Here is a 115,343-nt window from a genome sequence, read left to right as displayed (position 1 = left end):
ATCAGGCCCTTAGCTGTTGATGCCGTGTCAACGTCATCCCCTCAGCCGCCTTCCGCGGCGGCCCTGACCGGGTTGGTCCGTTGCTAGCCCTTTCCTTCGGCGCGGTATGCACGGGGGCTGACCCCATGCATACGGGTGAACTGTCGGGAAAAGTAGAATTGGTCGTTTAGCCCGATTTCGCGTCCCACCTCGGCGATGGTGAGGTCGGTTGTGTCCAGCAGCAGCCGGGCGCGGGCCATCTTCAATGCCGCGTGGTGGGCGAGCACTCCTCCTCCTGTGGCCTCCTTGAACAGCTTGCTCAGCTGTGAGGATGAGACACCCACTACTTTGGCCAGGTCCGGGAGACGAATCGAGCCATCAACGCGATCCTCCAGAAACTTCATGGCTCGTTGCAGAGGGCTACCCTGTTCGGGAAGGCGTCGTTCGACGGCCAGGGTGGCCAGCAGTTTCCACGCCATCCCCGCTGTAGCCACCAGACGTGCTGGCGACTGGTCCCGTTCCAAGGCCGTGATGATCTCGTCCAGCATCGCCGTCAACCGGTCTATGGCGACCAGCGGTATCAGTGGGCGTTCAGGACTTACTCCGGATTCGCCGATGAGTTCCGCCACGTCTGAGCCGAGCACGTGGCACCACCAAATGGTCCACGGGTCCTCGATGGACGCGCCGTAGGAGTGGGCCAACCCCGTTCCACCTGGAAGAACGACGGCCGTGGATTTGGTGACGTCGACTCGAAAACCGCCGCTTTCAATCCATCCGGCCCCGGCCACACACAAGATGACGATGGTTTCATTGGCCCCTTCAGGACGATGGCGACCATGTTCTTTGGCGACAGGAAAGGCACCAGCATCGGTGACGACCAACCGCCGTGTAATAGGGCGTGTCAGTGCTTCCCGGATAAGCGGCCGGGGTACCACCACGAGGCGCTGGTTCACGAACCCCGTAGCGCGCTCCAACCAAGCCCCTTTCATCACGAATGGTCCCTAGTATTCCAGAAGGGAGCAATTAGGAGCGGTCTTCGTTCCAGGTCGTCCAAGCGAATAATTCCAAGCTGTCCAGGCCCGCCAGGTCACCGGCTACGGTGTCACGCCTGCGCTGTGCTTCCTGAGGCAGCCCAACAATGGCAGCTTTCGCCAGGGGCAGGATCTGGAGCCTGACGTCGTTTGCTCCGCGAAGCCCTGCATCGTGGGCCTCCAGCACCCAGGGAGAACCGTCCCAGAACCGGTCGGCAACAACGTGGCCATCGACGATGAGCCGGGCCACGTCCCCGGCCCAGTTGATCTCCACCTCCGTTGGTTCTTCGCCAATCAAGGCTGTCGCAGGAAAATGGATCTTATGGACCTCGGCCAGGCTATTCATGGTTTCGGTGGTGGGAGCCGCAGCCCTGCCGGCCAGGGAACCGAACGAGGACGGAACAGTCGAGGCAGCACGGAGCCGGTCAGCGGCCAGAGATTGCCGGCGGCGGGGAGGGCCAGATAATTCTGTGCTGACGTTTTCGAAGCGGCCCGACGCAGTCGAGTAGCGCTGAACCCATGGTGATTCCTTGGAACGGCCAGCCAGGCGGCCGTCGGCAGCGACCCATACCGGGTCTGCGGAAAGCACCAATTCGAGTCCATCCGGGGCGTCCAGAACCCACGCCATTTCCGCGAGTGAGTCGGGGAGAATTACCACCGAGGCGGAACCCTGCGGAGACTCCAAGGTCAACGTCACAGGCTCCGTTGTATTAACAGCGAAGACATTGCCACCTAGTGCTCGGGCCGGCCCGTTCAGGGTGATTCCCTCGGGCACGCACAGCTGGGGTTCGATGCCTGCTTCGGCTGCCAGCACGAGCACTGGGTGCGTGTCCGTTTCCAGCAGGGTCAGGGCTGATGCTGTGGCCCACTGGAGGCGTACTGTTCCAAGGTCCAGGTTGACCGGCCAGCGGGCGATTGTCCCAGCCGGGATAGTGACAGGTTCGCGGGGGAAGGTGACTGTTTCCTCAGCGAACGCCAGGTGGAATTGGGCGTGCGGGTGGTCCGGCAGCGGGATGTGGGGTTGGTGCCATGTGATGAAGACGAAGCCAGTATCGCCGTCGGAACGCAGGGACCAGCGGAGGGTTTCGGTGTCCTCGATTCCCTTGGGCATTTGGTCCGGGAGCGTGGAGGGCATCGGGGCTAGTCTTTGGCCGAACGCGGCAAGGAACGCGTGTTGTTTGCGGAGCTCGGCGAAGCTTCCGGCCAGTCTCCCGGAGGATCCGATGGGGGCATGGAAGTCGTAGTCGAACACCGGCAGGTCGTTCGGGTAGCCCGTTGCTTGGGATTCCTGGAGGCTTCCCGGCGGATTCGTCCCGCCGGCGAACATGTAGTACCCCTGCCAGGCGGATCCGCTGCCGATTTTGTTGTTGGCCACCGCTGCTACGTCCTTGCCTTTGGGCCAGGGACGGCGCTGATATGCCGTTGCCATGCCGCCTGTCAGTTCGCAGGTCGCCGGTGGGTAGAGGGCAGATGGTAACCGGGGTGGTGCAGCTTCGCTTCCGGAGAGGTGCTCGCGCAGGTCCGCTCCGATGCCGGCGTCGTCCCACTGATGGCTGAAGAAGTAGTGCTGACGGAATGTTGGATCCCACGGGGTTTCCGCGTCAACCCAGAATCCGTCACCGTATCCGCCGAAGACGGGCAGGACGTCGTCCTCGGGAATGTCGGCGCCGCCCCAGGCGGTGGCCGTCCAGATTGGCGCGCTGAGCCCCGCTGCCCGGGCGAGACCTTTGAGTTCCAGGATGTGATCGGGCTGATCGTATAGTTCGTTTTCGATCTGGATGCCGATGACGTTACTGTCCGGTCCGGTCAGGCCTCGTAGTTCCGCCCCGAGGCGGTTGAACCAGCGCTGCACCATAGCGAGGTAGCCGGGGTCGTTGGTGCGGTGTGCGACGTCGGCGCTCTGCACCCAGTCCGGGAAGCCGCCATTGCGGACCTCACCGTGTGCCCATGGCCCGATGCGGAGGACCACCTCCAGGCCAACTGTTCTGCATAGCCGTACGAACGCTGCTACATCCAGGTTGCCGTCGAAGCGAGCTTTGCCTTCGGTGGGTTCATGGTGGATCCAGAACACGTAGCAGGCGATGACAGTGATGCCGCCGGCCTTCATCAGGCGGAGTCGTTCTTCCCAGCGGCTCCGGGGCAGACGACTGTAGTGGATTTCGCCCGAGATCGGGACAGCCGGAAGCCCTTCGCGTTCGATGTACTGGCTGGTTAGCCGCCACTTGCAGTGAAGATCTTCGGTGTTGCTCATGGCTGGGTATTGCAGTCTCTGACCGTGGGGTCGGTGGGTGGCTCTGAGCAGTTCGATGGTGCTTTGTTCAGTTCTTTGTTCAAGAGACATGGGAAGTTCCTTTAAGGTGGCGCGAGGACAGACAGGGCTGGTGCGGTTTGGACGTCACCGTCCGGCAGGGGCGGCCAGGATGGAGCTGTTCATGCGTTGCTGCCAGGCTTCGTCGCTCCACAGCGGGTGGTGAGGGGCGGCATTGGAACACAAGACCATTCCCCACACGCCTTGTTCCAACGCTGTTTTGATGCCGCCTTCGGCGAGGTCCCGCCCGATGGGGCCTTCTTCGAAGGTGCCGTTAAGCGGTGTGTACCCGATCCATCCCTCGCCCACTACCGCTGGTATGTTCTTCCAGCGGGCCCAGGCGGCGATGGCAATGACTCGTGAGTCGATTTCGCGGTGCATCACTTCCCGGTATGGCCCGTACTCCTTGGCAAGCCAGGTGTCCCAGGCCTCCGGATCAATCCAGTCATAGCCGTATAACATCTGGTCAGTGACGACAGTGGCGCGGTACTTCCAGTCCCTCAAACGACCGTATTCGACCACAGTGGGCGCATTCGGCCGCAGAAGTGCAGACAGAGCAGCGTTGGGGAAATCTGAGGTCCCCTCGGATCGAATGTCGATCTTCTTTTGGAGGGCGTCCAGCACGCCATAGCTGTAGACGTGGAACTGTGCCGCTCCGAATCCGTCCGGCAGGGTGTGCATCGCCAAGTGCGGGGGTTTGCCGTAGCTCGCGGTGACGAGCAGATCCGGGTGTAGCTGGCGCAGGCGGCGTAGTTCTTCGCTGCCGCCGTCGGCCAAGGCAGGCAGGATGGAGAAGTCCACCTCGTTGTGCAATTCCACCATGGCAATGCGGTCTCGGTGTCCGGCGGCAGTGAGGGCGTCGATGAGCCGGTCCCAAGCATCGGTAAGGACGCGGTAACGGTTTTTCAACGGAACGGCGTCGATCGCATCGAACCACTGTGCGGAACGGGCGAAGACGGTTGATTGCTGATATTCCCAACTCGCCAGGATGACCACCAAGCCATGCCGGGCAGCGGCATCAAAAAGTTCATGAAGCCGTGCGCGCAGGTTGACACTGTAGCCTCCTGGCACGTCGTACCAGCGTGTTCCCCTGCCGTAGAAGCCGCCGTCCGGGGATGACCCCAACCCTTCAATGTCAAGGTCCGCGGCCAGGTTCTCCAGCCCCAGATCTCCGAAGAGCAGTAGCGGGGCAGCGCAGATCCTTATGGTGTTGTATCCCAGCTTTGCAGCTTGCGCGCAGGCCGCGTCGAGATCTGCGTAGGGGCCGCTCTCTTCGGCGCGGGTGTACCAGGAGAAATCCCAGAGCGTGATGGTCAAACGCTGCGGAAGATGCGCCGGGGGTGCCCCGGTGAGGGAGGACGTGTCGTTTTCTGTCGTTCCGGAGCCTAAGTACCTCGGGGTTTCAGTCACAGGTTTGCCATTTCCTTTTGGTGCGTGCGGCCGTATGCAGCCAGTCTGCGTAGATGGTTCACCCTGCCGGACCGGGCTGCCGCGGTGTCGGTCTCGAAGAGCAACAGTTCAGGCAGCGAGGTCGCGAAGTAGTCCGGAGCATCGGGAGCTGATTCCAGCTCATCTGCACGGGCTTCCAAGTCCTGCCATATGCTTTCGGCCTCCGTGTGCCTGCCGAGTCGGGTGTGTGCGATGCCTTTCCAGTAGTCGGCCGGGACCGGTGGGGCACTGTCTGCGGTCAGTGGTGTGCTTTGCTCACACGCACGGCCCCAGGCCACAGCAGCTGCCTCAGGGTTCCCGGACCTTTCCCAGGCATCACCCAAAGCGACCAAACGTTCGGCCATGCTATGCCCTGGATGTCTGCCTTCGCCGAGGTTCCTTGGAGCGTCGATTCCTTCAGTGAGAAGTGCGAGGGCCCCTGCAGGATCGTCCTTCATGATCGTGCGTGCATGTTGCACGGCAGCTCGATCGTACGCTTCCAAGGCCAGCCCTTCTCCGCCCTCGAACGGCTGGAAGTTGCGTGTGGACATGATGTCCAGAGCTTCCTCGGCCCTGCCGGCGTCGATCAGAAGGTTGACGTAGAGAATCGTGAGATCGTCACGGCGGAAAACTGAGCGGTTGTGGCGTTCGATTGCGGCGAGTTGCTCCTCAGCAGGTACTCCGCGGAGGCTGGCGAGGATGGCGCGTTCAAAGACCAGCCGGGGATCGTGCGGGCTCAGTGCCAAGGCACGCTGGAAATATGCGTCGGCCCGTTCGGCAGCTGCGCCGGTGTTTACCGTAGCGATGGCCGCGTTCCGCCACACGACAGGGTCCGTCGAACCCAGAGCGCTTGACGTCTCCAGATGGGCCAGGGCGTCAACGGTTCGTCCCGCGTCAAGCAGCCAGCAGCCCAGCAGGCCATGGGCAACCGTGTCGTTTTCATCGGCTGCGAGAGCCAAGGCCAGCGCGTCGAGATCATCCAGTCCGTAAGGGAACGCGTACGTGGTGTCACTGGTCCGTGCTGCGGAGCGTTCCGTCGTTGCGGCGTCGGCATTCCCCAGTTCCTCGAACCACGCAGCCCGGAGGTAGTGGCGTATGGGCTCCGGGTTGCCGAACACTTTGTGGGCACCCGGATGTGCGCCCTCGTCGGTAAGGTCCAGTGCCAGTTGCCACTGACCGGCACGGGCGAGCCAGCATGCTACGGTCAGACCGGTTTTGGCGTCTGCGGTGTTCAGGGAACCAGCCAGCGCCAACGCCACAGGGTCCAAAGAATCGGAAGCAAGAATCGAGGCCAGGTGCCGGGCGCTTTCATCGTGGCGTCCCAGCGCTGCGAAGGCCAAGACCAGCAGATGCTTCGCTTCAGGGCTTGCCGGATCCAGCCGAAGCGCTGCGTCAGCGTGCCCCAACGCTGCGGACGGTCTCCCTGTTCTCAGAGCAATGCGTGCCAGCGCAAGCTTTGCTGGATGTGCCCATCCTTTGTCCCAGGCCGCTTTCCCGAACCGTTCCGTGGCTTCTGCCAACTTGCCGGTGCGCTCCAGGACGAGCCCCAGCCGGTAGCTGGCCTCCCCGCTGGGAGGATTCAAATTTCTCCGGGTAACCCTTGCCAGCGCGTTCTTCAGAAAACCTTCCGCCAAGGCATACTGGCCCTTGGTGTAGTGTGACGATCCGAGCGCGACGGAGGCCCTGGAGTCCTGCGGATCCCGGCGGAGCATCTCCTCAAAATACGGGATCGCTGATCGGGTGGGGTGCCGGTTCTGGGTCAGATGGATACCCGTGACGTAGAGTTCGTCCTGGCTTTCAATATCCTCCGGCATCGCAGGCTCCGTCGCCGCCCAAGGTTCCTCCTGGTCGTCGGAGGATGCGCGCGGTGACCACGAGATCAGTTCCGTGGCGCCGTCCACCACTTGCACCGTCACGTCGGTATCGTCCGTTGGTTCATTCAGCCTGACGACGTCGGTAAACGGTTCTGACGGCGAAATCTGCGCAGTCCATTCATGGACAATTGCGCCGCGGACTTTCACGCGCACTGTCACGGCGGCGCGCTGGGACGTACTGGAAACGCCGACCCTGACCCCGCAGTGCTCATCGACCAATTGGAGTGAAACAGCGACATCCAGGTTCGCTTGCTGCGCCGGGCCGATATTGCGGATCGGGTACCAGAACTCGCTGAAGGTTCGGGTCTCACCAGGGGCGAGATAGCTGAAATCGGGCTGATTATCGGTGAAAACACCGGACATCAGTTCGACGTACGGGCCGTCAGTGTCGGTGAGATGCGCGTCCCAAGCTTTGCCCACCGGTCCATTGCCCCAGGTCCATTGCTTCTTGCCTGGCGAAATGGACCGGTCCGCCCAATGGATGAATCCTGCGTCGGCTTCATGGTCGTATCCGCCGAAGAAGCTGTCCTGCGTGTCCGTAATCATGTACGAGGTGGGGACGGGAATGTTGGAGTAGAAGTCGATACGGTCCGCGTCAGGCTGGGCTTCAGCCAAAACCGGGTAGTTCACGCCATAGTAGTTTCGGTCGGATCGCGGAAAGGCCGTGATGGCTCGCCGCGCATGATCGGCTACAAAGCGAACATCAGTGGGGAAGAATGACTGGTACTTCTCGTGGACCCGCGCCGCCACGTTCGCCCACCACAGGAAGGTCTGCGGTAGATCAGTCCGATTGTAGAGCCGTGCTTCCACTTCAAGGAGGGAACTTCCGGGACGGAGCCGTATACCGTGCGTGCCGCGCATCCGCTGTAGAGGATCAAGATCGCTGTGCCAGACCGTGACTTGGCCATCGTCACTACGTTCGATCGATGTTTCCACGGGCAGGAAAGTAGCGGGCCGGTGGTGTTGAGGCCAGTTGAACTCGACCCCACCTGAAATCCACGGGCCGGCCAGTCCCACCAAGCCCGGTTTAATCACGTTGTTCCGGTAGAAGAAGTCATAGCCGGCCGTCTTATCGAAGCCAATATGGATCCTGCCTCCGATCTCCGGCAGCAGCATCAGGCGCACGTACTCGTTCTCCAGATGGATGGCCTGCCACAGCCGAGGCTCCTTCGAACTCGCGATGCTGTCAATAAACGGCATGGGGTACACCTTGCCGCTCGACCCTTGATACACGCGCCGGTCCAAAAACAGTGGATACCTGTCCGGCTCCCCGGGTTCGTATGTGTCTATATAAACCGGCTCGCTCCAGCAGGCCACTCCCCCGGAATCAAGCACTGTCTGCTGGTCAGACGGTGCATCTGGCAGGGAAATCCGGCTCACGGCTTCATTAGTATCGCTCACCCCTCAAGGCTACGAACTGCGGACGAAGCATCCCATGGCATAAATGACCCACTATATGGACGATCTTCTAGAAGGAAGGCCCGCAATAACCCATTCACCCGGGTCGACCTGCATCGCGAGCTGAGGGATCGGCGCTTGGGGCCGCTGCCGCCAATGGAGATTCCCCCGTCCCGGCAGGCACGGAACTCTCGCCGCTCTGGACCTCGGAGTCGCTCCGCATTTCCTTTACTTCCGACTTGATGATTCTCATCGACTGACCCAGGCTTCTTGCCATTGCCGGTAGTTTTGGGGCCGCGAACAGAGCCAATGCCACGACTATGATGATGACGATTGGCCACGGGCCGTCAAACAGTCTCCCCATTGGAAGTTTCCTTTCTTCGGATATTGCCTGCACGGCGAGGGCCCCGGCAGGGTCGGGACATGGCGATTCCCGGAGCATTCACGTCAGTCGAAGTCTTCGGGCGACCATGCGTCCCGCCAATCAATCCTTGGCACATCACCTTCGAAGGTGATGGGGAGCCAAACGTACTCGGCAACGCGAAGGTCTGACTGATGCTGGACTGACTCATCTGCTTTTTCAGTTTGGGCTTCCTCGCCGCTGAACAGCCGACGGTACCGTTCCGTCTGGTTGGACTCTTCCGGGGTGAGGTCAGGAAGCCAACGGTCGGCAAGGGCAATATAGAGGTCTTGCTTGAGAGGGTGGCGGAAGACGGAGCTGATCTGTGATCGATAAGAGGTCCTGCTGGTGTCGTCCGGATGGGGATCACCGAGAACGGTCCACGGTCCGTGATAAGAATCGGCCACTGCTATCTCGGATGCATTGGGGAAGTATCCTGACGTGCCCGAGGTGATGAGGTAGTGCTTCGAACCCCTCCGGAAGTACGCCGGCGCCTCCCGGACGTCCGGCGGTCCTGGCTGCGGAAAGTGTGTTGAGTAGTAGCCGGTGACGCCGGTGTAATCCTCGGTGAGATCGGCACAGATCATTTCGCTGTGGACGCGCTCGAAGTAGTAGTAGGCTTTGCCATCCGTCGGGTCGACTACCAGGTCGAAATCCCCTGCGTTCATTCCCAGGGGCTTGAGGCCCGTTGTGACGATCTCGTACGGTCCCAGAAGCCGGTCTGCCACCAGCACGGTGGTTCGCTGGTTGAACCCGTCACCCATGATTTTTACCCAACACACATACTTACCGGTCTCCTGGTGCTTGATGATGTGGGGGCGATCAAGCAGTTTTGTGGGGTGAAGTGGTGAGTCCACGTCATCCGGCGTTGGGGGGATGATCAGACCCCGGTCTTCCCAGTTGACAAGGTCGGTGGACGAATAGCAGCGGATCCCCCAGTGCCAGATGTCCGACCCGGGGGCCGTCCGCTCCTTGTTTTCGCCGTACCAGTAGAAGACGTCGTCTTCGACGTAGATATAGCCCGAATGGGCTTGGATTCTGTTGCCATTTGTATCCAACCAAGGCTGGCCGGGGAAGATCTTGGACAATGTTCTTCTTTCGTAGTTCTGGTCTGCTTGCTCGAAGTTGCGGTGAGCGGAGGAGTCATGTGCGATGCCGCCGGGCGCTTCTGTCTCGAGAGTCATGGCTTTTCCGGGGCAAGGTCGCTGGTCTTGTTGAGCTCTATGAAGTCGACGTCGAAGGGAGCGAGAACAAACCCGTCAGCGTAGCCGCGGTTGTGCAGGATGCTCCATGAGGGTGCGTCGGTGGTGACCGACTTATTGACTCCCTCTAGATTTACGTACAGCACATGCGTTTCATCGATTCTTCGAGCGAGCACGCCGGGTGGCACCTCAGGACCTTGTGGGATGTCCTTTTTTAGGATCTCAACGTCAAGGATGGCGTCAAAAAGAGCTCGTCGGGCCGGAATTCCAAGGTAGACCGCGCGGCCCTTCCCAAATTCGTTGACGGTCGCAACAGGATAGTCCCTGTCCAGTCCTGAGATCGATGCAACAACTGCGGCGCCCTGTGGACGGACTTCATCAAAGCGGGGCGCTTCAGTACGGATCGAAAGGTGACCGAATACGATATCCAAATCGTGGCCTTGCGTACCCCCTGTGGCCAACTCGTTCAGTACTTCCGTCTCTTGGAAGGAACCCAGTCGCACGCCGAAAACGTCGGCGAGGAGCCCGGGCCGCGGTGTATCGAAGACCTGGCCGCTGGGGTCCACAACTGCGGAATAGGACGTCATGATGGCGGTTCCGCCGTCTGCCACAAAGCGGCGGATCCGGCCTGCGGAGACTTCGTCGATGAGGGCTGCCCCGGGAATGATAAGAATTTCGTAGTCGGACAAAGTGCTGCGGCTCAGGTCCACGACACGCTGGTCCAGATTGCGCTCGAGCACAGTGCTGAAGCAGGTTTGCAATTGCTGGTCGTGCTTTTCCGGAAAAGATGCGCTGGCGAGTTGGCTGTCGAAGGAGAACGCCAGGGCAATGCGGGCTTGCGGTGTATATGGGAATCCGAATCGCTCTATCTCTGCAAATTCAGTTGCGATTTGTCGATACTCGTCATATTTTCGGTTCGGTTCGCCGTCCCAGTCCAGCATTCCTTGGAGATACTGTTCCTCGCCGCCGTGCATCGACTGCCAGGTCCAGCCGCATACCAGCTGGTTGCCGTAGATGAGTGATGCATAAGCTGACTTTCGAACAGATCCAGGGACCGCCGTCATGGTAGTGAACTCGGTGCACCAGAATGGGGTTGGGCTTTCGAACTGAATGCGTGCCAGTCCCAGAAGGGCCTCGTAAAGTCCGTCGTTATCTGCAAGGGAATTGCCGGGGTAGAAACCCATACCGGGACGGCCCATCTTGCCTGTATAGGCAATTTCCGCGTAATCAAAGTAGCGGCCATCTTCTTTGTAGTACCAAGCGTTTGTGGTGAGCAGTACTCCGGGAGCGTTCTGTTCGACCTGTGCCATGACGGCGAACAAGAGGTCGTTGATCTCGTCCGAGACAAATCGCCGGAAATCGATGATTCGTTCGGGCGCACCGCTTAAAGCCCCTGATCTTGGCAAACCGATTTCATCGAAGTCACTGATACGACGTGACCATCGTTGGCTGGCCCAGGCGCGATTGAGATCCTTAAGCGTCCCGTACTTCTTCTGAAGCCATGCAGCAAAACGTAGTCGTACCGACTCGCTGTACGAGTACGGCCCATCCCCGGGTTCGTTGTCGATGCCGAAAGCCATAAGTGCAGGATGGTTGGCGTAGCGGAAAGTCAGCTTGTCGGTAAAGCGAAGGGCGTACTCACGGAAGGACGGGTCTCCGACATCCACCATGTATCGCGTATTCGGATAAAGCCGGCTGCCGTTTGAGTCCGTAATGTCAATTGTCGGGTGTTTTCGATGGAGCCATAGCGGAGCAGGACGGATGGCGACGTCGAGAATGACTCCAATACCAGCGTTGTGCATCAGGTCCATCACGTGGTCGAACCACTCGAAATTGAACTTTCCATTCTCTGGTTCGTAGCTGTCCCAGGCGAGATGTCCGAGCCTGACCACCTTGATGCCGGCCGAGACCATCAACGCGATGTCGCGTTCCCAGTCTTTGGGATTCGAATCGTGCGGGTGGTAGTTGGCTCCGACGTACAGATGACCGAAGAAATCCTGAGGTCGGCGATGCTCGTCCATGGGTGTTCTGATCCTTATAGGGGTGATGATGTGCAGTCAGGAAAATGGAGTTCGGCAGGTTGTTAGGATCCTTGGTTGACCTGGAGGCGAATGGAGTCGTACATGATGCCGCCCATGGGCGCCATCCAGTTGTCAGCGATCGGGACCTGCGGGGGACGCACGTTCGCCAGCGTGATCACGTTCTCACCGTCTTTGATCAAGGCTGCCGGGAACTCAATGGTTTTGAGCTTCCTGTACATTGACCGCGCCGTGAGTCGGTACGAAGAATTGTCGCCTGGGACGCCGGGCAGCGGGTCGAACGTGGCGATTCGTGTGCCGTTGAGCGTGACAGCGAGCGTTGCGTATACCTGCGCGGCCAGTGCGATGTCCAAGTAGCCGGTGCCTCGTTGGTATCGGTGCGCGTCGAAACGGATTTTCCAGGTTTCGAGGGAGTTGTCTGGCGTTGTACCGCGCCATTGAAGCTGGGTGGCGGTTCCCGGCGTTCTCAGGCCGGGATGGAAATAGTTCCATTTCTTTGCGGGATCGTCCACGCCTACTTTGAAATCGACCCCGTTGGGGAAGTCGTAGGGGTATTCCAACCAGGTCAGGTTCTCCCTGTAGCCGTTGGGCCCACCGTGGATGAAGAACTCTTCCGAGGAGCGATCCGGAGTTCCGATCTGCCACAGGGTTGGGCCGTAACTCGTTGGATGCCATACGTGGGTGCCGGTGTCGATTGTTGTACCGGCCGGGACAACAATGTTCTCGCGCCGATACTCCCCCATCGCACCCTTGGTGAATGCAGCCAAGGTGTACTTCCCGGGTCGAACGGCCGGGATACTGAACTTACCTCCTGGCCCGATTTTTGCCGCGTAAGTGTAGTCAAGGCTGAGATATTGCCAATCCGTGCCATCCAAAGTGACTCCCCGGAACTCCCGATCTGGCCCCGGTTGATAAAGGATGGCCCAGCCGTTGTCGACCGCTCCGAGCGAGGCAACGTTGAGCTTGCCGGTGACAGTGGAACGTTCGTTGGCCGCGTAGATAGGATCAGTGACCCAGGTGTAGGGCCAGGCAGCCTGCTCGCGTTCAGCGACACGCTTAGCGTCTTCCCACAGCGCGGAGATGTTCGAACGTTCATCCCCGACAGCTGCCTCGCCGACGTGAAGATAGAAGGGACCGTAGACCTTTTCCCATCCTCGAGCTGGTTGGGTGTCCGGCTCGCCATAGTGACCTGTGAGGGGGTGCCAGAGCAAGATCATGCCGTCGTAGTAGTCGTGGCAGGTCAGCTCAGGGCGGGTTGGGCCGCCAAATGCTTCCTTGCTTGCTTGAACCAGGGAGAGCCCCACTTTCCCGTTTGAGATCATGAAGGCGTGGTTGTCTCCTTCAAGGTTCGTAGCGTTCTGGTATTTGGAGTAAATCGAACCGTCCGGCAGAACTTCAGTGGAGTCTTGGAGCACTACCCAGTTTTTGGTGTCCTCGATGCTGGGTCGCTGCTGAATTCCGCGGGCGTCGTCGACGACGAACCATTTGAACGCGGGGTCGTCTGCAGCAAAGGCGTAGCGAAGCTGTCCGAACGTCAATCCATCAGGCATATTGGGCGTGTACCTGGTGATCCAGTACTGATAAAGACCCGAGGAGCCCCTTTCGAGGGCGATCCGGATATCAATGTAGAACGTATTCTTCGTAGGGTCGTTGGAGAGAATCGATACTTCAATACGATCCGGGCTCTGACTTACCACACTGAAGACACCCGCCTTCATGCCGGTTGACCTCGCAGCACCTGAATAGTCAAAGGTTGTATACCCGTGCCCGTGGGAACCGCCCAAGAGGTTGAGCCGCTCATTACCCTGCGTACTGCCCACGAGGTACAGGTTCTTGATGTCAGCAGATGCTTTGGCGACGTCGAACTGAATGATTCCATTACTTAGGGTCACTGTGGAGCCGTGGTCAACCAGCGTGACGTCGGCCCCGCTTGAGGCCGCTGCCCGGGTGGAAGCGTACACGGGCAGAACGGCCACGGCGGCGGTCGCGCCCATCAAGCCCAGAACGGTGCGTCGGGCTATTGACTGGGACATAGGTTTCTCCTTCAAGCTGCGTTGCTTTTGCGGTTGGTTTTGCCGGGGCGTTAGATTGCAGTGGTTGGCTCTCGACTGGGTCAGCTGGGAGAGGTTCTCTCCATGGGAACAACGGCCTTCCCCATGGGGACGAATCGTTTCAACCACACAGACTGTCCATACGGTTGTTTTCAATAGACGGCTCACTTCGGGCCAGACGTCTGTAGCGCCAACCCGGGTGGTCCAGGCTAAGACCCTTGGCTGGAAGGGCGCGCGAGGTCGGGTTCCTTAGCGGTGGGAGCGGATTTTGATGGCGGCTGCGGCCAGGACCAGGGTGCCGGGGACGATCACGAACAGGGCCTGCAGCATCCACACGAAGACGACGGCCATGAAGACGGCGGCAAGCAACAACAGCGAGCCAGTCCAGTCCCGCAGTGAATCCGCCTTGGCGCTGGCGTACGCTGCGGCCCAGCGCTCGGGGCCGGGGGCCTCGGCGGACTGCTGGTCGGCGTCGCCTTCCCAGGTCACTCCGCCGCTCCAGTTGGCAGCGATCCGCAGGAACAGGACTGCCCCTGCCGCGGCGAGAATCAACGTGGCGGGCAGGATCGCTGCCCGGCCGGGCAGTTGACCCACCAGGGCGAGCAACAGGTTCAGGACAATCACGACGGCGGCTACCGCCGTCGTGGTTCCCAGCTTCCAACTGCCGTAAAGCGCGCGGCGGAAATTTCCCCAGAGGCTGCGGAGGGAATCATCCCTGCCGCTGAGGTGCCTTTCCAGGTGCGCGACGCCGGCCGCATAGGCAGCCGGCGCCGTCACCAACGGGATGGAGAGGAGGAGCACGATGACTCCGGCCAGGATAGTCTCGGCGAAGAGGGCAAAGCGGTTGACCGGAAGGCCGGGATTCTCCGAGGACTTGCCTGTGGCGTTCATAGTGCTCATTCTCTGTTGTTCCTAACCCTTGAGGCCCTGCGTGGAGACGCCTTCGACGATGTAGCGCTGGAAGACGAGGAAGAACACCAGCACGGGCAGGAGTGCAAGGACGGACATGGCGATCATGGCACCGTAGTCCGAGGACTGGGTTTGGTCCACAAAGAGCCGCAACGCCAGCGGTAGCGGGTATTTTTCGGGGGTGTTCAGGTAGAGCAGCGGGCCGAGGAAGTCGTTCCAGCTCCAGATGAAGGAGAAGATCGAGGTGGAGATCAGGGCCGGTTTCATCAGGGGCAGCATGATGGACCCGAAGATGCGGACGTGTCCGGCGCCGTCGATGCGGGCGGCTTCGTCCAGTTCGGCCGGGAGGCCGCGCATGAACTGGACCATGAGGAAGACGAAGAACGCGTCAGCGGCGAGGAACTTACCAATCAGCAGCGGGATGTAGGTGTCCACGAGGCCGAGCTGCTGGAACACGATGTATTGCGGGATGATCACCACGTGGAAGGGCAGCAGCAGTGTGGCGATCATCATGCCGAAGAACAGTCCACGGCCGGGGAAGTTGATCCGGGCGAACGCGTAGGCCGAAATGGACGCCGAGAGGACCGTGCCCACTACCGCGCCGACGGCCAGGATCAGCGAGTTGGTGAAGAACGTCAGGGTGGAGACCCCGCCGATGCCTTCCATGGCCGTGGCGAAGTTGTCGAAGCTGAAGTTGTTCGACCACAGCGAGGTGTTGGCGCCGCCGATTTCGGAGTTCGGTTTGAAGGACGAGGCGATCATCCATAGGGCCGGGTAGAGGACCATCGCCACCAGCGCCAAAGCGACAACGTGGAAGATGGTGCTCTTGATGCGTTTGGCCGTGCCGGATTCGGACTTCGGGTTGTACACCGGTGCCGTTGAGGGCTTCGTGGGAGCGGGCTGGGTGGGGGTTGCCATGGTTGTCATTTCGAATCACCGCTGTAGTGGACCCAGGACTTGGAGGTCTTGAAGAAGATCAGCGTGATGATGCCGACCACGATCACCAGGAGCCAGGCCATGGCCGAGGCGTAACCCATCCGGAAATCGGAGAAACCGCGCAAGTACAGGTAGAGGGTGTAAAAGAGGGTGGAGCCTGCCGGGCCGCCTTCACCGTTGGAGATGATGTAGGCCGAGGCGAAGATCTGGAACGCGTGAATGGTTTCCATCAGCAGGTTGAAGAAGATCACCGGGGAAAGCATGGGCCAGGTGATGTTCATGAACTTCCGCACCGGGCCGGCACCGTCCATCGAGGCAGCCTCATACAGGTCCGCCGGGATCTGCTTCAAGCCGGCCAGGAAGATCACCATCGGGGCGCCAAACTGCCACACGGTCAACAGGATCATCATGCCCATGGTCATGTTCGGGTTGCCCACCCAGCCGCCAAGGTTGATTCCGAAAAAGGACAAGCCCTGGTCCACCGGGCCGGAATCGCCAAACATGGCCTTCCAGACGATCGCGATGGACACCGATGCGCCGATCAACGAGGGGGCGTAGAACGCGGACCGGTAGAAACCCTGGCCCTTGCGCTTGCTGTTGAGCAGCATCGCGATCGCCAACGCCGCCGCGAGCTTCAACGGAGTACCGAAGACCACGTACTGCATGGTCACGCCCACCGACTGCAGGAACCGTTCGTCCTGGAACAAGGTGACGTAGTTATCGAAACCGATCCACTTGGGGGCATCGAAAAGGTTGTAGTTGGTGAAAGAGAGATACAGCGAGGAAATCATGGGCCCCACGGTCAGGGCGATGAATCCCAGCAGCCACGGCAACAAGAACGTGTAGCCGGCGCGGGCGTCCGCCCCACGCCGACGCGATTTACGCGGCGGCGTGGGAGCGGAAGCGGAACGCCTGCTCAGGGTTGGGCTTTGAGTCACAAGATCAGTCCGTCAGTAATGAAGCTCGGATCAGACACAGAGTGTCTGGATCAGGCGTTCTGCTTGATAAGGTCTTCGGCTTCCTTGAACCACGCATCAACTGCGCCGTCCACGGTCAACTTGCCGTAGTTGACGTCCGAGGCCACCCTCTTGAAAGATGCTTCGAGGGTGCCGAAACCGACGATGGGCGGCTCGGGAGCGTCTTTGAGGTACTTTTCGACCGAGGCTCCGTAGTCCACCACAAGCTTGTCGGTGCCTTCGAACGTGGTGCCATCGCGCTGGGTCTTCGACGCCGGAAGGCCGCGGGAGGTCTTGAAGATCTGGCCGACCTCGGGATCGTTGACCATGAAGTCAATGAAGCGGCCGGCTTGATCTTTGTACTTGGTTTTGGCGCTGGCAGACATCAGCATGGTGGGCTTAAGGAACAGGCCCAGGTTTTCAGGGTCATCCGACGGAACCGGCACCAGTTTGAGCTCCTTCGCGCCGCTATCGGAGAGATAGCCGGCCATGAAGTTATCCCAGTTCACCTCCGCCACAGTGGAGTTCGACGCGAAAGGCGATTTGGGGAGCAATTGTGTCACGCGTTCCTCGGAGATGATGGCTCCGGTGCCGCGCAGATCCGCCGTGAGGTTCCACCACTTCTTCAGGTCATCCTTGGAGAATCCAAGCTTGCCGTCCTCGGTGAAGGCCTGGATGTTGTTCTGCCGCAGCCAAATGTTGAACATCCACCAAACGCCGGTGTAATCGGAGCTGCCGAACAACGTCCCGTTGCCCTTGGCGCCAACCTCGGCCAGGAACGCGTTGAACTCCTTGTAGTTCCAGGTGCCGTCCGGCTCTGCGATTCCCAGGGAAGCGAGCTTGGCGGGATCGTAGTACACCGCGAAAGTGTTGGTGCTGGTGGGGATGCCGTAGGTCTTGCCGCGGATCTGGCCCGAGGGAAGGATCGACCTGTCGAATGCGTCCGTGTTGATCTTGACGGTGCCCAGGTCCAAGAGCTGGTTGCGCTGACCGTAATCGCGAAGATAGGAGAGATCGAATTGCATGACGTCCGGCAGGCCACCGCCAGCTGCCTCCGTGGCCCGCTTCGGCCAGTAACCACCGAAATCTGTGAAGTTGCCGGCAACTTTGATGTCCGGGTTCTTGGACTCAAACAGGGCAATGGCCTTACGGGTCCGCTCGGCACGGTCGTCGTTGCCCCACCACGAGTAATTCAGAGTCACCGGTTTCTCCGCCGAGCCGGTCTGGGCCGGCGATGAGGACTGGCCACATGCGGCCAGGAACGCAGCGGATGCGGTGCCCAGAGCCACCGTGCCCAGGAATTTCCTTCTATCGATCATGAGAGCTTCCTTGCTCGAGGTGTGACGTGATCGGCTCCCGGCTGTCACTCGGGTCTTTCGGCGAAGCCGCGACCGAAGTTTTGGGAGCATTACCGCCGCACACTTTGTTTGGAGGATTGTCCGTGACCGGTCACGGACTGTTCACGACAGCGTAGATATGTACAGTCGTTGATGTCAAGAGACTCGTGCAACGAAGCGCGATCGCACTCGCAACTCTCCCGATATAGTTTGGGCATGTGCTATTGCTGCGCGCCCGCATATCCGTGGGCCAATAACATCCGGGCTACTGACACCTCGCCGAGAGGCGCCGCGTGACCACTGGCGCGCCGTCGACTCCTCCTACCCGAGTGACCATCAGAGACGTTGCCCGGGCCGCCGGCGTGTCCCGGCAGACGGTCACGCGCGCCATCAACGAGATGCCTGAGATCAGCGAAGAAACCCGTGCACGCGTGATGCGCACTGTCGAGGAACTCGGATACCGGCCCAACCGCTTCGCCATCGACCTGTCACGGCAAAGGACCCATGCCGTAGGGCTGATTGTGGGGACTTTCCGTAACCCGTACTACGCTCAACTGGCCGATGCTTTCGTTGCGGAACTGAGAAGCCGCGACTGGCAGGTGCTCGTCAGTATGGCTTCCCAGGGCGAGGCCGACGCGGTGCGTTCGATGGCATCCCAAACCGACGCCATCATTGGTTACTTTCTGGAGCCGCAGACTAACTTCGTCCCGGCGGCGCGCGGAGTACCCATCGTCCTGTTGGAAGACCAGGCTACGATGCCAGGGGTTCACTCTGTTGAGCTCGACTTCAGAACCGGGATCTCAGACATGGTGGCGGCGCTTCGGGCCAAAGGTTCCCGTCGTTTCGCCATGATCGACGCCTCCAGTGCAAATCCAAAAGGCACCGCTCCCGGGTCCCCGCGTCGGCAGTTTTTTGAAGAAGCAGTCGGAGAAGAGTGCATCGTGGTTACGGAACCCGAGTCGATTGCAGGCGGCGTTGACGGCTTCAGAAGGCTACTCGACCTCGACCCTGAGATCGATACGGTTCTGGCTTTCAATGACTTGATGGCGATGGGCGCTGTTCAAGGTGCCCACACCCTGGGCGTCGATGTGCCGGGCAGGGTGCGGATCGTCGGCATTGACGGCATCTCTCTTGGCGAAGCGATCAGCCCAACGCTCACCACCTTGTCGCTGGAGACGCAGACCGTCGCGGCCCAGGCTGCGTCCATCCTCGCGGAGCTTTTCGCCGGGGAGCCCATGCCGTCGAGATCACTGACCCGCACCGTCACGCCAGTCCCTCTGTGGCGGGAATCGGCCTAAAACAAATTTACTGCCAAACCATTGACATCCTTGCAGCCTGTTTTTAGGCTTACGTGACCGGTCACGGAGCATATCTGTGGCCGATGGTGGCCTCATTCAATGCCACTTCGGCAATCGCTATCCCCACGAAATCCCACAAGAAGGATTCGACGATGAATCGTGCCCGAAAACTTTTTCCTGCCATTATGACTGCGGGGGTGATGCTCGCCGCCTTGGTCCAACCCGCCGTGGCCGCTCCCCCTCCCGCCCCCGGAGTCGCTTCAGTAACAGGCTCGGGTGCCCGTGGCCCTGCAGCCACTGGCGCGCCCTTCCAGCTTGAACAGCTGGATCGCGGCCTGGTGGCTGTGAGCACCGACGAAGGCGTGTTCCTCAGCTGGCGACTGCTCGGTTCGGAAGCCACGGGAGCTACGGAGACCGGCCTCTCAGGTCCTGACTTCACCGTTTACCGGGACGGTAAGTCAATTGGAACCGTCACCGACAGCACTAACTTCGCTGATCCCACCGGTTCCCCCACTTCCAGCTACTCGGTGGCGCCGGTGGTGTCCGGCGTCGAGCTTGATGCGAGCGCTCCAGTCACTGCCTGGCAGGACGGCCACCACGACGTACCGCTGCAGAAACCCGCCGACGGAATTACTCCGCGAGGAGAAGCTTTCAGCTACGAGGCCTTCGACGCCTCAGCGGCTGACGTAGACGGCGACGGCGCCTACGAGCTCGTGGTCCTCTGGAACCCGACCAACCAAAAGGACGTCTCGCAGAAGGGCTACACCGGCACCGTTTACGTCGACACTTACGAACTGGACGGGACGCTGCTTAACCGCCTCGACCTCGGCCCGAACATCCGGGCCGGACAGCATTACACACAGTTCATGGTTTACGACTTCGACGGCGACGGCCGCTCCGAAACCATGTTGAAAACTGCCCCGGGCACGAAGTCCACCGGCTACAACGCCGACGGCACCGTAGCCAACCAGGGGTACGTCACGATGCCCAAGTCCGACATCGACGCTGGTTACGCACACACCGACGATTACCGACTCAGCGCAGAGGGATACCACGCCCACCTGGTGGCCATGCTCCAAGGCTGGAGCGAGCACCCGGAAGTGAAGGCCGGAAATTGGCCAGGCACCGTTGAGGAGGCACTCGGCATTCCGGTGACCCACGACTACCCGCTCTCCGAGCAGAGCGCCACCGAGCTGACCGACTACTTCATCGACGTCTACGCACCATCCCGCAGCCCGCGGAACCTATTGCGCCAATTCGAAGGCTTCATCCTCGACGGTCCCGAGTACCTGACGGTGTTCGACAGCGCCACAGGCAAGGAACTGCAGACCATCCCTTACAAGCCAGGGCGCGGTGACGATGGCCTGCTGTGGGGCGACTACGCCTACGGTGTCATCGAGCCCGGCAACCGTGTTGACCGCTTCATCGCCGGCGTCGCTTACCTGGACGGCAAACGCCCGTCGGCTGTCTTCGCCCGCGGTTACTACACTCGAATGACCATGGTGACGTACGACTGGGACGGCAAGTCGCTCAAGGAGCGCTGGTTCGTCGACAGTGGCCACGTGCCCTTGACGAATCCGTTCAATGACACACCCCACGGTCGGGAGGGAACCGATCCTCAGTGGGGCAGCATGTCCTCGCAGGGCTTCCATTCGCTGAGCGCGGCAGATGTCGACGGGGACGGCAAGCACGAGATCGTCTACGGCTCCGCCACCCTTGATGACGACGGGAGCGTTCTTTACAGCTCCTACGCCACATTGCCCGAAGGAAGCGCCGCACCGGGAACTACCGCCAAACTTGGCCACGGTGACGGCATGTACGTCACCGACATTGATCCTAGCCGCCCGGGACTGGAAATTTTCAGTGTCCATGAGAGCGCCCGCAACGCGCCCTACGGCACCGCGATGCGAGACGCTGCTACCGGTGAAGTGCTGTTCGGAGCCTACTCCGGCAAAGACACCGGCAACGGGTTGGTCGGAGATGTGCGGACGGACGTACCTGGCCTTGAGGTGTGGGCTTCCATGCCGGCTGGAACAACGGCCAGTGGCCTGCTCAGCGCAAAAGGTGAGATCCTCTCGACCAAAAAGCCAGATCTGGTGGATGCGACCATTCACTTCGCCGCTGAACCCACCACCCAGACAATCTCCGGAAATCGGGACGGTGCAAAACGCATCGTCGACTGGGAACGAGGAACGTTGCTGACCGAAGAGGATACCTCCGGCAACCCGCCCCTCGTCGCGGACATCCTCGGCGACTGGCGGGAAGAACTCCTCATCCACACCAAGGACTCGACGAAGATGCGCATCTACACGAGCACCGAGGTGACAACGCATAAGCTCACTACCCTTATGCATGACAAGCAATATCGCGCAGAGATCGCCCGCCAGAACACCGTTTACAACTACCCCAGCCAAGTGGGCTTCTACCTGGCGAGCGACACTGACTGGTCCAAGGTGCCTATCCTCACCAAACCGGTCACACCAAAGGGGCCGAAGTTCATCGACCCGAGCGGCCTCATCGTGATACCGCCGAGTGCCGACGTCGACTATTACATCAACGGCGAGAAAGTCGGAACGGGTGGGCATAAAGCACCCGGTTCGGACGTAACGGTCGCCGCAGTTCCCAAACCGTTCCTGGCAATCGCAGAAGGTGCGACTGCCATCTGGACGCACAACTTCGGCAAGTAAGAAACCTACCCAAGGACAAGCAAGACGACCGCCCCATCGCCGTGACTCCTCACGGCGATGGGGCGGTCCCGTGCGTGCCACAGGGACCCCGGATACAGCTTGTAGACGAGCCCGTAAGGAGTCGGGGGTGGCGGTCTACTCCCCCACCGACTCAGCCGGAGAGATGGATCTTCCAGCTCAAGTCCTGATCTGCACTGACGCTGAGCACCAGGCCCTCTGCTGCTGCGGCGCTCAAGCTGTCGCCGAAGCCTGTGCTCGGTTCCACCGCCAATGCTGGCTGGGATGCGAACTCCCCGTTGTCCCAAAAGAGGCCGAGGTACGGCAACTCATCGGCTGACCATCCGATGCGCAGCCTCGAGCCCCCGCCTTGCGTGATGGTCGCGGCGCTGATGTGGACATCGGGCGGCACGAATGCCTTAAACGATGTGCCCTTTTTGAGCTCATTCAAGAGCGGGCGGAGCGGGAAGTGATGATGTCGCCCCTTCTCTGGGTACTCCTCAACCAAGCCCAGGGCCGCTAAGGGCTCTTCGGGATGGGCGCGAACAATGGTGCGCTTGTCGGCGAAGAATTGCGGATGAGCGCACCACAAAACAGGATGCAGCCCTGCTGCCCGTGTTGCTGCGGTGTATGAGAAAGTGAACCCCGTTTGGCTTCGTGAAATGGTTCGTTGAAGTTTGACCGGGACGCTGACGAGGTCTGTTTGTAGTGTGAGGTGATCAGAAGACCCGGCTTTAACATCCCACGGGATGTTCCAGACATCACCGTGATCGGGTACCAGCCGCCCGCCTTCCAGGACGTCTGCCGAAACAGAAGGGCACACCTCGTCCCATCCGCCCATGCCGGGCCGGAGGAAGGGGGCACCGTACCCGGGCCGGTCAGCATCGGTGGAGGGCAGGAGCCACTCGAAACCGTCACCGGTGGTCAGGCTGGTGATGCGCCCGCCCAATTCCGGGCGGACTTCCATCCGCATACCGTGCCCGCCGCGCAGGACGACACTCACGCTGTTCCGGACGCAGTGGCCAGACGTTGCCCGCAAGCGAGGACCGTTGTACAAGGAAGTCCAATAACGTTAGGCCCCACGGACCGGTCCCACCGACTCCCGAACAATGAGCTCCATCGGGTCAAGAATCAGCGCTTCGGGCGTTGCCTGCGTCCCGCGAATTCTTGCAACAAGTTCGCGCATGGCACGTGTACCCAACGCTTCAAGATCCATATGCACAGAAGAAAGCGACGGCACCAGGTACGACGATTCGGCCATGTCGTCCCAACCAAACACGCTGACGTCGCGCGGGACGGAGATTCCGTGCTCGTGGAGGGCGCGAATAACACCGATGGCCATCTGGTCGTTTGCGGCCACCACCGCAGTGACCTCGCTGAGTGCAGCGATCTTCTTTCCGGCCGCATAGCCTGAGCCAGGAGACCAATCACCGGGGGCGATCCCCACCGAGTTCAGGCCTAGTTCGGCAATGGCTTCCTGATAGGCGGCTTTGCGGTTTCGGGCGGAGGGCCATGCAGACGGTCCGGCAACGTGGAAGAAGTTCCGGTGGCCCAGAGAGGCCAGATATTCCACGATTTTTCCAGCGGCCGTGCCATCGGCCAAGCTGCCGCGGGCGCGCATCTTGTTGTCGTACTCGCCAGCCACGACCAGCGGAACACCGGAATCCAGGACCGCTGACTTGGGCCGTGGCACAAACGATAAGATGCCGGCAATGTCCTCACCCGCGAGCAAGGTCTTCAGTTGAAGGGCACGGGCTTCGGCCGTGCCTTCCATAGCCACTACATCCACCCGGTAGCCCTCGGCGTGGGCGGCGCCAGCAGCACCGCTGAGCATCCGTGCCGGAAAGTACAACGATGCTTCCGGTACAACCACCACGACGCTGGCCACAGGAAAGCCTGGTCTGCATCACCCTCAACAACAAAGAAGTCGGCGCCACCCTGCATCGATCTCCCCCGCCAAGCGGGCCACGAGCTCCTCTTCGCCCGGACCGTCGCCAATTACCTAATCAACGATTCACAGGCCACGAGCATGGTCTAGGCCCTCTACACCAAGCAGGTTGTGTATCTCTCGGAACCACCCGGACGAGCTGGCGTTCACCCGCGAACGAGGCACTCGGCGAACAGGCAACCGCTCCCCCAGCCATCGTTTGACCCATTCACCTTGCGTCCGCCGCGGCTGGTCTGCACCATGGCCGCTGACTTGAGCATGTCCCCAGATTTACACGCCCACACTGCGTCTGCATCTGGCAGGCGCCTGACGCTACGGAACTGCTCAACAGTTCCTTGTGAGGATAGCGGCGATGCGGTAGGCATTGGCGATAAGTGTGAGCGTGGGGTTGACCGATCCGTTGGTGGGATGAAGGGACCCGTCGCTGACGTACACGTTGGCTGTCCCCCAAACCCGGCCTTCCGGATCCGCGGCTGATGAGGACGGATCAGTTCCCATTCGGACCGTGCCGGCTGAGTGTTCGCCAGCGGGTGAACGCTGCGCCGGTACTTGGCCGGGGAGTTCCTTGAAGATGTCGACGATTTCGGAGCATCCCGCTGAGTCCAACCAATCCCGGCTTCGGGAATTGAGGTAGTCGCGATTTCGGAGTGTTTCCGGGTGGGTGGTGCGATAAATTCGTGCTGCCGGGACACCGCGGCGGTCTCGCAGGACCGGGTCGAGTTCGACGCGGGAACCGGGATGAGGCACTTCCTGACCCATGGACATAGTTCCGAGGATGTGGCCGACGGAGCCCCGAAGCCAATTTTTGTGCCCCGCTCCCCAGGCCGGGGCTTCGAAGTGGTCCGCCCATTCCGCCAGCTGGAGCGGGTAGGGCGCGAAGGCATCGAACAGTACGCCTCCACCGATGGTCTTCCTGTCATGTACGAAGTCGAAGGTCGCAACCGAATGGCCCGGCCCCCGGAATGTGGGTACTGGGGCGGGCGATATCCCGGCCTGCAGGGTCACGACGTGGCCCTGCAGATGCCGTCCCACGTGTTCGTTGCCCAGGTTTGATGCAAGGAGCAGACGGGGCGTCTCGACGGATCCGGCAGCCACCATCACCCGACCGCAGCCGATTTGGAATCGAGAGTCTTCGCCATCCGATTCAGTGACGATCTCAACTGCAGTCGCCTGGCCATTGGAATGGATGATTCTTACAGCCTGAGAACCTGTCAGGAGATCGCAATTTCCGGTTTTTAGCGCTGCCGGGATGAAGGTGTTGTGGCTGCCGTTTTTCGCACCCGTAGGGCAACTGTGTCCCATGCATTGCTGACAGGCTGAACAAGCTGGCCTGCCTGCACGAGGAATGCTGTTGATGGCGAACGGTATTGGGCCGTGCTTCCAACCGAGCCTGTTCGCGGCAGCGCCCAGGACGATCCGAGTCGGGTCGCCCTGGAGTGGCGGCATGGGATAGCCAGGGTGCCCAGGCATGCGTGCGGTGAGGGAGCCCGTGGCACCTGATACGCCCAGTTCGCGTTCCGCCCAGGCATAAGCGCTCGACATCTCGGAGTAGCCGATCGGCCAGTCGGCAAGGCTGCTGCCTGCGGGTACCCCATAGTCACTTGCCATTGAGAAGTCTTCCGGCAGGAACCGCCAAGCCATGCCCTGCCACAACCGCGTCCCTCCACCGAGGACCATCGCATTCAGACCCCAGGAATCACCACTGGAATCGCCATCGACGGTCCATTCACGCCCGTCTGGTTCCACCACAGAGCGGGGATTTCCGATCCCCGGACCGGCCAACGGCGAATAAAGTGCCATTCGTTTCCCATGGAGGTGGTCACCTCTGAGGTCGGCATCAGTATGCTCTCGGGAGCGTTCGATCAGCAACACCGAAGCGCCTGACTCCGCCAGAACACGCGCAGCCACGCCGCCTCCAGGACCGGAGCCGATGATGACGACGTCGTACGACTGTCGAAGGTGATGAAGAGAGGTCGAATTCGGACCCGACTCTTGGCCCGGCGTCGATGCGAAAGGCCACGGGTCGAAATTGAGCAGGTTCCAGCCCGCAGGAGGACGGGCAGTCGTTCCACCGTAGTAGCCCTCACGGCATATTCTGATCAACGTTTTTATGGCTGCAGCAGTCCGTTCGTTCTCGCTGAGCTGAGAAAGGATGTGCTCCGTAGCGGCCTGTTCAGCCGAGCCGCGGCGCAGCTCCTGGAATGCCACTGCCAAGGTATTGAGCGCCGGTTTTGCCCAGCTGAGGTCCGTGTTCCATGCGGCTGCCAGGTAGCGTTCAATTCCGCCTTCCCAGCCCCCAGGCGAGTTTTCGTCGGGAGGAATGACCGCGTTAGCGGCTGCGGCGAGGAACGGTCTGAGTGCCTCGAAATCTTTCAAAGTGCTGCCATTCTGGATGGTGACCGGCTAAAACATCGTCTTGCCAAACAAGAATTGGCCCCGGACAACAGGGAGATTGGGGTCCCGGGCGGGCGCGGCAAGCAGGTAGAACGGTCAGAGGTTGAGTTCGGGCAGGCGCTACACGTGCGTTAGCTGTTTCTCGCTGCACGTCGGAGTATGGCGACCAACCACTGGAGTGCCGGGTCCACGGAGTTGGTGGGGTGCCAGTGAGCGGATTCGACCAGGTTCCCGGGCGTCATCGGCGTCTCCGCGATAACGAGGTCCAGGCGGTCCATGTACCGCTCCGCCATCCTCCGTGGAATGATTCCGATCATGCCGGTCCCGCTGACCATGAAGGGAACCGGGAGTAGTCCGCGGACAACGACGCTCGTGCGAGGGGATATGCCAGCGTCGGACAGCATAATTGTGGCGGGCGTGGCGATGTTCTCACCGAAGGCTCCGATGACGTGGCGCATCGTAGCGATGTCGTCCAAGGTCAATTTGCCATCCTCAAGACGAGGATTGTCCCGGGCAACGACACACACAAATGTGTCACGGAACAGTTCCTGGCGTCGTCCAGGGACTGTACTTCCTGCCCGAGCTATAAAGACATCCCTTTTCAGCAGCTCTGATGGGGCCACAGTCGAACCTGCCGGGAGTGCATCAAACTCCACCGCAACCCCCGGCGCTTCTCTGGACAAGAGCCGAAACAGTGGACTTGTCAGTTCTTCCAAGACGAAGTCCGACGCAGAAATGAGAAATGTGCGAGTGCTTGAGAGCGGGTCGAACGACGGCAGGACTTCGAGAGTGCGGGTTACTTCAACGACTGTTTGCCTGACGATGGGTTGGAGTGCTGCGCCCTTCTCTGTCAGCGTGAAGCCCCTGCCCACCCTGGTGAGTAGTTCGTCGTCGAACTGTCTCCTTAGCCTGGTCAATGCCCTGCTGACCGCAGGCTGGGTCATCTCGATCTTCTCGCCCGCCCGGGTAAGGTTTTGCTCGGTCAAAATAGCATCCAGAACTACCAAGATGTTTGCATCGATGCGCCGCAGTTCTTTAATTTCCGGCTCCCCTCCTGATATCTCCGGCTCAGCCTATCTGAACACGTTGCTGATACGTGTTCACGGTTGAAACACAACCGCCGTCAGTCGACGGACAGTGAAGCCGTCCAGACTGAACGAACATTGGTGAATTCGCGCATACCCTCCACGGAGAGCTCTCGTCCATACCCGCTGAGTTTGGTCCCGCCAAAGGGCAACCGGGGGTCTGACGCCACAACGCCGTTGACAAACAGGGCGCCCGATTCGATGTCCGCCCCGAGGCGCAAACCCTTTGCAACGTCGGCGGTCCAAACACTGGCGCCAAGCCCGTATTGGGTATCGTCTGCATGGATTGCCGCCTGTTCCGGCGATCCTGCCCGGATGATTGCCATAACGGGGCCGAAGGTCTCCTCCCTGAAGACAGGCATGTCCGGCGTAACGTCGGCCAGAACGGTTGGTGCGTAGTAGTTACCGGGTCCGGGGATTCTCTTGCCGCCGGTCAGCAAACGAGCTCCCATGGCTATTGAGTCCTGGACCTGTCGGTCTATGTCATCGACAAAAGATGGCTTCGCCAATGGTCCGATTTGGGTTGCCGGGTCCAATGGTGAGCCCACCTGGAGCGCCTCCACCGCGGGGACAACCAGACGTTCGAATTCGTCGGCTGCTGGTTCTTCCACGATGATGCGCTTTGCGCAGAGGCAGCTCTGTCCGGCGTTGCCGAACCTTGCTTTGACGGCGTTTGGCACCACTGCAGGAATGGGCGCGTCGCCAAGGATGACGAATGGATCGGATCCGCCCAGCTCCAAAACAGTCTTCTTCAGTGCCCGGCCAGCGGCCTCAGCGACGTTTGCGCCTGCTGCTTCACTGCCCGTAAGCGTCACTGCGGCGACCCGCCGGTCAGCGATGATCTCATTGACCAGAGCGTGCTCGCTAAGCACGAGGGAAGTAAAGAGCCCGTTTGGGAACCCTGCGCGTTCAATGATGTCCTGCAATGCCAGCGAGCATCCGGTGACGTTTGAGGCGTGCTTGAGCAATCCTCCGTTACCGGCAGTGAGTGTAGGTGCAGCGAACCTGATGACCTGCCAATACGGGAAGTTCCACGGCATGACCGCCAAGACTACGCCGATCGGCTCGTAGGAGATGTAGGACCGTTCGGCGTTAGTCTCTACCGCCTTCGGGGCCAAAAACTCCTCAGCATGATCGGCATAGTAGTCACACGCCGTGGCGCACTTAAGCACTTCGGCTATGGCTTCACTAACGGGCTTGCCCATTTCCGTGCTGATGATCTCCGCGTGTTGTTCCGCTTCGGTACGCAGGAGCTCGGCAAGGCGGCGAAGCGGCTCAATCCGTTCAGCAACAGATGTCCGCCGCCAATCGCGCTGCGCGGCCGTGGCGGCCGCAAGAACACCGTCCAACCGGTCCCGGGAGATCGACGGGTAGGTCTTCAGTTCTTCGCCTGTGCTCGGATCGGTCATGGTCAATGTGGTCGCACGGGTTACGCTCTCCAGCATCATTGTCTTGCTTCCTCACGTGGTTGTGGTTCGTGGTGCTTCCTGGTGCTGCCGTCAGTCCGCGCTGCAGGGACCTGGATGCCTGGGCTTCGCTGTTCGATGATTCGGTTCGAGATTGATCCCAATCCCTCGACGGTCATTGTGACGGTATCGCCAACCGTCAGCGGCGGCGGATCCTGAACACCTGCACGCCCCCAAAACTCGGCCAGTGCGCCACTGGCACATGTTCCAGTAGCAAGCACATCCCCTGCCCCGACCCACGCGTCGCGGGACGCATGGACCAGCAATTCTTCGAAGGACCAAGCCATGTTTTTGAGGTTGTCCCCACCAACGTGGTGACCGTTGACGCTGACCGTCATGGTCAGGTTCAGCCGATCACCGGAGCGGTGATCATCAAGTTCGTCCGGGGTGGTGATCCATGGACCCATGGTGTTGGCAAAATCCTTGCCTTTGGACGGGCCTAGTGAGACCTGCATTTCCCGCTTCTGAATGTCGCGGGCAGACCAGTCATTAAAAACGGCATATCCGACAATGTGATCTCTGGCTTCTGCTGCGTTGACATCACGAACGGTACGTCCAACTATGGCGGCAACTTCGAGCTCGAAGTCCAAGGCCTTCGTCAGGGGAGGCATTGGGATGTCGTCGTTGGGTCCTGTAAGGGAGTGGGGATTCATAAATAGAAATGCCGGGGCTTCATACCAAGCTTCCGCCACTCCCCCGACCCCGGCTACGGATTTCGATACGCCAACGACGTGTTCTTCAAAGACCACGAAGTCCCGCATCGCTCCTGGTCGATAGGGAGCCAGCAAGGTGACGTTCTCAACTGGTTTGCCGCCGCGGGCGACAGCTTCCGCCTCAATGGCATCCCGCATGGTTTTGGGGAGGCAAAGGATCTCCAAAAGCTCGGGTTGCCCGATCAGCGGGTGTATGTGACCGCCGACGACGGCCCCGAGCTGCACGGGGCCGTCGTCGCTGAAGCGGGCCAGACGCATCAGTAATCGAGGGTTTCGTACAATTCACGGACGCGGGTCTCGAGCTCTGGGATTGCCTTACCGAGCGCGTGCTCTTTGAAGTGGTCGTACTGGCCGTGCGCCGCGAATGCATCCGCGTCCTTGTAGACCTCGAAAATACGGAATACGTTGGGAACTTCCGGGTCAACGTAGGACTGGTAGTAGATATTGCCCGGCTCGGTGCGTGTGGCCGGAGAAAGGCTCTCGAGCGCCTCGCGGACGATTTCTTCGCTGCCCGGCTTTACGGTCCAGATTGCGTTGCAGACAAATGCCATTGTTTTTCCTTCGTTTGTGGGTTTGGTGGCCGAAGCCTTGATCAGGATCCGGAGGGTTGAGCCGAGGAGTCGATCATCCAACCCTCGATCGTTCCCGAGTTTTCAAACTCTGCAGTGTGCAGGATTCTTCGAACGTCAGCATCTTCAAAAGTGAACTTTTCCGAGAGGAAGACGTCCACAAGCGACAGGGCATCCACGGCTGAGGTGCTCAATGCGCCCAAAGTGAGGACATTGGCGTCATGATGAACCCGTGCCGTTGTGATCGTCTCCGGGTTCGTGCCGACGACGGCCCGGATTCCTTTAACTTTGTTTGCCGTGATTTGCTCCCCGATCCCAGTGGCGCCGACGACGATGCCCAGGGACGGTTGGCCCAGGTCTTCATCGGCGATGACTGCCTGCCCGGTGGCCACGGTGAACTTCGGATAATCGTCTCCATCGTCAAATTCGGAGGGGCCATGATAATTAACTTCATGGCCGCGCTCACGAAGCCGGGCGAGAAGACTCTGTGCAAGATTGAAGCCGGTATGGTCGGCTGAAAGGTGGATGCGCACGTGTACTCCTGAGGATCTGTGCCGGCACGAATCTACGTCGAATCGAGTCCGGAAGTGGGTGGGCTAGACGGGAGGGGCTGAATAGAGGCCGAGGTCCACGTCGTTGAAGGATTCGCGGGCAACGAGTTCGTTCATGGGGTTGGCTGTCCCCCACTGGTCCTGCGTGTCGATGTCCTTGATATCCATGATGCTGGGGTGCCAACTGTCTTCATCGATGCTTCTGAGTGCTGTGGTGTATTCGACGGTGTTGCCCATCGGGTCCAGGAAGTAAGAAAACGTGTTGTCACCGGCATTGTGTCGGCCAGGACCCCAAACAAGGCGGGCGCCGGACCGCAAGACGCGGCCAGTTCCACGCATCCATTCCTCCAAGCCGCGCATTTCAAAGGAGACGTGATGCAGGGAAGCGTGAGGGCCGCGCGCAATGGCGAAGGAGTGGTGCAGTTCGTTGCACCGCATGAAGTACATCATGTCTCCCATTTCCTCGCTGTGAAGGATGTCGCTGACTGCGAATTGGAGGTGGTCCTCGTACCATTTTCGGGTTGCCTCGGGGTTGGGCGAGTTAACCACGACATGGGAAATCCGAATCGGGATTGCTTCACGTTCCTGGATCTTTCGGTGGTACCGCAAGGCGACGTCGGCGGACACTTCTAGGGTGCGCCCATCGCCGTCGAAGAAGCGGAAGCCGTAACCACCCCCGGGGGTTTTCAGAGACCCAGGTTCGGTAATCAATTGCACGCCGGCGCTGCGCAGCTGCGTGGCCAGCGTGTCGACGTCGTCGGGTGTTGCGGCACCGAAGGCGACAAGGTCGATGCGTTTGTCTGCTTTGCGGAGACGAAGAATGTAGTATTCCGGGGAGCCCGATGCCGAAAGATAGACAACTTCTCCGTCGTTGACTACTGCGTTCAGTCCCCACACTTCCGTATAGAACCGGACTGCTGTATCCAGATCAGGGACGGCGAGGTCCAAATGCCTCAGGTGGGTGATGAGCCGTTGCGTCATTGGTGGTCTCCATATCTTTCTTCGGCGCGTCCTCGCGTCCGATCAACTCTTTTTCGATCGTATGCGCGGCCCGGGAAGCGGGGAAATACTCGATTGCGATACCTAGCATTGACACAATGAGGGCAATGCCAAATCAAAGAGGAAGGCACTGAATGTCGATTGCTGCCCGAGATCTAAACTTGTTGGTCTCACTGCTGGCACTCCTGGAAGAAGCCAATGTCTCCCGCGCCGCCGAGCGCCTGGGGATTGGCCAGCCCGCCATGAGTTCAGCGTTGGCCCGACTGCGCCGGCACTACAAGGATGAATTGCTTCTTCGTGTTGGACGGGACTACGAGCTGACACCGCAGGCGCGTCTGCTGCTACCGCAACTGAGGCAAACAGTAGCGATGATGGAACAGGCGCTGGGCATTGAGGAAGTCTTCGATCCGGCGAGCAGTACCCGGACGTTCACGATTTTGGCATCGGACTACCCCGCCGTCGAACTACGGGACAAAATTGCCGCTGCCACACTTGCCGCACCCCGCGTTCGTATCGAGGTACTTCCCCTGCCTGAAGTGCCGTCCTACACGGACCGGGAACTCCTCTCCCATGACTTTGCAGTACTTGTTCCAGGCGGCGGTTTTGAGGGCCGCAGCCATGTGCTCTTCACGGATGAATACGTGTGCCTGCTTGACCAGGAAAACGAGCGCATACGGGACAACACCATCAGCTGGGAGGATTTCACAGATCTGCCTCATGCAGTCGCCGGCTTCGGTCAGGGACACAAGACGCCAGCCGACCGTGTTTTGCTGCAGCTCGGCTTCGCCCGGTTGCCGCGGGTGAAGACAAATGGGTGGCTTCCCCTGCCGGCCATCATCGCTGGTACCGAGCTTGTCGCGCTGGTCCCTGCAAGGCTCGTCAGCCGATTAGGTCCAATGACCGGAACTGTAGGGCTTCCCACGCCTTTTGATCCTGTTCCCATTGTCGAAACGCTTTGGTGGCATGCGTCCAAAGACTCGGATCCGGGGCACCGCTGGCTGCGTGGCTTCCTGACCGCCGAGGAGTCCTAGCCCCTATCGCTTGCATGCCTCTGGGCAATAGGTGCCATCCTCAGGGACCATTTCCCGCACACTCACCACTTCACTAGCGTGATGTCAAACAGATGTGGCTGTGCAATGGAAGGATCAAAATGACGGTGGCAAAGGTGCTGGTCGTCGGTGGAGGTATCACCGGAACGGTGGCAGCAATCGCGCTTGCTCAACGAGGCGTCAAAGTGAGCCTCGTCGAAAAATCTTCGAAGTACTTTGGAGTCGGACACGGCATTACCGTCCAAGGAAATGCGCTGAAGGCTTTGTCGGAAATAGGGGTCGCCGAGCAGGTAATGGCCAAAGGCGTCACCTTCGATTCAGTCTCAGTCCGTCACGCAGACGGTCATGAGCTTGTCAAAGTCCAAACTGCAAAGACAGGTGGACAGGAACTCCCATCCACCATGGGCACGCTGAGGTCGGATTTGCAGACGATCCTGGTCAACAAGCTTCACGACTCAGGTGTCGACCTTCGCCTGGGAATGAGCCTGACAGGTTTTACAGAGGAACCCGGTGCGATCGAAGCCCAGCTTTCCGACGGGTCGACAGAAAAGTTCGATCTCATCATCGGAGCCGATGGCATCCGATCGTACACCCGGACCCTTCTAGGCATCACTGATACGCCCGCGCCGTCCGGTATGGGTATCTGGAGGGTCGTTACGGGCCGAACTCCGGCCATGAACACGGCGGCCGTCTACTACCATGGGCCTGCTTACAAAGCCGGCTACGCGCCGATTTCGGAAACGCAATGTTATGCCTACATTCTCACCGACCCAGCCGGGGGCCAGGAAGACGGGTGGACGCCCGCCGAGACGGTTCGAAAGCTCGCTGAGGACTATCACGGAACGTGGGACTACCTCCGCGACAGTATTACCGAAGCCACGTTCGTGAACTTCTCACCGATCGAGTGGCTGATGGTCGAAGGTCCGTGGCACAAGGGCCGAATCATTATGATCGGCGATGCCGTGCACGCATGCCCTCCCCTCATCGCTCAGGGTGCCGCTATGTGCACCGAAGATGCTGTCCTACTGGCGGACTACGCCACCCGGGACGGTGATCTCGAAAGCAACCTGACAGCATTCGAAGAACGCCGAAAACCGCGCGTGAAACTGGTCCTGGACGCATCGCTACAGATGGCCGATTGGGAAATCCACCCTGATGCTGACGGAGACCCCGCAGGACTCATGGCGGACACGCTTTCCAGACTCGCCGCCCCGGCATAAGCCGCTCCTACACGACCCTCTGAGGACCACCATGAACAACATTCCCCGCCGGGTTGTAACCGGCCACGATTCCCACGGCGTTTCCCTGGTCATTTCCGACGGTCCGGTGCCGGTTCATCGGGACCTGCCCGAAGACGGCGTTTCTTTCTATGAGGTCTGGCAAACCGACCAGACCCCGGCATTGCTTTATCCCGAAGAACCAAGCGAGCCCACCAACCGGGATCTCAGGGTGCCCCCGGGACCTAACGGGACCAAGATCCGGATTAACGAGTTCCGGCCTGGGAAAATTAACGCGCAAGGGCTTCAGTCTCCGATACACCGGACAGAGTCGGTCGACTACGGAATCGTTCTGGACGGGGAGATCGTCTTGGTTCTGGACGACAGTGAAGTCACGCTGAAGGCCGGAGACATCGTGGTCCAGCGAGGCACTGACCATGCGTGGGTCAACCGTGCTGAAACAACGGCCCGGGTTGCCTTCATACTTGTAGATGGCCAATTCACCCCTGAACTGACATCAATTCTGCCTGACGATGTCCGATCACGCCTGATGCTGGCCGGACCGAAGGACTAGATCCGACGTGGCCTTGAAAATTGATCACATCGGTCTCAGCGTTGAGAACTTGGATGCCCAGATCAATTCGTACGAACAAGCCCTGGGCATGAACGTCACCAAGGAATTCAGTGTTGAGGAACGACCCATCCGGGCGGCGTTTCTGTCCGGCAACGGATTCGTTCTGGAGTTGCTGGAGCGGCCCGGGTCCTCCGCCAGGCCTGTCGTTAGCAGTCCCGCCGAGGCTGTGCTGGCCCGCGGCTTTGGCCACGTCTGCCTCCGGGTAACCAAGCTCGACGCGCTTCACCGCGACCTGGTCCGTGCCGAAGCATCCGAAATCATGGCCCCGCAAGGCGCACCGGAAGAACACGTCCGGATGTCGTTCGTCGAGGGCCCTGAAAAAAACCTGATCGAACTCCTTGACTACGAAAGCCCGCTATGACCACGACGAAGCAACTACCAATGCTCCTGCCGGACCTGGCCGGAAAAACCATCGTCGTCACCGGCGCTAACGGCGGACAGGGCCAAGCTGAGGTCGCCCTGCTCCTGGCTAACGGAGTCACTGTTATAGCCACCGACCTGGCAGAGGACCCCGCCCCCCAACTCCTGGCGGCAGAAGAAGGCAGCGAGGGCGCCCTTGTCTACCGCTCTTTGGATGTCGCTTCAGGCGCTGGCTGGAAAGATCTCGCGGCGTGGATACGCACAGGAGGCAAGGACTTGCACGGGCTGGTGAACAACGCCGGCATCCCCCACCGCGCCCGCATCAACGACGTCGAGGAGACAGATTGGAACCGGGTCATCGCCATTAACCTAACCGGCCCCATGCTCGGAATCCAGACCCTTTCGCCGTTGATGACGGCCGGGGCATCCATCGTCAATATCGGTTCTTCAGCCGCACTTAATGCCCATTACACGGTTGCTTACACTGCCAGCAAGTGGGGGCTTCGGGGGCTCACTCACTGCGTTGCAACACAGTTGGGGCCTCTTGGAATCCGCACCAATATCGTGCATCCGGGCTACATTGAGACGCCCATGATGGCTGCAGCACCCACGGTGATGACTAACGCACAACTGGCCCTCACCCCACTCGAGCGCACCGGCCAGCCCGAGGAGATCGCAGCTGTCGTCGCCTTCTTGCTTTCGGACGCCGCAGCATATGTGTGCGGCGCCGAAATCCCAGTGGACGGCGGCTTTACGTCCTCCGCTGGGGTCAAGTACATGTCCGATACCATCGCCGCGGCCGCAGCCGCCAATCAACCTACGGAGCCTGCAAGTGTTTGAATATTTTCCCACCAACTATGTCTGGAGCCTGAGCGTTGTCGCCACGTTGAATAACGGCGGCCTCATCGACGAAGTGGACAGGGCTTGCAAGCCAGTACTCGAAGCAGCCAAGAACGGCGACGACGCCGGAACCGAAGAGCTGTACGCCGCTTGGGTGGCCGTCGCCGACCAGTTGATCGCTTCCGCTCACGCAGACGAAGCGGCTGGACGGACCATCGCAGCAGGCGATAAGTTCTACCGGGCCAGCCTCTACGTCTCGCAAGCCGAACGATTGCAGTCACCAACTTGGTCCGGACGAAACGAGGCTTACCAAAAGTCCATCGATCTACTATTGCGCAGCGTCGAGTACCGGGATCCGGCCTTCAGCAGGGTGGAAATTCCCTACCAGGACACCTCGCTGCCTGCCTACTTCCTTAAGGCCGAACCAACAGACGGCCGTCCAGCACCTGTGATGATCCAGTGGAACGGACTCGATAGCACCAAGGAGATGATGTACTACTCCGGCTTCGCTCACGAGCTGGCCCGGCGCGGCATCTCAACACTGATGGTGGACACCCCGGGCAGTGGCGAGGCACTTCGGTTGCGTGGTCTGACTGCACGCTACGACACCGAACATTGGGCGGCCGCCTGTGTGGACTACCTCGAAACACGACCGGACGTCGACGCCAGCCTGATCGGCATCGTGGGCTGGTCGTTGGGCGGCTACTTCGCCCCGCGTGCTGCAGCCTTCGAGAAACGACTCAAGCTCGTTGTGGCCTGGGGCGCCAACCACAACTGGGGTGAAGTCCAGCACGGTCGACGCCACCGGGAGGGTGAGAACCCGGTCCCCCACTATTGGGACCACGTGAAGTGGGTTTGGGGACAGACCGACATCGAGGAGTTCATGGCCGTCGCGGATAAGGTCACCCTCGACGGAGTCGTTGAGAAGATCACTGTCCCATTCCTGATCACCCACGGCATCCGGGACCGCCAAATCTCGGTCAAGTACGCTCACCAAAGCTACGAGCAGGCCGTCAACAGCTCCAAACGTGAGTTGCGGATCTTCACCGACGACGAGGGCGGCACCGAACACATCAGCATCGACCATATGCCCATGGCATCTGTATTTATTGCCGACTGGGTCGCCGAGGTGCTCACTAACGCCAACGCTCCGAAAGCCACAACCGCCGCCCTCTAGCCTTAGGTCTCATGAGGCAGTCCGCTATCCCACCTAGGACAGCGGACTGCCTCTTTGCTGCGGATGGTCAGTCAGCGCCGACGGTGGGATAACGACATTGGCCAAACTCCTGCGACCAAGCCGCGGCACGCCAGCGAGGAGAGACGGTGCTATCCACTGTCTCCCCTCGTTGCCTTGCCAATAGAGTTATCGGGTCGCCAGATGCTCCGACCGGACGGCAAGAGTCTCCGCGGAGTTTTGACCCGCCCCCATCTGGTCAATGAAGACCGTAGTCTTCCGTGAGTGGGACTCGACTGCGGCCTCTAGAATGCGTAACCCGTGGATCACCTCTTCCGGAACAATGGGGAGGGCGGTTCCTTCCAAGAGTGCTTGAGCAAGACGGCGGTAGAAGATCTTCCAATCTCCGCGCTCGGTTGAAATCCTGGACTGGATTCCCTGCACCGTGAGGATGCCGCGATGTGCGTCGTCTTCCAGTCCCCAGTCATCGCCGCTTGGCGGAAGGAGTGAAACCAACGCCTCCTGCTGGACGTCGAACCCGCTCTTTACAAATGACCCTTTCGTGCCCTGCACTCTGAACCGCGGTACAGGGGTGGAAGTGTGGGCGCTCATGCAAAGGTGAGTCCTCACACCACTGACATGGGTCATGGCAACGAACGTGTCGTCGTTGGCTTGAGCGCCGGGACGCCGAGTATCAACCTCGGCGTAGACCGATTCCACCGGTCCGAATAAGCACAGTGCCTGGTCCACCAGATGGCTTCCCAAACCGGCCAGTCCCCCGTCCAACTCTGCATCCGCTGCCGCGTCCCGCCAGGTTGAACCAACCGTTGGTATCCACTTTGCAATGGCATTCTCAAACCTTGTGACCTCTCCAAGGCTGCCCTCGGTTACGAGCTTTGCCACTGTGAGGAAGTCACTGTCCCACCGACGGTTCTGGAAGCACGTGTAGACCAAGCCGCTCTCTGTTGCCTGCCGGTTGAGGTGTTCGGCTTGTAGTGATGTCGTGGCCAGCGGTTTATCCACGACGACGCCTATTCCCGCGTCGAGAAGTTCCGCGCTGAGTGCAGCGTGTGTGCTGTCCGGCGTGGCTACGATGGCAATGTCCGGGAGGACACCTGCGGCTACCATCGACTCGATGTCTGGAAAGACCCCAGTACCTGGGTTTTCTCGTGCAGCCGCGGCACGGCCTGCTTCGGAACGGACGACGATGGCCGTTACATCCGTCTCTGGGACACTTCTCAGCAACGGGACATGGATTCTGCGTCCGCTAAGGCCGTAGCCGATAACTGCGACCCGCAAACGATTCCGGGTTAGTGATTTCACGGTATTTCCTTAGGTCGTGGTCCGGTCATTGATGCAATCGGCCGATAACGCCAGGTCAAGGGCCATCGCGGTAATGCCGTGAAGCGGCTTCGAGCGAGTGGCTTCAACAGATAGGACCCCAAGCGTGCCTGCTGGGAGGCACTGCATGAGGGACTCCCGGATGCCAAAAAGAACCTCTTCACGCTCGGCATTCCTTGCTCCGACTGCTACATCCGTGAGATTGAAGAGACTGATAATCGGTGCCAGCACCAGTCCAACGGCTCGCCCTGCATCGCGTGATGCGCGCAGGGCCTGCCGCATGGCCAGCACATTGTGGGCAGCTTCCGTGTCCGGATTGTCAGGGAAGCTGTCCAATGCCCCGGGTCGCCGGCCCAAGTCCCAAAGGATCGGTGCGTCCGACTCGATGGAAGCATATTGTGTTTTCTCCCCCGCAGCATCGACCACGGTACTCAGATTCCCGCCGCCCGGACGCCGAACGACATGACCGTCAAGGATCAGTGTGCATTGCAATTCAGCGCCAACATCGGCATAAAGAAGATCCCGATGTCCGGGCCGCTCGTCGAGAGCGGCGATCGCCGCTGCTCCGGTTGCTTCTTCGACGACGGCGGGGGCGAAGCCAGAAGCCCATTTCCGGACATCGCCGAGGTCCCACGGCGCCCCTGCACCAACCCCGAAAGCCCAGACGTCATCCCGGTTCCAGTCATGTTCCCTTAGAAGGGTGTTGGCAGCACGCTCGATCTCCGCTAGGAAAGCTATCCGGCTCTGTCCGGGTTCGAGCACGCCGTACCATTGCCCGAGGAACCGTCCGGCGGCACTCACCAACGCAAGCTGTGCATTCGTTTGGTGCAGGATCAAAGCCAGGATTCCGTGCCTCTCCCGGGACAGGCTGTAACCGGACGCTGGCCTTCCTCCCGTGGAAGCCTGGGGGCCAACGTCCTCAAGTATTCCGGCACTGCAGAGCCTGGAAATCCGGTCCTCAATGGTCGATCGGGACATGCCTGTAGCGGCGATAAGATCCGCCTTGCTGTGGCTCTTTCCATCCCGAAAGAGTTGGGCGACCTCGCCAAGGCTCCACGGCAGCGCAGTACGACCACCAGCCATAAGTCGGTCTGGAAGTTCTGGCAACCGAGTGGTCATCTTCAGCAAAGCCGGGGCCGCCCCTCAGGCCTGCTGGCTGAAGGCTGCATCAAATGACGCTGACGGCTGTTCCCAAAGAAGCGACCGCGTAAACGCCAATGCTTCGGGGGCACCGTGGAGGCGGTCCATGCCGGCGTCTTCCCATTCCACGGAGATGGGTCCGTCGTAGCCGATGGCGGTGAGGGCGCGGAAGGATGACTCCCATGGCACGTCGCCGCGTCCGGCGGAGACGAAGTCCCAGCCGCGGCGGGGTTCGCCCCAGGGCAGGTGGGAGCCCATAACGGTGTTCCGGCCGGTGGGGCGGAGCTTGGTGTCCTTGCAGTCCACGTGGTAGATCCGGTCCTTGAAGTCCCAGATGAAGGACACGGGGTCGATGCCTTGCCACATGAAGTGGGACGGGTCCCAATTTAGGCCGAACGCTTCGCGGTGGCCGATCGCTTCGAGGGTCCGGACGGTGGTCCAGTAGTCGTAGGCGATTTCGGACGGGTGGACTTCGTGGGCGAAACGGACGCCGCATTCGTCAAAGACGTCCAGGATGGGGTTCCAGCGGTCGGCGAAGTCCTGGTAGCCGGCCTCGATGACTTTTTCGGGGACCGGCGGGAACATGGCCACGTATTGCCAGATGGAGGAGCCGGTGAACCCAACCACGGTGTCCACGCCCAGGGCCTTGGCCAGGCGCGCGGTGTGCTTCATTTCCTCGGCGGCACGTTGACGGACGCCTTCGGGCTCCCCGTCGCCCCACACGCGCGAGCCGACGATCGCTTCGTGGCGGAAATCGATGGGGTCATCGCAGACGGCCTGGCCCTTGAGGTGGTTGGAGATGGCCCAGACCTTCAGGTTGTACTTCTCCAACACGGCAAGTTTGGATTCGACGTAGCCGGGTTCGTCCCAGCGCCAGGCATCCAGGTGGTCTCCGGAGACGGCAATTTCCAGGCCGTCATAGCCCCAGCCCGAGGCAAGGCGGGCGACTTCCTCGAAGGGGAGGTCGGCCCACTGGCCGGTGAACAGGGTCACAGGTTTGGTCATACTGTGACTCCGCTCAGCTTTCGGGCCTCCTCAGTATCAGTGATCAACCGCGACCCCGCGGCCAAAGCTGCCTTGCGCAGGGCGGCCTGCTGACCTGCGATCTGGTCGAAGGGGTCATCCCACGTGTTCCAATGGAAGCCCTCGTATTCGCTGGAGATGACGTTCGAGTATCCCGCGTCAACGTATTCCTTGATGATCTCCGGCAAGGGGACGGACGTTTCTGTGCCAGTGGAGTCAATCTCGTAGAACTTGCCGTGGGTGTGCACAGCCCAGGGCAGAACCTCGGCCCAGGCCTGAGGAGACTGGTGCCCGAACATGCCGACGGCCTGGATGGCAATGGAGAACGCCGTTTCTTGGCCGCACAGTGGCGCGGCCTTCTCGGCAAACTGGACCATCTCTTCGTGAATGGCGTGATCGTCGATCAGCTGTCCACGCTTGTGGGCCTCATTCCAGTGCGATTCGGCCATTGCTATGACCACCTCGGGGATTCCCTTCTTCCGGTATGACTCAAGGAGGGTCCGCGGGAACTGATACATGGAGACTCCCCAGTCGGGAATGAAACCGAGGTAGGGCGATCCAAGCTTTTCGAAGCGCTCCAAGTGTGCCTGGAACACGGGATGCTTCACCGAGTGGTGCGCGTGGATTTCAATACCAAGACGCACGCCTTCGCGTTCGGCAATCGGCAGCAGGCGCTCCATGTCATCAGGAGAAAGCGCATACTGCAGACGCACTACGGGGAAACCCAGCTTCTTCGCGACGACGATCTGCTTGGTCATGTACTCGACCAGTTCATCGTTGCTGAGCGGGCGGTCACGGCGGAGGTTGGCATCGGCGTTGGCCCCGAATGCGCTCGGCACCAGGCCGGTCTCATCAATGATGGATCGGAACCTCCGAATGAAGTCGTCGCCTACATTGGGGAATTCCCTGATGCTCTGGAACCCGACAATTTCGAGGCCTGGACCAAGACCGCGCTTGGCCACATTGCGGATGAGGTCCTCGAAGCTGATCTGACGGGAGTGAAACAGGCGGGTGAAACTGTACAGAGTGACGCCCTGTACAGGGGTGCCCGGGTTCGTTGTGGCGCTCATGCGATTTCCTTCATTTTCAGAGTTTTCGTATCGCGTTCGCGGATCATCATCACGTCGTCGGCGACCGTCAGGTATGGGATGTAAATATTGAGCAGCACCGATACCTCGTGGTCGGGACCGGCACTGAGCTCGCTCAGATCAGGAAGTTCACCTTCTACTGTGGCGGAGTCCAACACGTACCAAGCCTTGTCATAGCGCCCAGCGAGCTCCGCCAGTGTGTAGGTCTCCCCTTCCACGGTGAAGGTCAGAGTCTCGGTCGGGACCACGGCCCCATCGATGCTGAATTCGATGCCGCCAATGGAGGATAAGGGCAGGCCTCGATACCAAGGCATGCGCACGGAAACGGAGACACGATCCCCACTCACCTGAAAGGTGTCCGGTTCGATGATTTCTTCAGTCAGCATTGTTTGTCCTTACTAGTGATCCTTTATCGGCCCGCTGGCAAATACGGCGGGCAGTGCGGACTGCCAATGCGGCAGCCGTAAGCGTGGGATTGCATGCGGTGGGAGTCGGGATAACGCCGTTGCCTGCAACATAGATATTCTTCGTACCCCAGACTTGACCGTCGGTGTCACAGACCGACTTCCCGTCATCGGTCGCGCCCATCCTGACGGTCCCCTGGTAATGCAGCGAGCTCCCGTTGGGCAGGACGATGGGGGCTTCGTCGATCATCTCTCCCAACAACTCAGCCAAACGACGCACCTCGGCTGACATCGCAGCGATCGTGGCATGGTCCTTGGAAGTCAGGTTGTAGTGGATTCGGATGGCTGGCAGCCCAAGGTGATCGACCTCAATATCGCTGAACTCCACCCGATCATCGAACTGGAGATCCTTGCAGGCGAACCACCCCAAACCCACTATCGAGTCGGACCACAGCTCATCCGAAGGGACCAACTGGACAGGAGAAGCATCCATTTGCATCACTTGGCCGTGAAATGGATAGCTCTGCTGATCAAACGGCACCCAGTTGACGCCGCCGACAGGATCGATGGACGTCCGCTGCCGATCCTTGGCCCGGTTCTTGACCTCGTCCGGGACTATCGAACTCCTCAGCCGAACCCCAGCTACCACTTCAGGCTGGTCGTTAAGATAGTGACCCAAAGCCTTGGGGCGGATGCCAGAAGCGTGAAGGAGTTGCGGTGAGCGCAGTGCATCGGCAGCAACAACCACGGCCGTCGCCCCTACCGCATAGCGGCGACCCGTTTCGACGTCGAGGAGTTCAACGGCCTTGGCCGCCCCATCCTGATGCACGATTCGCAAGGCAGCGGTGGAAGCGCGCAATTCGAAGCGGTCAGTCGGCCCTTCTGCCAAGTCTCCAAGAATAACGTCGGGACCCGTCCAGTACCGGGTGCCGTCAGCCTTGATACGGACAGCAAGCGGCATTGGTTGCACCTGCCGGTCCAACGGCCGGCCAGGGTTCAAATCCGCCGCGAGAGTATCGGCGATTACTTTGCTGAGAGGGGCGCCCGCAAAGGCCTCCTGTGTAACACAGAGCAACTCCCTTGCCTTACCCAGAGCTTCGTCGAAGTCTACGGCTGGAATGAAGTCGACCCGTTCACCGTCCCCGGGAGGCGGACAGGCGCACGTCCAGTGGGCGCCCATTCCGCCAACATTGCTGGACATCGCCGCAGCAGCCATACCGTCTTCTCCGGGTTGAACGGCCGAGGAACCCAAGAGGAATGTCCCGGGACGGCCTACGAGGCTCATGGGTTCATCGACCTGAGACGCAGCTGACGCTTGAGGACCAGGTGCCTTTAAGCGGTCCGGTCCTTGGGATGCAAGTTGCGCGGCTTGCCGCTGTGACAGGTCGGAGAGCGTCTTGATGTGCCGTCCGGAGGGCTCGGTGATCCTCGGTCCGGCCTCGACGACCAATACGCTCAGCTCAGGGTGTTCATCAATGATTGTCCGAGCAGTCGAGGAGCCGGCTGGGCCGCTTCCAACCACAACAACGTCGAAATGCTGGGTCTGGATTGGCGTATCCATGGTTACAGCCTCACTTTCTGCGATTTTCCGGCGTCATGGCTCACCTCGGGGACCTCCACCCAAGCACCGTTAGTTGCTGAATCTGTGACCGCCTGCGTTAGGACCGCGGCCCTGTGACCGTCGGCAAACGTCGGCAAACCCTCCGGCAACTGGCCACGAATGGCTTCATAGGTCTCTGCGACAAAGTCATTGAAGGTATGCTGGTACCCCTGCGGGTGACCGGGGGGTAATGCGCCACGCCGTTGACGGCCAGCCAAGAGATTTCGGTCGGGATTCCGACCGACGAATACTTGCTCGTCGCCGGAACCGACCCAGAGGTATTCGGGTTCCTCCTGATTGAAGGAATACGAGGTCCGTGGACCGTCGAAAGAAAACCACAGCCGGTTCTTCCGACCAGCACTGGCCTGGCTGAGAACAAGAGACCCTGCCGCGCCTCGGTCTGTTTCAAACGTGAGGACGGCACCGTCTTCGGTTCGGTTCGCATCCGGGCCGCCGTCCCGGACAAAGGCCCTGGTCATAGTCGCGTTGATCCTGACGATTCGATGTCCGGTGACGAACTCCATGAGGTCACACCAATGAACACCGATGTCCCCGAAAGCGCGGCTGGCCCCACCCAGTCCCGGATCTACCCGCCAGTTGGTTAGCTTCGGGTCAGCCAGCCAGTCCTGAAGGTAGCTGCCGTGGAGCAGCCACAGGTCGTTGCCGGATTCCTCCCTGATCCGGTTGCGTGCTTCGCGCACGGCCGGATAGTAACGGTATATGAACGGAACAGTTGCCACCGCGTCGTGCTCCGCGGCCGTCGCCGCCAGCTCGGCGGCTTGCGCCGGCGTCGTGGCTAGTGGCTTTTCGCAGACCACGTTTATGCCAGCGCTGAGGATCTCCAGGGCTTGATCGAAATGAAGGCTGTTGGGGGTACAGACGTGGATGACGTCTACATCGCGTTCCAGCATTTCGCTCAGGTGACCAACAGGAATTGCAGCCGGAAAGAGTTCGGCGGCACGGCTTGCTGATGTCAAGGACGAACCCACGATGCTGTCAACGACACCTCCGCTGGCTGTAATGGCGTGGGCATGGACGGAACCCATGAATCCTGTTCCGACAATTCCTGATCTGAGTGGCTGCATCGGGGTCTTTCTCAATATGTACTGGACGGGTGGGCGGGAGAGAGGGTCAGCTCTTGAGGCCGCCGGAGAAACCTTGGATGAACTTCTTCTGCGCCACCAGGTAGTAGACCAAGATGGGAATCATCGAGATGATCACGGCTGCGAAGATCACGTTCCAGCGCGATGCGAGTTCGCCAACAGTGCTGTAAACGACGACCGGGAGTGTGGGAATATTCGAGCCGCTCAGGAAGATCAGGGGGCTGAAGAAGTCATTCCAGATAATGAGCCCACACATGATGGCAACCGTTCCGGTGGCCGGTCCCAGCAGCGGGAATACGACACGGACAAAGGACTGGAATTTGCTGGCGCCGTCGATGTTCGCAGCCTCCTCGTAGTCACGGGGAATACTTTCGGCAAAGCCGCTGTAGAGGAAAACTGCCAGCGGCATGAAAAGACCCGTATAGAGGATGATCATGCCTGGGTACGTGCCGAGCAGATGAAGGTTGCGCATGGCGACGTAGACGGGCACCATACCGAGCTGGAAAGGCAGGATCATGGCGATCAGGACGAGGACCCGAAGGAGCTTGCCCGGCCTTCCGGGCATCCGGGAAATGGAGTACGCCGTGATGGAACCAATGGCCACCAGCATCACGACGCTTCCGCCGGTGATGATGATGCTGTTGAGCATGCCCATGGCGAGGCTCTTATTGCCTTCGGCTCCCCACGCTTCGGCGAAGGCGCCAGCCGTCGGCGCCTGGGCGGGAGCGTAGGCCGAGGTGGTGATGACCTCCGAATCAGGCTTGAAGGCCATGACGATGAGAAAGTAGAAGGGGATCAACATCGCAAGCGCAATGGCGATGACGATGATTTCCCGCACGAGGGTCTTCCTTGTGTAGCGGAGCATCTTATTTCCCGTGATCTTCCCGGCTGCGCATCAAACCCATCTGGGCCAGGGCGAGCACTGCTATGACGATGGTGAGAACGAGGGCTATGGCTGAGCCGTAGCCGAAGTTGCTGTTGACGAAGGTTTGGCGCCAGACCTGGGTTGCCAAAGTTTCTGTTGCGTTGAAGGGTCCGCCGGCGGTCAGGGCGATGACCTGGTCGAACACGCTCAGTCCACGTATCAGGCTCAAGGTGGTGGCGATGACGACCGCGCCGCGCATCAGCGGGAGTGTGACGTGCTGGAAACGCTTCAATAGTGGCGCCCCGTCCATGGACGCTGCCTCTTCAAGTTCCTGTGGGACGTTGGCCAGACCGGCGAGGTAGATGACCATGGTGATGCCGATGTGTTGCCACACCAATACCAACAAGATGGTCCAAATCGCTGTTGATGGATCCCCCAGCCACGCTTTCTGGAGGTCCCCGAGACCCACCGCGGCGAGGAATCCATTAAGTGGGCCGTCGTACTGGAAGATGAACTTCCATACGAAGGAGACTGCCAGCGGGCTCAGCACTACCGGCATGAACAGCAGACCGCGGAGGAAATGCCTGCTCTTGAGTTGGCGGTTCAGCGCCAACGCGAAGCCAAATCCGAAGAGGTTTACCAGGATGACGAAGCCCAGGGCCAGCAGGAGTGTATTGCCTACGGCTCCCCTGGCGACGGGATCGGTGAAGACTTTGACGAAGTTGTCCAGTCCCACAAATTTGAAGGAGCCGAAACCTTTGTAGTTGGTGAACGAGAAGAATCCGCCGACACCAACCGAGACGTAGTGCATGGTGACGATAATGAGGACGGCTGGAAGTGTCCACCACCAGCTGGCGTACCGGATGGATCGTGGCCGGCGGGCCCGGACGGGACGGTCAGGAGTTGTTTCCTGATCCGTCCCGGCCGCTTCTGCCGCCCCTGGAATGGTTGCCATAGTTGGGCTCTCAGACATGGGGACTTACTTTCTTAGTTGGACCAGGCAGCGTCTGCGGCCGCGAGAACCTGGTCGACGGTGGTTTGACCCGTGAGCAGACCCTGGACACCAGATCCGAGTGCGGTGTAAACCTCGGGGTTCGGCCAGGAGAGATTTGCCAGAGGCAGGTACTTTTCCTGGTCCTTCAGCAGCGGGGCTATGGGAGCGAGCTTCTCGGGGACTTCGCCGGTGGTAACGATGGAGATCGGTGCATCTCCCCGCGTTTCTGCAAATTCAGTCGCCACTTGGGTATCGGTCCAATACTTTAGGAACTCAAGTGCGGCGTCCTTGTTTTTCGTCGCAGCGTTGACAGCCAAGGCATCGGAAGGCGATGCGAACAAGCGGGTCTTATCCTCAGATTCGCCTGGAATGGTTGACACAGTGATCGTCTGGCCGGTTGCAGCCTTCTGAAGATTGCTGAGCTGGTTTGCCGGAGCGGACGTCATGAGCGCATCGCCGGAGCTGATAAGCGGTGCGAGCTGGTCGAACGTTCCGCCCTCGGCTCCTGGCTGGAAGCACTTGGCCTTGTTCATGTCGACGACCTGCTGCAGGGCATCCTTCCAACCCTGCGTGCCGGCGAACGTGGTCTTGTTGTCCGCGCGCTTCTGGTTCCAGTCCGATTCCTCGCTGTAGACGGTTGAGGCCGCGATTTCCATCAGGAACAAGCCGGCACCGCCCGGGACGGATCCTGGCAGGGCCACGGTGCTCTTGCCAGCCGCAGCCCGGGTCTCGCAGACCTTCATGAGATCGTCGGTGGTCTTTGGCAACGTGATGCCGGCCGCCTTGGCAGCGGTTTCGTTGGTGATCATGACGATCGGGGCGATACTGACGGGCAAAGCGAACTGCTTGTCGTCCTTATAGAACAGGCCCTTGGCGTTGTCGGGCACCTGCTTGTTAGCCCACTCCAGATCGGTGAGGTCCATCAGGAATCCCGCGTCCGCATACCCCAGAAGGGCATTAGAGCCGCCACTACCGGAGGCGCCAAAGAAGACATCAGGGGCGTTCCCGCCGGTGAGTTGGGTCTTCAAAACGTTGGCGTACTGATCAATTGGAGTCGTGACCATATTAATCTTGATGTTCGGGTGGCTGGCCTCGAACTTCTTCGCAACCGCCTCGTACGGGTTCTCCTTCTCGTAGGTCTGCGTAGCGAAGGTCAGAGTCGTTACGCCGTTGGTTGATCCCGAGTTACTAGCGCCGGAGTCGCTGCTGCAACCCGACATAGCCAGGACCCCCACGAGAGGGAAAGCGATCGCAGCGGTGGCGGTACGCCAGCTGACGATGCGTTTGGTGTTTTTCATGGTTCAGGTCTGCCTTTCGGGACTTCATTGTCACCGGCTCATCCTCACTGAAAGATGCGCCGCAGTCGGGGCCACTACGCCACCGAACATCGTCAGTATGGCACGCAAAACAGCCCAAAAACGGGCGTGATCTAGTACACAAAAGCAATACCAACTATCGCCGAATGTGAGATCTCGTGGGGCTGTGAAGAGGCCGAAGACAACCATGACTGAGCTTGATGCCAGCCATCAGCAATTGGTCAGATCCGCTGCGAACGTATGCGGGATATTGTCGTTGGTCATGACCTTCGACCCGTCCCGCCCTCTCAGGCAGCACGTCTGCCAAACGGTCTTTTAAATGACCTTCCAAGCGCAACTCCTCCAGCCAACGAGCGTCCAAAGAACAATAAATGGCTACAGCATTTCTTTGGGACTGCCGTGGTACCGAAGCCTTCCATGGTCGTGCGTCCAGGACATTGAGGTCAGCATTGACAGCGTCATATGGCCGTTTTCGAGTCTCGACGTAGTTATCGACGGCAGAGTTTGGAGGGCAGATGAACTTGCTAAGCGCTGGGACAGCTACTGGTATGTGCAGGACCGCGTGCTGGTGCGGCTCTACGGCGGCCCTGATATTTCCAGCGCCGACGTCAGAGTCAGCATGGCCCTCCTTCTGCCCAATGTGTTGATCGAGAATCAGGCCGCCCTGGTCAGGACAGAAAGCTACAAGCGGCTGGAAATTCAGGAGTAGAAGAATGAGCCTTGATACCCCCTCCCCGGTTTCAGGACCGAGCTGGACCGTAACTATGTTTTCTCTTACCAACGAATTATTGGCGGGCAAACGAAGCGCTACTGACCTGATACACGACGTCTTGGACCTCGGCATAACCACCCACATAGAAGTAGACGGTTTTCAAGGATTTTCATCGTTCCCAGCCGTAAATTCCGAAGAGATCTGCCGATTCCGGATGGCCATGGACCACCGATCGGCCCATCCGACCATCCTCGGTGTCTATACCGACCCTGCTACGCGTCGAGGTGGAGTATTCGCCGTCGACGAGGTGGCCGAATTCCTTGCCGTGCAGATCCGCGCTGCCTCTGCCCTTGGCTTCGAGACCGCACGCATTGCGTTCGGCGTTCCGGCGAAGGTATTGGAACTCATGGTGCCTCTCTTGGAATCAAGAGAAATACAACTTGTCCAGGAAGTCCAGGCCTCCGTTGGGCCCGATTCCCCACAACTCCACTCACAGTTGGATACTCTGGACCGGCTCGGCAGCCACTGCCTGGGACTTCTACTAGATACGAGTACTTCCATGCCGGCCTTGCCGGTCAGCTACCTGCGCCAGCTGCGGAGTGGCGGGGTGGAGGATTGGCTGGTGGACGCCTTGGAAATCCAGTGGACAGAACACGGTGCCGAACCTTTGCGGTCGGAAATTCATAGGCAGCTGCCGAAGCTGTCCCCTCAGGCGGCAAACCTGCTTATGATGCCACTTCTGCGGTTTGGCCACACGCCCATCCACCATTGGGATGCGCTCCTGCCGCGCTTCGCAGCCTTTCACTTCAAGTACTGGGATCTCGAAGACAGCGACCAACGCGTCAGCGCTCCGATCCTCCACCTTCTGAATTGCCTAAAGCTAAATGGTTTCTCAGGGCCAGTCGTCAGCGAATGGGGCGGCCACGAATGGTGTGAATTGGAAGACATGACTGGAGTCGAAATGGTGCAGCGACACCACCAACTTTGCATGGCACCAGCGGATGCGACCCGAAGATAGGCAACCGGAAGGCAGGCAGAATCACGCACCTCGGTAGGGTCTCCGGCGCATCCCGGTATCGCACATCGGTCGGCTGACCGACAATCGGGCTTGCTCGCCTATGCACGAAATTCCCTCATGGCATCAAGTAATTCAATCGGATGGCGGCAATTATCGTTCCGCGCCCCCGATCGCACAAAGACCACCTATAGTCACCCGATCCTAACTATGCGCAGTGCGTTTACGCCCTCACGCCCTCACGCCCTCACACCTCTGGCATCCAAGGCTTGCTGGCCCGGAAATCATGCTGAGCGAGAGGGGCGACCACATGAACTGGTGTGAACAGGCAGAGCTCCGGACAACATGCACATGGCGAACCTGAAGATGGCGCCAACACGTCAGACCGGCTCTTAACAGAGCTGCGATCGCAATCCACCGAACTCGAACGGCTCCACGCCATCTACGAGGAACTGGAAACCAGAAATGGTCTCCTGCACAACGAAGTCCTCCGCCTAAAGCGTGCCCAGCGGACTAACGTCGAAGATCTCGCACGGGTAGCCGCGGTCTTACTGCAGATCTCCCGGGCAAAGGGAGTCGCCCTCGACTCAGTGACACTCGGCATCCTCCGGCGGAGGGGCTGGCTGCCCTCCAGGAACCGGACGGCAGTGCGGCCATGACCATGTCCATAGCCAGGCTTTCTGTCCGATCAGGGCTCAAATACCTGTTCAAATCCACGATGATGGACGATTTCTCACCTACTCCCCCGGACACCATCAGCTACTACGTCAAGACCGGAACACCCCAAGGCCGTTGGCTAGGCAAGGGTCTCCAAGGCATCGCCCGGAGCCCCGGAGATAAAGTCACCGAATCCGACGCTGGTGCCATCTTCCAGGACGCAACCCATCCCGACAGCAAGGAACCTCTGGGGAGACACTATGGCCAGCCCACAGTGGACCAGGAGGCCCACGAACCTACAACGACGAAGCACGCTGTCGCCGGCTTCGATCTCACCTTCAGCGTCCCGAAGTCTGTCTCCACGCTGTGGGCCCTCAGCCCGCGTAACCTTCAGGAGCAAATTCTTCATACCCATCACGAAGCCATCAAAGCAACACTGCTCTGGATGGAAGAGCAGGTCATCAACACCCGGTCTGGGCGAAACGGAGTAGCCCACGTCGGCACGCGAGGTGTCATCGCCGCAGCATTCGACCATTGGGAATCCCGCGCCGGCGATCCTCAGCTCCACACTTGGGTCACCTTGGACTCTCGTTCCCTCTACAAAGACGTCGTCGCCGCCAGCGAACACTACAACGGGCTCCTCTTTGATGCCCTGGAGACGAGCCTCGGCACAGAAACCGACATCCGAGTCCCAGCACAACACACCCATAACCCCAGCCAGCAACTCACTGGCATCGATGAAGCCCTTATCCGCGAATTCTCCAACCGCTCAAGGCTCATCGACATCGAGACCGATCGCCTGGTCAAACTGTGGACCGCGGAACGCGGAACTCCCCCGACGGCGACAACCACCGTGAGACTGCGCCAGCAAGCCACACTGTCGACTCGGACCCCCAAGAACGCGTCGCCGTCCCCTCTGCGACTGCTATCCGCACAGTGGCGCGACAGAGCAACGGCCAAGGGGTTTGATCCCGAATCCGTCATAGCTTCCACCATTCGGCGTTCCCGCTCACGTTCGTTCCGCATCGGCGACTTCGCCCCAGACTGGATTGCCGCCGTCGGGCTTGTCACCCGACAACGTGTGGCGGCCAAGCGCTCGACCTGGAATCGCTGGAACCTGATCGCCGAAGGTGAGCGCGTGTGCGCTGAGATCCGTTGCGCCTCCCCCGCCGACCGCAACGCGCTGATCGATGCCGTGGCCACCGCGGCAGAGCGTCAATCCGTACCACTCAACCAGTATCGGTACGGCGTCCCCGCGGATGCCGCAGATGATCTGCGATTCGCCGGGCGCAGCGTCTTCGACTTCCACGGGTTGCGCCTCTACACGGATGAGTCGACGCTCGCCTATGAGGGTGAAATATTGGCGGCGAAGAACGACGACGGCGGCCCGGCTGTGCCGGTCCATCTCGCCTTCCAGACGCTCACCTCCTACAGAAACGGCGAAGGATCACCGCTGCACGATGACCAACTGACGGCCGCGTCGGATGTCCTATTGAGCTCAAGCAGGCTCGACGCCATCATCGGGCCGGCCGGTACCGGTAAGACGACAACCCTTGGCGCGGTCAAAGCAGCATGGGAATCGGCATACGGAGTGGGTAGCGTTGTTGGCCTGGCGCCGGCTGCTGCGAGCGCCGAGGTTCTCGGCTCGGAGCTGCGGATGGTTACCGAGAACGTCGCTAAGTGGCTGCATGAATCCGTTGGGTCTGGTGCGGCCGAGCGGGCAGAGCGGTTCTTCCGAGCGGACGATCGATTCCGTGTGGCAGCGGCCACCAGGGGCCCAATCGTTAGCCGCCTTCAACAAGAGGTCGCTCGGCTATCCGCTGAACAGACCCAATGGCAGTTTCGTCCCAATCAGCTGGTGATCATCGATGAAGCCTCCATGGTCTCAACGCTCCAGCTCGCTGCCCTGATCCGCCAAGCCAAGGACGCCGGTGCAAAGATCCTCTTGGTAGGAGATCCCGCCCAGCTCGATTCCATCGATGCCGGCGGTGTGCTTGGTTGGCTTGATCGGCAAGGGAAAGCAGCCCGGTTGAGCACGATCTGGCGTTTCAAGGATCCTTGGGAACGGTCAGCCTCCCTCGGGCTGCGTGAGGGTCGTCCGTCTGTGCTTGCAGAGTATGAGGACCACGGTCGCATCAGGCATGGCCACTATTCGGACATGGTCGACCGTGCCTACTCGGCGTGGCACTCGGATGTCCTGGCTGGCCGGGTCTCGGTCTTGATAGCTCCTGATAACGAGACCGTCCAAATGCTCAATGAACGGGCCCAAGCTGACCGGGTCAGTCTGGGTGACGTGGACGCGGAACGTACCTTGCTCCTTAGGGGCGGGCTTAGAGCCGGGCGTGGCGACGTCGTTATTGCCCGTCGGAATGACAGATCCATTCGCGACGATCGAGGTGAGTTCCTTCGCAATGGGACGCTCCTCGAAGTCACGGACGTCGATAGGTCCCCCGGTGCTCTGCGGGCGATACGTAAAGACAGCGGAGCAGCCCTACTCTTGCCGAGCACGTACGTTGAGGCGTCCCTGAAGCTGGGCTACGCCACCACAGCCCATCGCAGTCAAGGCCTCACAGTAGACACCGGCCACACCGTCGTGACTCCCGGCCGCCTCACGCGCGAGCTGCTCTATGTCAGCATGACCCGGGGCCGGCACTCGAACACAGCCTATGTGAGCGAGAACGACCCGGACGAGGACGAGATCCTGGACCCGAGTGCCCGTTCTAGCTGGCGGGTGATCCTCGGCGAGGTCCTTGCTGCGGAAGGTGCGGAACGAACGGCTCACGGGTTTCAGCCTCATGCGCAGAGTCGACAGTGATGCCCTGCTGCTTCCGGATTTTGGGGTCTCGCCAGACCACCATGAAGGACGAAGAGCCGTCCTTTTTGACGCGTTTCCGGATACTAGCCACATAAAAATGCTAGTTCCGTGTCAACAGATTTGGGGGTTTTGTCAACAGTCAGGGGCCATATAGGCCCCTGACCTGCGACAATACTGTGCCCGAGGTGGGACTCGAACCGGGTTCCAGCCCTTGAATTTCCGCCACTCCCCCGAAAACCTCCGCAATCCGGCCCAGTCCGGCGCCTGTACGACCCGGTCCGAAGCCCAGGGTGTGCACATTGTGCACACCCTCATTTTTGTCCATTTTGTTGCCGAGCCCAGGTGCCTGCCATGACAGTGCGGGCCACGGCAGCTTCACGCCGTGCGCGATGTGGCTCCGCTCTCGCCTAATGTTCTCCGAAGCGTCCGTGGCGACCGCGGTCAGACACCGATCGCGCTGGCAATGCACAGTTCGGGAGTAAACCTGGGTCATGGTTGTTCGTTCCGCCTTTCCGAACATCTCATAGACAAACGGGTACGTAACGGTATGACCGCAACTGGCCATCCGTGGAGAAGAGCGACATCCAAGACTCTGCGTTGCCAATGTCGCCGACGCCCTGGCTGACCAATCCGGGTGTTTCGGCACGCGCCACCGTGCATGCCCAGTTGCGGCCCGGAATGCGTCACGGCGAACCTGCAGAGCTTGGCAGCCGGGTTTCCAAGCAAGACGTCATGGACAGCCACACCTGGGAGCGGAAGCTGACGCGGCCGGCCCTGACCCCTGATGTGAATGGCAAGCCGGCCCTGTGGCCTGTGGCTCACGATGGTCGGCACACAGTCGCGGGGACCAGTGCGAGGATCAGGGCCGGCTACTTCACGGGGACGACCTGGTAGGCGTAGCAGATCCAGGCAGCGGCAGCCTTGTCCTGGGAGGAGCCCTGCGACCTGATCCCGGCCAGCTTGCCGGCCAGATCGTTCGTCGCCTCGCGGAACGAATAGGCGTCGCTGGCGGCCATGCCGACCGCGGCCGACGCCACGGATTTCTGGAACGTGGCCGGGTCCGTGATCTTCCCGGACATCCAGTCGCACGCGACGCCGACGCCGGCGGAGACGACCTTGTCGTTCTTCACGTCTCTGGCGACGGCAGCAATCCGGTCCACGCTTTGCTGGGGCACCTTCCAGCCTTGGTAGTTGTCCGCTGTGCCGGCGACGGCCGAAACTTCCTCAGCCGAGGCACCGTACCGGGATGCCAGGGTGTCGACCTCCGAGGCGGCTGCCTTGATTTCGCCGGTCTCCCGTCCCATCGAGCCGAAGACCTTGCTGGCGGCGCCCCGGGCAAGCTGGATGGCGCCCTGACGTTCGGCCCCGTTGCAGGCCGGAAGCCCGAGGCGGATGACGGTCAGGGCTGTCAGTGCCGTGAAGTGGAGCCGAGTTGCTGGGTGATTGCGCATTTGGGGGTCCTTTCGTTGTGCAGGACCCCAGTCGCCCGCGTCACAAGCGCAGTGTGGCACGGGTGCGCGGTAGTTTCAAGGCGTGCGCTGCTGTATCAACCTGAACGGAGCCGCCACGTCGACGGCGCACTGAGAAGTCTGCTGACCAAGGCGCAACTAACGGGTCGTCGCCGCCCCGTGTTCGATTGAGCACCAGACTTTGACCGACGGGAGGCCTTCCAGCGTTTTCCCTAGGTTTTGACTAGCCCCATTGCGACAAACGCTCGATGGTAGATCTCCTTTGTGACCCTTTCCTTTCGAGCGTTGTACTCCATGGAGTGTTCACCGGCATTTCGAGCCGGGCTGCCGCCTCCCGCCCTGTGTGCGCGTAAAAATCGCGAACGCTTGGGTTCGCGCTGAGCCAGCCTCGAGAGATTCGATGTTTCACAACCTCTGGACTGTCATAGCCGAAGACGTGTAGATGGCAGGTCGGCTCTAGGCGGCGCCGAACGCGATGCCCGAACCACCACGGTTCACGAACTCTCAGTTCAAACCCCACACGTTCGAGTTCTGGAACGTACGACGACTCATCGTTCGGGTCGGCGACGATCAGGGCGATGTCGATGATGGGCTTAGCCGGTAGCCCCCGAACCTCAGTCGAACCAACATGCTCGATCGCCAACGCGTGCCATCCCAACGCACCCTGGATACGCTCAACAAGCAGTTGGAAATGCTCCCGCCACGCGTCACTCCAGCCGACTATCTCAAGATGCTGTGAGGGGCCGGCGCCGGGAACGTACGGGGACTGCCCTTCAGGGACAGGTGGCTCGTGGAAGGTGGTGATGTCGTTTCGGTATGGCACACCACCATTCTCGCTGACCAACTTCCGGCGGACGTCGATTACGGCCGACCTTTGATACGCAGAGGTGCCAGTAACGCGTCAGGTGTGCACTGAAGCGCTCAGTTAATTCGACTCTCGCCACTACTCGAACGTTCGGTTGCAGGAGTTCCCTGCAAACTGATCAATACTGGCCGCCGGCACTTTCCGGTAACGACCGAACTGTCATATCTACATTTCTATATTTGATTATGCTGAATGCGTGTAACATCCGATTTACGGGCGCTATCGCCTGTGACGCTAATGGGGGAAGCGAACATGATTTCAGCTGACGGCTGGCGCGATTCATCGCCCTTGCGGCCCGCGCTCCACGCTGGCTTTCCTCTATACGTGTCCATCACAGCACCCACCCTGCATGCTTCGCATCGCACGTCGGTCAGATGCCCCATGGAAGGTCACTCATGAGCCAAGCCCCCTTTACTGCCGCCTATCCTCCGGCGCCCTCCGGCTACGGAAAAGAGCAACAGAGCGACAAGTCCTTCCTCGTGACGTGGCTGCTGTCTCTGCTGCTCGGCGCTCTTGGCGTGGACCGGTTCTACCTGGGCAAAGTCGGAACCGGCATCCTCAAGCTGGTCACCCTCGGCGGACTGGGCATCTGGGCCCTCATCGACCTCATCCTGCTGCTCACCAACAAGACCCGCGACAAGCAGGGACTCCCGCTGGAGGGCTACGACCGGCACAAAAAGATCGCCCTTATAGTCACGGTCGGCGTCATCCTCCTGAGCCTTATCGGCAACACCGCGGCCCGCGCCGGATCTGGCGCCACGTCCGCTTCGTCCGTCACCGCGAAGAGCTCCACTTCGACTCCCTCTGCTGTCCCGGTGGAAACCAAGACCGAGGATCCTGTCGTTGCCAGGGCAAAGGCTGATGCCGATGCTAAGGCGAAAGCGGACGCTGACGCGTCGGCTGCTAAATCCAAGGCTGACGCCGACGCGAAAGCCAAAGCGGATGCTGACGCAGCAGCTGCCAAGGCGACAGCCGACGCTGAAGCAAAAGCCAAGGCGGACGCTGATGCAGCCGCCGCCAAAGCGAAGGCCGCTGCTGACGCCGCCGCTAAAGCTGGAACTGTCAGCCAGCAGAGCGCTCAGCGGAAAGCTGCCAGCTACCTCGATTTCAGCGCTTTCTCGCGCAGCGGTCTGATCGGACAGCTGGAGTACAACAAGTTCTCAACTGAGGATGCGACGTGGGCCGTTGACCACGTGACCGTCGACTGGAACGCTCAGGCAGCCAAGAAAGCTAAGAGCTACATGGAGTTCAGCTCCTTCTCGCATGCCAGCTTGGTCGACCAGTTGGTCTACAACGGCTTCACCGCGGAGCAGGCTGAGTACGGGGTCAGTACGACAGGTCTCTGACTGCCTGTCTCGCATTTGCTGAACATCACGCGCCGGCCCCCGGAAGGGGGCCGGCGTTTCGCATGCCCGGAGAGCGGAAAAACGACGATGAACCAGAACGAAATAGCGCGGCGGATTCCGACATGGAGTGAACAACCAAGGAGGCAGGCGAGCTAGATGTAACTCCCGCTGACGTTGTGAACGCGGTCGATCGGACGCTGGCCCTTGATGCCGCTGTGGGGTCGGTGGTGATTGTAGTGGTGAATCCAGTCCTGGTAAACGGCCGCCCGTGCCTCGTCTGAGATGTAGGCGCGGGCGTAGGCCCATTCGAAGGCCAGCGTGCGGTTGAACCGCTCAACTTTGCCGTTGGTCTGCGGGCGGTAGGGCCGGGTGTATTTGTGCTTGATACCCGGTCCGAGCGCATCGTTGAACGTCCTTGAGCGGTAACAGGAGCCGTTGTCGGTCAGGACCCGCAGGACCGTGATCCCCTCGCCCTGGAACGCCGCGTTCGCGCGGATCCAGAACCCGGCCGCGGTGTCCTGCTTCTCGTCGGTCAGGATCTCGGAGTACGCGAACCGGGAGTGGTCATCGACCGCATGGTGCAGATAGGCGTAGCCGCGGCCCTGCTTCTTGTTGTTCCGGTTCCCCGCGGTGCGGCCCAGGACCCGGTGGCCGCCTCCGTCGGGAATCCGGCCGAGCTTTTTGATATCGACGTGCACCAGGTCCCCTGGACGGGGATGTTCGTAACGGACCGGCCGGGGCCGGCGCACCGGAAGGCCGGTGATCTTGTCGATCCGGGACAACAGGGGCATGCCGAAACGTTTGAGGATTTTCTCCACGGTGGACCGGTTCATCCGGAGGTGGAACGCTATCCGGTGCGGACCCCAACGCTTATCGAACCGCAGCGCGATGACCCGCCGCTCGGTCCGGGTACGAGTCCGTGACGGTGAGTGCAGCGGACGTGACGACAGGTCCGACATGCCGGCTTCGCCCAATGCTCGATACCGGTCAGCCCATTTCTTAGCCGTCGCCGGCGAGCAGCTCACGCTCTCGGCAGCCCTGCGCAAATTCCAGCCCTGATCGACAACACGGCGGGCCAGCAAAAGGCGACCCTTCGGCGTCAGACAGGCGTTAGGGTGGGACACGAGGACCTCCTGGTGATCGAGATGAGTGTGGTAACCCACTTCGATACCGGAGGTCCTCGCCTCTTACATCACGCCACGCCGTTCATAACCTCCGTGGGAGTTACAGCTAGACCGACCCAAGGCCCCCTTGCAATCCCCTACTTGCGCCCCGCACAACCGGTCCCGCGGATGCGACACCGTACGGTCATGGGTCTACTCATTGGCGACCATTCCTTGGCGACAATACGGGCTGGCATGCAAACCAGTGCCACAATCTAAACGGACAAGTTCAACGGTACTGGGGGATGCAAGTGCGACTAACTAGGCTGAAGATCGACAAATTCCGGGCAATACGTGATGCGGACATTCGAATCGGCGATGAGCTGGCCCTGGTAGGCCAAAACAGTGCCGGCAAGACCTCAGTGCTGCGTGCACTCAACGCTTTCTTCAACTTTGAGCAAGAGCGGGCGGCTTTCGAAACCGGGCAGCACTCCTTCGCAAAAACCGCGTTCGCCGTAATTGACCTGACATTCGCCGAGACGCCCGCCGACTGCAAGATCGACCGTGTATCCGCTGGCAGCGGCGAAGTGCGAGCCAGGCTCAGATATCGCAAGACCGCCCAGTGGCAAGTACTCAAGGGCCGGGATTGGGTGGCCGCACCGCAGGACTTGCACCAGGAGTTGCAGCGGTTCATTAGCTACGCATTCATCCCATTGCGACGCGACCACCACATTGCGGGCTGGGGGCCAGACGGGCTCATGGAACGCGTCGTTGATGCTTGGATGGCCTCGAACCGCCAACGCGACCACATCACCCCCGGAATCCAACGCCTGAGTGAAAAGATTCGCAACGGTCCTCTCGACGGACTCGCGAGACAGCTGCGAAAAAACACGCCATTGAACGGAAAGTTCGACTTCACGCTCGAATATGAGACGAACCCGGACTACTCCGTCTTGCTACGTGACCTCATCCTGCACGTGAGAGAAGGAACGCAGATGGTCAGGCTGGCCGACAGCGGAAGCGGTACTCAAAGCATGGCCGTCTTTGCCCTCTATTCCTATTTGGCCGAACTCGAGAACAGCACGTATATCCTGGGCTTCGAAGAGCCAGAGCAGAACCTCCACCCTCAAGCTCAGAATCAACTCCTCGCCAACCTGAAGTCCCTAGACTTGCAGGTTATTTTCACCACCCATTCCTCGACCATGATCGATGCCCTCGATCATGAACAGGTCGTGCTCTGCCGAAGGGTGCGATCGAGCACCCGCGATATCGAAACACGTATCACTCAGCTGCCCGAGGACTTCTTTGCGTCGAAGGGAATCGACCGAACTGCGTACTACAAGTTCCACGGCCGCCGGAACTCGGAGTTCTTTTTCGCCGATTTTGTCGTAGTTACGGAGAGCCCGATCGACGCGGCGGTAATCTCGGAGGTCCTCGTAGACAGTGGTGTCTCCATGGAGGATCTGAACATGACGGTCCTGTCGCTGGACGGTGTTGAGAACCTAGAAAACGTCTTCCACCTTCTCCGCACCCTCGACATCGCGTCCGCTTTCGTCGTCGACAAGGACTACTTCCTGCCCTACACAGGACCGACACTCAAGGAAAGTAGAGATGCGAGGGGGTTTCCTAGATACGCACCAGAACTTAAACCAGACACCGTCGCGGAACACCTGTTCCCAAGGGAGTCTGATCGACTAACGCTCTTGACCCTGCTAATGGACAACCATTCAGCGGCGATGGAGATGCTCGCAAAAGTGGATTTCTTCTGCTTCCGCTGGTCACTTGAGATCGACTTGATCGCCGCCGCAACTCCCCGAGAGCGCCTCTACGATCTCTGCAGTCTTTACCGTTCGGACAAGCGTACGACGGAAGAGCTCCTGGTGAACAGAACCAAGCAGATTAAGCGCCAGGACATACTGATACCTGCCATCTCGGGTCTGCAACCGAAGCAACTGCCAAACTCATACAAGCTCCTCCGCCGTTCCCTCCCGGCCAAGGCGGCTGCGGCGACATAGGAAGACCCTGACCGACGCGCAGACCCTCAGTTTGAAGCTTTTGCGCGCCCATTCTGTCACTGTTCTATGTCAAGGTTCCTCGTTTCTGACGCGGGCTGGCCGGGGGCCGATGTTGTTGTCCGTTTTGGTACCGAGAACCCGTTCCTAGAGTCGCTTCAGCTCCGCGCCCATCTGAGATGCGGGCTCAGGCTTGGCCTGCTGGCGCCGTTCTCCAATCGATATGGCGGGGAAACCCGGCGGCGCCCACTATGTGATGCAGAGGGGCCGACCGGCGCCCAACCAATCGACCCTCCGGATGTGGCAGCGTAGTCAACGCCGGGACGGAGCGCGCGTGATCTCCTCAGCACAACTCTCCGTCGCAATGAACGCCATCTCCGAACTCGCCATGAGTGCGCTCGTCGCCAAGGACATTCCACTCCGCCTTGCACGCGTCATCGTGGATGGGTCCCCGCGTAGAAGTCCAGTGCTTGTGTGAGTTTCGTGTCCAACAAACAGAGCCCCTATGCCCGAAAGAGACGCAGCCAGAAAGGCACCGAAAGCCAAGAAGTGGACGACGCTTTCAACGACGCTCAATAACGCAGCCACCGCCGCCACGAGAGCGAGGGCCGCGCACGCCTTCTGCAGCACCTGAAAAGGGACGGGCAAACGGGCCCCAACGGGTAACTCCACAAGACTCAATAAGCCAGATGGTTGGCTGCCCGCATCGACACCGTCCATGATCCGACTGATCCCATGGGCCGACTCCTCTGCAGAGTTTTAGCGTTTCATCGGAACCTGAGAAGAAGTCTTAGCTGCTCGTGAGAGGACCCGGGGTACCCATAGGACCTGGCTCGCCGTGGTCTAGTCTCTTTCGGCCGATTGATGCACTCGCCACGACCGCGCCGATTCCAATAACATCCTGACGGAATTCCGCCCCATAAGCCTTGGGCATGGTCAACATCCTTCCACGAGCACTCGCCCGCTAGGTCAAGGAGTCAAAAAAGCCGGGGGCAGTCCCTAGGAGCGCTCAGCTCTTCGGACCAGCCGTGACGTTTTCGAGGACGACGGCGAGGCCCTGGCCGACGCCGATGCAGATCGCGGCGACGCCCCAGCGTTCGCCGGTGGCCTGCAGGGACCGGGCCAGGGTCCCCAGGATCCGCCCGCCCGAGGCGCCCAGCGGGTGTCCCATGGCGATCGCCCCGCCGTGCCGGTTCACGATTGAGGGGTCGATGCCCCAGGCGGTGATGCAGGCCAGGGACTGCGCGGCGAAGGCCTCGTTGAGTTCGACGGCGCCGACCCGGTCCCAGCCGATCCCGGCCTTCGCGAGGGCCTTGTTGGCCGCCTCCACGGGGGCGTAGCCGAAGAACTGCGGATCGTTCGCGTGCGCGCCGCGGCCCGCGATCCGGGCCAGCGGCTCCAGGCCCAGGATCCCGGCGGCCTTCTCGGATCCCAGCCACGCCGCGGACGCTCCGTCCGAAAGCGGGGAGGCGTTCCCGGCCGTGACGGTGCCGTTTTCGGTGCGGAACACCGTCTTCAGGCCGGCGAGTTTGGCGGCCGTGGACCCGGGACGGATGCCCTCGTCCCGGGTGAGGTCCGTGCCCGGGACCACGGTGACGAGGTTGTCGTAGAAGCCTCCGTCCCAGGCTGCCGCGGCGAGGTTGTGGGAGTTCGCGGAGAACTCGTCCTGCGCCTGGCGGGTGATGCCGTATTTGTCGGCGAGGCGTTCGGTGGCTTCGCCCAGGGACACGGTCCAGTCCGGGCGCATGGCCGGGTTCACCAGGCGCCAGCCCAGGGTGGTGGAGACCAGGGTCATGTCCCCGGCCGGGTAGGGCTTCTCGGTCTTGGGCAGCACCCAGGGGGCCCGGGACATCGATTCGGCCCCGCCGACCAGCATCAGGTCCGCGTCTCCGGTGTTGATCTGCCGGGACGCGATGATCGCCGCGTCCAGCGAGGACCCGCAGAGCCGGTTCACGGTGGTGCCCGGGATCGAGACCGGCAGGCCGGCCAGGAGCGTGCCCATCCGGGCGATGTTCCGGTTTTCCTCGCCCGCGCCGTTGGCGTTGCCGAAGACAACCTCGTCGATCCGCTCAACATCGAGGCCCGGGGCGCGTCTCACGGCCTCGCCGATCACGTGCGCGGCCAGGTCATCCGGGCGGACCCCGGCGAGCCCGCCGCCGAACTTCCCGAACGGGGTCCGGACGGCATCGTAAATAAAAGCGTGATTCATTACTTCCTCTAAAGTCTGTCGGGCACAACCAAGCAGCAGCCGGGGACGTTTGAGAACTCAAAACGGCCCTTGCTGCCAGCTATGCGGGGCCGCTGGCGGCTTCTACCAGCGGCAGCGATCCGGGCGGGTCTAGGCTGACGGGATCCGGATGAGCTTCTTGTTGGCGAATTCGTTGATTCCGTATTGCGCCAGTTCACGTCCAACGCCGGAACGCTTCACCCCGCCGAACGGCAGGTCCGGGGCGCTTCGGCTGATGCTGTTGATCCAGACCGCCCCGGTTTCGAGCTGTTCGGCAAGCTCCTGTGCGACCTTGACGTCGGCGGTGTAGATGGAGCTTGAGAGGCCGAAGGGTGAGTCGTTGGCCAGGTCAATGGCAGCTTGGGCAGAGTCCACCCGGTAAACCACAGCCGCCGGGCCGAAGATCTCTTCCGAGTATGCCCGCATTTCGGGCGTCACACCGGTCAGGACCGTTGCGGGGTAATAGGCGCCTGATTCGTTAGGTGCGCCCCCGCCCGTGACAGCTGTCGCTCCCTTGGAGACGGCGTCCTGGACCAGTTCCGTAATGTCGTCCACGGAGGCCCGGGAAGACAGCGGCCCGAAGGTCGTCTTCTCATCGGTCGGATCGCCCGGCGCGATCTTGGCCATGGCGTCGGCATAGCGGCGAAGGAATTCGTCGTAGATGTCGCCGACGATGATGAAGCGCTTGGAGGCCGTACAGGCCTGGCCGCCGTTGTACATCCGGCCCGCCACGGCGCCGGCAACGGCCTTGTCCAGATCAGCATCCGGCAGCACGATGAACGGGTCGGAGCCGCCCAGCTCCAGCACATACTTCTTCATATGGCGTCCGGCGACCTCCGCTACGGCGGATCCGGCCTTTTCGGAGCCGGTCAGGGAGACGCCCTGTACCCGCGGGTCTGCGATCATGGTTGCGATCTGACCGCTGGTGACGAACGCATTGATGTAGACGTCCGCGGGCAGCCCGGCATCCCGGAATACCGATTCGATGGCCAGCGCCGACTGCGGGCAGTTGCGTGAGTGCTTAAGGATCACGGTGTTGCCCAGCGCGATGTTGGGGGCGGCGAAACGGGCGACCTGGTAGTAGGGGAAGTTCCAGGGCATGATGCCGACAAGTGGCCCGATGGGTTCAGTGCGGACGACGGCTGAACCTGGGCCGCTGATGTCCAGGGGTTCATCCCTGAGGAAGCGCTCGGCGTTATCCGCGTAGTAGGCGTAGATCGAGGCCACGAGGGCAACTTCGCCACGGGCCTCGGCGATGGGCTTGCCCACCTCAAGGGTCAGCAGAGTTGCGAGTTCCTCGGACCGTTCGCGGGTAAGTTCGGCGACGCGGGTCAGGACCGCCGCGCGTTCGGCCAGCGGAGTGGAGCGCCAGGAACGGTATTCCGTGAAGGAGCGCTTGAGCACATCCTGGACTTCCTCGTTCGTGAGGGTCGGGAACTCGGCAACGCGTTCTCCGGTTGCCGGGTTGATGGTTGCGTAGTTGCTCATGGCCGAATCTCTTTCTGGTGGTGCGTCCTTGGTCTTAGCAATCACGATCCCAGCTTCCGCCTATGCAGTCCAATACTTATTCTCAGCTTGATCAATGTTGGTTCTGAATCAATGGCAGATCGCCGGGCCATAGTCCCAGTTATTATGATTCTGCAATAATTCGTCATCCATTAGGTATTGGACGCTGGGTAATTGGCGATGCGAAGGTGGGCTGGTGAAGACCATCAAGATCCACGACGCGGGCGCGACCGTCCATGTCGAGCTCAATAGACCTGAAGTCCGCAACGCCATCGACCAGCAGATGGTCGATGAGTTGCATTCCGTATGCGCCGATTTGGAGCGGAAGCCCAGAATCCTCATCCTCTCCGGGACGCAGCTTCCCTCTGGCGGCATCTTTGCCTCCGGGGCTGACATCGCCCAGCTCCGCGAACGGCGCCGTGACGACGCCCTGGCCGGCATCAATTCCTGCCTCTTCCAGAGAATCTCCAAGTTGCCGATGCCTGTGATCGCCGCGGTTGACGGGTTTGCGCTCGGCGGCGGCGCTGAACTGGCCTACGCAGCGGACTTCCGGATTGCCACGCCACGGGCAAAAATCGGCAATCCCGAAACAGGCCTCGGTATTCTCGCTGCCGCCGGCGCAGGCTGGCGCCTCGTGGAACTCGTGGGCGAGCCCCTGGCGAAGGAAATACTGCTCAGCGGAAAAGTGCTCGACGGCGCAGCGGCGCTGGCTGTTCGGCTCGTCACCGAATTACATGACCCAGACCAACTCATCCCCGCAGCCTTTGCCCTCGCAGCGCGGATCCAAACCCAGGATCCGCTCGCGGTCCGTCTCACCAAGAGTGTCCTGCAGGCACCACGATCCGCACACCCGGCCATCGACGAACTCGCCCAGGGCATCCTCTTTGAATCGGAAGCAAAGTTTGAGCGGATGCAGGCGTTTCTGGACCGGAAAAACCACAAAGGAACCAACAAATGACCATCCCCACCTCCCTGACCGAAGCCCCCGGCATCCCGACGAGGGTAGGTGTTCTCGGCGGCGGCCGGATGGGCGCCGGCATCGCCCACGCCTTCCTTGTTTCCGGAGCGGAGGTGACCGTCGTCGAACGTGACGCGGCAGCTGCCGCCGCCGCCCTCGACCGCGTCACCCGGACGCTGGCCAAGGCCATTGAGAGAGCTTCAGTAACGGAGGATCTGGACTCGCTTCTCGGGCGGTTCGCAGTCTCGACGGACGCCGTCGACTTCGGCAGCGCCGGTCTGGTCGTCGAAGCCGTCCCTGAGGACTTCAATCTGAAGCAGTCCGCATTGCTCAACGTTGAGCGCCACCTTGGCGCGGATGCCTGGATCGCCACCAACACCTCCTCACTGTCGGTCACCAAGCTGGCTGCCACCCTCGGCAGGCCGGAGCGGCTGTGCGGGCTGCACTTCTTCAATCCGGTCCCGGCGTCAACGCTGGTGGAAGTCGTCCTTGGCCCCCAGTCCGCCCCCGAACTTGCCAACGCCGCCACCGGCTGGGTCCGCGGTCTCGGCAAGACCCCCATCGTGGTGAACGACGCTCCTGGCTTCGCGAGTTCGCGGCTGGGCGTTGCACTGGCACTGGAGGCCATGCGGATGCTCGAAGAAGGCGTGGCCAGTGCGCAGGACATCGACGCCGCCATGGAGCTCGGCTACCGGCACGCCTCCGGACCCCTGCGAACCACGGACATAGTCGGACTGGACGTCCGCCTTGGAATCGCCGAATACCTGCACGAAACGCTCGGCGAACGCTTCGCCCCGCCCCAGATCCTCCGCGACATGGTGGCGCGCGGGGAACTGGGACGGAAGTCCGGCAAAGGCTTCTACGACTACTCCTAATTGCGGGGCCCGGGTGTGGGAGGCAAGCGTTCGATGGCTTGCCTCCCTTTCTTGGTGCAACGGGACGCCGCAAGGGCGCCCCAGTACGGATTGCCGCCAACGCGGAACGGGGGGCGCCACATCCCCAGGGTGTGGCAGCCGCCGTCGACAGCGTCTTGGTTCTGGCTACTCCGCCGGAGCGAGTACCTTCAGGTCGAAGCCTTCGTAGCCCGCCTCGCGGACTTCTGCGAGCTTGTTCCGGTAGTTGCCGAGGCCTCCGAGGTAGAACATGACGGTCTTCGTCTTGCCCGGGATGTTGGCGCCGAAGATCCAGGAGTCGGCCTTCGGGAAGAGCGTCATATCGGCGATCTCCTGGCAGGTCCGGGTCCAGGCTTCCTCGGCCTCTGCGGTCGGCTCCACAGAGGCAACCTGTCCGGTCTCGGCGTCGTTGATCAGCTGCGAGATCCACTCGACCTGGGCCTCGATGCTCGGCGGCAGGTTGGTGAAGGGGCCATTGGGGCCGAGGATCATGAACATGTTCGGGAATCCTGCTGTGGTGACTCCGAGGTAGCTGGTGGGTCCGTCCTGCCAGTGCTGCTGGATGGTCTCGCCGCCGCGGCCCCGGATGTCCATCCGGGTGTAGTTTCCGTCCACGGCGTCGAAGCCTGTGGCGAAGATCAGGACGTCGATCTCGTGCTCCACGCCGTCCGAGGTCCTGATGCCCGTGGGCGTCAGTTCGACGATCGGCGTCTCCTTGACCGAGACCAGCTCTACGTTGTCCCGGTTGAATGTGGCGTAGTAGCCGCTGTCGCACAGGGGGCGCTTGGCGTAAAGGTCGGTCGGAGTGAGCTTGCGGGCCGTCTCCGGGTCCTTGACGATCTCGGCGATCTTGCCGCGGACGAATGCTGCGGCGGCCTCGTTGGCGTCAGGGTCCGTGGCGATGTCGCCGAAGGTGTTGAACATGAAGCGGAATCCGCCGCCGGTTTCCCAGGCCTTCTGGAAGACGGCCTGCCGTTCCGTTGCGGAGACGCTCATAGCGGGAACGGTGCTTTCCTCGAACCCGAAGGCGACGCCGGAACCCCGGACCTGCTCCCAGATTTTCGGGTAGTCCTTCTTGACGGACGCCACGTATTCCGGCGTGACAGTGGTGTTGCCGACGGGGACGCTGTACTGCGGTGAGCGCTGGAAGACGGTGAGGTGTCCGACCTTGGGGGCAATGGCGGTGATGATCTGCAGGCCGGTGGAGCCGGTGCCGATCACGCCGACGCGCTTGCCGGTCAGGTCCACGCCCTCAGGCCAGGCGCCGGAGTGGTAGATCTCGCCTTCGAAGGTGTCGATACCCGGAATGTTGGGGATATTGGTGGCCGAGAGCAGGCCGAGGCCGTTGACAATGTACTTCGCCGTGATGGTTTCGCCGGTGTCAGTGCCGATGGTCCAGCGGTTGGCCGACTCGTCGTAGTGCGCGGAGGTGATACCGGTGTTGAGCTGAATATCCTTGCGCAGGTCATAGCGGTCCACAACGTGTTCGAGGTACCGGAGGATTTCCGGCTGGGTCACGTACTTGTGGGTCCAGTCCCACTCATTCAGCAGTTCGTCGTCGAATGAGTAGCGGTAGACATAGCTCTCGGTGTCCGACAGGGCACCCGGGTAGCGGTTCCAGTACCAGGTGCCGCCGACGCCGCCGGCGCGGTCGAAGGCGCGGACGTTGAGTCCGAGTTCGTTGCGCAGCTTGTGCAGCATGTAGATGCCGCCAAAGCCGGCGCCGACGACGACGGCGTCGAGTTCGGCGGGAGAGGTGGGAGAGGTGGCGGGGGCAGTTTGCCCGTGGTCTTCAGCCATGATGGATACTCCTTTGTATTTTAGGTCTTGTGTTGTGGGGTGGCCGGGGCTCAGTACTTGTACCAGCCGGCGATGCGGGCGAGTTCGGCGTCGGCGACCTCGGAGTTGCCGGCGAGGAACGGGAAGACGTGCTGCTGGTCCTCGGCGATGGAGAGGGTCACGTCGACGCCGGCGGCCTCGGCCAGTGCGGCCAGGCGGGTGGCGTTGTCCAGGAGGGATTCGACGGCGCCGGCGGTGATGTATAGGCGCGGGAACCCGGTGAAGTCGGCGTAGAGGGGGTTGGCCAGCGGGTTCTGCGGGCTGACGGAATCGCCCAGCACGCCGGCGATCATGCCCTCGAGCAGCGGGACGGAGATCAGGGCGTCCGTGGCGTCGTTGGTGATGAGGGTTTGGCCCTTGTTCTCCATGTCCAGCCACGGTGAGAAGACGATAACCTGGCCGGGCTGTGGCTCGCCCTGTTCCTTGAGCGCCAGGGCGATGGCGATGGCAAGGTTCCCGCCGGCGGAATCGCCAATGGTGGTGATGTCGTGCGGGTGGATGCCGCTCTCAACGAGAGCCTTGAAGGCGGCGACGCCGTCTTCGACCTGGGCGGGGTGCGGGTGCTCGGGTGCCCGGCGGTAGTCCAGGACAAAGGTAACAACGCCGAGAGCCTTGGCAACGTGGCCGGCAAGCTTCCGGTGGCTTGCTGCTGAGCCGACCGCGAAGCCGCCGCCGTGGGTGTAGAGCAGCACTTTCGTCCGGTCGGCACCTTCCGGGAAGGCCCAGATGCCGGGGACGCCGCCGACGACGTCCTCCTTGTAGGTGACTGCTTCTGGCTCCCGGGTGGGCTGGTGCCACTCGTCGAAGATGCTGCGGAAGAGGCGCATCGTCAGATCCGGAGTGGTGGCGATGATGTTGGACCAGTCCGCGTAAAGGTCGCGGAGGGCATCGGTCGCCTGGGAAGTTTCAGTCGCTGCTGCTTCGGTCGAGATTGTCATCTCATACTCCTTCGTATGGAGGGCCTCCCGAGCCTCGCCCGGGGTGCTGATGGATCGGAATCTTGGTGCGTTTTGCCGCTAGATATAGCGTGGATCACATTTGTGCCGGCCCAGTGTTCCACTTTGAAACACCGGTCCGGCGCCGGACCCGCCCGGGAGCTACTGCGTGGTGTAGCCGCCGTCAACGACGAGTTCCGCACCCGTGACGAAGGACGCTTCGTCCGAGGCGAGGAAGAGGACAGCCTGGGAGACTTCTTCGGGCCGTCCCGGCCGCCCGAGGATGGTTGTTCCCAACAGGGCCTTCGCGCCTTCCGGTGTTGCCATCAGTTCCTTGGTCATCTCGGTGTCAATCACGCCCGGGTGCACGGAGTTGACCCGGATGCCGAACTTGGCAAGATCGACCGCCGCAGCCTTGGAGAGCAGGCGCACTGCGCCCTTGCACGCCTGGTAGGCCGCGGCGCTGGGTGCCCCGATGAGCCCGTAGATCGAGGAAATGTTCACGATGGAGCCCCCGCCGGCTGCCTGAAGCGCAGGTGCCGCCAGCTTGCAGCCCAGGAAGGTTCCCTTGGCGTTGATATCCAGGGTGCGGTCCCATTCCTCCTCGTCCGTCTCGTCGAGGGGTTTGAGGATGAGGATGCCGGCATTGTTGACGAGGACGTCCAGCTTGCCGAATTCATTGACGGCTTCTTCCAGCACACGCTGCCAGTCGTCGGACCGGGTGACATCATGCGTGATGAAGAGTGCGGAACCCCCGGCGTCGTTGATCTCCTCTGCCACGGCCTTTCCGGCGGCTTCCCGGACGTCCGTGATGACGACCTTGGCCCCTTCTGCGGCGAGGAGCAGGGCGTGCGACCTGCCCATGCCCTGGGCGGCTCCGGTGATGAGTGCAACTTTTCCTGACATGCGTCCCGCCATGGTCATTCTCCTTTGAATGCGACAACGTGGGCCCGGTTCCTCCGGGCCGAGGACCCTTCAAGCGGGGTAGTCAATTCTTATGTGACGTGGATCTCACGATGGTGTGCCGATTTGGAACAGCGCATCACCGCCAGCATTCGGCGGAGGCTTCGATTGTTGCCCCCTGCGCATAAACGACGCCTTGATTTGGTATTGGATTCCTATCAGCGCGGGTGCCATCCTTGAATGAATACAGTCAGCGCAACGATGCGAGGTCACCATGCACGCTTTTGCCGTTTTCCAAGACAGCCCCGAGATCCAGGACATCGAACTGCCGGACCCCGTGCCGACAGGAACCGAAGTCCTCTTGAGGGTGATCCGCTCGGGCGTGTGCCACACGGACACCCACCTTCGTGAGGGTTCGTACGACCTGGGCAGCCGGGGAGCGTTGAAGCTCGTGGACCGGGGCGTCACTTACCCGCTGGTCATGGGGCACGAAGTCGTCGGTGTCGTCGAGAAAGTCGGGGACCTTGTGCACGGGACCAAACCCGGGGACATCAGGCTGGTCTATCCCTGGATTGGCTGCGGCACGTGCCGGGATTGCCTGGCCGGCCGCGACAACGTCTGCGCCAACGGACGCAACCTTGGAGTCACGGAGCACGGCGGCTACGCCGAGCAGATCCTGGTCCGCGCCGAAAAGTACCTCGTGGACATCGAGGGCCTGGACCTCAGCTGGGCGGCGACGCTGGCGTGCTCGGGCCTGACGGCCTTCAGCGCAGTGAACAAAGTCCTCCCGCTGGGGCCGGACGAACCTGTTGTGGTGATTGGCGCCGGCGGAGTCGGGCTCACCGCCATCGCTACCCTCAGCGCGCTGGGGCACCAGGCCATCTGCGCCGTCGACATTTCGGAGCGGAATCTCCAGCTGGCCCGTGAGGTCGGCGCCAGCACAACTGTCCAATCCACCGATCAAGGTCTCAGCGCCAAGATCATCGGCGCAAACGGAGGCCCGGTAGCAGCCGTCATCGACTTCGTGAACAACAGCCAAACGGCGCCCGTAGCCTTCGACTCCCTGCGCAAGGGTGGCCAACTGGTTCAGGTAGGGCTCTTCGGCGGCGAACTGACGGTCCCGACCGCACTCATGGCCCTTAAGATGCTCACGATCCGAGGCAGCTTTGTGGGCAACCCCGAGGAGCTGAACCAGCTCGTCGCCTTGGCCAAGCAGGATGCGATTCCCCACATTCCGATCATCGACGCCGAGCTCTCCGCCGGATCTGTGGGCGAGAACCTGGACAAGCTCACGCAGGGCGGCGTCCCCGGACGCGTGGTGCTGCGCGCGGCAGACGGTGCCCAGGGCTGACCAGCCATGCAAAACCCGCGCAACGTTCCCGACGATGCCCTTCGCGCTGCCCGGGAACACCTCATCCGCCGGGGCCTCCGGGATGGGACACAGCTGGCGGAAATCGTCTCCCCGGACATCGAACACAGCTGGCGCCGCTCGATCGGCGTGGAGGCTTCGGCGCGGCCCGAGGCGTTTCTGTTCGTCAATGATTTCGATCCGGACGGGATCCTGATCCGTGCGGCCAAGAGTGTGATGGACCACTGGCTGCAAAGCCTCAGCGGTATGGGCATCTCTTTGTTCCTCAGTGACCAGTCCGGCCAGATTATTGCCCGCAGGCTCGGCGACAAGGCACACGGCAACCGTTTCGACGAGGCCTATGCCGCGGAAGGGTTCAATTTTTCGGAGCGCTCGGTCGGGACCAACGGGCTCGGCACGCCCATCGAAGGACGCCAGGCCGTGTTTGTCCGGGGAGCGGAGCATTTCAACGAGGCACTGTCCCCGCTGGCCTGTGCGGGGGCGCCGATCATGCACCCCGTTACGCGCCGCGTGATAGGTTCCATTTCCTTCGCCTGCGACACCGGTTTGGACAACCCGCTCATGCTGGCCATGTCCCGGGAAGCGAGCAGCCAGATCGAACGGCGTTTGCTCGACCTCGGCAGCGCAACGGGACTCGCCTTGGGGATGTCGCAGCTGCGGTTGAGCTCCTCCAGAGCCCCGGTCATCATGCTCGATGCCCAGGCTGTGATGACCAACATTTCCGGTCTGGCGGTCATGAGCAGTGAACTGCACACCACACTGTGGGAGCAGCTGCGCGGTCTCGAATGGACCGGCGCCAAACAAACCATCGAGATACCGTCCCTGAATGTGGACGCCACCGTCCAGCGGATCGACGATTCCGGCGGGAGTTCTGCCTTCGCGTTGGAGCTCTCACGCATACCTGATGCCGCGAGCATTCCACGGAAGGTCGATGCCGATTTGCCCGGCACCGACTCTTCGGGTGTAGGGGCTGCGTTTCCGCACGTCATACGCACTGCCTTTGACCGGGCGGGCCAGGGACCCGGGGCGATCGCCGTGTGCGGGCAGGGCGGCTCCGGCAAGCTTCATCACACGCTCGCCTGGCTCAACGGACAGGACTCCGGTCCGGGTCCGTTGATCCTCGATGCCTGCCTCCTTCCGGAAGAAAAGGATGCCAGCTGGTTCCAGGCCGCCCGCGAAGCCATCGCAGACGGTCGAAGCGTGATCCTGCGGCATCTTGAGGATCTGCCCCGGAGCGAGTTGAACAGGCTCAAGGCCCTGGACGCGGCGGTGCGCCAGCAGCCGGAGCACCCTCCGGCAGGCCAAGACCGGGCAGCTCCTTCTCCGGCCCGGCTGGTTCTGACCATGAATCCCGAGGCGTGCCCGGACTTCGTCTCGGACGTCGTCTCACAAATCGCTGCGCGTGTGACTGTGCCGACTCTGTCCGAAACCAAGGAACGTATCCCCGTGCTGGCTGCGCATTTCCTGGATGCGGCCGCGCCTGCCGACAGATCCACGCTCTCTGCGGTCGCGCTGCAGGGGCTCATGCGCTGGCGGTGGCCGGGCAACGTCGCAGAACTGCGCGCCACCCTCGAGTCGCTGGGGCGCGCCCATCCCGGTCGCGTGCTGCAGGCCAATGACCTCCCGGAACATTTCAGGAACACAGGCAGGCGCACCCTGTCCAAACTCGAATCCCTGGAGCGCGACGCGATCGTCGCCGCCCTGGAACAAAGCGGGGGGAACCGCTCTGTCGCTGCGGAAGCCCTGGGGATGGGCCGAACCACCCTTTACCGGAGACTCCGTGCCCTGGGCATCGAGACGCCGGAGTTCATGGCCCCCTGACCGGGTCAAAGACAACCGTCATGACGCCGCCTTAGTCTGGCGCCCGTCATCCGGGTTCGTGTCAGCCGGCGCCGGGCAGGATCCGCTCGGCCAGCTCCAGTACTGCCCGCAGGGCAGGGCTGGAATGGTCCCGGCGCCAGGCCATCCGCAGCTCCACCGGAATCGTTTTGTCCATAACCTTCACGAAACGCACGTGGGGGTCCGTGACCGCGTCGGCCACCGAGGACAGCGTGAGCGTGCAGCCTACCTCCGCCCCGACCAGTGAGAGAGCAGTCCAGGAATCCGGGACGACCTGAACGATGTCCAGCTCGAACCCGGCGGCGTGCGTTAGTCGCCGGAGCCTGTCGTTCAGCACCGCCCCGGCATGAGGCGGCAGTGAAACGAAGGTGTCGCCGCGGAAGTCAGCCATCCGGGCTTCACCGGCGCCGGCCAGGCGGTGGCTCGCGGGGACGGCGACCACGAGGTCCTCCGCTGCAAGCAGGCGCGTTTCAATCCCGGCAGCAATGTAGTCCCAACGACCGAGGGCGATGTCCACGTCGCCACTGACCACACGGTCCATGGCAGGTTGGGCAAAGTTCTGGCTGAAGAGCTCGATCTGGATGCCCGGGTGGTCGCGCCGGACCTCTCTGGCGAGCCGGCCCACCAGGGTATGGGTGGAGGCGCCGGCATAGGCGACCCGGACGCGCCCGACTTCTCCTTTGTCTGCTGCGTGGACCGCGATGCTCGCCCGGCGGGTGGCATCAATGATGTCCGTTGCCGGCCCGATGAACGCCTCTCCGGCGCCGGTCAGCTTGACGCTGCGGGTACTCCGGTCGAACAGACGGGTTCCCAGCTCCCGTTCCAGCTGCTGGATGCTGCGGCTGACCGGAGGCTGGGCCATGTGCAGCTTCTCCGCCGCGCGGCCAAAGTGCAGCTCTTCTGCCACCGCCAGGAAGGCGCGGATCTGTTGGATCTCCATGCAAGTGATTATTGCACCTGGTGCAACAAAAAGGCCATCAATAAGTATTGGACGGATAGCAATGCGGTCGGTCATGGTTGAGGGAGAGAACCCTATGCAAGGAGCTTTTTGATGGACAGCCAACACTCCGCCGCCCTTGAGACGTCGGCATTCGGCCGCAGTGCAGGCGGCCCTCTCAGCGGCATCGTGATCGCCGATTTCGGCAGGGTGCTGGCCGGACCGTACTGCACTATGCTCTTGGCAGATCTCGGGGCAACTGTGATCAAGATTGAGAGCCCGGCCGGGGACGAGACCCGGGCATGGAAACCGCCCACCCGCGGCGATGACTCAACGTATTTCCTGTCGATCAACCGCAACAAGACCTCCATCAAACTCGACCTCCGCGATCCGGACGACCGCCGGACGGCGCAGCGCATCGCGGAACGGGCCGACGTCGTCGTCGAAAACTTCAAGCCGGGAGACTTGGTGCGCTACGGCCTGGACTACGACACAGTCGCGGCTACCAACAAGGAAGTTGTCTACGCCTCGATCACGGGCTTCGGGACGGCCGGGGGTGCCCAGCTCCCAGGCTACGATCTACTCATCCAGGCGCTGTCCGGACTGATGGACCTCACCGGGGCGCCGGACACCGGGCCCTTCCGTTCCGGAGTTGCGGTGTTCGACGTCATCACCGGACTTCACGCCTGCATCGGTATCCTCGCCGCACTCCGGCACCGGGATCGCATCGGAGAAGGCCAGCTGGTGGAAATGAACCTGATGTCTTCTGCCCTCTCCGGCATGGTGAACCAGACGGCCGCCGTGGTGCTCGGCGGGACCGTTCCCGTCCGGCTGGGAAACGAACATCCGAGCATCTACCCTTACGAGCCTTTCGACACCGGCGACGGGAAGCTGGTGATCGCGATCGGCAACGACTCCCAGTTCCGCACCCTCTGCGCCGCGATCGGCCGGCCGGCGCTTGCCACAGATCCGCGATTCGAAAAGGCTCCGCTCCGCAGCGCCAACCGCACCGAACTGCGGCCGCTCCTGGTGGAGTGCCTCTCGGCCCGGACCGCTTCGGAGTGGTTCGACATATTCACCGAAGCGAAGCTCCCCTGCGCACCGATCCAGGATCTGCGTGCCGGGATCGAATTCGCCGAACGAATCGGGCTGGAGCCTGTCGTGACCGTGGGGCACGGAAAGAGTGCTCAGCCCGGGGTGCGCAACCCCATCCGGCTGTCCAAGACCCCGGTGAGCTACGACCTCACGCCGCCCGATCTCGACAGCGGCGCGGAGCTGGTGCGCGCCTGGCTCGGCGACGACGACAACCAATTCGCCGGCGTCTTTGCCGGCACTTCCACCCGATCCCACGAGGAGCACTGATGACCACCGCAACGGACGTTTCCGTCAATTCCGACTTCTACGCACTGGACGACTACCTCAATGACACCGACCGTGCGCTGATCGCCAGCGTCCGGTCCTTCGTCGAAAAGGACGTCAAGCCCATCATCAACGAATACTGGGAGAAGGCGGACTTCCCGTATCAGTTGGTGCCAAAGTTCGCAGGGCTGGGAATCATCGGCACAGCCATCCAGGGCTATGGCTGCCCCGGGCTGACCCGGCTGCAGACCGGCCTCGTCGCGATGGAACTCTCGCGAGGTGACGGCAGCATCAACACCTTTAACGCGGTCCACTCCGGGCTGGCGATGGGCACCATCAACCTCCTCGGCAGCGACGAGCAGAAGCAGCGCTGGCTGCCGCCGATGGCGAAACTGGAAAAGCTCGGCGCGTTCGCGCTGACCGAACCGGACCACGGCTCCGACTCCGTGGCCCTGGAAACCTCCGCCCGGCTCGACGGCGAGCACTACGTCATCAACGGATCCAAACGCTGGATCGGGCTGGGCCACGTGGCGGACCTCGTTATCATCTGGGCCCGCGACACAACCGACCAAAAGGTGAAGGCCTTCGTCCTGGAAAAGAACGACGACGGCAGCTACCCCGCCGGATACAGTGCCGAGGCCATCACAGGAAAGATGGCCAAACGGGCGATCCAGCAGGCACAGATCGAGATCGACGGTCTGCGGATCCCCGCCGGAAACCTGCTGGCCAAGTCGAAATCCTTCCGCGACGTCGGAGCGGTGCTCAACACCACCCGCAGCACTGTGGCTTGGGAATCGCTGGGCCACGCCACCGCCGCCTATGAGATGGCGGTCCAGTACGCCCGGGAACGCGTGCAGTTCGGCAAGCCGATTGCCAGCTACCAGCTGGTGCAGAACAAGCTTGCCAACATGCTTGCGGACCTCACGGCCATGCAGCTGATCTGCTTCCGTACCGCGGCACTTCAGGACGAGGGCCGGCTCAGCAACGAACAGGCTTCCCTGGCCAAGATGTTCACCGGGGACAAGGCGCGGACGCTGTGCCGGGATGCGCGTGACATGTTTGGCGGGAACGGGATCCTGCTGGAACACCACGTGGCACGCCACCTGACCGACATGGAAGTGGTCCATACCTACGAAGGGACGGATTCCATCCAATCCCTGATCCTGGGCCGTGAGATCACCGGCATCTCAGCCTTCTCCTGACGAAACCGACGCCGGCAGGGTTCGGTACCAGTTCCGGCACCCCCTCCATAGGAAACTGCTGCACCCAGAAAGCACGGCCATCCGACAGGGTGGCCGTGCTTTCGCATGGGGACTGGGCTGGGGAAATCGAGCACATTCCTGACACGGAGTCAGGCGCGGGCTGCCGGCCGGCGATCAGGGCGTGCAGCTGGCGGCCGGACCCTACAGTCCGTATCGACGGATTCTCTCGTAGAGCGTCCCGCGTGCGATGCGAAGTTGCTCTGCAGCGTCCGATTTGTTTCCGCGGCACTCCCTTAGCACCGATGCGATGATCTCCCGCTCGGCCAGCTCCAGCTGGCTCAGCTCGGGCAGGACTACCGTCCGGGGCCCGGCGTCGGAACCACTCACGTGCGATCCAGCAAGGCTTGCGACACTCAGACGGCTGAGCACCAATGAACAGCCCTCCGCAGTCCTGGGAGGCATCACAGGCACGATCTGCGCACGAACGCCGGTCGGCAGGACAAACTCCCTGGTGAAAGGCCCTGCCTCTTCGACATAATGCCACAGCTGTTCCCGATCAAAAGACAGGCCGCCGAGACCATCCTCGGCGATCATGGTGTAACGGTCCAGTGTAATGACGGCCGCGCCCGTTCCCGCTTTCACCCGCAAATGGGCATCAAGAAGCCGCTGATGGCGGGCGCGGGACAGGCGGGTCAGCGAATCCTGAATGCCGGTCAGCAGCATGTTGAGCGCAATCTTCAGATGCGGGTTCGGCTCGCCGGCAAGGCACGTAACGTTAACGGCGCCGAGAAGTTTTCGCGTAATTGGGTGCAGGACCGGACTCGCTGCGCAGACGAGGTTGTGCATGCGCTCATCCAGGTGGTCGGTGCCTTGAACAATGGTGGAGGCGCGGGTCGCAAGCGCGACACCCACTCCATTCGTGCCCGCAGAACCCTGGGCGAGGTCGGCGCCCTCCGTTACATCTGCGCGCGCAAGATGCCGACGCAGGCTCGGAGCAGCTGCCCATTCGTAGGTCACCCTTCCATCGGCGTCAGTAAGGGCCAGCCAGGTCGTAGTCCCTTCAAGTGCCTCCTGCGTCGAGGAGATGGCTCTTCGCGCTACCTTCAAGAGAGACAACTGCTCCTCGGCCGAATTCGACATCTTGTTGTTCCTCCGCGTCATTGCGTGTGATGGAATCGTCCAGCCGGGCGCGAGAAACTCCGCTTCACAAGCTGAACTGGTGCCGGTCAATTTGACTGTCCCCTGTCGACGTCATGAGCGGCACCCTTCAAGTGTGACATAACCCACAATCGCGTTCGGCTCCACGGGCAAATTGTTCAAACATTGAACACTTTGACACACCAACACTCTTGCTGCAGCCCCACCCCGGCGGGTGGGCAGCGGAGTTGAGCGGCCCGGACCCCACGGTCGGCAGCCCTCCTTGGCGCCCGAACGAAGGAACCGGCTAAAGGACTGATGGAATCGGCGAGTCTGACCCGCGGACCAATGTTCAAGTTCTGTACAGGGCACGGATTCAGGTGCTAATCCGCGCAAGAATCCTAGAACTCGGGTTTGTCCTGCGACCAGGTCAGGAACGGGTCCGGCTCGGCCGCACCTGATTCCGTGGAGCATCTCCACGAACCGCCGATGAGGAAAATCCTGACGCACTGCGTTATTCCTGGCGTTCAACCCCGCTCACCCACTCTATTCAAAGGAGCATAGACACATGCATTTTTCGTATGCCCGCGCATGGCGAAAGATCGCCGTTGCGGTCCTCGCTACCGGCCTTCTCACCTCTACCGCTGCATGCAGCACCAGCAGCAGCAGCGCCGCCCCGGGCGCCCCGGCCGCGTCCCAAGGCAAAGGCACCGGCACGACGGATGGAGGCGGCGCTCTCCTCAAAGTCTTCATGCCGTCGACCTCGAACGTCTATCTGGCGGCCGCCTCGCAGTCCATCAAGGACGAGGCGAAAGCCCTCAACTACACCGTCAACATCGTCGAGAACAACTGGGACCAGACCGAGCAGGACCAGCAAGTCCAGGAATGGCTTGCCACCGGTGAGCGGGCAGCCGCGGTACTGATGTGGCCGGCTGGCGCCGCCGCCGCAACGAACTCGATTCGCCTCCTTTCCGCGCAGGCACCAGTGATCCAGTTCAACAACCTGGTCACGCCGGAAGCGTCCAAGTACGTGACCGCCTACGCGGGAGTCTCGGACACAGGCATCGGCAAGGAAGCCGGAGCCAACGCGCTCGCCGCCGTCGAAAAGCTCAAGGCCGAAGGGGTCAAGTTCCACGGCCCCGGCGGCAAGCCCAACGTCGTCGAGATCCGGTTCACCGCCGGGTACGCAGCCGGTGACGACCGCGAGAAAGCCTTCGCGGAAGCCACCCCCGGCGCGTTCAACATGCTCGCCGTCGAACCCACCCCGACCGTTGACGCGCAGGGCGGCTTCAAGGCAGCCAGCCAGGTCATCCCCCGCTTCCTCGGACAGGGCATCGACATCGTCTACGCACACAGTAACGACGTGGCAAACGGTGTGGTGCAGGCGCTGGAGCAGAACGGGCTGAAGCCGGGTAAGGACGTCATCCTGATCACCGGAACCTCCTCTGGCGACATGACCAACCTGCGCAGCGGCAAGATCTGGTCCGCCACCCTGCAGTCCCCGGTGATCGAGGGAGCCCTCGTGGTCCGGACCGCCGCGCAGTACATCGCCACCGGCCAGGTGCAGTCCGGCGACGTCACTATCGAATCGTCGGCGACCAAGCCTGAACTCAAGGTCGAAGCCCCGCACACGGCCACATACATGATGAATCCCCAAGTGACGGCCGAGAACAATGCCTCCTTCGACATCTGGGGCCTCTCGTTCGACAAGCTGATGGGCAAATAGGACCCCTCAACTGGAGTCCACCCCAACCGCGGAGCCTCGGATACCTCCCACCACCGGAGCTGTCCGAGGCTCCGCACCCATCTGATGCGCGCCCTGTGCGCCACACATTGCAAACCTAGGAGAAACGAATGACTGGAAGCACTCCCCTTCGCCTTGAGGCGAACGGCATCTTCAAGTCTTACGGGGCAGTGAACGCCCTCTCGGACGTGCGTTTCGAACTCCGGGCCGGCGAGGTCATGGCCCTCTTGGGTGAGAACGGCGCCGGGAAAAGCACCATCGTCAAGGTCATCTCTGGCCTCGTCTCACCCGACAAGGGTTCCATCGAGATCGATGGAACCCCGACAAATATCTCCAGCGTCTCGCTGTCACAGGCGGCCGGGATCGCCGTCGTCCAGCAGGAGTTCAGCACGGTCGGAACCATGACCGTGGCCCAGAACCTCGTGCTCGGCCAGCAGGGCACGCCCTGGTGGTGGAGCCCCCGCAGACTGAACGACAACGCCGTCGCGATCCTTGAGCGCGTCGGGCTTGCCGGACTGAACCCTTCCACACCGGTCGAGGAACTCTCCGTTGCGGAGATGCAACTTCTTGAGATCGCGCGCGTGCTGGCCAGGGACGCCAAGGTCATCATCTTCGACGAACCGACCGCAGCCCTCTCCGACGCTGAGATCGTCCGCGTACTCGATGCCGTCAAGCGTCTCGCGTCGGAGGGACGGAGCGTCGTCTATGTCACCCACAGGCTGGGCGAGGTTTTCGAGATTGCTGACCGCGTCACCGTTTTCCGCAACGGTAAGAGCGAGGCCCCTCTAGAGGTCAAAGAGCTCGATGTTGAGACGATCGTCGCGAAGATGATCGGCCGGGAGCTGGGCCACCTCTATCCGGGCAAATCCGCGGCGGTCGGTGAAGTCGTGCTGGAGACACGCGGGCTCCGGATTCCCGAGCTCCGTTCCGAGATCAACCTGACCCTCCGGCGCGGTGAGATCCTGGGCCTGACCGGGCAGCTCGGCTCGGGAACGGCGGAGCTGATGGAGGCACTTGCCGGCGTCGGCGAGATCGTCTCCGGGGAGGTTCTCCTGGACAGCCAGCCGCTTAACACCCGCGGCAGGCAGAACGGAATCTCGGCCGGCGTTGCCTACTGCTCCGCGGACCGGAAGAAGGACGGTATCTTCGCGAGAGTCCCGATCCGCCGGAACCTGTCGTCGCCCTGGCTGCACCGGCTGTCCGCCGTAGGGTTCGTCAGCGCCCGGCAGGAAGTCGACGAGACAAACCGCTACGCCTCGCACTTCGCCATCGACGTCAAACGCATGAACTCGAACGTGGGGACGCTTTCGGGCGGGAACCAGCAAAAGGTGGCCCTGGGCAAATGGCTCGGAATTAATCCGCGCGTCCTGCTGGTTGAGGAGCCCACCCGCGGCGTGGATATCGGCGCGCGTGCCGATATCTACGCCCAGCTTCGGCGACTCAGCGACTCGGGGGTAGGCGTGATCGTCAGCTCCTCGGACACCAACGAAATCCTGGGCCTCTCCGACACGATCGCCACTTACTTCCGCGGCGAACAAACATCTATCCGACCCGCAGGCGAGTGGACCGAATCCGCCCTCGTCCGCGAAGTAATGCACCGTGAGGATGCGAATCATGACTAGTACAGCAAGCATTGCCGCCAACTTCACCGCCCGGCCAACCAGAGGCAGCGTCGTCCGCTTCGTCAACAGCTACACGCTCCCGCTTCTCCTGGCGGCGGTGTTCATCGCGTCCGCCATCAGCACGCCCGATTTCGCCACCTTTGCGAATATTCGAGCGATCCTGATCAATACCTCCATCGTCGGAATCATCGCTGTCTCGATGACTGCGATCACAATTTCCGGCAATTTTTTCTCACTCGGCATCGCGTCCTCCACCGTTCTTGCCGGCATTGTGTTCCTTGCGGTGTCAGGCCTGACCGGATCGGCGCTGGCTGGGCTCGGCGCCGCCGTCGCGGTCTCGGTGACGTTGGGGATCATGCAGGGCCTCATCGTCGGCGCCGGACTCAACCCCGTCATCACCACCCTCGCCGTGGGCTCGGTCATCTATGGCCTGGTGGCGATCGCTACCAAGGGCGCCGTGGTAACCGCGGGCAGTGTGGACGTGGCGTGGCTGGCAACGTGGAACTTCCTGGAAATCCCGCTGCCTGTCTACATCTTCGTGCTCTTCACGGCCGTTGCGTGGTTCCTCACCGAACACACCCTGATCGGACGCAACATCCACCTCCTGGGCGCCAACCGCGCCACCGCCAGGAACAGCGGCATCTCTCCCCAGACCACCACTATCTGGGCCTTCATCGCGTTTGGGGTTGGCCTCGGAGTCGCCGGCGCCCTGAACGCCTCACAGCTGCATCAGATGCAGGCCAACGACCTGGCCGGACTCACCATGGACGTCATCGCGGCGGTTCTGGTCGGCGGAACCGCCGTATCAGGCGGCGAAGGATCCCCCACCCGGTCCGCGCTCGGTGCGCTGCTTATCGTGGCCCTGGGAAATATCATGCTCCTGCACGGCCTCGACAACGGCTGGCGCGTCTTCCTCGTTGGAGGCATCGTCGTGGTGCTCGTGGTAGCTCTTCACGTTCTCAGAAAGGTCAGTACCCGATGAACGCAGCCAAGGAATTCTTCCTTAAATACTCGCTCCAAATAGTCGTCCTCCTGCTGGTCGTCGGCATCATGGTGATGGTCTCACCCGGCTTTCGCGGGGAAGCTGCCCTGTTCTCGTCGCTCGAACGACTCATCCCGCTCGGCGTCATCGCGGCCGGACTGGCGGTGACGATGATCGCCGGCGAGTTCGATCTTTCCGTCGCCTCCATGGCCGCATTTGCAGGGGCGATCGCCGTGCAACTCGGAGGCCTCGGCCTGATAGCGAGCATCCTCATCGCCACAGTCGTGGGAGTGCTGCTCGGCTCGCTCCAAGGCTGGGTGATTGCACGGCTGGGTATCAGCTCGCTCGTGTTCACGGTTGGAACGCTGATCCTGCTCCGCGGCGCCACCTGGTTGGCGACCGACGGCGTCCCGGTCACCCTCACCGACTACAAGCTGAGCGATGCGCTCATGGTCCGGATCTGGGTCTTCACGCCTCTGTCGCTCACAACGATCGCCGTGCTCGCCGTTCTGGGCATCTTCCTGTCGCGGACACGGTGGGGCCGCGAGATCTCATCGATCGGCGGAGCCCGGCAGGAAGCCGTCGCCTCAGGAGTCAAGCTCAGGTCACGTCTGGTGCTCGCCTTTGCCATTTCCGGTGGATGCGGCGCCCTGGCCGGGGCGCTGTCGTCCTTCCGGGGCGGGTCTGCGACGCCGGATGGTCTGGCAAACATGCTCCTTCTGGCGCTGGCGGCAGTTCTCATCGGCGGAGTCAGCCTCACTGGAGGGCGCGGCGGCATGATCAACGTCGCGTTCGGCATCGCCATCACCGCGGTCCTTGCTGCGGGAATGTCTTCCATCGGGGTCAAGGCCTTCGTGACCGAACTGTTCACGGGCGTCCTCCTTCTGGTCGTGATCCTCTTGGAATTCGCCATCTCGAAGGCGGTCGCCTATAGGGCATCCTTGCAGAGGCGCCGTCCGCACCTGGCTGTCGCCTGAGAACGTCACTGACCTCGGGCCGTTGATTCCGGCGGCGCCTCCGATTCTGCAGGGGGCGTCGCCGGGTCATTGCAATGACCCGGCGACAGACCTTTGGATGGCCTTAAGCATGGCCCGCCGACCCCGGCGCTGAGGATTTTGCGACCGCCCCGGTGACGCTGTCGTCGGTCCCGGGGCCCCAATCTGGGGGCGAGGGCTTCGAGCCTGAACCAGGCGAGCCGCATCCGGCCTCACGACCTGCTGCCTGAGGGCTTCGAGTAGAGCGACACTCCCCTATCCGGAGCGCGCGCAGATGGACTTTCCCGCCGCGTGACACGTCCCCAGGATCCCGCCATCCATGGTTCCCGCGGTTCCCGCGGTTGTCGCGGGCATCTCGGGCATCTCGGGATCCGCCGTGCTGAATGCGGCGGCTGGCTAGTCTGCGCCGACCGCCGGCCGTCGCCCGGTCGCGGCGGGCAGATGCGACCGGGCCACGGGCACCGTGTTGGCCAATGATGAGCGGCTTGCCGTGCCCTGGTCTAAGGGGCTCACGAACCCGGGCCCATCGGGTGGCAGCGCGCTCAGTTGGTTACACGAGGACCATGCCGCCGTCGATCATGATGGTCTGGCCTGTCATGTAATCGGAGTCCGAGGAAGCGAGGAAGAGCGCCGTGCCCACCACGTCCTCCGGGACACCTTTGCGACCGATCAGGTTCGCTCCGGAAAACGACTCGAAGGCCTCGCCAGGGCGGGATGAATCGCCCATGTCCATGAGGTCCAGGTCCAGCTTCTTCCAGAGCGGGGTGTCCACGACACCGGGGGCAAATGCATTGGATGTGATCTTGTGCTTCGCCAGTGCGTGGGCGGCTGACTGGTTCAGAGCGGTCACCGCGAACTTGCTCGCGCAGTAGGACGCGAAGTTCGGGTAGCCCTGACGGCCTGCGATGGAGGACGTGACGATGAGCTTGCCGCCGTCGCCCTGCTTGATCATCTGCTTGGCGGCCTCCTGCTGGCAGATAAGGGTTCCCAAGGCGTTCACGTCGAGCGTGCTGCGGAAGTTCTCTTCGGTGGTCTCGAGGAAGTGCGTCGGCTTGATAATGCCCGCGATGGCGAACATGCAGTCCAGCCGACCGAACGACTCCACGCTGGTTTTGACGGCCATCGCTACGTCGGCCCGATTGACGACGTTACCGGAAACGGCGACGGCTCTACCGCCGGCGGCGGTGATCTCGTCCTTGACACTTTTAGCTGCGTCGAGGTTTAGATCGAGGAGCGTGATGTTGGCTCCCTCGCCTGCCAGCGCGAGGGCGATTACGCGGCCCATACCGCTGCCGGCACCTGTAATAAGGATGCTGCGATCCTCTACACGACGTGACATGTTGTCTCCTATAGCTCTAGTGGGAGTACTTAGAGCAGAGGTGCCGAGACCGACCGGGCCGCGTTGGGGCTGCCCTGCGCCGGCAAGGCGAAGGCCGGAGCCTTGCCCCTTTCACAGCGCCACCAGTCAGCCGCGCACCGTCTGCCTCCCGGCGTTCTTCTGTAATCACCCATCAGCTCGTCGGTGAGCCGAGGGATGTCCCGCGATTGCGGCACTTCCTCATCCTGCAAGACGCTTCCTCGCTGATGACTGAAGTGTTCAAACCTTGCACACCGCCAGGTTGCCCGCTCGGCCGGTCTCCCCAAACTTGCACTGAAAGCCTGCCCCACGTCGAGCAGCAACAATTGTTGCAGTTCCGACGCTTCAATAGGATTCCAGTGATACCTTTTACTCAATAATGAAGAGGGTGGGGAGAACGAGAAGAGCGAGCAGAACATGGACGTTGGCCAGCTGAGGGCTTTCCTTGCAGTGGCCCAGGAACTCCATTTCGGGCGGGCGGCCGAACGCCTAAACATGACCCAGCCGCCCCTAAGCCGGATCATCAAACAGCTCGAAACTGAACTCGGAACGCGCCTGCTGGACCGCAACACCCGTTCCGTGAAGCTCACGTCGAGTGGGCAGGCGCTGGTCGCCCCTGCCACCGAGGTTTTCGAGGCCCTTCGCCGAGCCGAGGAGGCCGTCCGGTCCGCCGACAACGGCGAGGCCGGAATGGTGCGAATTGCTTTTGCTGGCGTGTCTACCCACCAGCTGGTGGCCCGACTCGCCAGGCAGGTGAAGTCCAACAGGCCAAGGATCCAGCTGGAGCTGTCCAGCCAGAATTTCGCCCAGCCTGCGATGAAAAAACTGGTGCAAGGGGAGACAGACATCGCGCTGGGACGGTGGGACGTCATCCCGGCAGAGGTGTCCTCCCGCGTGGTCATGCGGGACTCACTCGTGGTGGCAATGCCCGACACCCACCCGCTTGCCGGCTCACGCCGGATCGCGATGGGGCGGCTTGCCGCTGAGGCCTTCATTTCGCTGACGCCTTTCGAGGGCGCGGTCCTGCCAGATCGGCTTCGGCGGCTAGCCCATGCCAACGGTTTTGTCGCCGACATCGTTCAGGTGGCGCCTGACACGCAGACCGCGCTGGCGCTGATAAGTGCCGAAGTAGGGTGCCATCTGACATTGGCGTCTGTTGCGCGGAATGCGACAGATCCGCATGTTGTGTTCATTCCCCTCGAGGACTCCACCGCCGATGTCGATCTCCGGGCAGCGTGGCGCCGCAAGGACACAAGTCCGGCCCTAAAGGCTGTGCTGGAAGAAGTCATCAGCCTCGACGGCGACACCGGGGCCTGATGCATGCCGCCGGGCCGCGGCCATCGGTATCAGATCGACCCTTCGCCTGTATCGAGGCCAAGCTGGCGCAGCCGCCGATACAGTGTGGACCTCCCCATACCCAGCAGGGCTGCGGCCTCCGATTTGTTACCCCCGGCCGCGTCGAGTGCCCTGATGATGGCCCCGCGCTCCGCCGTCTCCATCATGCTCATGTGACGTCGCGGGGGCGCCTGCTGCAGATGTTTCGGCAAATGCCGACGTTCGATGACCGAGCCTTTCGCGTCCCCGATCAGGACGGCTACAGTGTCGGCAAGTTCGGCGATATTGCCGGGCCAGTTCCACTGGACCATGGACTGCAGGGCAGCCGGCGAGATGGTGTGCCGCGATTCCGGGTCAACCACGTTGAGGATAGCCTTGACCAGTCCGGGGATCCTTTCCGGGGTCCGGGCCAGGGCATCGGTACGCTCCTCGGTTCCAGTGGTGTCGACAAAAGCCCGAACGGCCGGCGCAGCCTGGTCGCGCGAGGACGTCAGCAGAAGGCTGCTGGCACGCTGCCCATCAGACCTGGCTCTCTGGTGCCGCTCGACGACAGCGGCCAAATCCGCAACTTCGTTTTCGGCGAGGTCCTCGATCCGCCGGATCAGCACGTCGGTACCGCCTGCCAGGAGGTCCTCGATGGCCCTCCACGGAGTAGCCGCCCCGGCGGACAGGACAAATACTTCACAACGCGCCGTACTTCCCCACTCCGTACGCCGCCTCCCGGCGGCTGTCGCGCGTCCAGAACCACGCGGTCCATCTACCAGAACAACGGCCGGAGCGGTCTTGCTCGGCGCCGGCGCGCCTTTGCCCTCGAGCCGTGCTCCAGAAGGCAAGGCCAGCCCAGACGGGTTGTCGGACGCGTTACTCAGATCGGAGAAGTGCACCACGTAGTGCTCACGCGGCCCATCCGCCACCCTCCGGGCCGTGACCTCAATGGAGGTGGCCTCCAATTCACGCCGCAGTGTATTGCTGGATGACCAGTCGTGAGATTTGAGCACTTCCCAGAGCATGACATGCGACGCGACACTGACGTAGGGCAGGCCCGGCGTGTTAGCCAGGATGGACTCTCGATCCATCACCACCGTAGGACGCTGTGAGCTGCTGAAACGCATAAAGGACATCGCAAGTGCGAGATCCTGGGGCCGGGAGGACGCCCGGAATCTCTCCTCAATCTGCTGGCTGATCTCCCGCGTCAGCGACAGCATGATCGGACTGGCAGCCTCGAGTGGGCCGCCCAGCGAGACTGAGCCAACGACCAGACCGGCCGGTGTATAGACGGGCGCAGCCGCACACGCCAGGGCGGTCAAGGCGTCATTGTAGTGCTGGCTCCCCTTGACGAAAACCGGGCGCTTCTCGACCATGGACGTGCCCAGGCCGTTCGTGCCAATGGATTCCTCGGAGTAGTCGAAGCCCTCCGCCGCGTGCATGCTGTCGAGGCGCCGTCGCTCACTGTTGTCACTCGTTCGCCGGGCAACGATGCTGCCGCCCCGGTCGCTGAGGAAGAGTGTGGTCCCAGTGTCAGCGAGCTGGTGTTGCCAACGATCGAGCACAGGAACTGCAGCCCGGCACAGCAGAGAGTCCGTATCCACGTCTTGGAACCGTTGAGACGGGACCGAGCTTTCGACGGCGCTGCTGAGCGACCGTCGCCAACTGCGCACGATCAGGTCCGGCACTGCATCGTTGGCCCCATAGGGTCCTGTGAGGCCAACGCGAATCAGCTGCTCCCGCGCTTCCCGCACCGGATCGGACATATCTGCCCCTTTGCAATGTCGTCCGCCAGCCCGGATGTCGGCCCATCAACACTCGCCAGCACTCGCGATTAGTGCCGAGAGGGTATCAATCCCGGATTCTCGGGTCGAACGGAAGTGTCCCAAATCGAGACACCGCGTCCTTGTTGTGCCACCACAGACTGGTAACTACAAAGTGAATTATCTCACAGAGCCCAATTAGTCGGAGGAAATGACATCATGGACAACGCCGTCCCCGAGAAGATCTACCAGCTCGACGCACTCGTCGTCGGAGCAGGCTTCGGTGGCATCTACATGCTGCACAAGCTGCGCAACGAACTCGGTCTCAACGCCGTCGCCATTGACCGCGCAGGGGGCGTAGGCGGGACCTGGTACTGGAACAAGTATCCCGGCGCCCTCTCGGACTCGGAGAGCTTCGTCTACCAGTACTCGTTCGATCGCGAGCTCTACCAGCAGACCCCATGGAACACCAAATATGTGCCCCAGCGCCAGATTCTGGCGTACTTGAACGGCGTCGTGGACCGGTACAGCCTCCGTGAACACATTCAACTCGAAACCGGCATGACTGACGCTGAATTCGACGAGACCACCGGCACCTGGACAGTGCGGACCGACACGGGTGTCACGTTCCAGTCCCGGTTCCTCGTCACGGGTCTCGGCCTGCTCTCCGCGACAAACCTCCCCAAATTCCCCGGGATGGAATCCTTCCAGGGCCGCCTGGTGCACACCGGCGCCTGGCCCGAGGACCTGGATCTGGCTGGCAAGCGTGTAGGTGTGATCGGCAATGGTTCCACCGGCAACCAGGTGATCACGGCCACCGCACCCGTCGCTGCTCACTTGACCTCGTTCCAGCGCACCCCGCAGTACAGCGTGCCTGCCGGCAACCGCGAACTTACGTTGCAGGAACAGCAGGGGCACCGGGACAACTTCGAGGCCAACTGGGATCAGGTCCGGAACTCTTCCGTCGCCATGGGCTTCGTAGAGAGCGCCGTTCCGACGTTCAGCGTCACCCCGGAAGAGCGCGAACGTATCTACCAGAGGACCTGGGAGGAAGGCGGAGGGTTCCGCTTCATGTTCGAAACCTTCTCTGATATCGCCACTGACCCGGAAGCCAACGAAGAAGCGGCCAAATTCATCCGCGGGAAGATCGCCGAAATCGTGAAGGACCCTGAGACCCGCCGAAAACTGACGCCGACGGACCTCTACGCCCGCAGGCCCCTTTGCGATTCGGGTTACTACGAAACGTTCAACCGCCCAAACGTCTCCCTCGTGAATGTCAAAGAGAACCCGATCGAGCAGGTGACGGAGCATGGCATCGTCACGGCCGACGGAACCCTGCACGAACTTGACGTACTCATCTGTGCCACCGGCTTCGACGCTGTGGACGGCAACTACGTCCGCGTGAATATTCGGGGCCGGGACGGCGAAACGCTGAAGGAGCACTGGGCCGGCGGCCCGACCAGCTATCTCGGCATGGCAACCAGTGGCTTCCCGAACATGTTCATGATCCTCGGCCCCAACGGCCCCTTCACCAACCTTCCGCCCTCGATCGAGGCCCAGGTCGAGTGGATCAGCGAGACTATCGGCCATGTGTCGAGCTCCGGTACCGGCTGGATCGAAGCCAAGGCCGACACTGAGGCTGACTGGACAGAGACCTGCTCGGATATCGCCCATCAGACCCTCTTCCCCCAGGCCGCTTCGTGGATTTTCGGGGCGAACATCCCGGGTAAGAAGCGGACGGTGATGTTCTACCTCGGCGGCATCAAGCAGTACCGTTCCATCCTCGCCGAGGAGGCCTCGAACAAGTACCCCAATTTCATGACCGACAGCAAGGCACTGACGCCGGCCTAATCGGCACTGCAGGGACAGCCCGGGACGGACAGCGGTCACGCCGCCCGTCCCGGGCTGTCCCGCGAGTTCGCAAACGAGATTCTCATCTGCATCATCTGATGCCCGCATACAACTAGGAGGCGCCATGCGCGCAGCGGTCTACTACGGCAAGAACAAACTTGAGATCCGGGACGTTCAGGAACCTTCCCCGGCGGAAGGCCAGGTAAAGATCAAGGTCAGCCGCAACGGAATCTGCGGTACCGACCTTCATGAGTACTACGATGGCCCGATCTTCATTCCTCCGACCGACCCGCACCCCCTCACGGGCCAATGCCTGCCCCTGACCTTGGGCCATGAATTTTCCGGAGTGGTGACGGAAGTCGGTAAGAACGTCACCGATGTCCGCGAGGGTGACCGGGTCACAGTCGAGCCTATTTACCGCTGCGGTGTGTGTCGCCCGTGCAAGAGCGGGCATTACAACCTGTGTAACGTGATCGGATTCCATGGCCTGATGGCCGACGGCGGAATGGCCGAGTACACAGTCGTGCCAAGCAATCAGGTGCACAAACTCCCCGACAATGTCTCGCTCGAAATGGGCGCACTGGTGGAGCCAATGTCCGTGGCCTATCACGCCGCGACCATGGGCGAAGTCAACGACCAGAGCCGCGCGCTGATTTACGGCGCCGGGCCCATCGGCATCGGCATCTGGTTTGCCCTCCGCGGGATGGGACTGACCGAAATCGACGTCGTTGAACCGTCGGAGACCCGCCGAAAGTCCATTGAGACACTCGGCGCACGCACGCTGGATCCCAGCAGCCAGGACGTAACCGCACTCATCGCCGACCGGACCAACGGCGACGGCGTTGACGCGGCCTTCGACGCCGCCGGGGTTGCACCTGCCGTCCAATCAGCCCTCGAATGCCTCGGTGAACGCCGGCCGCTGATCAGCGTTGCGATTTATGAAAAGCCCCTCCCGACGCCGCTCATCAACCTCGTGCTGAGGGAGCGGCGCATCCAAGGGACCATCTGCTACACCGGGGCCGACTATTCAGCGGTGATCGACCTCATGGCCAAAGGTCACTACAAGACGACAGGGTGGGTTGAGGACATCCCCCTCAGTGGGGTGGTCCAAGACGGGTTCGAGAAGCTCCGGGCCGGCCAGAAAATGAAGCTGCTGGTCGATCCTGCTCTCTGATCCATCGACGAAAGTAGAAAACAAGGAAGTATCTTCCGTGGAATGTATCTGCTAGCCTCGTGCCATGGACACCAGAGACGACCCCGCTGCCTTCTATCCGCTGTTCAGTGCGCTGACACGGCTCGAAACGGAGTTGTGGGACGCGGTTGATGCCCGCCTGCGCGATGAATGCGGCGTTCCCCTCGGCAGGTACGAGGCGATGGTTGTTGTTGCTACCGTCGGCGCGTGCAGGGTGTTCGATATTGCGTCGGCGCTGTCCATTACGGTGGGCGGCGCCAGCAAGCTCATCGACCGTGTTGAGGCGGCGGGGTTCTGCTCGCGGAAGATGAACCCGGGCGACCGGCGTTCCTCCCTGCTGGAACTCACACCGGCCGGGGCCGCGGTGGTTGACCAGGCCCGCCAGGTGGTCGAGGCAGAACTTGCCCGCTGGTTCACCCCGGCCCTGACCACGCAGGAGGCCAGCACCCTGCTCGAACTCCTGGCACGTGTGCGCAGTGCGCATCGACCTGCGCTGGACTCCAAGGTGGCCGGGCAGTGAGCGCCGGCACCATGCGGGCAGTTGTGCTGGACGGCCCCGGGCCGGCTGAGGCTCTGGTCATACAAGATAGGCCAATCCCCGTGCCCCGGCCCGGCCAAGTGCTCATCCGCGTCCGGGCCTTCGGGCTCAACCGCTCAGAGCTGCATACCCGCCTGGGCCTGGCCGAGGGCGTCACGTTTCCACGCGTGCCCGGGATCGAAGCTGTAGGAGATGTGGCGGACTCCCCCGGCGGCGAGTTCCGCGCGGGACAAAAGGTCGCCACCCTGATGGGCGGCATGGGCCGCGTTTTCGACGGCGGCTACGCCGAGTACACGTGCGTGCCGGCCGGGCAGGTCATACCGTTTGAATCAGAGCTGCCCTGGTCCGTCATCGGCGCCATCCCGGAGATGCTTCAGACCGCACACGGCTCCCTCACGATCGGCCTCGACATCCGGCCCGGCCAAAGCCTGCTCATTCGCGGCGGAACGTCGTCCGTCGGCATGGCCGCAGCGATCCTTGCCAAACGCCGCGGGATCACCGTCCTAGCCTCAACCCGCAACGAAGCCAAACGGGCAGCACTCCTTGCGATCGGCGTCGACCATGTCCTGATTGACGATGGCGACCTCGCCGGCGCCGTGCGCCGCATTGTTCCCGGCGGAGTCGACGCTGCCCTCGAACTCGTCGGCACTCCGACATTGCGCGACACATTGCACGCCACCCGGGTCCACGGCGTCGTCTGCTTCACCGGCATGCTCTCAAACCAGTGGTCCATCCCGGATTTCTATCCCATCGACTACATTCCCCGCGGTGTCCGGCTCACCTCCTACACGGGCGGAGCAGCCGACCTTCCCGGCAGCGTGCTCCAAGAATTCCTGCAGGCCGTCAGCGACGGCACGGCAACCGTCCCCATCGGCAAGGTCTACGCCCTCGATGACATCGTCCAGGCCCACGCCGACATGGAGGAAAGCCGCGCCAGCGGCAAACTCGTCGTCACCACCTAAAGCCTGAGAACCGTTACGGCCCTCACTTCGCGGGGGCGGGTTCTGCCATGCCTCAAACCCAGGAACAAACCCATGCCATTTCTTGCCCCTTCAGGCCGTCCCCCTGTGTACCCGGCACGCCGGCCGGCAACTCATGTACTGCCGGCCCAACGCGCTGAGGCGCTGCCGAAGGCCTCCATCGCCGTCGCCGCCCTTTCCACCATCGTCGAGTGGTACGACTTCACTCTGTATCTCTTCATGGCAACGGTTTTGTCCCGGGTAGTCTTTGGCGGAGGCCCGGATTCGCTGCTCGCCACGCTCGCCATCTTCGCGGTGTCGTACCTGGGCGCCCACTGACCCGAAGCCGACGACCGCGACCAGCAAGTACATGACCGGAAGCGGCATGACCCCGGTTCCCATGAGAACCAGCGCCAGGCCGGAACTCGCGAAAGCCGTTGCGGTCACCGGCCGGGGCCCGAAGCGGTCGGCGAGCCTGGAGGAAACGAGCACGCCGACGACTGCGCCGATGTTGACCGTCAGGAGGAATGTCAGGGAGGAGGCCAGCGAGTATTTGGCGATGACCATGAGTTGCGGCAGCCAAGTGTTGAGCCCGTAGACAAGGGTCTGGCCACAGACGCCGGCCAGACTGAAGAGGATCATTGCAGTCAGCAGGCGCCCGGTCAGCAGGGTGCGGAAACGGCCGTGCACGGGCACGTCCCCTTGTGCCGGTGCTTCGGGCAGCGGTTCCAGCCCGTATTCGGAGATGATGCGTTCCGCCTGTACCCGGTCCCCCTTGGCAGCGAGGAATGCCGGGGATTCCGGAAGGAACTTGAACAGCAGAGGCACAACGGCGATGAGTGGAACGCCGCCGAGTGCCAGCATGCCGCGGAACCCGAGCGCGGGCAGGAAGGCGAGAGCGAGAAGCGCGGCGAGGATCCCGCCGACAGCGTATCCGGAGAACATCAGGGCGTTATTGAAGTTGCGGCGGTTCGACTTGGAGAACTCCACGGTCAGGGCGATCGCCGTCGGGATTACACCGCCCAGGCCGAGGCCGGCGAGAAAACGGAATAAACCAAAGAGCTCGGGAGTCGGCGCCCAGGCGGTGAGCAGCATCAGCACTGAGAAGGATGCGATGGAAACCATCATGACTTTCCGGCGCCCGACGATGTCAGTGAGGTACCCGATCAGGATGGCGCCGATGAACATTCCGGCCAGCGCATAACTGCCGATGGCGCCGGTCTGCACCGGGGTCAGGCCCCAGGGTTCGTAGGCCAGGAGTTTGGGGACGATTGCTCCGTAGACGACCAGATCGTATCCGTCGAAGACGATGGCGAGGAAACAGAGGAAGATGACAGCGGCTGCCGATTTGCGAGGGCGAACCGGAGATGAGGCAGGCGATTGAAAAGCCATTGGGGACTCCAGGTGATATACACGACGTTGTGGCTGTGCCAGAGATGAGGGGCCGTTCGGATGTGATCTGACCCACAACTGAATGTAACATAAATGTGTTGTGCGTCAACAGGCGTGTTGCATGTTTCCTTTTTGACGCCCGCCCCGGGCAAGCAAGTATTGGAGAAGCCTTATGCAGTGGAAACCCAGAGCCCTGATCCTGGATCTTTTCGGGGACTACCTCCGGTACGCCGGGAGCGAGGTCAGGCTGGCTGATATCACGGAGCTCCTCGCCGTCTTCGAAATTGAGCCGGCCACGGTCCGCGTCAACCTCTCACGCCTGCGCAAGGAGGGCTGGTTCACCACCCGGCGCGTCGGACGGGAAACGGTCTACGCACTCACCCCCCACATGCTGGAGATCCTCAACGAGGGGCGCGAACGGATCTTCCGGCAGCGGGACGAAAACTGGGAGGGGCGCTGGACCATGGCCATTTACCAGGTTCCGGAATCCGAACGCGCCGTCCGCGAACAACTCCGCAAGCAGCTCGCTTGGCATGGTTTCGGCCAGCTGTCACCATCGACCTGGCTGAGCCCGCACGACCTCATCTCCGAGGTCCGCGAAATTGCCGCCGACTATCCGCAGGCCAAAGTTGATGCCCTCTGGTGCGGGACCGGCGACCTCGAGGAGGACAGGGACCTTGCCGCACGATGCTGGGATCTGGACCAACTCGGCGCGGACTATCAGGAATTCATCCGCACCTATGCCGCCCTCGATGACGAGGAAGTCAACGCCGGCAAGGACGGGCGAACAGCACTCATCGAACGGATGCGCCTTATCGGTGATTTTCGCCGCTTCCCCTTCAGAGACCCGCACCTGCCCCTCGAGCTGCAGCCTAAGGGCTGGCCCAGCAGTGAGGCGTACAGCCTTTTTGGTGCAATACACCGCCAGCTCGGGCCTGCCGCCAACGAATTCGTCTCCGGCATTATTGGTCAGCCCATCGGGGAGGGCCAGGAGATCGTGGCGTGACCCGGTCGAGGCGCGAAGCTGGCCGTGGTTCGTTGAGGAAATCACGGCAAGGTCCGTACAGCGGCTCCCGAGGACGATATGTAACAAATAGTTGACGATCAGCCGAGAATCGTTACATAATGAGGAGGAGACGTAGCACACGTCCTCCCCAAAATCTCTAAAAGGTGGCATCGATGGCACTTCGCATAGCCTGCATTGGCGGCGGTCCCGGCGGACTGTTCTTCTCAACCCTGTTCAAGCAGACCGTTCCCGACGCCGACGTCGTGCTCTTTGAGCGGAACCAGGCATCTGACGCCTTCGGCTTTGGCGTGGTCTTCTCCGACGCAACGCTGAATCGGATCAACGACGCCGACCCCGTAGTTCGCAACGGACTCCGGGACTACGGCACCCACTGGGAGGACATCGAGGTCTGGCTCAAAGGTGAACAGAAGTCTTTCGCCGGCAACGGGATGGCCGCCATTTACCGCAAGACCCTCCTGAAGCTCATGCAGGACCGGGCGGCAGAGGTCGGCGTCGATACGCGCTTTGGCCAGTACGTCCCCGACCTGTCGCAGCTCGATGACTTCGATGTGATTGTCGGCGCTGACGGCGCCAACTCCTCCACCCGCGAACAGCTCGGCGACAGCCTGGGCCACACCGCCGAGACCGCGACTGCCAAGTTCATCTGGTTCGGCACGACCTACAAGTTCAATGGGCTCACCTTCGTTCACCGGCAAAGTGAATTCGGCAACTTCGCGGTCCACGGTTACCCGATCAGCGATGAGCTCAGCACCTTCATCGTTGAAACCGACGAAGACACCTGGCGGAAGGCCGGCCTCGATGAATTTGATGCCAGCCAGCCCCCTGGACCCTCCGACCTCAAGACCCAGCGTTTCCTCGAGAAACTGTTCGCCGAAGACATCGCCGGTGAACCGCTGGTGGCAAACAACTCCCGCTGGGCGAATTTCCGCACCCGCCGCACCCGCTCCTGGCACAAGGGCAACGTCGTCCTGCTCGGCGACGCTGTACACACCGCCCACTTCTCCGTCGGTTCCGGCACCAAGATGGCCATGGAAGACGCCATCAGCCTGGTCCGTGAAATCGCGGAACACCAGGACGACCTCGAACTCGCCTTCACAAATTACGAAGCTGAACGCCAGCCACAGGTTGCCAAGATCCAGAACCAGGCCCGCGGCGGCCTGAGCTGGTGGGAACACTTCGCCCGGTACTACAACTCCTTCGACCCGACCCAGTTCACCTTCCATTTCTTCTCCCGCAGCATCGACATCGACAAGATCCGCCAGCGCGACCCGGAGCTGGTGGCATCTGCGGAACACGACTGGCTGACCAGACACGGCAACTCACCGCTGGAAACGCCGCTGATCGCCGGTTCCGTCGAGTTCGCGGGGCGCCAGCTCTCCGTGGCCGAGCAGAACGGCCAGGTGGCCTTGACCGGCCCCGGCGGCAGTATTGCCCTGAGCACCAACCCGGCCGACGCCGACGCCACCACCGGGCTCCTGATCACCGCGCCTGATACCGAAGCGGGTCTGCCGGCCGCCTTCGAGCACCTGCCTGCCCGGGCTGCTGCCGTCGTCATCCAGGGCGGCAATCCGTTCACGCGGATCCTCCTCTCAGAGGAAGCCCGCCTGGGCCGGGGCCTGACCAGCGTCATCGTCGATGACCGGGGGCCAGTGTCGGCTCTGACCCTGGTGCTCTCCGGCCGGGCAGACGCCGTTGCAACGGAAGGCACGGAGGCAACCAATGCATAGCCTCACGCCACTATTCGCACCCCGCGGCATCATCGTCGTGGGCGCCTCGGCCAGTCCGGAAAAGCTCGGCGCCGTTATGGCACAGTCGCTGGCCAACTACCCGGCTCCCGTTGAGCTCGTCAACAGCCGCGGCGAAAACGGCATGCATACCAGCATCGCCGATGCCGCAGCAGCAATTCCGGGAGGCCCCGATCTGGCAGTGCTCTGCGTACCCGCCGCAGCCACCGCCCAGGCCCTGCGTGACAGTGCGGCAAACGGCGCCACGGCTGCCCTGGTCTGCGCCGGGGGGTTCGCCGAGGCCGGCGGTCCCGGCATCGAATTCGCCCGCCAGGTGGAGGAAGCTGTCCGGGACACCGGCATTCGGCTGCTCGGCCCGAACACGTCCGGCTTTTTCGTCCCCCGCCGCAACCTGCGCGCCAGCTTCGTTCCCGGCGTCGCTGAACTGGAACCGGGTTCTGTGGCCGTCGTGGCGGCCAGCGGCGGAGTCAACCACGTCCTTGCTTTCCACCTGCAGCGCGCGGGAGCGGGCGTCAGCCTCGCCGTCGGCATCGGCGCGGGCACCGACATCAGCGCGCCCGACGTCCTCGACTTCCTGATCTCCGACGAACACACCAAGGCAGTCGCCCTGCACCTGGAAACCGTCGCCGACGGACCAGCCCTCATCGACGCCGTTTCACGGCTCAGTGCCGTCAAACCGGTCGTGGCTTTGGTCGTCGGGCGAAATGACGTCTCCGAGTTCGCCCAGTCCCACACGGGTGCCCTGGCCACATCCTGGCGCACCACACGGGCGGTCCTGAAACAGGCCGGTGCCGTGATCGTCGACGACGAGAACCAGTTGGTTGCCGCTGTCACCGCCCTGGCCGGGCGGCGGCTTGCCCCGGCGGCCGACCCCGGAGTCGGACTCATCACAGGCCAGGCCGGCCCCGGACTGTTGATCGCCGATGCCCTCCACAGCGCCGGCGTGACGCTGCCGCGCCTGGCCCAGACCAGCCAGGACACCATCGGCACTCTGCTGCCGCCGCTGACCTTCCAGGCCAACCCCGTGGACACCGGCCGCCCCGGTCCCGGCTACGAAAAGGTCGTGGCCGCAGTGGCCTCCGACCCGGCCATCGATGTCGTCGCGGTGTACGGACTGACTGAACCCGTCGCCGACCTTCCTCTCGCCGTCGCCAATTCCGGTGTAGCTGACACAATGCCGTTCCTGATCGGCGTCGACGGACCCGACGGCGACCTGGAACGGGCCCGAAAGTCAGCCCACCAGCATGACCTGCCGCTGATCAGCGGACCGACCTCGCTGGCCCACGGCATCACAGCTCTGGTCAACGACGCCCGCGGGCAATTCCAGCGCGCCGAAGCACCCGCTGGAGCCTTCACCTGGCCGGCATTGGAAGGGCCCTGGGACGAGAACCGCGCCAAGGAACTCCTTGGCGCACTCGGCATCGCCACCCCTGCCCGGCGAAGCTGCAGCACGCGCGCCGCGGCTCAGGACGCTCTCTCCGAGCTGGGCGGTCCCGTTGCGGTCAAGCTGCTCGACGCCGCGGTTCTGCACAAGACCGAGATCGGAGGCGTGCACCTGGGAGTGAACTCCCCCGAGGCCATGAACCGGGCGCTGGACGGCCTTGAAGCCGCCGGTGCCCGCGAATTCCTGGTCGAGGTAATGGCCCCATCCGGTATCGACCTCGTGGTCGGCGTCCGCCGTGATCCCGTCTTCGGACCGATCGCCGTACTAGGTCTGGGTGGCACCACTGCGGAAGTCTTCGCCGATATTTCCATCCGCTCCGCTCCCCTGTCCGTCCGTGTGGCGGAGGGCATGCCCGGCGACCTCCAGGCGCGCGAGCTCTTGTACGGTTTCCGTTCCGGGCCGATGCTGGAGACGGAGGAGTTAGCGGCCCTGCTGGTCAGGCTCGGCGACGCGCTTGTTTCCAATGACGCGATCGCGGAAATCGAAATCAACCCCCTGCGCCTGACCCACGACGGGCTCGTGGCCCTTGATGCAGTAGTTATCAATGTCGAGGAGGACATGAAATGACGAGCCACACCAGTGAGGGAACCATCCCCTGGCCGGCGGACCTTGCGGCAGAATTCCGCAGCAAGGGCTACTGGGAAGACCGCCCGCTCGGAGCCTATATCCTGGAAACCGCCGACCGGCTGCCGGAAAAAACCGCAATAGTGGACGGTGATGTCCGGCTCAGCTACGCCGAGGTGGCCAACAGGATGGATGCGGCCGCGGAACGCCTCCTGCAGTTGGGCCTGAAACCGGACGACCGCATCATGGTCCAGTTGCCCAACGGCTGGCAGTTCACGGTGCTGACCCTGGCGTGTTTCCGGGCCGGCATCATCCCGGTGATGGCTCTGCCGGCGCACCGGCAATATGAGCTGTCGTTCCTCACAGAGCTCTCCGAATCACGGGCCATCGCCGTACCGGACGTGATCAAGGACTTTGATCACCAGGCTTTGGCCGAAGAACTTGCGTCCAGCATTTCGTCGCTGGAAATCATCCTCGTTTCCGGTGCAGCGCACCCCCTGAACGTACGTCTCGAGGAAATCCTGGCACCAGGCAAGGACGTTTCGGGCGCCCGCGCCCGGCTGAACGCCGGTGCACCGTCGCCTGACTCGCCAGCCCTGTTTCTTCTCTCGGGGGGCACCACCGGGCTGCCCAAACTGATCACCAGAACCCACAACGACTACGCCTACAACATCAAAGCCACGTCCATTCCCACCGGAGTCACCGAGGACACTGTCTATCTGGGCACCCTTCCGGCTAGCCACAACTTTCCGCTGGCCTGCCCTGGCATCCTCGGAATCCTGTTCGCCGGTGGCCGCGTGGTCATGCTGCCGAGCCCCGAACCGCGGAAGGCCTTCGCCGCCATCGAACGTGAGGGCGTGACACTTTCAACCGCGGTCCCCGCGGTGGCCCAGCGATGGATTGAGTACCAGCAGGAAGCCGGCACCAAGGAGCTGGCCAGCCTCGAGGTGCTTCAGGTCGGCGGTTCGCGCCTTCCGGACGAGATTGCCCGGAAAGTGAAGCCAGTCCTGGGAGCGACACTGCAGCAGGTCTTTGGCATGGCCGAGGGGCTCATCAACACCACCCGGTTGGATGATCCCGAAGACGTCATCTGCACTACGCAGGGCCGCCCCGTGTCCGAAGCCGACGAGGTGCGCATCGTCGATGAAGCCGGCGAGGACCTGCCGGACGGCGTCCCGGGCTCCATCCTGACCCGCGGACCCTACACACCCAGGGGCTATTACCGCGCCCCCGAGGCCAACTCGCGGGCATTCACCGCTGACGGCTGGTACGCCAGCGGTGACATTGTCGAGCGGCGTCCCGACGGAAACCTGATCGTCCAGGGCCGCGATAAGGACATGATCAACCGCGGAGGAGAGAAGATCTCGGCCGAGGAAATCGAAAGCCTGGTTTATCGGATCGATGACGTGACCATGGCAGCCGCGGTCGCAATGCCGGACCAGATGCTTGGTGAACGGCTTTGCCTTTACATCACGGTCAAACCCGGACGCGAAGTGACGCTTGAACAAATCCAGGAGCTCCTGCGCCGGACCGGTGTTGCTGCCTTCAAAATCCCTGAGCATCTCGTAGTCGTCGACGAACTGCCAACCACCAAGGTCGGCAAGATCAACAAAAAAGACCTCCGCGCCGACATCGCCGAACGCCTGGCTGCCGCCGGCGCCCACGCCAAGTAGAGGATTGCTATGCCTGAGAACATCACTCATGAATCAGTGGCCGCGGGGCACACTGCTCCGGAGCCGACGCCCGAAGAGGCTGCCCAGCTCAAAGAGCTGTACCGGGATTTTGACCGGGAGAACCTGATCCCGCTCTGGACCGAGATCGCGGACCTCATGCCGATGGTCCCGACGCCCAAGGCGGTGCCCCACGTGTGGCGGTGGAGTGATCTCTACCCGCTGGCCGCGCGCGCCGGGGATCTGGTCCCGGTGGGCCGGGGCGGGGAACGCCGCGCCATTGCCCTGGCCAACCCGGGGCTGGCCGGGACGCCGTATGCCACCCCGACGCTGTGGGCGGCGATCCAGTACCTTGGTGCGCGCGAGACCGCCCCGGAGCACCGCCACTCCCAGAACGCCTTCCGTTTCGTCGTCGAGGGCGAAGGCGTCTGGACGGTGGTGAACGGGGACCCGGTCCGGATGTCGCGCGGGGATTTCCTGCTGACCCCGGGCTGGAACTTCCACGGCCACCACAACGACACCGATGAGCCCATGGCCTGGATCGACGGCCTGGACATCCCGTTCGTGCACTACGCCGACGCCGGGTTCTTCGAGTTCGGCACCGAGCGTGTCACCGACGAGGCCACCCCGGACATCTCCCGCTCCGAGCGGCTCTGGGCGCACCCGGGCCTGCGCCCCCTCTCGGGCCTGGATGACACCACGAGCTCCCCCATCGCGGCCTACCGCTGGGAATACACGGACCGCGCCCTGCGCGAGCAGCTGCTGCTTGAGGACGAGGGCCACCCGGCCACCGTGTCCCAGGGCCACGCCGCGGTCCGCTTCACCAACCCCACCACGGGCGGGGATGTGATGCCGACCATCCGGGCCGAATTCCACCGCCTCCGCGCCGGCGCCTCGACCGAGACCCTCCACGAGGTCGGCTCCAGCGTCTGGCAGGTCTTCGAGGGCCGCGGCTCCGCGGTCCTGGGCGGCGAAACCAGGAACCTGGAGAAGGGCGACCTGTTCGTCGTCCCGTCCTGGGCAGCCTGGTCACTGCAGGCCGACACGGAGTTTGATCTCTTCCGCTTCAGCGACGCCCCCATTTTCGAACGGCTGAACTTCAACCGCACCTACATCGAAGGACGCAACAACAAATGAGACTCCTCACCCTCCGTACCCCCGCCGGCAATAAGGCCGTCCGCCAGGACGGGACCACGCTGACCGAGATCGACGGCTTCGCCGACGTCGGAGAGCTGCTGCGCTCCGCGGACTGGGAAGCCACCGCGAAGGCCGCGGCCGGCGCCACACACCCGCTTGAGGGCGCGGACCTGGCCGCCGTCGTCCCCTCCCCGGGCAAGATCATCTGCGTGGGCCACAACTACCGCAACCACATCAAGGAAATGGGCCGGGAAGTCCCCGAGTTCCCGACCCTGTTCGCCAAGTACCAGGAATCCCTGATCGGCCCGAACGATGACCTGGCCCTGCCGCAGGAATCGTCCACTGTCGACTGGGAATCCGAACTCGCCGTCGTGATCGGCAAGAAGGGCCGCCGGATTTCCGAAGCCGACGCCGCGGACCACATCGCCGGCTACGCCGTCCTGAACGACGTGTCCATGCGCGACTACCAGTTCCGCACCATCCAGTGGCTGCAGGGCAAGACCTGGGAGAAGTCCACCCCGTTCGGCCCCGCCCTGGTGACCAGGGACGAGTTCAGCGGCGGCCTGATGACCACCGCGGTCGACGGCGAGATCCAGCAGCAGACGCCCACGAACGACGTCGTGTTCACCCCGGAGTTCCTCGTCTCCTACATCTCCACCATCATCACGCTGAACCCGGGCGACGTCATCGCCACCGGCACCCCGGGAGGCGTGGGCCATGCCCAGGATCCGAAGCGCTACCTGCAGGAGGGCCAGCTCCTGGTCACCACCATCGAGGGCCTCGGAGAACTGAAGAACCGCGTCATCAAGGAAGCCTGATGGTTGCCCGCCACGACCAGACGACGGACCCGGAGCTGCTGGCGGCCCTGCTGCAGGCGCGCCGGGGCACGGCGTTTTTCGCCCGCAAGCTCAACGAGCTCAGTGACGCGGAGCTCGACGGCGATACGCTGCTGCCGGGCTGGACCCGCCGCCACATCACGGCGCACATCGGCTACAACGCCCGGGCGATTGCCCGGCTCATCGAGTGGGCGGCCACCGGGGTGGAAACCCCGATGTACGCCTCCACCGAGGTCCGCGACCATGAGATCGACTTCGGGGCAACCCTGAGCCCGATCGCGCTGCGGCACCTCTTCGACCACTCCGCCGTGCACCTGAACGTCGAATGGCGGGACCTGCCCGAGGACGCCTGGCACCACAAAGTGCGGACCATCCAGGGCCGCGAAGTGCCCGCCACGGAAACGGTCTGGATGCGCAGCCGTGAAGTCTGGATGCACGCCGTCGACCTCGACAACGGCGCCGCCTTCCGGGACATCCCCGTCCCCGTCCTGGAACGGCTCCTCAAAGACATCACCGGAGCCTGGAAGACCCGCGGCACCGACGCGGGCCTCGTGGTCACGGTGACGGACCGGAATCTCACGTTCGGGGACACGACGTCGGCGTCCCCCACGGTGGTCTCCGGACCGCTCGCGGCCGTCGTCGAATGGGCCGCAGGACGCGGCCACGGCGGCGTCACCGCCACCGGGCCCGGCACTGAAGCCAGCAACGGTCCGGTGCCGGCCGCACCGAAATGGATCTGAGCCACAGCGTCTGACCCGCCATGACAAGGAAAGCCCCCTCAATCGAGGGGGCTTTCCTCACATCGCGTTCAGCCCACCAGCGGCTCGGATACCCAGCATGCCCCCGCAAGGACGGACCTACCGGTACACCCCATTAGGGTCACCACTACCGCAGGGACCGCCGGAGGAAAGCGCGCAGTTCCCGGTGGAAGTCCTCGGGTTCGTTCCATTGAGGGCAGGGACTGCGCAAACCACTGCATCCCTTTAGCGGAATGACGGCGGGTAACGGCCGGTGGCTACCCAGGACGGCACATTGACCGTCGGAACGACGTCTCGCCAGTCGGCGGCGGAGTGATCGACCATCAGTTGAAGCACGGCCCCTTCGGGGAAATCGATGAGGCCCCCGACTTCGGTGAGGAACTGTCCGACGTGGGGCGGCATCGGTGGCCCTAGGGAGCCGTGATCGTCGTAGACAAGGCGAACACCGTCTGTGGTTCGAAACGACTTTCCATGACCAGTAAATTACACCCCCTTGGGCAATGAGGTTTGTTCGTTCTTCGCGGTGCGTGCCGTCATGCTCCGGAGCGTCGATCTTCGCTAGGGTTTCGCCCGGAACCGGGCTCAGAGCGTCGCTTACCTGTTAATTGACGACTCTGGCTGGCGGGCCAAGGTCGCCGCGGACACTGTATTCACAGTTTCTTGATTGTCCTCACATTGGATTCGATCCGACTGTAAGTCCGCCACAGACATACAGCGTCTGGCCCGTTACGAACCCGGATCGCTCGTGGAGGAAGAAACCGGCAGCGTTGGCGATGTCTTCTGGCTGGCCGAGCCTGCCGACGGGAACGGACGAAATGATGGCTTTGGTCTGCGGCGAGTCTTCCGGATTCGCGTTCATGAACAACTCGGTGGCGATCGGTCCAGGCCCGATCGCATTGACCGTGATCCCGTCTCCTCCCAGTTCTAGGGCCCATGTCCGGGTCAAGCCGATCAGGCCGGCCTTGGCGGCAGCGTAGGCGGTGCGCAGTTCCTTGCCCAGAGCAGCGCGCGAGGACATGTTGACGATGCGACCGAATCCAGCTTCCGTCATGCCTTCGAGGACACTCTGGGTGCACTGCACGGCACATCGGAGGTTCAGTGCGTGTGATTGATCAAGTTGGCCCAGAGTCTGCTCCCGGAGCGGGGCTGGGAAGACGGCGCCAACGTTGTTGACCAGGCGAGTAATAGGACCATCCGCCAGGGCCGTTTCCAGGGCTTCGGCAGTGCTGTCGACGTCGGAGAGGTCCGCGATAATCGAGCGGCCGACGCTTGCGTGCTGCCTGTCGAGGATGACAACCTCCCATCCCTGTTCGAGTCCGTGCAGTGCGATTGCGCGTCCGATTCCTGACGCACCGCCGGTAACAAGAAGACGTTCAACCATGAGATTTTCCTTCCTCCGCACACATCGGCATGAGCGGAACGTTTGTTGCTTCGGCGCAACACACGCTCTCTAGTATCCGTCCAAACAGCCTGGGATAGTACCCGGATTTCATACTAATTAGGGCTAAACTGATCCAGAGAACAGAATAATTAAATCAGGGAGCACAGAGTCGTGGATATAAAGGATCTTGAGGCTTTCGCCGTTGTAGCCGAAGAGCTCCATTTCGGCAGGGCAGCCGCGAAGCTGCACATGTCCCAGCCGCCACTTAGTGCGCGCATTAAGCAGCTCGAACAAAGTCTCGGCCTCCAGCTATTCGAGCGAAGCACGCGCAGCGTTGCGCTGACTGATGCAGGCTCAAGGTTGCTAATTCCGGCACGAAAGGTGCTCAGCCAGGTTGTCGCGGTCCAGAATCTCGCTGAATCGATCGCCGCCGGAGACCAGGGGCGGGTGCGGATCGCCTTCGCCGGCGCCTCGAGCCAGCGCGCCCTTCCGCTACTGACCCGGGCGGTGCGGGAGTCGCATCCCGGAATCGAGTTGCAGCTGGAATCGCAGACCTACGTGTATACGGCGCTGGACAAGCTCCTTGAGGGCTCGCTGGATCTTGCTTTCGCGCGCCTTCCTACGCCGCACCCGGAGCTCGAATCGCGCGTGGTCGAAGTGGAGCAGATTCTATGTGCACTGCCAGAGGGGCATCCACGGGCCAATCAGCCCAATCTTTCGCTGGCGGACCTACACGACGAGGATTTTGTCAGCCTTCCCTCTGACACCGGATCAATTCTCCAGGCCACCATGTTTGCCCTCTGCATCACAGCCGGGTTCAGGCCACGGGTGGTCCAGGTGTCGCCCGACTCGGCGACCGCGCTTGCCCTTGTAGCTGCCGGGGCGGGCATCACCATCACCCTGAGTTCCGTGACGCCGGCGCAGTCCGTCGGAATCGTCTACCGGGAACTGGTCGACATTAACCCCAGCCATATGTTCGCAACGCTGACCTGGCGCAAGGATGACCAGTCCCCCGCGCTTGCGGCAGTCCTGAAGGTCTCGGAGTCGGCTCTACCCACCCCTGATCTTTCTGGTTTCGCTCTCAAATGAGAGGCAATTGGTATTTCTATTGAGAAGAATCTGTAGCTAGTCTCTTGTGAAGGCACCAAATCACACGCCCTCAATGAAGAGAGACAATTGCGATGACAACAACACCTGTGGCGGTAGATCCGGGCATCGAGGCCCGCGTCTTCCGAAAAGTGACGGTCAAGGTTCTTCCGCTCCTAATGCTCGGGATGTTCATCTCCTATATAGACCGCGCCAATCTCGGCGTGATCGCAGGCCCGCTGTCTAAGGACCTGGGCCTTACTGCTGCGACATTCGGCCTCGCGGCCGGTTTCTTCTACATCGGCTATCTGTTGTTCGAGATCCCCTCGAACATGTTCCTCGCCAAGGTGGGCGCACGAATCTGGCTGGCGCGGATCATGGTCTCTTGGGGCATCGTGACCATCGCCATGGCATGGATGCAGAACGATGTCACCCTCTACATCATGCGGTTCCTGCTCGGATTGGCTGAGGCGGGCTACTCTCCCGGGGCGATGCTCTTCCTCGCTCTCTGGTGCCCGGCCCGACTGCTGCCGAAAGCAATTTCGTGGCTCAACCTCGCTGTCCCTGTCGCCTTGGCGACCGGCTCCGTAGTGACGTCATCGATCCTTCTCATGGATGGCGTCGGCGGCATCGCCGGGTGGCGTTGGGTTTTCGTCCTCGAAGGCCTGCCGGCAATCATCCTCGCCGTCGTCATCTTCTTCCTCCTGCCGTCCTCGCCGGCAAAGGCGCCTTGGCTGGACGAAAAAGAAAAGGCATACCTTGCGCAGAACGTCACACAGCGAACGGATTCCGGAGCGCATGAACTCAAACAGCTCCCGGCAGCGCTGCGGAGGCCGTCACTCTGGGCGTTCGCCGTCACGTACTTCTTCATCCTGATCGGATTCTGGTCGATCACGTACTTCCTCCCCACAATCGTCAAAGAGCAATTCCACCTCGACCCTGTCGCATCCGGTTACGTCTCCGCGCTTCCGTGGATCTTCTCGGCGATCGTCATGTTTGTTATCCTCCGCAGCATCTCCCGGACGGGTGAACGTCGTTGGCACCTCACCATCCCGATGGTTGCCGCCGCGCTGGGACTTCTCATCGGAGTTCTCTCGGGGAACCCCTTCCTGTCACTTATTGGCGTGAGCGTCGCCGCTGCCGGCTTCTTCGCCGTCCTGTCCACGTTCCAGGCGACCGTCGCGCAGGTCTATGCCGGCGCACTGGCCGCCGTGTCCATTGCCCTGGTCAACTCTGTCGGTAACACCAGCGGACTCGTCGGCCCCTACATTCTGGGGTGGCTTACCGACCTCACCGGAACGACCTCCGCAGGGCTCCTGGTCATGTCCGGCTTCTTCGCCCTCGCGGCAATCTTGCTCTACATCCTGATCGGATGGGCTGACCGCCACACAGGGGGCCTCCGCGGGACTTTGAATACCGAAACGGCTGCACGGACAGCCGACAATCCGCACACCGAAGGATGACCGAGACTTTGCCTGTTCAAACAGCCACCCATACAGCGACTCCGGGCCATGAGCCGTCAACGGCGGCCCGCATCCTCGACGTACGCACCGTGCCGTATGCGATCCCCTATCGCAAACCGCTTCGGTTCGCGAGCGGATCGATCGACCTTGCAGACAACGTTCTCGTGGAGATCGTCACCAGCGACGGGGTAGTCGGAATCGCCGAAGCACCCCCGCGCCCCTACACCTACGGTGAGACGCAAGCGTCGATCGTCGCCGTGATCGAGCAGATCTTCGCACCCGCCATCATCGGACTCTCAATCCTCGACCGCGAACAGGTCCGGTCACGGCTCGCACGGACAGTCGGAAACCCCACCGCCAAAGCCGCAATCGACATGGCCATGTGGGACGCATGGGGCAAGACGATCGGAACCCCGGTCCACAGCCTTCTGGGAGGCTTCACCGACCAGCTCCAGGTCAGCCACATGCTGGGATTCGATGATCCCGAGGTCGTGGCCGCCGAGGCCATCCAACTGCGCGAGACGCTCGGCATCTCGAGCTTCAAAATCAAGGTCGGACGCCGGCCCATCCCCCTGGACGTGGCCGTCTGCAAAGCCGTCCGCGAAGCCCTGGGGCCCGAGGCCGAACTGTACATCGACGGGAACCGCGGATGGACAGCAGCGGAATCCGCCCTTGCGGTCCGTCAGCTCGAAGACGTGGGTCTCAGCCGCGTCGAAGAACTCTGCCCCGCCGATGACGTACTGGGCAGACGCTGGCTCGTCTCGCAATGCCCAATCCCGTTCGTCGCCGACGAGAGCGCTCCGACGCCCGCAGACGTCACCCGCGAAATCCTCTCGGGTGCAGCGACCGCAGTGAGCATTAAGACAGCCCGGACAGGATTCTCCGACTCGCTCCGTGTCTCCCACCTTGCCGAGGGTCTCGGGATCGAAGCAGTCATCGGTAACCAGATCGACGCGCACCTCGGCACCGTCTGCTCGCTCGTGTTCGGCGCATCCCAAGAGATCACCTCACGCTCCGCCGCGGAACTGTCCAACTACCTGGACATGGCCGACGGACTACTCCAGGAACCACTCCTGATCGAGAATGGGCACATGCGTGTCCCTGACGGGCCCGGCCTTGGCGTCCGACTCGATCCGGAGAAGGTTGCCCGCTACCGCGTGGACCTCTGACACCGTTCAAAAACCCGCACTCCCAATCCCAACCCATCAATCAATCAATCAATCAATCAATCAATCAATCAATCAATCAAAGGATCCATAATGGTTTACCTCCGTCTCCACCACGTCAATGTCACCTCCGATGACATGTCGCTGCTGACCGACTTCTACGGAAAGGCCCTGGGACTGAACCAACTCCCCTCCCCTGCGATGATCGCGACGTCCAAGAATGCGGACAAGGACATCGACGGCGACGCCGAGTGGGACTCCGCCGCAAAGTTCTTCGACGCCGGCGACCCCAATGAGCTTCAGATCCACGCCACCCAGCGTCAGCCATATCTGGCGGCGCAGGAAGGGCATTCTGTCAACCCGCTCATCGGGGGGCACTTCGCATTCCGGACAGATGACATTGAGGCGATCAAGGCGCGTTTGACCGAGCACAACATCCCGTTCGACGACTGGGGCATCTGGTCGGTCGAGGGCTGGCACCAGATCTTCTTCACCGACCCCGCCGGCAACATGATCGAGATCCACCAGGTCATGACCGAGGGCGAATCCTGAACCAGCCGATGACGACTCCTCAAGCCCTTCCGCATACCTCAGGGGGTGAGTTCCCCCGGTTCGACCTGCTGCTCGATCGCCCCGGGCGGCTGCGGGGAACGGCGTGGGGCCTGTGGGGCCCGGCAGATCAGCTCGGCACGCTCAACCACCTCACTCCCGAACGCGTGCTCGCCGCACGCGGGAGCATCGTGACAGGCGACGTCGTCCCGCTCAACCTTCCGTTAACCGAGTTCGACCCGCCGATCATCGCCCACCGCGGATTAATTGAACACACCGTGTTCGGTTTGAATGACTTTCACCGCGATGACCGAATCGACAACCTGTTCCTGCAGGCGTCCACGCAGATCGACGGACTTCGGCACTTCGGGCACCCGGACCGCGGCTTCTACAACGACGCCGATCCCACGCGGCTGGTTGCCGGGCAACCCGACCTCGGCATCCAAGCGGTCGCGCAACGCGGGATTGCAGGAAGAGGATTACTCATCGATGTGGGCGCCTACCGCGAGGCGGTCGGCCGTCCCATCGACCAGACACGAAACGAACAAATTCCCGTCGAGGACCTTGACGCAACGCTCGAGTGGCAAGGGAGTTCGATTCATCCCGGCGACATCATCATGATCCGCACCGGATGGCTGAAGTACTTCCGGCAGGGCCCTGATCGTTCCGATGGTGTCCTTCGTTCGCCGGGCCTTCGCCAGTCGGAAGACACGGCGGCCTGGCTTTGGAATCACCAGGTCTCGGTGGTGGCGTCGGACAACATCGCGCTCGAGGCTTGGCCGGCGACAGATTCGAACCTCACCGTCGACGCAGAACTCACCGGTAAGATGCCGAAATCCAGCCACAGCGGGATGCTGCACCGCATCCTCATCCCGCTGCTGGGACTCACTATCGGTGAACTCTGGGTACTCGACGAACTTGCCGCTGCCTGCACCCTGCGGGGACGGTACGACGTATTCCTCACCGCACAGCCGCTGAACCTGTTAGGTGGCGTCGGCAGCCCCGCCAACGCAATGGCAATCCTCTAAGAACTGAACATCAGGAGCACGTAACGTGAATCAACCCCAATCTGTGAAAGCCGAAGCTGTCCTCATCACCGGCGGCGCATCAGGCATCGGCCTGACCTGCGCACGCCAGGCTGCGGCCAGAGGTGCCCGGGTAGCCATCGTCGATATCAACCCCACGGCCGCCGCAGAAGCAGTAGCGACGCTGGATGGAGACGGACACCTCGCGATTGCCGCCGATGTGACCGACGCCGACGCCATGCGGCACGCCGCCGACCAATTCGCCGACGGGGGAAGCCTGACCGGGGTCGTCGCCGCCGCCGGGATAGTCAGCCGGTCACCGTTGCTCGATATTGATGTAGCCGAATTCCGGCGGGTGCTCGACATTAATGTGATCGGGGTACAGAACACGATTTCCGCCGCGGGGCCGCACCTTATCCGCTCCGGCGCACTGGGAAGCGTGGTCGTCCTGGGCAGCGCCGCCGCCTTCACCGGAGGCGGCCTGATGGGAAACGGCGCCTACGCCACCTCTAAAGCCGCTCTCATCGGACTGGTTCGCGGTTACGCCCGCGAACTCGCCCCCCACCGTGTACGCGTGAACATGGTCGCTCCCGGGGCAACGGAAACCCCGATGACCGACGTATTGAGCGACGCCGACCGCGACCGGATCGCCGGAATGTCACTCTTGGGACGCCTCTCAAAGCCGGAGGAAATAGCCGCCGCCATCGCCTTCCTCCTCGCACCCGACGCCGGCACCATCACCGGACAGATCCTCCACGTCAACGGTGGTGTGGTCTTCGGCTGACACGCCGCAGCCCCCGCGGGGGATGAAGGGAGGGGCTTCTACCGAGCCGACGGCGGCACCTCCTTTTGCACCAACACCCCATTTTTGCGCCAAAATCCCAACAGACAGGTTTCAAGAATGAAATCCCTTCGTGCTCCCGAGGTAGAACCCGCCCATGCTGGCAGCACCATGCGTGCCGTGGTCAAGGCAAGGCCCGAGCGCGGTGTCGAGTTCGTCACGGACTATGCCGAACCGCAGGTCTCGGCCGGGACGGTAAAGATTCAAATCGCTGCAGCCTCGGTCTGCGGAACCGACCGCGCACTCTACGAGTACTCGCCCATGGCGCAGGCATTCAACCTCAAGATTCCCGTTGTGCTGGGGCATGAGTGTGCCGGCACCGTCATTGAAATCGGCTTAGGTGTTGAATCCCTCGATGTGGGCGACAGGGTGGCACTCGAGTCCCACGTCGCCTGCTGGGACTGCTACCCCTGCCGTACCGGTAACGCCCACAATTGCCTCAATATGGAACTACTCGGTCTTCATTTAGATGGCGGCTTTGCCGAGCTGCTCGTAGTACCAGCCGCGGCCTGCTTCAAGCTGCCCGATGACTTTCCGCTGGAACAGGGCGCCCTTCTCGAGCCGGCTGGGGTCGCCATGCACGCTATCCAACGATCCAAGATATACCTCCCCGGGGCTGACGTTGTGATCAGCGGCGGAGGCCCCGTCGGCCTGTTCATCGCCGCAATTGCCGGTGCCATGGGTGCCGCCAATGTGGTCGTTGTGGAACCCAACGCCTATCGCAGAGGCCTTATCGAGGCCCTCGGCGCAACAGCACTTGCCCCCGAAGATGATGTCGTCGGGACGTGTAGGAAACTCTCGGGCGACAAGGTTGGTTTTGATGTCGCCTTCGAAGCTTCAGGAGTACCGGCTGCACTGCCGCCGCTGCTTGAAGCCCTCCGCAGGGAAGCTACGGTAGTCGCCGTGGGGATTCCAGGAAGGCCGATTGAATTGGACGTCGCCGCGTACCTGATCAAGAAGGGGCTGACCTTCACAGGCAGCTTCGGGCGCGCTCTCTGGGGTACGTGGGAGCAGATCGCTGAACTTGTCGCTAGCGGCAAACTGGACCTGTCCAAGTTCGTCACCCACCGCCTTCCGCTTTCCGCTCTCGACGAGGCCATCGGACTCCTCTCCCGGGACTCCTGCAAGGTCCTGCTCATTCCGGCCCTTCCCGACCGCCCAGGGAATGACGACCAGTAGGTTATTGATGGCCGATAGGTGCCGCGCGCACAGTGGCTGCATGGCGAGCTCCCCAGCAGTCGTCGACGGGAGCCGGCGCATGACGAGCAGACCAAACCTAACTAGTCTAAGGAGCGTTCATAAAATGCCGAAGGTCTACACAACTGCGGCCCGCGCCCACCGGGCCGACGCCCTGGGGTCGCAGACCCGCCGCAGGGTTGACGTGCTGGCAGTGATGTCGTGTATGCCCAAACAAGCGGTACGGACCTCCGGACGTGATGCCGTGAAACTGAAGGGTTCGGGGCGGGTAGCCTGCACGCTAAATCCGATCCGCGTTATTACCGGGGAAGACAACCGGTCATGAAGACACGGGCAACGCAGATTCTGGGCGTCGAACATCCCGTGGTGCAGGGCGGCATGCAGTGGGTGGCAACCGCTGAACTTGCGGCCGCCGTCTCCAACGCCGGCGCGCTCGGCATAATCAGCGCGCTGACCACTGGCTCACCAGAGAATCTGGTGCGTGAAATCAGACGCTGTCGTGAACTAACGGACCGCCCGTTCGGAGTGAACCTGACCATACTGCCGTCCATCAGTCCTCCTCCCTATGACGAGTACCGCGACGTGATCGTCAACGAAAAGGTATCCGTGGTGGAGACCGCCGGAAACAATCCGGGTCCATTTGTTGACGTTTTCAAGGCGCAGGGAATCACGACCATCCACAAATGCACCAGTGTGCGGCATGCACTCAAGGCCGAGTCTCTGGGTGTGGATATTGTCAGCATCGATGGGTTCGAGTGCGCCGGCCATCCGGGCGAAGACGATGTCCCTGGCCTGGTCCTGATTCCCGCAGCCACCGCCCGCCTCCGGATACCAGTACTTGCATCCGGAGGAATCGCCGACGGCCGCGGGCTGGTCGCGGCGCTGGCGCTTGGAGCCGAAGGAATCAGCATGGGCACGCGGTTCATGTGCACCAAGGAATCTCCAATTCATCCAAGGATCAAGGACGCGATCGTTGCTGCCACCGAGTTGCAGACCGAGCTCATTTTTCGGCCACTGCGCAATACTTCGCGCGTGGCAAGCAACTCGGTCAGCCGCGAGGCAGTGGGGATCTTGGCGAACGGCGGTGCATTCCAGGACGTCCAGAACTTGGTGGCTGGGTCCCGGGGCAGACGGGTCTATACAGAGGGCGATCCCGAGTCCGGTGTCTGGACCGTTGGTATGGTCCAAGGGCTCATTCACGATGTGCCAGGCTGCTCAGAGTTGGTGGCCAGGATTGTCCAGGAGGCCGAGGACCTGATCCACTCACGCCTAAGCGCAGGGGTTGCAGCCCGCGCATGACTTGTCTTCTTGTCCTCCGAAGTGCGGGCCAACGATCGTCGGGGCGGTAATGCCCACGGATAGGCTGGTGCTGACCGCACTGCACGACGGTGTGCTGGTGCTGACGCTGAATGATCCGGCTCGCCGCAACCCCGTTTCCACACTGATGCGTGAACAACTGATCGCTGCCCTCGCTGCGGCCACCGCGGACGACACCGTCCGCGTTTTAGTCCTCACCGGGGCAGCCGGCGCTTTCAGCTCAGGCGGAGAACTTTCCGCGATGCCCCCTGCGACGAGGGAAGACAGCGATGAACGGATGAGCCGGATCCGGACGCTGGTGCAGTTGGTCGCCGGATCCGCGAAACCCATGATCGCGGCCGTTGAAGGCCCGGCAGCCGGAATTAGTGTTGGGCTGATGGCGGCCTGCGACATAGTCATCATGGCAGAAGGGGCAACGGCACTGTTTCCATTTACCCGCCTAGGACTGCTCCCCGATGGCGGTTTGATGGGCTCTCTATCGCACCGGATCGGGCGGTCCGCGGCCAAGCGGGTACTGCTGCTGGGTGACCCTGTCGGCACCCGCGAGGCGCTCACGCTGGGGCTTGCGGACGAGGCGGTCCCCGCAGGCCAAGCGCTGCAGCGGGCCATGGACGTCGCCGTCGTGCTCGCAGGGCGCGCGCCGCGGTCGCTGGCTGCGATCAAGGATTTCTTCGCGGCCGGGCGGCTGGACGTCGACGACGCTCTCGCCGCCGAGCAACGAATCCAGCGGGAGTTGTACTTTTCGCGGGATTTCGCCGAAGGAAAAGCCGCCTTCTACAGCCGGAGCGAGCCGCGGTTCACTGGCAACTAACAACCCTACGCAACGCAACCCGGACAAGGACTGGCACGAGTTGCCGGGCGGACTCCCAGCGAATCGTCGAAGTGGCGCAGGCCTAAAAGAGCGCGAACTTCAGCGTCCGGGCACCCGAAACTGTGGCGGCCATATCAGCGGGTCATATTCCACACTCGCGCTGGCAGCGCGGGACGAATGAAGACATCAATGGATACTGTTAACGCCAACCCAAAACAGGGCCATTAGTGCCAGTTGAAAACAGGGCCACTTGTTGTTCGTTCTATTGTGCCGTACTGGCCGTGGGCTGGTGTTTTCTGAGCCGGTAGCTTTTGCCTTTGAGGCTGATGACGTCGGCGTGGTGGACGATCCGGTCGATCATGGCCGAGGCGATGGTCAGGTCCCCGAAGACGTCGCCCCAGCGGGCGAAGGGCAGGTTGGACGTCAGAATCATCGAGGCGTGTTCATAGCGGCTGGAGACCAGCTGAAAGAACAGGTTCGCGGCGTCCTGGTCAAACGGGATATAGCCGACTTCATCGACCACCAGGAGACTGTAGCGGCGTAGCTTGACCAGTTCCTGGGCGAGTTTCCCGCGGGAATGAGCCTCCTGCAGGCGGGCGACCCAGCCCGTCGCGGAGTCGAAGAGGACCCGGTGCCCGGCCTTGGCCGCCTTGATGCCGATGCCGACCGCGAGGTGGGTTTTGCCGGTGCCGGGAGGCCCGAGCAGGACCACGTTCTTGGCCTCGGAGAGAAATACGCTGGTGCCCAGGTGAGCGATGAGGTTCCGGTCCGCGGAGGGCTGGTGGTCGAAGTTGAACTCCTCGAGGTCCTTGTGCGCGGGGAACCGGGCGGCCTTGATCCGTGTCGCGGCTCCGGAGGCTTCGCGTTCGGAGACTTCCCGGGAGAGGACGGCGGCCAGATACTCCTCGTGCGACCAGCCGGCGTCCCGGGCCTGGTCCCCGAGGCGGCGGAACCCATCGCTGATCCGGGGTGCGCGCAGCGCACGGGCGTAGTACTCGATCTGCGAGGGTGTCCCGCTCATGACGCCGCCTCCAGCAGCACGGCCGGGTCCTGTCCGAGGTCGATGCCGAAGATCTCGTCGTAGGCGGCCAGATCCCGGATTTGCACGGCTTCCTCGGGTTCGGGGCGGCGCACCCGCTGGGTCCGGAAGTCCCGGCGCATCACCGCCGCGCGGGCGACATGGGCCGTGTCGGTCACCACCAGATGCCGCGCCCAGGCCCGGACGTGGGTGGCGATGAGCACCCCATCGTGCGTGACCCAGACGGTGTCCAGATCAGCGGTGACATCCACGATCCGCCCAATGAACGACGGGTCCACGGAATAGTCGTTGGAGAACACCCGCACGTAGTAATCCCGCGGCAGCCGCACCGCGTTGCGGAATACCGTGTCCGGTGTCACCGGCGGTAGTTCCCGCATCTTCTCCCGGTCCAGGACGATCAGCTCGTCAGGACGGCCGTGGCGGGACCGGGAATACCGGTGGTTGGCCTTGGGCAGCCAGTCCTCCAGCTGACCGTTGAAATCCGCTGGTGAGCGGAAGTCCCGGCCCGGCATGAAGCGTTGCCGGAAGAACCTGTTCATCCGCTCGACCATGCCCTTGGACTCCGGATCCCGCGGCGGCAGCAGTTTGACCTCCAGCCCCAAGGATCCGGCGAACGCGGCCACCGGCTCCGTGGGCCGGCGCCGACCGATGCCGGACTCGTTGTCCCACAACAGCCTGGACGGAACCGCCTGCGCATCCTGCAGCAGCGCCCACATCCCACCGATCAAATCCGGTGTCGTGCGGGAGGGCAGCATCCGTGCCTGGATGAATCCCGAGAACGCCGAGGTCATCACCAGCACCGGGGGCGTGTCAGTCTGACCCTCACCGACGGGTAGCGGATCATGCGGGAACCACAAATCGCACTGGACCTGGAATCCCGGCTCGTGGACCAGACGGTCGGCCGGGTCAGGCGGAGCGTATTCAGGCCGGATCGCGGCGACCTTCGCCCGGAACAGCGACGCGGAACCGGACCAACCAACCCGCTCCGCCAGCGTTGCGGCCGGCATCGTCGGAGTCTTCACCAACAGCTCCCGCACCCTGGGAGCAAACGCATCAAAACTCGATACTCCCGCTGCCCGCTGGTACTTCGGCACCCGGTCCGACTCCAGCGCACGCTCCACCGTTCCGCGGGAAACCCCCACGATCCTGCCGATCTCACGCTTCGAGTGCTTGCCCGTCGAAAACAGGTGGCGTATCTCCGCCCAATCATCCAAATTGATCACCTTCCATAATGGTCGGTGGCCCTGTTTTCAGTTGGCGTTCCTGGCCCTATTTTCGGTTGGCGTTAACAGATACCCACGCCAGTATTTCCATCAGCTCTCTCCGACCCTATCCAGCTACGCCCCTGAACATCTTGCCGGCGTCCCAAAGCGCCTCGAGAAAGCTCAACGACGACACCACGGCAGAACTATTGGCGAGGAGTCTAACCATGTCCGTTCAGGAACCTTGGACCAGCCGGTCTCCGATAAGTTTTGACGGATGCCTGCGGCGAAATCGGGCGGGTTCGAAAGCACCGCACGGTGTTTCACATCGGTCAGACCCGGGTCCTTCTCGACATAGCCGACGGACTGGGCAAGTTACTGAAGGGTGGTCGCTGTTTCGGGTGAGGCAGTCGATGCGTTGCGTCATCCAGTTACGCTGCTGGTTCAGTGGTCTTGAATGCCAGCCGAGTTCGTCTTACGAAGGGACAGCAATGCACCGGTCAGGGGCAGGACGACCATGAGTGTGATGGCGAAAATGGATGCTCCGGTTGAGCCTGTTATCACGTCGA

At 61.9% G+C, this 115,343-nt stretch carries 96 protein-coding genes; 48 read left to right on the top strand and 48 right to left on the bottom strand.

Annotation, left to right across the window (positions count from 1 at the left end; all coding sequences use genetic code 11):
- Positions 1 to 83: 83 nt before the first annotated feature.
- The 12 genes from MOD31_RS12580 to MOD31_RS12525 form a co-directional block, all read right to left on the bottom strand.
- Entirely contained in the window at positions 84 to 953 is an 870-nt protein-coding gene (locus MOD31_RS12580) for an AraC family transcriptional regulator (protein ID WP_144653115.1), read from the bottom strand.
- Between the two features lie 49 nt (positions 954 to 1,002).
- Positions 1,003 to 3,351: a beta-galactosidase gene (locus MOD31_RS12575; RefSeq protein ID WP_250820798.1), complete on the bottom strand. Its 2,349-nt coding sequence runs from the start codon at positions 3,349 to 3,351 to the stop codon at positions 1,003 to 1,005.
- Between the two features lie 54 nt (positions 3,352 to 3,405).
- On the bottom strand, positions 3,406 to 4,728 hold the full coding sequence (locus tag MOD31_RS12570; protein ID WP_144653117.1) for a cellulase-like family protein: 1,323 nt from the start codon (positions 4,726 to 4,728) through the stop codon (positions 3,406 to 3,408).
- Positions 4,725 to 7,820 (bottom strand): DUF5107 domain-containing protein, encoded by a 3,096-nt coding sequence (locus MOD31_RS12565; RefSeq protein ID WP_244296925.1) that lies wholly within the window; start codon positions 7,818 to 7,820, stop codon positions 4,725 to 4,727. The genes MOD31_RS12570 and MOD31_RS12565 overlap by 4 nt, the downstream gene beginning before the upstream one ends.
- 295 nt (positions 7,821 to 8,115) lie before the next feature.
- Entirely contained in the window at positions 8,116 to 8,382 is a 267-nt protein-coding gene (tatA, locus tag MOD31_RS21960) for a Sec-independent protein translocase subunit TatA (RefSeq protein WP_144653119.1), read from the bottom strand.
- 83 nt (positions 8,383 to 8,465) lie between these two features.
- Positions 8,466 to 9,602: a family 43 glycosylhydrolase gene (locus MOD31_RS12555; protein ID WP_250820797.1), complete on the bottom strand. Its 1,137-nt coding sequence runs from the start codon at positions 9,600 to 9,602 to the stop codon at positions 8,466 to 8,468.
- Complete coding sequence (locus tag MOD31_RS12550) at positions 9,599 to 11,641, bottom strand: beta-galactosidase (protein WP_208760055.1); 2,043 nt, start codon at positions 11,639 to 11,641, stop codon at positions 9,599 to 9,601. Before MOD31_RS12550 ends, MOD31_RS12555 begins: the two co-directional genes overlap by 4 nt.
- 62 nt (positions 11,642 to 11,703) lie before the next feature.
- Entirely contained in the window at positions 11,704 to 13,692 is a 1,989-nt protein-coding gene (locus tag MOD31_RS12545) for a polysaccharide lyase family protein (protein WP_144653121.1), read from the bottom strand.
- A gap of 267 nt (positions 13,693 to 13,959) precedes the next feature.
- Complete coding sequence (locus MOD31_RS12540) at positions 13,960 to 14,601, bottom strand: Poxvirus protein I5 (RefSeq protein WP_250820833.1); 642 nt, start codon at positions 14,599 to 14,601, stop codon at positions 13,960 to 13,962.
- A 21-nt stretch (positions 14,602 to 14,622) separates the two neighbouring features.
- Positions 14,623 to 15,546, bottom strand: coding sequence for a carbohydrate ABC transporter permease (locus tag MOD31_RS12535; protein ID WP_250820796.1), 924 nt, complete (start codon positions 15,544 to 15,546; stop codon positions 14,623 to 14,625).
- Positions 15,543 to 16,493, bottom strand: coding sequence for a carbohydrate ABC transporter permease (locus MOD31_RS12530; protein ID WP_250820795.1), 951 nt, complete (start codon positions 16,491 to 16,493; stop codon positions 15,543 to 15,545). Before MOD31_RS12530 ends, MOD31_RS12535 begins: the two co-directional genes overlap by 4 nt.
- Positions 16,494 to 16,543: 50 nt before the next feature.
- On the bottom strand, positions 16,544 to 17,830 hold the full coding sequence (locus tag MOD31_RS12525; protein ID WP_250820794.1) for an ABC transporter substrate-binding protein: 1,287 nt from the start codon (positions 17,828 to 17,830) through the stop codon (positions 16,544 to 16,546).
- A 347-nt stretch (positions 17,831 to 18,177) separates the two neighbouring features.
- Between MOD31_RS12525 and MOD31_RS12520 the strand changes: the two genes are divergently transcribed.
- A complete protein-coding gene (locus tag MOD31_RS12520) occupies positions 18,178 to 19,146 on the top strand; it encodes a LacI family DNA-binding transcriptional regulator (RefSeq protein ID WP_250820793.1) in 969 nt (322 codons plus the stop codon).
- A 152-nt stretch (positions 19,147 to 19,298) separates the two neighbouring features.
- Positions 19,299 to 21,833 carry a rhamnogalacturonan lyase gene (locus MOD31_RS12515; RefSeq protein WP_144653066.1) on the top strand — a complete coding sequence of 845 codons (2,535 nt, stop codon included), beginning with the start codon at positions 19,299 to 19,301 and terminating at the stop codon, positions 21,831 to 21,833.
- A 151-nt stretch (positions 21,834 to 21,984) separates the two neighbouring features.
- On the opposite strand, the gene MOD31_RS12510 is transcribed toward MOD31_RS12515, so the two are convergent.
- From MOD31_RS12510 to MOD31_RS12470, 9 genes are all read right to left on the bottom strand, one after another.
- The gene (locus MOD31_RS12510) at positions 21,985 to 22,833 is read right to left on the bottom strand and encodes a hypothetical protein (RefSeq protein ID WP_144653065.1); all 849 of its coding nucleotides are present in this window, start codon (positions 22,831 to 22,833) and stop codon (positions 21,985 to 21,987) included.
- 69 nt (positions 22,834 to 22,902) lie between these two features.
- A complete protein-coding gene (locus tag MOD31_RS12505) occupies positions 22,903 to 23,718 on the bottom strand; it encodes a substrate-binding domain-containing protein (RefSeq protein ID WP_250820792.1) in 816 nt (271 codons plus the stop codon).
- A 384-nt stretch (positions 23,719 to 24,102) separates the two neighbouring features.
- Positions 24,103 to 26,154, bottom strand: coding sequence for a GMC family oxidoreductase (locus MOD31_RS12500; protein WP_250820791.1), 2,052 nt, complete (start codon positions 26,152 to 26,154; stop codon positions 24,103 to 24,105).
- 149 nt (positions 26,155 to 26,303) lie between these two features.
- Entirely contained in the window at positions 26,304 to 27,179 is an 876-nt protein-coding gene (locus tag MOD31_RS12495) for a LysR family transcriptional regulator (RefSeq protein ID WP_284705390.1), read from the bottom strand.
- 116 nt (positions 27,180 to 27,295) lie between these two features.
- Positions 27,296 to 28,705, bottom strand: coding sequence for an NAD-dependent succinate-semialdehyde dehydrogenase (locus MOD31_RS12490; protein WP_250820789.1), 1,410 nt, complete (start codon positions 28,703 to 28,705; stop codon positions 27,296 to 27,298).
- On the bottom strand, positions 28,702 to 29,694 hold the full coding sequence (locus MOD31_RS12485) for a fumarylacetoacetate hydrolase family protein (RefSeq protein WP_250820788.1): 993 nt from the start codon (positions 29,692 to 29,694) through the stop codon (positions 28,702 to 28,704). The genes MOD31_RS12490 and MOD31_RS12485 overlap by 4 nt, the downstream gene beginning before the upstream one ends.
- Positions 29,694 to 29,987 carry a putative quinol monooxygenase gene (locus MOD31_RS12480; protein WP_250820787.1) on the bottom strand — a complete coding sequence of 98 codons (294 nt, stop codon included), beginning with the start codon at positions 29,985 to 29,987 and terminating at the stop codon, positions 29,694 to 29,696. The genes MOD31_RS12485 and MOD31_RS12480 overlap by 1 nt, the downstream gene beginning before the upstream one ends.
- Before the next feature lie 41 nt (positions 29,988 to 30,028).
- Complete coding sequence (locus MOD31_RS12475; protein WP_250820786.1) at positions 30,029 to 30,538, bottom strand: RpiB/LacA/LacB family sugar-phosphate isomerase; 510 nt, start codon at positions 30,536 to 30,538, stop codon at positions 30,029 to 30,031.
- A 63-nt stretch (positions 30,539 to 30,601) separates the two neighbouring features.
- Complete coding sequence (locus tag MOD31_RS12470; protein WP_250820785.1) at positions 30,602 to 31,537, bottom strand: VOC family protein; 936 nt, start codon at positions 31,535 to 31,537, stop codon at positions 30,602 to 30,604.
- A 152-nt stretch (positions 31,538 to 31,689) separates the two neighbouring features.
- Here MOD31_RS12470 and MOD31_RS12465 point away from each other — a divergent pair, with 152 nt between their 5' ends.
- The 6 genes from MOD31_RS12465 (at position 31,690) to MOD31_RS12440 (ending at position 36,832) form a co-directional block, all read left to right on the top strand.
- Entirely contained in the window at positions 31,690 to 32,586 is an 897-nt protein-coding gene (locus tag MOD31_RS12465) for a LysR family transcriptional regulator (RefSeq protein WP_250820784.1), read from the top strand.
- Between the two features lie 119 nt (positions 32,587 to 32,705).
- Positions 32,706 to 33,824, top strand: coding sequence for an FAD-dependent monooxygenase (locus MOD31_RS12460; protein WP_250820783.1), 1,119 nt, complete (start codon positions 32,706 to 32,708; stop codon positions 33,822 to 33,824).
- 31 nt (positions 33,825 to 33,855) lie between these two features.
- A complete protein-coding gene (locus tag MOD31_RS12455) occupies positions 33,856 to 34,395 on the top strand; it encodes a cupin domain-containing protein (RefSeq protein ID WP_250820782.1) in 540 nt (179 codons plus the stop codon).
- Positions 34,396 to 34,402: 7 nt separating this feature from the next.
- Entirely contained in the window at positions 34,403 to 34,816 is a 414-nt protein-coding gene (locus MOD31_RS12450) for a VOC family protein (RefSeq protein ID WP_250820781.1), read from the top strand.
- Positions 34,813 to 35,655, top strand: a complete 843-nt coding sequence (locus tag MOD31_RS12445; RefSeq protein ID WP_250820780.1) for an SDR family NAD(P)-dependent oxidoreductase — start codon at positions 34,813 to 34,815, stop codon at positions 35,653 to 35,655. The genes MOD31_RS12450 and MOD31_RS12445 overlap by 4 nt, the downstream gene beginning before the upstream one ends.
- Complete coding sequence (locus MOD31_RS12440) at positions 35,648 to 36,832, top strand: alpha/beta hydrolase (protein WP_250820779.1); 1,185 nt, start codon at positions 35,648 to 35,650, stop codon at positions 36,830 to 36,832. Before MOD31_RS12445 ends, MOD31_RS12440 begins: the two co-directional genes overlap by 8 nt.
- Positions 36,833 to 37,018: 186 nt before the next feature.
- Here the strand turns inward: MOD31_RS12440 and MOD31_RS12435 are convergent, their stop codons facing one another.
- From MOD31_RS12435 to MOD31_RS12390, 10 genes are all read right to left on the bottom strand, one after another.
- Positions 37,019 to 38,152, bottom strand: coding sequence for a Gfo/Idh/MocA family oxidoreductase (locus MOD31_RS12435; protein WP_250820778.1), 1,134 nt, complete (start codon positions 38,150 to 38,152; stop codon positions 37,019 to 37,021).
- A 9-nt stretch (positions 38,153 to 38,161) separates the two neighbouring features.
- Positions 38,162 to 39,148 carry a hypothetical protein gene (locus MOD31_RS12430; RefSeq protein ID WP_250820777.1) on the bottom strand — a complete coding sequence of 329 codons (987 nt, stop codon included), beginning with the start codon at positions 39,146 to 39,148 and terminating at the stop codon, positions 38,162 to 38,164.
- A gap of 165 nt (positions 39,149 to 39,313) precedes the next feature.
- Positions 39,314 to 40,315 carry a sugar phosphate isomerase/epimerase gene (locus MOD31_RS12425; protein WP_250820776.1) on the bottom strand — a complete coding sequence of 334 codons (1,002 nt, stop codon included), beginning with the start codon at positions 40,313 to 40,315 and terminating at the stop codon, positions 39,314 to 39,316.
- Positions 40,312 to 41,403: a sugar phosphate isomerase/epimerase gene (locus tag MOD31_RS12420; protein WP_250820775.1), complete on the bottom strand. Its 1,092-nt coding sequence runs from the start codon at positions 41,401 to 41,403 to the stop codon at positions 40,312 to 40,314. The genes MOD31_RS12425 and MOD31_RS12420 overlap by 4 nt, the downstream gene beginning before the upstream one ends.
- A complete protein-coding gene (locus MOD31_RS12415; protein ID WP_250820774.1) occupies positions 41,400 to 41,807 on the bottom strand; it encodes a DUF6379 domain-containing protein in 408 nt (135 codons plus the stop codon). The genes MOD31_RS12420 and MOD31_RS12415 overlap by 4 nt, the downstream gene beginning before the upstream one ends.
- Positions 41,797 to 43,386 (bottom strand): GMC oxidoreductase, encoded by a 1,590-nt coding sequence (locus tag MOD31_RS12410; RefSeq protein ID WP_250820773.1) that lies wholly within the window; start codon positions 43,384 to 43,386, stop codon positions 41,797 to 41,799. The genes MOD31_RS12415 and MOD31_RS12410 overlap by 11 nt, the downstream gene beginning before the upstream one ends.
- Before the next feature lie 2 nt (positions 43,387 to 43,388).
- Positions 43,389 to 44,510 carry a Gfo/Idh/MocA family protein gene (locus tag MOD31_RS12405; RefSeq protein ID WP_284705389.1) on the bottom strand — a complete coding sequence of 374 codons (1,122 nt, stop codon included), beginning with the start codon at positions 44,508 to 44,510 and terminating at the stop codon, positions 43,389 to 43,391.
- A 46-nt stretch (positions 44,511 to 44,556) separates the two neighbouring features.
- On the bottom strand, positions 44,557 to 45,366 hold the full coding sequence (locus MOD31_RS12400) for a carbohydrate ABC transporter permease (protein WP_250820771.1): 810 nt from the start codon (positions 45,364 to 45,366) through the stop codon (positions 44,557 to 44,559).
- Positions 45,367 to 45,394: 28 nt separating this feature from the next.
- The gene (locus tag MOD31_RS12395; protein WP_250820770.1) at positions 45,395 to 46,366 is read right to left on the bottom strand and encodes a carbohydrate ABC transporter permease; all 972 of its coding nucleotides are present in this window, start codon (positions 46,364 to 46,366) and stop codon (positions 45,395 to 45,397) included.
- A 14-nt stretch (positions 46,367 to 46,380) separates the two neighbouring features.
- Complete coding sequence (locus MOD31_RS12390) at positions 46,381 to 47,685, bottom strand: ABC transporter substrate-binding protein (RefSeq protein ID WP_250820769.1); 1,305 nt, start codon at positions 47,683 to 47,685, stop codon at positions 46,381 to 46,383.
- A 337-nt stretch (positions 47,686 to 48,022) separates the two neighbouring features.
- On the opposite strand from MOD31_RS12390, the gene MOD31_RS12385 reads away from it, so the two are divergent.
- The 5 genes from MOD31_RS12385 (at position 48,023) to MOD31_RS12365 (ending at position 53,796) form a co-directional block, all read left to right on the top strand.
- Positions 48,023 to 48,412, top strand: a complete 390-nt coding sequence (locus tag MOD31_RS12385) for a DUF6379 domain-containing protein (protein WP_250820768.1) — start codon at positions 48,023 to 48,025, stop codon at positions 48,410 to 48,412.
- 4 nt (positions 48,413 to 48,416) lie between these two features.
- The gene (locus tag MOD31_RS12380; RefSeq protein WP_250820767.1) at positions 48,417 to 49,433 is read left to right on the top strand and encodes a hypothetical protein; all 1,017 of its coding nucleotides are present in this window, start codon (positions 48,417 to 48,419) and stop codon (positions 49,431 to 49,433) included.
- Positions 49,434 to 49,750: 317 nt separating this feature from the next.
- Complete coding sequence (locus MOD31_RS12375) at positions 49,751 to 50,089, top strand: hypothetical protein (RefSeq protein ID WP_250820766.1); 339 nt, start codon at positions 49,751 to 49,753, stop codon at positions 50,087 to 50,089.
- Positions 50,086 to 52,902, top strand: coding sequence for a MobF family relaxase (gene mobF / locus MOD31_RS12370; protein ID WP_250820765.1), 2,817 nt, complete (start codon positions 50,086 to 50,088; stop codon positions 52,900 to 52,902). The genes MOD31_RS12375 and mobF overlap by 4 nt, the downstream gene beginning before the upstream one ends.
- 603 nt (positions 52,903 to 53,505) lie before the next feature.
- Positions 53,506 to 53,796, top strand: a complete 291-nt coding sequence (locus MOD31_RS12365; protein ID WP_250820764.1) for a hypothetical protein — start codon at positions 53,506 to 53,508, stop codon at positions 53,794 to 53,796.
- Here MOD31_RS12365 and MOD31_RS12360 read toward each other — a convergent pair.
- The gene (locus MOD31_RS12360) at positions 53,772 to 54,353 is read right to left on the bottom strand and encodes a hypothetical protein (RefSeq protein ID WP_250820763.1); all 582 of its coding nucleotides are present in this window, start codon (positions 54,351 to 54,353) and stop codon (positions 53,772 to 53,774) included. The genes MOD31_RS12365 and MOD31_RS12360 overlap by 25 nt on opposite strands.
- Before the next feature lie 241 nt (positions 54,354 to 54,594).
- On the bottom strand, positions 54,595 to 55,194 hold the full coding sequence (locus MOD31_RS22170; protein WP_374206990.1) for a GrpB family protein: 600 nt from the start codon (positions 55,192 to 55,194) through the stop codon (positions 54,595 to 54,597).
- A 437-nt stretch (positions 55,195 to 55,631) separates the two neighbouring features.
- On the opposite strand from MOD31_RS22170, the gene MOD31_RS12355 reads away from it, so the two are divergent.
- Positions 55,632 to 56,582, top strand: coding sequence for an Ltp family lipoprotein (locus MOD31_RS12355; protein ID WP_250820762.1), 951 nt, complete (start codon positions 55,632 to 55,634; stop codon positions 56,580 to 56,582).
- 152 nt (positions 56,583 to 56,734) lie between these two features.
- Here the strand turns inward: MOD31_RS12355 and MOD31_RS12350 are convergent, their stop codons facing one another.
- The gene (locus tag MOD31_RS12350) at positions 56,735 to 57,706 is read right to left on the bottom strand and encodes an IS481 family transposase (RefSeq protein ID WP_250820761.1); all 972 of its coding nucleotides are present in this window, start codon (positions 57,704 to 57,706) and stop codon (positions 56,735 to 56,737) included.
- Positions 57,707 to 57,996: 290 nt separating this feature from the next.
- Here MOD31_RS12350 and MOD31_RS12345 point away from each other — a divergent pair, with 290 nt between their 5' ends.
- Positions 57,997 to 59,700, top strand: coding sequence for an ATP-dependent endonuclease (locus tag MOD31_RS12345; protein ID WP_250820760.1), 1,704 nt, complete (start codon positions 57,997 to 57,999; stop codon positions 59,698 to 59,700).
- Between the two features lie 331 nt (positions 59,701 to 60,031).
- Complete coding sequence (locus tag MOD31_RS12340; protein WP_250820759.1) at positions 60,032 to 60,175, top strand: hypothetical protein; 144 nt, start codon at positions 60,032 to 60,034, stop codon at positions 60,173 to 60,175.
- Positions 60,176 to 60,706: 531 nt separating this feature from the next.
- On the opposite strand, the gene MOD31_RS12335 is transcribed toward MOD31_RS12340, so the two are convergent.
- Positions 60,707 to 61,906 carry a thiolase family protein gene (locus MOD31_RS12335; RefSeq protein ID WP_250820758.1) on the bottom strand — a complete coding sequence of 400 codons (1,200 nt, stop codon included), beginning with the start codon at positions 61,904 to 61,906 and terminating at the stop codon, positions 60,707 to 60,709.
- A gap of 129 nt (positions 61,907 to 62,035) precedes the next feature.
- On the bottom strand, positions 62,036 to 63,412 hold the full coding sequence (locus MOD31_RS12330; RefSeq protein WP_250820757.1) for an NAD-dependent succinate-semialdehyde dehydrogenase: 1,377 nt from the start codon (positions 63,410 to 63,412) through the stop codon (positions 62,036 to 62,038).
- 214 nt (positions 63,413 to 63,626) lie between these two features.
- Between MOD31_RS12330 and MOD31_RS12325 the strand changes: the two genes are divergently transcribed.
- Together MOD31_RS12325 and MOD31_RS12320 are read left to right on the top strand one after the other, a co-directional pair.
- On the top strand, positions 63,627 to 64,388 hold the full coding sequence (locus tag MOD31_RS12325; protein ID WP_250820756.1) for an enoyl-CoA hydratase/isomerase family protein: 762 nt from the start codon (positions 63,627 to 63,629) through the stop codon (positions 64,386 to 64,388).
- Positions 64,385 to 65,263: a 3-hydroxyacyl-CoA dehydrogenase family protein gene (locus tag MOD31_RS12320; RefSeq protein WP_250820755.1), complete on the top strand. Its 879-nt coding sequence runs from the start codon at positions 64,385 to 64,387 to the stop codon at positions 65,261 to 65,263. Before MOD31_RS12325 ends, MOD31_RS12320 begins: the two co-directional genes overlap by 4 nt.
- 165 nt (positions 65,264 to 65,428) lie before the next feature.
- Here the strand turns inward: MOD31_RS12320 and MOD31_RS12315 are convergent, their stop codons facing one another.
- From MOD31_RS12315 to MOD31_RS12305, 3 genes are all read right to left on the bottom strand, one after another.
- Positions 65,429 to 67,081 (bottom strand): NAD(P)/FAD-dependent oxidoreductase, encoded by a 1,653-nt coding sequence (locus tag MOD31_RS12315; RefSeq protein WP_250820754.1) that lies wholly within the window; start codon positions 67,079 to 67,081, stop codon positions 65,429 to 65,431.
- 50 nt (positions 67,082 to 67,131) lie between these two features.
- A complete protein-coding gene (locus MOD31_RS12310; RefSeq protein ID WP_250820753.1) occupies positions 67,132 to 68,058 on the bottom strand; it encodes an alpha/beta hydrolase in 927 nt (308 codons plus the stop codon).
- 159 nt (positions 68,059 to 68,217) lie between these two features.
- The gene (locus tag MOD31_RS12305; protein WP_250820752.1) at positions 68,218 to 68,973 is read right to left on the bottom strand and encodes an SDR family NAD(P)-dependent oxidoreductase; all 756 of its coding nucleotides are present in this window, start codon (positions 68,971 to 68,973) and stop codon (positions 68,218 to 68,220) included.
- A gap of 259 nt (positions 68,974 to 69,232) precedes the next feature.
- Between MOD31_RS12305 and MOD31_RS12300 the strand changes: the two genes are divergently transcribed.
- Positions 69,233 to 70,309: an alcohol dehydrogenase gene (locus tag MOD31_RS12300; protein WP_250820751.1), complete on the top strand. Its 1,077-nt coding sequence runs from the start codon at positions 69,233 to 69,235 to the stop codon at positions 70,307 to 70,309.
- A gap of 6 nt (positions 70,310 to 70,315) precedes the next feature.
- Complete coding sequence (locus MOD31_RS12295) at positions 70,316 to 72,148, top strand: sigma-54-dependent Fis family transcriptional regulator (RefSeq protein ID WP_250820750.1); 1,833 nt, start codon at positions 70,316 to 70,318, stop codon at positions 72,146 to 72,148.
- Positions 72,149 to 72,209: 61 nt separating this feature from the next.
- Here MOD31_RS12295 and MOD31_RS12290 read toward each other — a convergent pair whose 3' ends face one another.
- Complete coding sequence (locus MOD31_RS12290) at positions 72,210 to 73,106, bottom strand: LysR family transcriptional regulator (RefSeq protein WP_250820749.1); 897 nt, start codon at positions 73,104 to 73,106, stop codon at positions 72,210 to 72,212.
- Between the two features lie 111 nt (positions 73,107 to 73,217).
- Between MOD31_RS12290 and MOD31_RS12285 the strand changes: the two genes are divergently transcribed.
- Positions 73,218 to 74,465 carry a CaiB/BaiF CoA-transferase family protein gene (locus MOD31_RS12285; protein ID WP_250820748.1) on the top strand — a complete coding sequence of 416 codons (1,248 nt, stop codon included), beginning with the start codon at positions 73,218 to 73,220 and terminating at the stop codon, positions 74,463 to 74,465.
- Positions 74,465 to 75,664: an acyl-CoA dehydrogenase family protein gene (locus MOD31_RS12280; RefSeq protein ID WP_250820747.1), complete on the top strand. Its 1,200-nt coding sequence runs from the start codon at positions 74,465 to 74,467 to the stop codon at positions 75,662 to 75,664. Before MOD31_RS12285 ends, MOD31_RS12280 begins: the two co-directional genes overlap by 1 nt.
- Positions 75,665 to 75,865: 201 nt before the next feature.
- Here MOD31_RS12280 and MOD31_RS12275 read toward each other — a convergent pair whose 3' ends face one another.
- Positions 75,866 to 76,804, bottom strand: a complete 939-nt coding sequence (locus tag MOD31_RS12275) for a helix-turn-helix domain-containing protein (RefSeq protein WP_250820746.1) — start codon at positions 76,802 to 76,804, stop codon at positions 75,866 to 75,868.
- A 565-nt stretch (positions 76,805 to 77,369) separates the two neighbouring features.
- On the opposite strand from MOD31_RS12275, the gene MOD31_RS12270 reads away from it, so the two are divergent.
- From MOD31_RS12270 to MOD31_RS12255, 4 genes are all read left to right on the top strand, one after another.
- Positions 77,370 to 78,527: a sugar ABC transporter substrate-binding protein gene (locus tag MOD31_RS12270; RefSeq protein WP_250820745.1), complete on the top strand. Its 1,158-nt coding sequence runs from the start codon at positions 77,370 to 77,372 to the stop codon at positions 78,525 to 78,527.
- Positions 78,528 to 78,655: 128 nt separating this feature from the next.
- Positions 78,656 to 80,167 (top strand): sugar ABC transporter ATP-binding protein, encoded by a 1,512-nt coding sequence (locus MOD31_RS12265; protein WP_104175859.1) that lies wholly within the window; start codon positions 78,656 to 78,658, stop codon positions 80,165 to 80,167.
- Positions 80,160 to 81,149: an ABC transporter permease gene (locus MOD31_RS12260; RefSeq protein ID WP_250820744.1), complete on the top strand. Its 990-nt coding sequence runs from the start codon at positions 80,160 to 80,162 to the stop codon at positions 81,147 to 81,149. Before MOD31_RS12265 ends, MOD31_RS12260 begins: the two co-directional genes overlap by 8 nt.
- Positions 81,146 to 82,126 carry an ABC transporter permease gene (locus MOD31_RS12255; protein ID WP_104175857.1) on the top strand — a complete coding sequence of 327 codons (981 nt, stop codon included), beginning with the start codon at positions 81,146 to 81,148 and terminating at the stop codon, positions 82,124 to 82,126. Before MOD31_RS12260 ends, MOD31_RS12255 begins: the two co-directional genes overlap by 4 nt.
- A gap of 568 nt (positions 82,127 to 82,694) precedes the next feature.
- Here MOD31_RS12255 and MOD31_RS12250 read toward each other — a convergent pair.
- On the bottom strand, positions 82,695 to 83,483 hold the full coding sequence (locus tag MOD31_RS12250; protein WP_250820743.1) for an SDR family oxidoreductase: 789 nt from the start codon (positions 83,481 to 83,483) through the stop codon (positions 82,695 to 82,697).
- Positions 83,484 to 83,918: 435 nt separating this feature from the next.
- Here MOD31_RS12250 and MOD31_RS12245 point away from each other — a divergent pair, with 435 nt between their 5' ends.
- A complete protein-coding gene (locus MOD31_RS12245) occupies positions 83,919 to 84,818 on the top strand; it encodes a LysR substrate-binding domain-containing protein (RefSeq protein ID WP_250820742.1) in 900 nt (299 codons plus the stop codon).
- A 29-nt stretch (positions 84,819 to 84,847) separates the two neighbouring features.
- Here the strand turns inward: MOD31_RS12245 and MOD31_RS12240 are convergent, their stop codons facing one another.
- Positions 84,848 to 86,587 carry a helix-turn-helix domain-containing protein gene (locus MOD31_RS12240; protein ID WP_250820741.1) on the bottom strand — a complete coding sequence of 580 codons (1,740 nt, stop codon included), beginning with the start codon at positions 86,585 to 86,587 and terminating at the stop codon, positions 84,848 to 84,850.
- A gap of 216 nt (positions 86,588 to 86,803) precedes the next feature.
- Here MOD31_RS12240 and MOD31_RS12235 point away from each other — a divergent pair, with 216 nt between their 5' ends.
- From MOD31_RS12235 to MOD31_RS12220, 4 genes are all read left to right on the top strand, one after another.
- Positions 86,804 to 88,435: an NAD(P)/FAD-dependent oxidoreductase gene (locus MOD31_RS12235; RefSeq protein WP_250820740.1), complete on the top strand. Its 1,632-nt coding sequence runs from the start codon at positions 86,804 to 86,806 to the stop codon at positions 88,433 to 88,435.
- A 124-nt stretch (positions 88,436 to 88,559) separates the two neighbouring features.
- The gene (locus MOD31_RS12230; RefSeq protein ID WP_250820739.1) at positions 88,560 to 89,609 is read left to right on the top strand and encodes a 2,3-butanediol dehydrogenase; all 1,050 of its coding nucleotides are present in this window, start codon (positions 88,560 to 88,562) and stop codon (positions 89,607 to 89,609) included.
- A 64-nt stretch (positions 89,610 to 89,673) separates the two neighbouring features.
- The gene (locus MOD31_RS12225) at positions 89,674 to 90,147 is read left to right on the top strand and encodes a MarR family winged helix-turn-helix transcriptional regulator (RefSeq protein WP_250820738.1); all 474 of its coding nucleotides are present in this window, start codon (positions 89,674 to 89,676) and stop codon (positions 90,145 to 90,147) included.
- On the top strand, positions 90,144 to 91,127 hold the full coding sequence (locus tag MOD31_RS12220; RefSeq protein WP_250820737.1) for a zinc-binding alcohol dehydrogenase family protein: 984 nt from the start codon (positions 90,144 to 90,146) through the stop codon (positions 91,125 to 91,127). The genes MOD31_RS12225 and MOD31_RS12220 overlap by 4 nt, the downstream gene beginning before the upstream one ends.
- A gap of 90 nt (positions 91,128 to 91,217) precedes the next feature.
- Here MOD31_RS12220 and MOD31_RS12215 read toward each other — a convergent pair whose 3' ends face one another.
- Positions 91,218 to 92,516: an MFS transporter gene (locus tag MOD31_RS12215; RefSeq protein WP_250820736.1), complete on the bottom strand. Its 1,299-nt coding sequence runs from the start codon at positions 92,514 to 92,516 to the stop codon at positions 91,218 to 91,220.
- Positions 92,517 to 92,688: 172 nt separating this feature from the next.
- Between MOD31_RS12215 and MOD31_RS12210 the strand changes: the two genes are divergently transcribed.
- The 7 genes from MOD31_RS12210 to MOD31_RS12180 all read left to right on the top strand — a co-directional run bounded on the left by MOD31_RS12210 (position 92,689) and on the right by MOD31_RS12180 (position 101,679).
- On the top strand, positions 92,689 to 93,522 hold the full coding sequence (locus MOD31_RS12210) for a PaaX family transcriptional regulator C-terminal domain-containing protein (RefSeq protein WP_250820735.1): 834 nt from the start codon (positions 92,689 to 92,691) through the stop codon (positions 93,520 to 93,522).
- Between the two features lie 173 nt (positions 93,523 to 93,695).
- Complete coding sequence (locus MOD31_RS12205; protein ID WP_024366097.1) at positions 93,696 to 95,270, top strand: FAD-dependent monooxygenase; 1,575 nt, start codon at positions 93,696 to 93,698, stop codon at positions 95,268 to 95,270.
- Entirely contained in the window at positions 95,263 to 97,299 is a 2,037-nt protein-coding gene (locus MOD31_RS12200; RefSeq protein ID WP_250820734.1) for an acetate--CoA ligase family protein, read from the top strand. The genes MOD31_RS12205 and MOD31_RS12200 overlap by 8 nt, the downstream gene beginning before the upstream one ends.
- Positions 97,296 to 98,969, top strand: coding sequence for a (2,3-dihydroxybenzoyl)adenylate synthase (locus MOD31_RS12195; RefSeq protein WP_024366099.1), 1,674 nt, complete (start codon positions 97,296 to 97,298; stop codon positions 98,967 to 98,969). The genes MOD31_RS12200 and MOD31_RS12195 overlap by 4 nt, the downstream gene beginning before the upstream one ends.
- 9 nt (positions 98,970 to 98,978) lie before the next feature.
- The gene (locus MOD31_RS12190; RefSeq protein ID WP_250820733.1) at positions 98,979 to 100,103 is read left to right on the top strand and encodes a cupin domain-containing protein; all 1,125 of its coding nucleotides are present in this window, start codon (positions 98,979 to 98,981) and stop codon (positions 100,101 to 100,103) included.
- A complete protein-coding gene (locus MOD31_RS12185; protein WP_250820732.1) occupies positions 100,100 to 100,921 on the top strand; it encodes a fumarylacetoacetate hydrolase family protein in 822 nt (273 codons plus the stop codon). Before MOD31_RS12190 ends, MOD31_RS12185 begins: the two co-directional genes overlap by 4 nt.
- A complete protein-coding gene (locus tag MOD31_RS12180) occupies positions 100,921 to 101,679 on the top strand; it encodes a maleylpyruvate isomerase family mycothiol-dependent enzyme (protein ID WP_250820731.1) in 759 nt (252 codons plus the stop codon). The genes MOD31_RS12185 and MOD31_RS12180 overlap by 1 nt, the downstream gene beginning before the upstream one ends.
- A gap of 243 nt (positions 101,680 to 101,922) precedes the next feature.
- Here the strand turns inward: MOD31_RS12180 and MOD31_RS12175 are convergent, their stop codons facing one another.
- A complete protein-coding gene (locus tag MOD31_RS12175) occupies positions 101,923 to 102,099 on the bottom strand; it encodes a hypothetical protein (RefSeq protein ID WP_250820730.1) in 177 nt (58 codons plus the stop codon).
- Between the two features lie 268 nt (positions 102,100 to 102,367).
- Positions 102,368 to 103,078 (bottom strand): SDR family oxidoreductase, encoded by a 711-nt coding sequence (locus MOD31_RS12170; RefSeq protein WP_024368557.1) that lies wholly within the window; start codon positions 103,076 to 103,078, stop codon positions 102,368 to 102,370.
- A gap of 171 nt (positions 103,079 to 103,249) precedes the next feature.
- On the opposite strand from MOD31_RS12170, the gene MOD31_RS12165 reads away from it, so the two are divergent.
- The 10 genes from MOD31_RS12165 to MOD31_RS12120 all read left to right on the top strand — a co-directional run bounded on the left by MOD31_RS12165 (position 103,250) and on the right by MOD31_RS12120 (position 112,533).
- A complete protein-coding gene (locus tag MOD31_RS12165) occupies positions 103,250 to 104,167 on the top strand; it encodes a LysR substrate-binding domain-containing protein (RefSeq protein WP_024368558.1) in 918 nt (305 codons plus the stop codon).
- A gap of 92 nt (positions 104,168 to 104,259) precedes the next feature.
- The gene (locus tag MOD31_RS12160) at positions 104,260 to 105,627 is read left to right on the top strand and encodes an MFS transporter (RefSeq protein ID WP_024368559.1); all 1,368 of its coding nucleotides are present in this window, start codon (positions 104,260 to 104,262) and stop codon (positions 105,625 to 105,627) included.
- Between the two features lie 8 nt (positions 105,628 to 105,635).
- A complete protein-coding gene (locus tag MOD31_RS12155) occupies positions 105,636 to 106,796 on the top strand; it encodes a mandelate racemase/muconate lactonizing enzyme family protein (RefSeq protein ID WP_051181239.1) in 1,161 nt (386 codons plus the stop codon).
- Between the two features lie 90 nt (positions 106,797 to 106,886).
- Positions 106,887 to 107,345, top strand: a complete 459-nt coding sequence (locus MOD31_RS12150) for a VOC family protein (protein WP_024368561.1) — start codon at positions 106,887 to 106,889, stop codon at positions 107,343 to 107,345.
- An 8-nt stretch (positions 107,346 to 107,353) separates the two neighbouring features.
- Positions 107,354 to 108,370, top strand: a complete 1,017-nt coding sequence (locus MOD31_RS12145) for a cyclase family protein (RefSeq protein ID WP_024368562.1) — start codon at positions 107,354 to 107,356, stop codon at positions 108,368 to 108,370.
- 25 nt (positions 108,371 to 108,395) lie between these two features.
- Entirely contained in the window at positions 108,396 to 109,151 is a 756-nt protein-coding gene (locus MOD31_RS12140; RefSeq protein WP_250820729.1) for an SDR family oxidoreductase, read from the top strand.
- Positions 109,152 to 109,268: 117 nt separating this feature from the next.
- Positions 109,269 to 110,387 carry a zinc-binding dehydrogenase gene (locus MOD31_RS12135; protein ID WP_237739663.1) on the top strand — a complete coding sequence of 373 codons (1,119 nt, stop codon included), beginning with the start codon at positions 109,269 to 109,271 and terminating at the stop codon, positions 110,385 to 110,387.
- A 124-nt stretch (positions 110,388 to 110,511) separates the two neighbouring features.
- Complete coding sequence (locus tag MOD31_RS12130; protein ID WP_250820728.1) at positions 110,512 to 110,730, top strand: hypothetical protein; 219 nt, start codon at positions 110,512 to 110,514, stop codon at positions 110,728 to 110,730.
- On the top strand, positions 110,727 to 111,704 hold the full coding sequence (locus MOD31_RS12125) for a nitronate monooxygenase family protein (RefSeq protein WP_024368564.1): 978 nt from the start codon (positions 110,727 to 110,729) through the stop codon (positions 111,702 to 111,704). Before MOD31_RS12130 ends, MOD31_RS12125 begins: the two co-directional genes overlap by 4 nt.
- 49 nt (positions 111,705 to 111,753) lie before the next feature.
- On the top strand, positions 111,754 to 112,533 hold the full coding sequence (locus tag MOD31_RS12120; protein ID WP_084507773.1) for an enoyl-CoA hydratase/isomerase family protein: 780 nt from the start codon (positions 111,754 to 111,756) through the stop codon (positions 112,531 to 112,533).
- 262 nt (positions 112,534 to 112,795) lie between these two features.
- Here the strand turns inward: MOD31_RS12120 and istB are convergent, their stop codons facing one another.
- Both istB and istA read right to left on the bottom strand, forming a co-directional pair.
- The gene (gene istB / locus MOD31_RS12115; protein WP_024365140.1) at positions 112,796 to 113,554 is read right to left on the bottom strand and encodes an IS21-like element helper ATPase IstB; all 759 of its coding nucleotides are present in this window, start codon (positions 113,552 to 113,554) and stop codon (positions 112,796 to 112,798) included.
- Positions 113,551 to 114,795, bottom strand: a complete 1,245-nt coding sequence (gene istA, locus MOD31_RS12110) for an IS21 family transposase (protein WP_024365141.1) — start codon at positions 114,793 to 114,795, stop codon at positions 113,551 to 113,553. The genes istB and istA overlap by 4 nt, the downstream gene beginning before the upstream one ends.
- Positions 114,796 to 115,343 lie beyond the last annotated feature (548 nt).

This window comes from Paenarthrobacter sp. TYUT067 (genome assembly GCF_023656375.1).
Lineage (GTDB): Bacteria > Actinomycetota > Actinomycetes > Actinomycetales > Micrococcaceae > Arthrobacter.
This window is presented reverse-complemented; position numbering and strand designations above follow the sequence as displayed.

Coding starts and splice junctions, on each gene's coding strand:
- MOD31_RS12575 (WP_250820798.1), bottom strand. CDS start 3,351: ATGTCTCTTGAACAAAGAACTGAACAAAGCACCATCGAACTGCTCAGA.
- MOD31_RS12565 (WP_244296925.1), bottom strand. CDS start 7,820: ATGCCGTTTATTGACAGCATCGCGAGTTCGAAGGAGCCTCGGCTGTGG.
- tatA (WP_144653119.1), bottom strand. CDS start 8,382: ATGGGGAGACTGTTTGACGGCCCGTGGCCAATCGTCATCATCATAGTC.
- MOD31_RS12555 (WP_250820797.1), bottom strand. CDS start 9,602: ATGACTCTCGAGACAGAAGCGCCCGGCGGCATCGCACATGACTCCTCC.
- MOD31_RS12550 (WP_208760055.1), bottom strand. CDS start 11,641: ATGGACGAGCATCGCCGACCTCAGGATTTCTTCGGTCATCTGTACGTC.
- MOD31_RS12545 (WP_144653121.1), bottom strand. CDS start 13,692: ATGTCCCAGTCAATAGCCCGACGCACCGTTCTGGGCTTGATGGGCGCG.
- MOD31_RS12540 (WP_250820833.1), bottom strand. CDS start 14,601: ATGAACGCCACAGGCAAGTCCTCGGAGAATCCCGGCCTTCCGGTCAAC.
- MOD31_RS12535 (WP_250820796.1), bottom strand. CDS start 15,546: ATGACAACCATGGCAACCCCCACCCAGCCCGCTCCCACGAAGCCCTCA.
- MOD31_RS12525 (WP_250820794.1), bottom strand. CDS start 17,830: ATGATCGATAGAAGGAAATTCCTGGGCACGGTGGCTCTGGGCACCGCA.
- MOD31_RS12515 (WP_144653066.1), top strand. CDS start 19,299: ATGAATCGTGCCCGAAAACTTTTTCCTGCCATTATGACTGCGGGGGTG.
- MOD31_RS12490 (WP_250820789.1), bottom strand. CDS start 28,705: ATGATGCTGGAGAGCGTAACCCGTGCGACCACATTGACCATGACCGAT.
- MOD31_RS12485 (WP_250820788.1), bottom strand. CDS start 29,694: ATGCGTCTGGCCCGCTTCAGCGACGACGGCCCCGTGCAGCTCGGGGCC.
- MOD31_RS12480 (WP_250820787.1), bottom strand. CDS start 29,987: ATGGCATTTGTCTGCAACGCAATCTGGACCGTAAAGCCGGGCAGCGAA.
- MOD31_RS12470 (WP_250820785.1), bottom strand. CDS start 31,537: ATGACGCAACGGCTCATCACCCACCTGAGGCATTTGGACCTCGCCGTC.
- MOD31_RS12465 (WP_250820784.1), top strand. CDS start 31,690: ATGTCGATTGCTGCCCGAGATCTAAACTTGTTGGTCTCACTGCTGGCA.
- MOD31_RS12460 (WP_250820783.1), top strand. CDS start 32,706: ATGACGGTGGCAAAGGTGCTGGTCGTCGGTGGAGGTATCACCGGAACG.
- MOD31_RS12455 (WP_250820782.1), top strand. CDS start 33,856: ATGAACAACATTCCCCGCCGGGTTGTAACCGGCCACGATTCCCACGGC.
- MOD31_RS12445 (WP_250820780.1), top strand. CDS start 34,813: ATGACCACGACGAAGCAACTACCAATGCTCCTGCCGGACCTGGCCGGA.
- MOD31_RS12430 (WP_250820777.1), bottom strand. CDS start 39,148: ATGTCCCGATCGACCATTGAGGACCGGATTTCCAGGCTCTGCAGTGCC.
- MOD31_RS12425 (WP_250820776.1), bottom strand. CDS start 40,315: ATGACCAAACCTGTGACCCTGTTCACCGGCCAGTGGGCCGACCTCCCC.
- MOD31_RS12420 (WP_250820775.1), bottom strand. CDS start 41,403: ATGAGCGCCACAACGAACCCGGGCACCCCTGTACAGGGCGTCACTCTG.
- MOD31_RS12415 (WP_250820774.1), bottom strand. CDS start 41,807: ATGCTGACTGAAGAAATCATCGAACCGGACACCTTTCAGGTGAGTGGG.
- MOD31_RS12410 (WP_250820773.1), bottom strand. CDS start 43,386: ATGGATACGCCAATCCAGACCCAGCATTTCGACGTTGTTGTGGTTGGA.
- MOD31_RS12405 (WP_284705389.1), bottom strand. CDS start 44,510: ATGCAGCCACTCAGATCAGGAATTGTCGGAACAGGATTCATGGGTTCC.
- MOD31_RS12395 (WP_250820770.1), bottom strand. CDS start 46,366: ATGTCTGAGAGCCCAACTATGGCAACCATTCCAGGGGCGGCAGAAGCG.
- MOD31_RS12390 (WP_250820769.1), bottom strand. CDS start 47,685: ATGAAAAACACCAAACGCATCGTCAGCTGGCGTACCGCCACCGCTGCG.
- MOD31_RS12385 (WP_250820768.1), top strand. CDS start 48,023: ATGACCTTCCAAGCGCAACTCCTCCAGCCAACGAGCGTCCAAAGAACA.
- MOD31_RS12380 (WP_250820767.1), top strand. CDS start 48,417: ATGAGCCTTGATACCCCCTCCCCGGTTTCAGGACCGAGCTGGACCGTA.
- mobF (WP_250820765.1), top strand. CDS start 50,086: ATGACCATGTCCATAGCCAGGCTTTCTGTCCGATCAGGGCTCAAATAC.
- MOD31_RS12365 (WP_250820764.1), top strand. CDS start 53,506: ATGTCGCCGACGCCCTGGCTGACCAATCCGGGTGTTTCGGCACGCGCC.
- MOD31_RS12360 (WP_250820763.1), bottom strand. CDS start 54,353: ATGCGCAATCACCCAGCAACTCGGCTCCACTTCACGGCACTGACAGCC.
- MOD31_RS12355 (WP_250820762.1), top strand. CDS start 55,632: ATGAGCCAAGCCCCCTTTACTGCCGCCTATCCTCCGGCGCCCTCCGGC.
- MOD31_RS12335 (WP_250820758.1), bottom strand. CDS start 61,906: ATGAATCACGCTTTTATTTACGATGCCGTCCGGACCCCGTTCGGGAAG.
- MOD31_RS12330 (WP_250820757.1), bottom strand. CDS start 63,412: ATGAGCAACTACGCAACCATCAACCCGGCAACCGGAGAACGCGTTGCC.
- MOD31_RS12320 (WP_250820755.1), top strand. CDS start 64,385: ATGACCATCCCCACCTCCCTGACCGAAGCCCCCGGCATCCCGACGAGG.
- MOD31_RS12315 (WP_250820754.1), bottom strand. CDS start 67,081: ATGGCTGAAGACCACGGGCAAACTGCCCCCGCCACCTCTCCCACCTCT.
- MOD31_RS12310 (WP_250820753.1), bottom strand. CDS start 68,058: ATGACAATCTCGACCGAAGCAGCAGCGACTGAAACTTCCCAGGCGACC.
- MOD31_RS12305 (WP_250820752.1), bottom strand. CDS start 68,973: ATGGCGGGACGCATGTCAGGAAAAGTTGCACTCATCACCGGAGCCGCC.
- MOD31_RS12300 (WP_250820751.1), top strand. CDS start 69,233: ATGCACGCTTTTGCCGTTTTCCAAGACAGCCCCGAGATCCAGGACATC.
- MOD31_RS12295 (WP_250820750.1), top strand. CDS start 70,316: ATGCAAAACCCGCGCAACGTTCCCGACGATGCCCTTCGCGCTGCCCGG.
- MOD31_RS12290 (WP_250820749.1), bottom strand. CDS start 73,106: ATGGAGATCCAACAGATCCGCGCCTTCCTGGCGGTGGCAGAAGAGCTG.
- MOD31_RS12285 (WP_250820748.1), top strand. CDS start 73,218: ATGGACAGCCAACACTCCGCCGCCCTTGAGACGTCGGCATTCGGCCGC.
- MOD31_RS12280 (WP_250820747.1), top strand. CDS start 74,465: ATGACCACCGCAACGGACGTTTCCGTCAATTCCGACTTCTACGCACTG.
- MOD31_RS12275 (WP_250820746.1), bottom strand. CDS start 76,804: ATGTCGAATTCGGCCGAGGAGCAGTTGTCTCTCTTGAAGGTAGCGCGA.
- MOD31_RS12270 (WP_250820745.1), top strand. CDS start 77,370: ATGCATTTTTCGTATGCCCGCGCATGGCGAAAGATCGCCGTTGCGGTC.
- MOD31_RS12265 (WP_104175859.1), top strand. CDS start 78,656: ATGACTGGAAGCACTCCCCTTCGCCTTGAGGCGAACGGCATCTTCAAG.
- MOD31_RS12260 (WP_250820744.1), top strand. CDS start 80,160: ATGACTAGTACAGCAAGCATTGCCGCCAACTTCACCGCCCGGCCAACC.
- MOD31_RS12255 (WP_104175857.1), top strand. CDS start 81,146: ATGAACGCAGCCAAGGAATTCTTCCTTAAATACTCGCTCCAAATAGTC.
- MOD31_RS12250 (WP_250820743.1), bottom strand. CDS start 83,483: ATGTCACGTCGTGTAGAGGATCGCAGCATCCTTATTACAGGTGCCGGC.
- MOD31_RS12245 (WP_250820742.1), top strand. CDS start 83,919: ATGGACGTTGGCCAGCTGAGGGCTTTCCTTGCAGTGGCCCAGGAACTC.
- MOD31_RS12240 (WP_250820741.1), bottom strand. CDS start 86,587: ATGTCCGATCCGGTGCGGGAAGCGCGGGAGCAGCTGATTCGCGTTGGC.
- MOD31_RS12235 (WP_250820740.1), top strand. CDS start 86,804: ATGGACAACGCCGTCCCCGAGAAGATCTACCAGCTCGACGCACTCGTC.
- MOD31_RS12230 (WP_250820739.1), top strand. CDS start 88,560: ATGCGCGCAGCGGTCTACTACGGCAAGAACAAACTTGAGATCCGGGAC.
- MOD31_RS12225 (WP_250820738.1), top strand. CDS start 89,674: ATGGACACCAGAGACGACCCCGCTGCCTTCTATCCGCTGTTCAGTGCG.
- MOD31_RS12215 (WP_250820736.1), bottom strand. CDS start 92,516: ATGGCTTTTCAATCGCCTGCCTCATCTCCGGTTCGCCCTCGCAAATCG.
- MOD31_RS12210 (WP_250820735.1), top strand. CDS start 92,689: ATGCAGTGGAAACCCAGAGCCCTGATCCTGGATCTTTTCGGGGACTAC.
- MOD31_RS12205 (WP_024366097.1), top strand. CDS start 93,696: ATGGCACTTCGCATAGCCTGCATTGGCGGCGGTCCCGGCGGACTGTTC.
- MOD31_RS12200 (WP_250820734.1), top strand. CDS start 95,263: ATGCATAGCCTCACGCCACTATTCGCACCCCGCGGCATCATCGTCGTG.
- MOD31_RS12195 (WP_024366099.1), top strand. CDS start 97,296: ATGACGAGCCACACCAGTGAGGGAACCATCCCCTGGCCGGCGGACCTT.
- MOD31_RS12190 (WP_250820733.1), top strand. CDS start 98,979: ATGCCTGAGAACATCACTCATGAATCAGTGGCCGCGGGGCACACTGCT.
- MOD31_RS12185 (WP_250820732.1), top strand. CDS start 100,100: ATGAGACTCCTCACCCTCCGTACCCCCGCCGGCAATAAGGCCGTCCGC.
- MOD31_RS12180 (WP_250820731.1), top strand. CDS start 100,921: ATGGTTGCCCGCCACGACCAGACGACGGACCCGGAGCTGCTGGCGGCC.
- MOD31_RS12175 (WP_250820730.1), bottom strand. CDS start 102,099: ATGCCGCCCCACGTCGGACAGTTCCTCACCGAAGTCGGGGGCCTCATC.
- MOD31_RS12170 (WP_024368557.1), bottom strand. CDS start 103,078: ATGGTTGAACGTCTTCTTGTTACCGGCGGTGCGTCAGGAATCGGACGC.
- MOD31_RS12160 (WP_024368559.1), top strand. CDS start 104,260: ATGACAACAACACCTGTGGCGGTAGATCCGGGCATCGAGGCCCGCGTC.
- MOD31_RS12150 (WP_024368561.1), top strand. CDS start 106,887: ATGGTTTACCTCCGTCTCCACCACGTCAATGTCACCTCCGATGACATG.
- MOD31_RS12145 (WP_024368562.1), top strand. CDS start 107,354: ATGACGACTCCTCAAGCCCTTCCGCATACCTCAGGGGGTGAGTTCCCC.
- MOD31_RS12135 (WP_237739663.1), top strand. CDS start 109,269: ATGAAATCCCTTCGTGCTCCCGAGGTAGAACCCGCCCATGCTGGCAGC.
- MOD31_RS12130 (WP_250820728.1), top strand. CDS start 110,512: ATGCCGAAGGTCTACACAACTGCGGCCCGCGCCCACCGGGCCGACGCC.
- MOD31_RS12125 (WP_024368564.1), top strand. CDS start 110,727: ATGAAGACACGGGCAACGCAGATTCTGGGCGTCGAACATCCCGTGGTG.
- MOD31_RS12120 (WP_084507773.1), top strand. CDS start 111,754: ATGCCCACGGATAGGCTGGTGCTGACCGCACTGCACGACGGTGTGCTG.
- istB (WP_024365140.1), bottom strand. CDS start 113,554: ATGAGCGGGACACCCTCGCAGATCGAGTACTACGCCCGTGCGCTGCGC.